The organism is Actinoplanes campanulatus (assembly GCF_014647795.1).
In the GTDB taxonomy this organism is placed as follows: Bacteria; Actinomycetota; Actinomycetes; order Mycobacteriales; family Micromonosporaceae; genus Actinoplanes; species Actinoplanes campanulatus.
The window spans coordinates 280,706-396,048 of the sequence record NZ_BMPW01000005.1 but is presented as its reverse complement, the minus strand read 5'-3'; the positions used below and the strand labels follow the sequence as shown (position 1 = coordinate 396,048).

General features: G+C 72.0%; 101 protein-coding genes and 1 pseudogene (1 of these 102 cut by a window edge). 59 read left to right on the top strand and 43 right to left on the bottom strand.

Annotated features, from left to right (window positions below; genetic code table 11):
* Both IEZ13_RS12620 and IEZ13_RS12615 read left to right on the top strand, forming a co-directional pair.
* Positions 1–360, top strand: partial view of a hypothetical protein gene (locus IEZ13_RS12620; protein WP_183221482.1) — the 3' portion only. 303 nt of this gene lie to the left of the window's left edge; only the last 360 of its 663 coding nucleotides appear in the window; its start codon lies off the left edge, out of view; the stop codon is at positions 358–360.
* A 170-nt stretch (positions 361–530) separates the two neighbouring features.
* The gene (locus IEZ13_RS12615; RefSeq protein ID WP_183221481.1) at positions 531–1,001 is read left to right on the top strand and encodes an N-acetyltransferase; all 471 of its coding nucleotides are present in this window, start codon (positions 531–533) and stop codon (positions 999–1,001) included.
* A gap of 38 nt (positions 1,002–1,039) precedes the next feature.
* Here the strand turns inward: IEZ13_RS12615 and IEZ13_RS12610 are convergent, their stop codons facing one another.
* From IEZ13_RS12610 to IEZ13_RS12595, 4 genes are all read right to left on the bottom strand, one after another.
* Positions 1,040–1,528 carry a P-loop NTPase family protein gene (locus IEZ13_RS12610; RefSeq protein ID WP_229794642.1) on the bottom strand — a complete coding sequence of 163 codons (489 nt, stop codon included), beginning with the start codon at positions 1,526–1,528 and terminating at the stop codon, positions 1,040–1,042.
* Complete coding sequence (locus tag IEZ13_RS12605; RefSeq protein ID WP_183221477.1) at positions 1,515–1,712, bottom strand: hypothetical protein; 198 nt, start codon at positions 1,710–1,712, stop codon at positions 1,515–1,517. The genes IEZ13_RS12610 and IEZ13_RS12605 overlap by 14 nt, the downstream gene beginning before the upstream one ends.
* A 43-nt stretch (positions 1,713–1,755) precedes the next feature.
* Positions 1,756–2,172 carry a S26 family signal peptidase gene (locus IEZ13_RS12600; RefSeq protein WP_183221474.1) on the bottom strand — a complete coding sequence of 139 codons (417 nt, stop codon included), beginning with the start codon at positions 2,170–2,172 and terminating at the stop codon, positions 1,756–1,758.
* 66 nt (positions 2,173–2,238) lie between these two features.
* On the bottom strand, positions 2,239–2,463 hold the full coding sequence (locus tag IEZ13_RS12595; protein WP_183221472.1) for a hypothetical protein: 225 nt from the start codon (positions 2,461–2,463) through the stop codon (positions 2,239–2,241).
* A gap of 158 nt (positions 2,464–2,621) precedes the next feature.
* Here IEZ13_RS12595 and IEZ13_RS12590 point away from each other — a divergent pair, with 158 nt between their 5' ends.
* The gene (locus IEZ13_RS12590; RefSeq protein ID WP_203833771.1) at positions 2,622–3,794 is read left to right on the top strand and encodes an RNA-guided endonuclease InsQ/TnpB family protein; all 1,173 of its coding nucleotides are present in this window, start codon (positions 2,622–2,624) and stop codon (positions 3,792–3,794) included.
* A gap of 135 nt (positions 3,795–3,929) precedes the next feature.
* Here IEZ13_RS12590 and IEZ13_RS12585 read toward each other — a convergent pair whose 3' ends face one another.
* Complete coding sequence (locus IEZ13_RS12585; protein WP_183221470.1) at positions 3,930–4,688, bottom strand: AfsR/SARP family transcriptional regulator; 759 nt, start codon at positions 4,686–4,688, stop codon at positions 3,930–3,932.
* Complete coding sequence (locus IEZ13_RS12580) at positions 4,685–6,490, bottom strand: ABC transporter ATP-binding protein (protein WP_183221468.1); 1,806 nt, start codon at positions 6,488–6,490, stop codon at positions 4,685–4,687. Before IEZ13_RS12580 ends, IEZ13_RS12585 begins: the two co-directional genes overlap by 4 nt.
* Positions 6,491–6,752: 262 nt before the next feature.
* On the opposite strand from IEZ13_RS12580, the gene IEZ13_RS12575 reads away from it, so the two are divergent.
* Positions 6,753–7,973, top strand: coding sequence for an RNA-guided endonuclease InsQ/TnpB family protein (locus IEZ13_RS12575; protein WP_203833772.1), 1,221 nt, complete (start codon positions 6,753–6,755; stop codon positions 7,971–7,973).
* Here the strand turns inward: IEZ13_RS12575 and IEZ13_RS12570 are convergent.
* The gene (locus IEZ13_RS12570) at positions 7,970–8,494 is read right to left on the bottom strand and encodes a TlpA family protein disulfide reductase (protein ID WP_183221464.1); all 525 of its coding nucleotides are present in this window, start codon (positions 8,492–8,494) and stop codon (positions 7,970–7,972) included. The genes IEZ13_RS12575 and IEZ13_RS12570 overlap by 4 nt on opposite strands.
* Before the next feature lie 35 nt (positions 8,495–8,529).
* Complete coding sequence (locus IEZ13_RS12565) at positions 8,530–9,063, bottom strand: MauE/DoxX family redox-associated membrane protein (protein ID WP_183221462.1); 534 nt, start codon at positions 9,061–9,063, stop codon at positions 8,530–8,532.
* 302 nt (positions 9,064–9,365) lie between these two features.
* Here IEZ13_RS12565 and IEZ13_RS12560 point away from each other — a divergent pair, with 302 nt between their 5' ends.
* On the top strand, positions 9,366–10,850 hold the full coding sequence (locus tag IEZ13_RS12560) for a sensor histidine kinase (RefSeq protein ID WP_229794650.1): 1,485 nt from the start codon (positions 9,366–9,368) through the stop codon (positions 10,848–10,850).
* Between the two features lie 22 nt (positions 10,851–10,872).
* On the top strand, positions 10,873–11,508 hold the full coding sequence (locus IEZ13_RS12555) for a response regulator transcription factor (protein ID WP_275408361.1): 636 nt from the start codon (positions 10,873–10,875) through the stop codon (positions 11,506–11,508).
* Here the strand turns inward: IEZ13_RS12555 and IEZ13_RS12550 are convergent.
* Positions 11,429–12,067 (bottom strand): phosphatase PAP2 family protein, encoded by a 639-nt coding sequence (locus IEZ13_RS12550; protein ID WP_183221454.1) that lies wholly within the window; start codon positions 12,065–12,067, stop codon positions 11,429–11,431. The genes IEZ13_RS12555 and IEZ13_RS12550 overlap by 80 nt on opposite strands.
* A 196-nt stretch (positions 12,068–12,263) precedes the next feature.
* Here IEZ13_RS12550 and IEZ13_RS12545 point away from each other — a divergent pair, with 196 nt between their 5' ends.
* Complete coding sequence (locus IEZ13_RS12545; RefSeq protein ID WP_183221452.1) at positions 12,264–13,583, top strand: lipase family protein; 1,320 nt, start codon at positions 12,264–12,266, stop codon at positions 13,581–13,583.
* Between the two features lie 36 nt (positions 13,584–13,619).
* Complete coding sequence (locus IEZ13_RS12540; protein ID WP_183221450.1) at positions 13,620–14,498, top strand: LLM class F420-dependent oxidoreductase; 879 nt, start codon at positions 13,620–13,622, stop codon at positions 14,496–14,498.
* Positions 14,499–15,030: 532 nt separating this feature from the next.
* Here IEZ13_RS12540 and IEZ13_RS12535 read toward each other — a convergent pair.
* From IEZ13_RS12535 to metX, 3 genes are read right to left on the bottom strand one after another with little or no spacing between them, the layout of a single operon-like run.
* Positions 15,031–15,507, bottom strand: coding sequence for a CoA-binding protein (locus tag IEZ13_RS12535; RefSeq protein WP_183221448.1), 477 nt, complete (start codon positions 15,505–15,507; stop codon positions 15,031–15,033).
* Positions 15,504–16,805, bottom strand: a complete 1,302-nt coding sequence (locus IEZ13_RS12530; RefSeq protein ID WP_183221446.1) for an O-acetylhomoserine aminocarboxypropyltransferase/cysteine synthase family protein — start codon at positions 16,803–16,805, stop codon at positions 15,504–15,506. The genes IEZ13_RS12535 and IEZ13_RS12530 overlap by 4 nt, the downstream gene beginning before the upstream one ends.
* A complete protein-coding gene (gene metX, locus IEZ13_RS12525) occupies positions 16,802–17,950 on the bottom strand; it encodes a homoserine O-acetyltransferase MetX (RefSeq protein WP_183221444.1) in 1,149 nt (382 codons plus the stop codon). Before metX ends, IEZ13_RS12530 begins: the two co-directional genes overlap by 4 nt.
* Before the next feature lie 89 nt (positions 17,951–18,039).
* Between metX and IEZ13_RS12520 the strand changes: the two genes are divergently transcribed.
* Both IEZ13_RS12520 and IEZ13_RS12515 read left to right on the top strand, forming a co-directional pair.
* Entirely contained in the window at positions 18,040–18,588 is a 549-nt protein-coding gene (locus IEZ13_RS12520; protein ID WP_183221442.1) for an OsmC family protein, read from the top strand.
* Entirely contained in the window at positions 18,589–19,815 is a 1,227-nt protein-coding gene (locus IEZ13_RS12515) for an NAD(P)-binding domain-containing protein (protein ID WP_183221440.1), read from the top strand.
* On the opposite strand, the gene IEZ13_RS12510 is transcribed toward IEZ13_RS12515, so the two are convergent.
* Positions 19,793–20,299: a GNAT family N-acetyltransferase gene (locus IEZ13_RS12510; protein ID WP_183221438.1), complete on the bottom strand. Its 507-nt coding sequence runs from the start codon at positions 20,297–20,299 to the stop codon at positions 19,793–19,795. The genes IEZ13_RS12515 and IEZ13_RS12510 overlap by 23 nt on opposite strands.
* Between IEZ13_RS12510 and IEZ13_RS12505 the strand changes: the two genes are divergently transcribed.
* Positions 20,298–20,873, top strand: coding sequence for a helix-turn-helix domain-containing protein (locus IEZ13_RS12505; protein ID WP_183221436.1), 576 nt, complete (start codon positions 20,298–20,300; stop codon positions 20,871–20,873). The genes IEZ13_RS12510 and IEZ13_RS12505 overlap by 2 nt on opposite strands.
* Positions 20,870–22,243 carry an MFS transporter gene (locus IEZ13_RS12500; RefSeq protein WP_183221434.1) on the top strand — a complete coding sequence of 458 codons (1,374 nt, stop codon included), beginning with the start codon at positions 20,870–20,872 and terminating at the stop codon, positions 22,241–22,243. The genes IEZ13_RS12505 and IEZ13_RS12500 overlap by 4 nt, the downstream gene beginning before the upstream one ends.
* On the opposite strand, the gene IEZ13_RS12495 is transcribed toward IEZ13_RS12500, so the two are convergent.
* Positions 22,151–23,029 carry a hypothetical protein gene (locus IEZ13_RS12495; RefSeq protein WP_183221433.1) on the bottom strand — a complete coding sequence of 293 codons (879 nt, stop codon included), beginning with the start codon at positions 23,027–23,029 and terminating at the stop codon, positions 22,151–22,153. The genes IEZ13_RS12500 and IEZ13_RS12495 overlap by 93 nt on opposite strands.
* Positions 23,030–23,097: 68 nt before the next feature.
* Between IEZ13_RS12495 and IEZ13_RS12490 the strand changes: the two genes are divergently transcribed.
* A complete protein-coding gene (locus tag IEZ13_RS12490; protein ID WP_183221431.1) occupies positions 23,098–23,814 on the top strand; it encodes a helix-turn-helix domain-containing protein in 717 nt (238 codons plus the stop codon).
* 250 nt (positions 23,815–24,064) lie between these two features.
* Here IEZ13_RS12490 and IEZ13_RS47465 read toward each other — a convergent pair whose 3' ends face one another.
* A complete protein-coding gene (locus IEZ13_RS47465; protein WP_260179161.1) occupies positions 24,065–24,199 on the bottom strand; it encodes a hypothetical protein in 135 nt (44 codons plus the stop codon).
* Between the two features lie 77 nt (positions 24,200–24,276).
* Here IEZ13_RS47465 and IEZ13_RS12485 point away from each other — a divergent pair, with 77 nt between their 5' ends.
* Complete coding sequence (locus IEZ13_RS12485; RefSeq protein ID WP_183221429.1) at positions 24,277–25,194, top strand: hypothetical protein; 918 nt, start codon at positions 24,277–24,279, stop codon at positions 25,192–25,194.
* On the opposite strand, the gene IEZ13_RS12480 is transcribed toward IEZ13_RS12485, so the two are convergent.
* The 8 genes from IEZ13_RS12480 to IEZ13_RS12445 form a co-directional block, all read right to left on the bottom strand.
* Entirely contained in the window at positions 25,164–26,027 is an 864-nt protein-coding gene (locus IEZ13_RS12480; protein ID WP_183221427.1) for an LLM class flavin-dependent oxidoreductase, read from the bottom strand. The genes IEZ13_RS12485 and IEZ13_RS12480 overlap by 31 nt on opposite strands.
* Positions 26,028–26,139: 112 nt before the next feature.
* Positions 26,140–26,484, bottom strand: a complete 345-nt coding sequence (locus IEZ13_RS12475; protein ID WP_183221425.1) for a VOC family protein — start codon at positions 26,482–26,484, stop codon at positions 26,140–26,142.
* Entirely contained in the window at positions 26,484–27,263 is a 780-nt protein-coding gene (locus IEZ13_RS12470; RefSeq protein WP_183221423.1) for a MerR family transcriptional regulator, read from the bottom strand. The genes IEZ13_RS12475 and IEZ13_RS12470 overlap by 1 nt, the downstream gene beginning before the upstream one ends.
* Positions 27,264–27,320: 57 nt before the next feature.
* Positions 27,321–28,037: an ABC transporter ATP-binding protein gene (locus IEZ13_RS12465; protein ID WP_183221421.1), complete on the bottom strand. Its 717-nt coding sequence runs from the start codon at positions 28,035–28,037 to the stop codon at positions 27,321–27,323.
* Positions 28,010–28,831: an ABC transporter permease gene (locus IEZ13_RS12460; protein ID WP_183221419.1), complete on the bottom strand. Its 822-nt coding sequence runs from the start codon at positions 28,829–28,831 to the stop codon at positions 28,010–28,012. The genes IEZ13_RS12465 and IEZ13_RS12460 overlap by 28 nt, the downstream gene beginning before the upstream one ends.
* Positions 28,828–29,778, bottom strand: a complete 951-nt coding sequence (locus tag IEZ13_RS12455) for an aliphatic sulfonate ABC transporter substrate-binding protein (RefSeq protein WP_183221418.1) — start codon at positions 29,776–29,778, stop codon at positions 28,828–28,830. Before IEZ13_RS12455 ends, IEZ13_RS12460 begins: the two co-directional genes overlap by 4 nt.
* A gap of 79 nt (positions 29,779–29,857) precedes the next feature.
* Positions 29,858–31,012, bottom strand: a complete 1,155-nt coding sequence (locus IEZ13_RS12450; RefSeq protein ID WP_183221416.1) for an LLM class flavin-dependent oxidoreductase — start codon at positions 31,010–31,012, stop codon at positions 29,858–29,860.
* Between the two features lie 122 nt (positions 31,013–31,134).
* The gene (locus tag IEZ13_RS12445; protein ID WP_183221414.1) at positions 31,135–32,634 is read right to left on the bottom strand and encodes a M1 family metallopeptidase; all 1,500 of its coding nucleotides are present in this window, start codon (positions 32,632–32,634) and stop codon (positions 31,135–31,137) included.
* Between the two features lie 131 nt (positions 32,635–32,765).
* Here IEZ13_RS12445 and IEZ13_RS12440 point away from each other — a divergent pair, with 131 nt between their 5' ends.
* Both IEZ13_RS12440 and IEZ13_RS12435 read left to right on the top strand, forming a co-directional pair.
* On the top strand, positions 32,766–34,451 hold the full coding sequence (locus tag IEZ13_RS12440) for a hypothetical protein (protein ID WP_229794641.1): 1,686 nt from the start codon (positions 32,766–32,768) through the stop codon (positions 34,449–34,451).
* 9 nt (positions 34,452–34,460) lie between these two features.
* Positions 34,461–35,486, top strand: a complete 1,026-nt coding sequence (locus IEZ13_RS12435) for an NYN domain-containing protein (protein WP_183221412.1) — start codon at positions 34,461–34,463, stop codon at positions 35,484–35,486.
* A 14-nt stretch (positions 35,487–35,500) separates the two neighbouring features.
* On the opposite strand, the gene IEZ13_RS12430 is transcribed toward IEZ13_RS12435, so the two are convergent.
* Genes IEZ13_RS12430 through IEZ13_RS12420 form a run of 3 tightly spaced genes read right to left on the bottom strand, consistent with a single transcriptional unit; the run spans position 35,501 to position 38,612 of the window.
* On the bottom strand, positions 35,501–35,959 hold the full coding sequence (locus IEZ13_RS12430) for a hypothetical protein (protein WP_183221410.1): 459 nt from the start codon (positions 35,957–35,959) through the stop codon (positions 35,501–35,503).
* Entirely contained in the window at positions 35,956–37,071 is a 1,116-nt protein-coding gene (locus IEZ13_RS12425) for a cytochrome c-type biogenesis protein (RefSeq protein ID WP_183221408.1), read from the bottom strand. Before IEZ13_RS12425 ends, IEZ13_RS12430 begins: the two co-directional genes overlap by 4 nt.
* Positions 37,068–38,612 carry a coiled-coil domain-containing protein gene (locus IEZ13_RS12420; RefSeq protein ID WP_183221406.1) on the bottom strand — a complete coding sequence of 515 codons (1,545 nt, stop codon included), beginning with the start codon at positions 38,610–38,612 and terminating at the stop codon, positions 37,068–37,070. The genes IEZ13_RS12425 and IEZ13_RS12420 overlap by 4 nt, the downstream gene beginning before the upstream one ends.
* A gap of 240 nt (positions 38,613–38,852) precedes the next feature.
* On the opposite strand from IEZ13_RS12420, the gene IEZ13_RS12415 reads away from it, so the two are divergent.
* The 5 genes from IEZ13_RS12415 to IEZ13_RS12395 all read left to right on the top strand — a co-directional run bounded on the left by IEZ13_RS12415 (position 38,853) and on the right by IEZ13_RS12395 (position 48,135).
* Positions 38,853–41,396: a P-loop NTPase family protein gene (locus tag IEZ13_RS12415; RefSeq protein ID WP_183221404.1), complete on the top strand. Its 2,544-nt coding sequence runs from the start codon at positions 38,853–38,855 to the stop codon at positions 41,394–41,396.
* A complete protein-coding gene (locus IEZ13_RS12410) occupies positions 41,377–44,784 on the top strand; it encodes an Hsp70 family protein (protein WP_183221402.1) in 3,408 nt (1,135 codons plus the stop codon). Before IEZ13_RS12415 ends, IEZ13_RS12410 begins: the two co-directional genes overlap by 20 nt.
* A gap of 32 nt (positions 44,785–44,816) precedes the next feature.
* Positions 44,817–45,992, top strand: coding sequence for a prolipoprotein diacylglyceryl transferase (locus IEZ13_RS12405; RefSeq protein WP_183221401.1), 1,176 nt, complete (start codon positions 44,817–44,819; stop codon positions 45,990–45,992).
* Positions 45,993–45,994: 2 nt separating this feature from the next.
* Positions 45,995–46,849: a hypothetical protein gene (locus tag IEZ13_RS12400; protein ID WP_183221399.1), complete on the top strand. Its 855-nt coding sequence runs from the start codon at positions 45,995–45,997 to the stop codon at positions 46,847–46,849.
* Positions 46,850–46,911: 62 nt separating this feature from the next.
* Positions 46,912–48,135, top strand: coding sequence for a sensor domain-containing phosphodiesterase (locus tag IEZ13_RS12395; protein ID WP_183221396.1), 1,224 nt, complete (start codon positions 46,912–46,914; stop codon positions 48,133–48,135).
* On the opposite strand, the gene IEZ13_RS12390 is transcribed toward IEZ13_RS12395, so the two are convergent.
* From IEZ13_RS12390 to IEZ13_RS12380, 3 genes are all read right to left on the bottom strand, one after another.
* Positions 48,075–49,220, bottom strand: a complete 1,146-nt coding sequence (locus IEZ13_RS12390; RefSeq protein WP_183221394.1) for a hypothetical protein — start codon at positions 49,218–49,220, stop codon at positions 48,075–48,077. The genes IEZ13_RS12395 and IEZ13_RS12390 overlap by 61 nt on opposite strands.
* Before the next feature lie 73 nt (positions 49,221–49,293).
* Positions 49,294–51,903 carry a TIR domain-containing protein gene (locus IEZ13_RS12385; RefSeq protein ID WP_183221392.1) on the bottom strand — a complete coding sequence of 870 codons (2,610 nt, stop codon included), beginning with the start codon at positions 51,901–51,903 and terminating at the stop codon, positions 49,294–49,296.
* A complete protein-coding gene (locus IEZ13_RS12380; RefSeq protein ID WP_183221390.1) occupies positions 51,900–53,129 on the bottom strand; it encodes a helix-turn-helix domain-containing protein in 1,230 nt (409 codons plus the stop codon). Before IEZ13_RS12380 ends, IEZ13_RS12385 begins: the two co-directional genes overlap by 4 nt.
* Positions 53,130–53,265: 136 nt before the next feature.
* On the opposite strand from IEZ13_RS12380, the gene IEZ13_RS12375 reads away from it, so the two are divergent.
* Both IEZ13_RS12375 and IEZ13_RS12370 read left to right on the top strand, forming a co-directional pair.
* On the top strand, positions 53,266–54,981 hold the full coding sequence (locus tag IEZ13_RS12375; RefSeq protein ID WP_183221388.1) for a GTPase family protein: 1,716 nt from the start codon (positions 53,266–53,268) through the stop codon (positions 54,979–54,981).
* 72 nt (positions 54,982–55,053) lie between these two features.
* A complete protein-coding gene (locus IEZ13_RS12370) occupies positions 55,054–56,553 on the top strand; it encodes a GTPase family protein (protein WP_183221386.1) in 1,500 nt (499 codons plus the stop codon).
* A 7-nt stretch (positions 56,554–56,560) separates the two neighbouring features.
* Here IEZ13_RS12370 and IEZ13_RS12365 read toward each other — a convergent pair whose 3' ends face one another.
* On the bottom strand, positions 56,561–57,754 hold the full coding sequence (locus tag IEZ13_RS12365) for a right-handed parallel beta-helix repeat-containing protein (protein ID WP_183221384.1): 1,194 nt from the start codon (positions 57,752–57,754) through the stop codon (positions 56,561–56,563).
* 284 nt (positions 57,755–58,038) lie between these two features.
* Between IEZ13_RS12365 and IEZ13_RS12360 the strand changes: the two genes are divergently transcribed.
* The 3 genes from IEZ13_RS12360 to IEZ13_RS12350 are packed head-to-tail and all read left to right on the top strand — an operon-like array spanning position 58,039 to position 61,414.
* Positions 58,039–59,589 (top strand): pectate lyase family protein, encoded by a 1,551-nt coding sequence (locus IEZ13_RS12360; RefSeq protein ID WP_183221382.1) that lies wholly within the window; start codon positions 58,039–58,041, stop codon positions 59,587–59,589.
* Positions 59,589–60,509, top strand: coding sequence for a pectate lyase family protein (locus IEZ13_RS12355; RefSeq protein ID WP_183221380.1), 921 nt, complete (start codon positions 59,589–59,591; stop codon positions 60,507–60,509). The genes IEZ13_RS12360 and IEZ13_RS12355 overlap by 1 nt, the downstream gene beginning before the upstream one ends.
* Positions 60,509–61,414 carry a pectate lyase family protein gene (locus IEZ13_RS12350; protein ID WP_183221378.1) on the top strand — a complete coding sequence of 302 codons (906 nt, stop codon included), beginning with the start codon at positions 60,509–60,511 and terminating at the stop codon, positions 61,412–61,414. The genes IEZ13_RS12355 and IEZ13_RS12350 overlap by 1 nt, the downstream gene beginning before the upstream one ends.
* A 111-nt stretch (positions 61,415–61,525) precedes the next feature.
* On the opposite strand, the gene IEZ13_RS12345 is transcribed toward IEZ13_RS12350, so the two are convergent.
* From IEZ13_RS12345 to IEZ13_RS12310, 8 genes are read right to left on the bottom strand one after another with little or no spacing between them, the layout of a single operon-like run.
* Positions 61,526–62,182 carry a class I SAM-dependent methyltransferase gene (locus IEZ13_RS12345; RefSeq protein WP_229794640.1) on the bottom strand — a complete coding sequence of 219 codons (657 nt, stop codon included), beginning with the start codon at positions 62,180–62,182 and terminating at the stop codon, positions 61,526–61,528.
* An 8-nt stretch (positions 62,183–62,190) separates the two neighbouring features.
* Complete coding sequence (locus tag IEZ13_RS12340; RefSeq protein ID WP_183221376.1) at positions 62,191–62,964, bottom strand: AAA family ATPase; 774 nt, start codon at positions 62,962–62,964, stop codon at positions 62,191–62,193.
* 52 nt (positions 62,965–63,016) lie between these two features.
* Positions 63,017–64,675 carry a tetratricopeptide repeat protein gene (locus IEZ13_RS12335; protein WP_183221374.1) on the bottom strand — a complete coding sequence of 553 codons (1,659 nt, stop codon included), beginning with the start codon at positions 64,673–64,675 and terminating at the stop codon, positions 63,017–63,019.
* Positions 64,676–64,681: 6 nt separating this feature from the next.
* Complete coding sequence (locus tag IEZ13_RS12330; protein WP_183221372.1) at positions 64,682–66,880, bottom strand: DUF4132 domain-containing protein; 2,199 nt, start codon at positions 66,878–66,880, stop codon at positions 64,682–64,684.
* Positions 66,881–66,938: 58 nt separating this feature from the next.
* Positions 66,939–67,757 (bottom strand): ABC transporter ATP-binding protein, encoded by an 819-nt coding sequence (locus IEZ13_RS12325; RefSeq protein WP_183221370.1) that lies wholly within the window; start codon positions 67,755–67,757, stop codon positions 66,939–66,941.
* Complete coding sequence (locus IEZ13_RS12320; protein WP_183221368.1) at positions 67,754–68,788, bottom strand: FecCD family ABC transporter permease; 1,035 nt, start codon at positions 68,786–68,788, stop codon at positions 67,754–67,756. Before IEZ13_RS12320 ends, IEZ13_RS12325 begins: the two co-directional genes overlap by 4 nt.
* Positions 68,785–69,828: a FecCD family ABC transporter permease gene (locus IEZ13_RS12315; RefSeq protein ID WP_183221366.1), complete on the bottom strand. Its 1,044-nt coding sequence runs from the start codon at positions 69,826–69,828 to the stop codon at positions 68,785–68,787. The genes IEZ13_RS12320 and IEZ13_RS12315 overlap by 4 nt, the downstream gene beginning before the upstream one ends.
* Positions 69,828–70,862, bottom strand: coding sequence for an iron-siderophore ABC transporter substrate-binding protein (locus IEZ13_RS12310; RefSeq protein WP_183221364.1), 1,035 nt, complete (start codon positions 70,860–70,862; stop codon positions 69,828–69,830). Before IEZ13_RS12310 ends, IEZ13_RS12315 begins: the two co-directional genes overlap by 1 nt.
* A gap of 105 nt (positions 70,863–70,967) precedes the next feature.
* Between IEZ13_RS12310 and IEZ13_RS12305 the strand changes: the two genes are divergently transcribed.
* From IEZ13_RS12305 to IEZ13_RS47865, 3 genes and pseudogenes are all read left to right on the top strand, one after another.
* A complete protein-coding gene (locus tag IEZ13_RS12305) occupies positions 70,968–71,714 on the top strand; it encodes a class I SAM-dependent methyltransferase (protein WP_183221362.1) in 747 nt (248 codons plus the stop codon).
* 241 nt (positions 71,715–71,955) lie between these two features.
* Positions 71,956–72,399 carry a hypothetical protein gene (locus tag IEZ13_RS12300; protein WP_183221360.1) on the top strand — a complete coding sequence of 148 codons (444 nt, stop codon included), beginning with the start codon at positions 71,956–71,958 and terminating at the stop codon, positions 72,397–72,399.
* 60 nt (positions 72,400–72,459) lie between these two features.
* Positions 72,460–72,648 (top strand): annotated as a pseudogene (locus IEZ13_RS47865) (HEAT repeat domain-containing protein); the annotation flags it as partial.
* Positions 72,649–72,747: 99 nt separating this feature from the next.
* Here IEZ13_RS47865 and IEZ13_RS12290 read toward each other — a convergent pair.
* The gene (locus IEZ13_RS12290) at positions 72,748–74,493 is read right to left on the bottom strand and encodes an AfsR/SARP family transcriptional regulator (protein ID WP_183221358.1); all 1,746 of its coding nucleotides are present in this window, start codon (positions 74,491–74,493) and stop codon (positions 72,748–72,750) included.
* Between the two features lie 186 nt (positions 74,494–74,679).
* Between IEZ13_RS12290 and IEZ13_RS12285 the strand changes: the two genes are divergently transcribed.
* From IEZ13_RS12285 to IEZ13_RS12195, 19 genes are all read left to right on the top strand, one after another.
* Positions 74,680–76,629 (top strand): phage tail sheath family protein, encoded by a 1,950-nt coding sequence (locus IEZ13_RS12285; protein WP_183221356.1) that lies wholly within the window; start codon positions 74,680–74,682, stop codon positions 76,627–76,629.
* 20 nt (positions 76,630–76,649) lie between these two features.
* On the top strand, positions 76,650–77,174 hold the full coding sequence (locus IEZ13_RS12280) for a phage tail protein (protein WP_183221354.1): 525 nt from the start codon (positions 76,650–76,652) through the stop codon (positions 77,172–77,174).
* A complete protein-coding gene (locus IEZ13_RS12275) occupies positions 77,174–77,899 on the top strand; it encodes a T4 family baseplate hub assembly chaperone (protein ID WP_183221352.1) in 726 nt (241 codons plus the stop codon). Before IEZ13_RS12280 ends, IEZ13_RS12275 begins: the two co-directional genes overlap by 1 nt.
* Positions 77,892–78,566: a hypothetical protein gene (locus IEZ13_RS12270; protein ID WP_183221350.1), complete on the top strand. Its 675-nt coding sequence runs from the start codon at positions 77,892–77,894 to the stop codon at positions 78,564–78,566. Before IEZ13_RS12275 ends, IEZ13_RS12270 begins: the two co-directional genes overlap by 8 nt.
* Positions 78,567–78,603: 37 nt before the next feature.
* Positions 78,604–79,212 (top strand): Pvc16 family protein, encoded by a 609-nt coding sequence (locus IEZ13_RS12265; protein WP_183221348.1) that lies wholly within the window; start codon positions 78,604–78,606, stop codon positions 79,210–79,212.
* A complete protein-coding gene (locus IEZ13_RS12260) occupies positions 79,205–81,079 on the top strand; it encodes an ATP-binding protein (RefSeq protein WP_183221346.1) in 1,875 nt (624 codons plus the stop codon). Before IEZ13_RS12265 ends, IEZ13_RS12260 begins: the two co-directional genes overlap by 8 nt.
* A complete protein-coding gene (locus IEZ13_RS12255) occupies positions 81,070–81,348 on the top strand; it encodes a hypothetical protein (protein WP_183221344.1) in 279 nt (92 codons plus the stop codon). Before IEZ13_RS12260 ends, IEZ13_RS12255 begins: the two co-directional genes overlap by 10 nt.
* 55 nt (positions 81,349–81,403) lie before the next feature.
* Positions 81,404–88,249: an eCIS core domain-containing protein gene (locus IEZ13_RS12250; protein ID WP_183221342.1), complete on the top strand. Its 6,846-nt coding sequence runs from the start codon at positions 81,404–81,406 to the stop codon at positions 88,247–88,249.
* A 43-nt stretch (positions 88,250–88,292) separates the two neighbouring features.
* Positions 88,293–88,847: a HEAT repeat domain-containing protein gene (locus IEZ13_RS12245; protein WP_183221340.1), complete on the top strand. Its 555-nt coding sequence runs from the start codon at positions 88,293–88,295 to the stop codon at positions 88,845–88,847.
* Positions 88,848–89,480 (top strand): hypothetical protein, encoded by a 633-nt coding sequence (locus IEZ13_RS12240; RefSeq protein ID WP_183221338.1) that lies wholly within the window; start codon positions 88,848–88,850, stop codon positions 89,478–89,480.
* A 1-nt stretch (position 89,481) separates the two neighbouring features.
* Complete coding sequence (locus IEZ13_RS12235; protein ID WP_203832589.1) at positions 89,482–89,829, top strand: LysM peptidoglycan-binding domain-containing protein; 348 nt, start codon at positions 89,482–89,484, stop codon at positions 89,827–89,829.
* Positions 89,822–90,961 carry a hypothetical protein gene (locus IEZ13_RS12230; protein ID WP_183221336.1) on the top strand — a complete coding sequence of 380 codons (1,140 nt, stop codon included), beginning with the start codon at positions 89,822–89,824 and terminating at the stop codon, positions 90,959–90,961. The genes IEZ13_RS12235 and IEZ13_RS12230 overlap by 8 nt, the downstream gene beginning before the upstream one ends.
* Positions 90,962–90,972: 11 nt before the next feature.
* Positions 90,973–91,494, top strand: a complete 522-nt coding sequence (locus tag IEZ13_RS12225) for a phage baseplate assembly protein V (RefSeq protein WP_183221334.1) — start codon at positions 90,973–90,975, stop codon at positions 91,492–91,494.
* Positions 91,494–91,856 (top strand): GPW/gp25 family protein, encoded by a 363-nt coding sequence (locus IEZ13_RS12220; RefSeq protein ID WP_183221333.1) that lies wholly within the window; start codon positions 91,494–91,496, stop codon positions 91,854–91,856. Before IEZ13_RS12225 ends, IEZ13_RS12220 begins: the two co-directional genes overlap by 1 nt.
* Positions 91,853–94,429, top strand: coding sequence for a putative baseplate assembly protein (locus IEZ13_RS12215; protein ID WP_183221330.1), 2,577 nt, complete (start codon positions 91,853–91,855; stop codon positions 94,427–94,429). The genes IEZ13_RS12220 and IEZ13_RS12215 overlap by 4 nt, the downstream gene beginning before the upstream one ends.
* A 1-nt stretch (position 94,430) precedes the next feature.
* Positions 94,431–97,568 (top strand): putative baseplate assembly protein, encoded by a 3,138-nt coding sequence (locus IEZ13_RS12210; RefSeq protein ID WP_203833774.1) that lies wholly within the window; start codon positions 94,431–94,433, stop codon positions 97,566–97,568.
* Positions 97,565–99,631, top strand: a complete 2,067-nt coding sequence (locus IEZ13_RS12205; RefSeq protein ID WP_183221328.1) for a hypothetical protein — start codon at positions 97,565–97,567, stop codon at positions 99,629–99,631. Before IEZ13_RS12210 ends, IEZ13_RS12205 begins: the two co-directional genes overlap by 4 nt.
* Before the next feature lie 13 nt (positions 99,632–99,644).
* A complete protein-coding gene (locus IEZ13_RS12200; protein ID WP_183221326.1) occupies positions 99,645–101,087 on the top strand; it encodes a DUF6519 domain-containing protein in 1,443 nt (480 codons plus the stop codon).
* 382 nt (positions 101,088–101,469) lie between these two features.
* Positions 101,470–101,853 (top strand): DUF6188 family protein, encoded by a 384-nt coding sequence (locus IEZ13_RS12195; protein WP_183221324.1) that lies wholly within the window; start codon positions 101,470–101,472, stop codon positions 101,851–101,853.
* Here IEZ13_RS12195 and IEZ13_RS12190 read toward each other — a convergent pair.
* Positions 101,832–102,803, bottom strand: a complete 972-nt coding sequence (locus tag IEZ13_RS12190) for an NAD-dependent epimerase/dehydratase family protein (protein WP_183221322.1) — start codon at positions 102,801–102,803, stop codon at positions 101,832–101,834. The genes IEZ13_RS12195 and IEZ13_RS12190 overlap by 22 nt on opposite strands.
* 49 nt (positions 102,804–102,852) lie before the next feature.
* A complete protein-coding gene (locus tag IEZ13_RS12185; protein ID WP_183221320.1) occupies positions 102,853–104,067 on the bottom strand; it encodes a multidrug effflux MFS transporter in 1,215 nt (404 codons plus the stop codon).
* 213 nt (positions 104,068–104,280) lie between these two features.
* Here IEZ13_RS12185 and IEZ13_RS12180 point away from each other — a divergent pair, with 213 nt between their 5' ends.
* Positions 104,281–104,463, top strand: coding sequence for a hypothetical protein (locus IEZ13_RS12180; protein WP_183221318.1), 183 nt, complete (start codon positions 104,281–104,283; stop codon positions 104,461–104,463).
* A 165-nt stretch (positions 104,464–104,628) separates the two neighbouring features.
* Positions 104,629–104,952: a hypothetical protein gene (locus IEZ13_RS12175; protein ID WP_183221316.1), complete on the top strand. Its 324-nt coding sequence runs from the start codon at positions 104,629–104,631 to the stop codon at positions 104,950–104,952.
* Here the strand turns inward: IEZ13_RS12175 and IEZ13_RS12170 are convergent.
* Entirely contained in the window at positions 104,939–106,297 is a 1,359-nt protein-coding gene (locus tag IEZ13_RS12170) for a PQQ-dependent sugar dehydrogenase (RefSeq protein WP_183221314.1), read from the bottom strand. The genes IEZ13_RS12175 and IEZ13_RS12170 overlap by 14 nt on opposite strands.
* A gap of 121 nt (positions 106,298–106,418) precedes the next feature.
* Here IEZ13_RS12170 and IEZ13_RS12165 point away from each other — a divergent pair, with 121 nt between their 5' ends.
* A complete protein-coding gene (locus IEZ13_RS12165) occupies positions 106,419–106,841 on the top strand; it encodes a hypothetical protein (protein ID WP_183221312.1) in 423 nt (140 codons plus the stop codon).
* Between the two features lie 206 nt (positions 106,842–107,047).
* Here the strand turns inward: IEZ13_RS12165 and IEZ13_RS12160 are convergent, their stop codons facing one another.
* The gene (locus IEZ13_RS12160) at positions 107,048–108,232 is read right to left on the bottom strand and encodes a cytochrome P450 (RefSeq protein ID WP_183221311.1); all 1,185 of its coding nucleotides are present in this window, start codon (positions 108,230–108,232) and stop codon (positions 107,048–107,050) included.
* 130 nt (positions 108,233–108,362) lie between these two features.
* On the opposite strand from IEZ13_RS12160, the gene IEZ13_RS12155 reads away from it, so the two are divergent.
* From IEZ13_RS12155 to IEZ13_RS12120, 8 genes are all read left to right on the top strand, one after another.
* Complete coding sequence (locus tag IEZ13_RS12155; RefSeq protein WP_183221309.1) at positions 108,363–110,666, top strand: tetratricopeptide repeat protein; 2,304 nt, start codon at positions 108,363–108,365, stop codon at positions 110,664–110,666.
* Between the two features lie 11 nt (positions 110,667–110,677).
* Positions 110,678–111,064: a hypothetical protein gene (locus tag IEZ13_RS12150; RefSeq protein WP_183221307.1), complete on the top strand. Its 387-nt coding sequence runs from the start codon at positions 110,678–110,680 to the stop codon at positions 111,062–111,064.
* A gap of 78 nt (positions 111,065–111,142) precedes the next feature.
* Positions 111,143–111,760: a hypothetical protein gene (locus IEZ13_RS12145; protein ID WP_183221305.1), complete on the top strand. Its 618-nt coding sequence runs from the start codon at positions 111,143–111,145 to the stop codon at positions 111,758–111,760.
* A 47-nt stretch (positions 111,761–111,807) separates the two neighbouring features.
* Positions 111,808–112,575, top strand: coding sequence for an SDR family oxidoreductase (locus IEZ13_RS12140; RefSeq protein ID WP_203833775.1), 768 nt, complete (start codon positions 111,808–111,810; stop codon positions 112,573–112,575).
* 41 nt (positions 112,576–112,616) lie between these two features.
* The gene (locus IEZ13_RS12135; protein ID WP_229794639.1) at positions 112,617–112,850 is read left to right on the top strand and encodes a hypothetical protein; all 234 of its coding nucleotides are present in this window, start codon (positions 112,617–112,619) and stop codon (positions 112,848–112,850) included.
* 88 nt (positions 112,851–112,938) lie between these two features.
* Positions 112,939–113,553, top strand: coding sequence for a DUF2306 domain-containing protein (locus IEZ13_RS12130; protein WP_183221299.1), 615 nt, complete (start codon positions 112,939–112,941; stop codon positions 113,551–113,553).
* A gap of 50 nt (positions 113,554–113,603) precedes the next feature.
* Complete coding sequence (locus tag IEZ13_RS12125; protein ID WP_229794638.1) at positions 113,604–114,515, top strand: hypothetical protein; 912 nt, start codon at positions 113,604–113,606, stop codon at positions 114,513–114,515.
* On the top strand, positions 114,512–115,261 hold the full coding sequence (locus tag IEZ13_RS12120) for a DUF4166 domain-containing protein (protein WP_183221297.1): 750 nt from the start codon (positions 114,512–114,514) through the stop codon (positions 115,259–115,261). The genes IEZ13_RS12125 and IEZ13_RS12120 overlap by 4 nt, the downstream gene beginning before the upstream one ends.
* The last annotated feature ends 82 nt before the right edge of the window (positions 115,262–115,343 follow it).

The following is a 115,343-nucleotide window of genomic DNA, read 5'->3' as shown; positions in this document are numbered from 1 at the left end:
CGGCGGGAGGAGGCGGCGCCCGGCTACCGGACCGTCACCGTGGACTGCGCCACCTGCGGGGCCACCGCGGAGAGCGGCTACGACCTGCACCCGGTGACCGTCCCGGACGCCGTCGTCGACAACTGCTTCGGCCTTCCGCTGCGGCTGCAGGCGCCGTGCGCGGGCCACACCCTGTGGGCGTTCAACGCCGCGCACCTCGCCTACCTCGAGGACTACCTGCGCGCCGGGCTCCGGGAACGGCACGACGCCCCCGCCAAGTCGGTGATCTCCCACCTGCCGCGCTGGCTCAAACAGGCCGGCGTCCGGGCCGAGGCCCTGCGCGCGGTGCGTCGCCTGGAACGCCTGCTGCCAGCGCTTTAGAGATCTTTCGCGGTCAGGGGGAGGGCTGCGCGTTTCGCGTCCACCAGATTTGCGATCTTGAATGCTTTGCCACCGAAAACGGTGGTGAACCGTCCAAGATCGGCGTTTCGATCGGTGTGAGAGGGGCCGCAGCCGCGACCCTTCCCGCGAACGAGGTCTAGGCTCCGGCCATGCTGGTTGACGGCGACTTCTCGATCCCGGACTCGTTCAGTGCCGACGGCTTGCGGCTGGAACTGCTCGGACCCCGCCACAACGAGGCGGACCACGCCGCCTGGACGTCGAGCATCGACCACATCCGGTCGACCCCCGGGTTCGACCGTGGCTGGCCGCCCGCGAATGGGATGACGCTCACCGAGAATCTGGCCGACCTGGCAAGCCACGCCGACCGGTCGGCCCGCCGGGTGGACTTCGCGTACTCGGTCATCGACCCCGCTACCGGCGACGTGGTCGGTTGCGTCTACTTCAAGCCCACGGCGGCCGGCGAGGTTCGGGCGACTTCCTGGGTGTCCGCCACCCACGCCCACCTGGACGGCCCTCTGACCGGCATCGTGGGCACCTGGCTGCGCGAGTCGTGGCCGTTCGAGGTGGTCCACTACCGCACGGGCCACACTCCGATCACCATTCGCGGGAATCCCGCCTGACCCGGGTGGCGTGATCGCGGTGACCGTGGGATGTGCGGTCACAGGGCGGCGAGGAAGCGGTTGACCTGGCCGTGGCTGGTGAAGCGCAGGTAGCCGGCGTGCCCGGCGTGTTCGGCGATGAGGGCCTCGACGCGGGGCCGCATCGTGCGGCGGTAGCGCACCACGTACCGGATGAAGGAGGGGGTGATCCGGTGCCGGCCACGGCGCCGGGCGATGCCCCACAGACAGGTGTGTGCGGGCAGGTCGAGGAGGATGACGGTGTCGGCGTGGGCCAGCCGGATCGGTAGCGTCGAGGCGTAGTTGCCGTCGATGATCCACCGGTCGGCGGCCACCAGGTCGCGCTGTGCCGCGGCGAATTCGTCGACGGGGGCCGGATTCCAGTCATTGTCGTAGTACAGGTCGTCCAGGTGGGTGACGGGCAGACCGAGCCGGGTGGCGAGCTGCCGGGCGAGGTGGCTCTTGCCGGCGCCGCCGCAGCCGAGGATCGCGATGCGCTGCCTCGGCGCGGACGGATCAGCGTGCCCCACCGGGCCGGGGGAGAGAAGCCGCATTCGCGGTGGCGCCGGCGCGCCGCGGGTCGCCCAGCCGGGCCCAGGCGCCGGTCACCGTCGTCAGGCGGTAAGGCCCCCATGACGTGTCGAGGGACCGGGCCAGTTGCTCGGCCCGGTCGGTCAGTGCCCGGGCCAGGGCCGGACGGTGGGATTCGGCCAACCGGCGGCTCTCCCTCGGGAGTCGGTACGGCGGTGACCCGATGCTATCCGGCCGAGCGCAGCCGTCCCATCACGACACCGGCCACGTCGGTCAGCGGGATGAAACCCCAGACGCGCGAGTCGATGCTCTCCGGATGGTCGCCGAGCAGCACGCCCATGCCGGGCGGCACGGTGCGGCCGGCGTGCGCCACGGACTCCGGCGCCGGGTCGCCCGGGAGTGCGGCCAGCCGTTTCACCAGCCACGTCGTCACGTAGGCGCCGGTGCGGCGGTCGCCGTCGGGATGGTGGGCGATCACCACGTCGCCGCGCCGGAGCCGGCGGGTACGGCGTACCAGAAGGCGGTCTCCGGGTTTGAAGGCCGGCGACATGCTGTCGCCGACGACGTCGATGAGCAGCAGCCGTCGCCGTGCCGAGGCGAGCACGCCGGCGGCCGCGAGCAGGGCCAGAACGCCACCCACCATGTCGTGTTCGGTCCCTTCGCTGTCGGGGCGGTGGCCGGTCCGGCGGAACCGGCCACCCCGGGAGGGTCAGCAGCAGCCGGCGCGCGAGCTGTAGTACGGCCCGGAGCAGCTGCGCTGCTGAGAGGCGTAACAGCGGGGCGAGCCGCTGACGATCCGGTTGTAGTAGTAGGTGCAGACGGGCCCGCCGCAGCCGATGTAGGCGAGCGTGCAGTTCGTGCACGCGGACGCCTTCGCCTTCGGCAGCACGGCGCTCAGCATCTTGTCGCCCAGCCGGGCGATGGTTCTGGTCATTTGAATCCTTTCGTTGATACTCCGGCCTTCTGGTCGGAGAGAAAACGGAATCGCCTGCAGAGCAGGCGGGGAGGACTGATGCCCCGTCCGGGTCGATCGGTGTTGGGTGCGCCGCCCCCGTCACGACCGTGCTCGTACGTCTGTTCTATCCTGTGTGGATGGTCAGGGTGGTGGAGCGCGGATACAAGTACCGCTTCTACCCCACCCCGGCGCAGGCCGGCCTGTTGACGCGGACGTTCGGGTGTGTCCGGCTGGTGTACAACCTGGGGTTGCAGGCGCGCCGTGACGCGTGGGAGCAGCGGCGGGAGAGTCTCGGCTACGGGGCGACGTCGGCGTTGTTGACCGACTGGAAGAAGACGACCGAGTTGGCGTTTCTGGCCGAGGTGTCGTGTGTGCCGTTGCAGCAGGCGCTGCGGCACCTGGACACCGCCTACAACAGGTTCTACAAGGGCGAATCCCGGTTTCCGCGGTTCAAGTCGCGTAAGCGGTCGCGGCGGTCGGCGGAGTTCACCGCGAGCGCGTTCACCTATCGGCCGGGTGAGTTGCGGCTGGCGAAGCTGATGGATACGCCGCTGCAGGTGGTGTGGTCGCGGCCGCTGCCGGAGGGTGTGGTGCCGTCGACGGTGACCGTGTCCCAGGACCGGGCCGGCCGCTGGTTCGTCTCCCTGCGATGCGAGGCCCCAGCCACCGTCGCTCCCACCACCGAGAAGGTGGTGGGGATTGATGCCGGGTTGAACCGCTTGTTGACGTTCTCGACCGGTGAGCTGGTGGGGAATCCGCGGCAGGAGCGCCGTGAACGCGGGCGGCTGGCGCGGGCTCAGCGGGTGTTGGCGCGGAAGGAGAAGGGCTCCCGGAACCGGGAGAAGGCGCGGCTGCGGGTGGCGCGGGTGCATGCCCGAGTGGCTGACCGGCGCCGGGACATGTTGCACAAGGTGACGACTCGGCTCGTGCGCGAGAATCAAGTGCTCGTGATCGAGGACCTCGCCGTCCGCAACATGCTCCAAAACCACACACTCGCGCGGGCGATCAGCGACGCCTCCTGGCGTCTGTTTCGCACCCTGCTCGAATACAAAGCGACCGAGTACGGGCGGACGCTGATCGTGGTGCCGCGCTGGTATCCGTCCACCCGGCTCTGCTCCCACTGCGGCCTGCGTACGGAAAAGATGGAACTGTCGGTGCGGGTGTGGACCTGCACCGGCTGCGATAACAGGCATGATCGGGACGTGAACGCGGCCCGTAACCTGGTGGCCGCCGGGCTGGCGGTGACGGCCTGTGGAGCTGATGGAAGACCTCAACGGGGAACCACCTCCCGGGCAGGCGATCGGCTGTGAAGCAGGAAACACTCTGGGGCGACCCAGTGGAATCCCCGCCCCTTCAGGCGGGGAGATGTCAAGCGAGTCGTTCCCTTCTTGAGCCCGACGTCGTGTCGGCGCGGACCGAGCCTCGCAACGGCCGCTAACGAGCCGCTAACGATGCGCTGTCGCCGAGCGGCCGCGGGCGGCGTCGATCAGGTGGGCGATCCGGTGGCCCGGCGCCACGCCCAGGCCGGTGGCGAGCGTGCGGCTCAACCGGTCGTGGACCGCCAGGGCCGCCGCGATGTCGCCGCGTTCGAGATGTGCCGCCATCAGGTGCTCCCAGGCGCGTTCCCGGTACGGGGCCTGCCGCACCAGCGATTCCATGGCGTCGATGGCGGCGGCCGGATCGCCGAGTGCCAGGTCCGCCTCGGCGAGGTCCTCCATGACCCGCCAGCGGCGCTCGTCGAGAGCATGCGTGACACCGGCCGCCCAGGCCGACCGGAGGTCCGCGCACGCCGACGCGCCGCGCCACATCGACAGTGCCGCCCGCAGCAGTTCGGCCCGCTCCGGCAGGCCGGCGTCACGGGCCCGCCGAATCAGCTCGTCGTGCCGGACCAGGTCGGTGGTGACCCGATGCCGGCACAGCACGTACCCCGGAGGTTTGGTCTGCAGGGCGTCGGCGGCGCCGAAGCCGGCGAGAGTCTGGCGCAGCGCGCAGATGTGGCCCTGGAGTTTGGTCGTGGCGGTCATCGGCGGGCGGTCGTCCCAGATGGCCTCGAGCAGTTCCGGCACGCTGAGGGTGGTGCCGAGGCCGAGGCTGAGGGCGGTCAGCAGCGCGCGCCGGCCGGGTCCGCCGATGGCGGTCATCGGGTGTCCGGCCACGGTCACCTCGAGCGGGCCGAGCAGCGACACCCGGACCGTCGCGGTCATGGCGTCGCCCCGGTGACGAGCACGTCGTAGCCGGAGGCCTGCAACCGGAACAGCTCGGCGTAGCGGCCGTTCGCCGCCATCAGCGTGGCGTGGTCGCCCTGTTCCAGGATCGTGCCGGCGCGGAGGACCACGATCAGGTCGGCGTCCCGGACGGTGTTGAGCCGGTGCGAGACGAGCAGGCTGGCGCGGCCGTGCCGCAGCGACGACAGCCGCCGGTGGATCTCGTGTTCGGCCTCCACGTCCAGCCCGGACGACGGCTCGTCCAGGATCAGCAGGTCCGTGCCGTCGCGCAGGCAGGCCCGCGCCAGGGCCATCCGCTGCCACTGCCCGCCGGACAGCACGACACCGGCGGACGGGTCGGCTTCGTCGGTGAACGCCCTGGTCAGCACGGTGTCGTAGCCGCGGGGGAGGGCGCGCAGGGCGTCGTCCACCCCGGCGGTACGGGCCGCGGTCACGATGCGTTGCGGGTCGTCGGCGGCGGTCACGTCCCCGACGGCGATGTTGTCGTGGGCGGACAGCTCGTAGGACATGAAGTCCTGGAACGTCGCGGCGATCCGGGCCCGTAGCGAGGCCGGGTCCAGGCCGGTGATGTCGGCGCCGTCCCAGCGGATCACGCCCCGCGTCGGCGGGTAGAAGCCGCAGATGAGCTTGACGAGAGTGGACTTGCCCGCCCCGTTCTCGCCGACGACCGCGAGCGAGCTTCCGTACGGAACGGTGAACGTGACGCCGCGCAGCACCCAGTCGTGGTCGGGCGAGTAGCGGAACCAGACGTCGTCGAACTCCAGCCCGTGCCGCAGTGGCGGCGCCTCCGGCAGCGGTACGGCGGGCGCTCGCCCGGCGGCGGTGACGTCCACGTAGTGACCGAACATGATCATTGTTTCGCCGGCCATGGCGAGCTGCTGGACGAGACCCGAGACCGACATCTGTACGGCGGCGAGCGCCGCGATCACCACGACCAGGTCGCCGACCGTGCCGTGACCGGCCAGCACCTGCCGTACGAAGACGGCCAGCGCGACCAGCGACACCACCCCGGTCAGCGCGGCCAGGGAACCGTCCACCCACAGGGCGATCCGGTCCTGCCGCCGCTCCTGGGCCTGGGCCGCGTGCAGCTCACGCATCATCCGGCCGCGCAGGAACCCGCCGAGCCCGAACAGCCGGATCTCCTTGGCAGCGCGCATGTCGAGCAGCAGCCCGGCGTAGAACGCCTGCCGGCGGAACAGTGGCGCGGTGCGCTCCAGCATCTCGCCGCGCAGCCGGGCCAGCCGGATCTGGGCGGCGAGCGTGGGGGCGGCGGCCAGGAACACCAGGGCCGCCACCGGACCGGACCAGATCACGAGAGTCGCGGCGAACGTGCCGATCGTGATCAGTTCCTGGCCGACCCCGAGGAACATCGTGCTGAGCTGGGTCGGGGCGTACCGGCTCGCCTCGCCGGCCAGGCGCAGCCGGTCGTGGTAGCCGCTGTCCTCGAGTTCGGTGAGGCCCGGGTGCGCGGACACCGCGGTGAACAGCTCGGCCTGGGTGCGGACGAGGACCCGTCGTTCGGTCTCCCGCTCCACGTAGTGCGACACGTGCGCGATGACCGGAGTGAGCAGGCCCAGGAGGCCCAGCCCGGCGACCCCGGTGACGATCTCCGTCGTACCCCGGGTGGTCAGCCCTTCGATGATCGCCCTGGTGAACCAGGCGACCGCCACCGGTGTCAGCCCGCCCACAACCATGAGGACGGCGCTGAGCGCGGCGGCCCATGGCGCGGCACCCACGTGGATGGCGAGAGCCCGGCGGATCAAGCTTGCCGCCCGTTTCATGGCGCCACCTCCGCTGCGCTCCGGCGTCGCCATGAGTTCGAGACTGAGCCTGATGATTCGCTCGCAAGCTCGCTCATCGAATGTCTTCCGTGGAAACCCCCGGCCTTAGCCGTGAGGAGGAGACGGATCGCCTGCGGAGCAGGGAGGGGGTGACCCGTTCGCAGTCAAGGCGGATGGGCGTCTGGTCAGATGTTGAGTTGGTTCTCCACATGCCTCTTCGCGATCTCCAGGGTCGTTCGGCTTCGCGGGTATGGTGTCGGGTGTGTCCGAGACGGTGCGTTTCACCTTCCGCCTGCGGCCCGGCCGCACTGCGGAGGCCGCATTGCTCGGGGAGTGGGGTCGCTGCCGGTGGTTGTGGAACGAAGCCGTGCACCAGCAGAAGACTGGCCGCAAGCCGACGTTCGGCAAGCTGTCGAAGCTGCTGACCGACGCCCGCAGCCGGAACGCCTGGATGCGGGCCGGGTCGCAGGTCGCTCAGCAGCAGACGCTGCGCACCTACGGGGCGGCCCTGGGGCATTCGTTCACGGTGAAGGGCCGGGGCCGTCCGAAGGTCAAGCGGCTCAAGGACGCGTTGCCGAGCTTGGAGTACACGACTCGTGGCTTCTCGATCAAGGGTGGCCGGCTCTGCCTGCCGAACAGGGTCACGATCCCGGTCGTGTGGTCCCGGGAGCTGCCGTGTGACCCGTCCAGCGTGCGGGTCTACCGTGACAGCCTCGGCCATTGGTATGCCTCGTTCGTGGTCCGTCGGGACACGGGCGGCATGCCCGGGGCGGATTTGCCGGGCATCGGCGTCGACTGGGGTGTGAAGACGACCGCCACCACGACCGACCCGGCGTTCGACCTGCCGCACCTCGGGTATCGCCGACGGTGCGCGGCTGAACTGGCCAAGGCCCAGCGCAGGATGGCCCGCCGCCGCCGGCCGAAGGGGCAGCCGCCGTCGAAGGGCTACCAGACCGCGAAACGCCAGGCCGCTCGCATCGCCAGGAAGGCTGCCCGGCAGAACACTCACGACGCCCGTGTCTGGGCGAAGAACGTCACCGAGCATCACAGCTTGATCGCTGTGGAGGACTTCAAACCGAGGTTCCTCGCCAAGACGACGATGGCCCGTAAGGCCGCCGATGCGGCGATCGGCGCGTGCAAGAGAGAACTTGTCGAGCGTGGCATGCGGGCGGGCCGGAAGGTGGTGCTGGTGCCGCCCGCCTACACCACGATGACCTGCTCCGGGTGCGGCGAGAGCGCCAATCACCGCCTCGGACTGGGCGTACGAGTCTTCGAGTGCGCGGCCTGCGGCTACACCGCCGACCGCGACCTCAACGCCGCGAGGACGATCCTCGCCACGGCTGAACGCCACCGTGCCAGTGCCGACGACGTCAGACATCTGATCGCCTCCTTCCGGGACGGTGGATCAGGTGCGGTCCGAGCTGGGAATCCAGGGCCTGGCCCCGGAGGGAAATCCCCCGGAATAATCCATGGGGATCGTTAACGGCCGCCCAGCACGTCGTCCAGGCCGTGGTCGCGGTTCAGCAGGACACCGGCGTCGTCGAACAGCAGGAACGTCGGCGTCGCCTCGACCTGGAAGGCGTTCGTCATGTCGCCGGCGCCGGTCTCGACGATCAGCCGCCCGGCCTTCTCCAGCCGCGGCGACAGTCCGTCGGTGTCGCCGCCGGTCACGGTCAGGACGCTGACCACGGTGATGCCCATGGCGGCCAGGTCGTCGGCGCGGGCCGCGAGCCGGTCGGCCTGGGCCGGGCAGTGGTGGCAGCCGGCCGAGAAGAATCCGATGAGCGCCTGTGTTCCGGCCAGGTCGGTGCGGGACAGCCCGCCGTCCGGTGACGTGAACTCGGGCATCGGGTCACCGGGACGCATACCGGTGTCGGGTGGTGTGGTGATCTCGATGAGTCTCTTCTCGGTCTCCCGCAGCCGCCGGATGACGGCGCCGGTCAGGACCAGATCGAGCAGGACGAGCGCGGTGAGGACAGCAACCGCTACGGACAGCAGAGCCATGGGTCTCTCCGGTGTGGTCGGTGGTGCCGGACGAGTCAGCGGGCGGGAGTCGCTCCGCGGAAGAGCCAGACGATCTCGTCGAGCCAGGCCAGGGCGGCCACGCCGATCGCCGCGACGGCGGCCGCGGCGAGGGCCTGCGGGGCGCTGATCCCGGTGAGCGGATCGGCGGGGCCGGCGAGCGCGCCGGTGGCGACGGCGCAGAGCAGCGCGGCGCGCAGCACGTGCCGGCGGGACACCGGGGCGCTGGACGCCCCGAAGCAGTGGCAGCCGGCCCGGGAGCCGCGCCGGACAGCCGTGGCCAGGGCGGCGGTGAAGACCGCGAACAGCGCCGCCGCCAGGGCCAGGCCCACGGTGGCGCCGGACGGCCGGAGCAGGGCGGCCACCACGATCGCCTCGGCGGCCACGGCCGCGGCGGCGACCGGACGGGCCCGGCGGCGCGGCGCCAGACCGAGATCCACGACCGCGCCGGCGAACGCGGTGAAACCGGCGCGGCTGCGCAGTTTACTGATCAAGGAGATGGCGAGAACGCCGGTGAGCAACAGAATGCCAATGACGGTGACGACGCGCATGAGGCCCCCGATGACCGCGTGTCGATGTCTTAACAAGTGCGAATCAACGGTTAGGAAACTACGTCCCTCGATCGACGCGAGTCAACCACTTCAGTGAAGATTCCGGTATTCCATGTGAGCGCTCACAGGCGCACGAAGATCGTTGATCTTCCTAGTCGCAGCGGATGAGCGAGCCGAAGGGGTTGATCTAGGCGTTCCGTTGTTAGCGAGTCACCCGGCCGAAAAGTCCGCTGAAACAATCGCGTTCCGATCCGTTTTCCAGCCATTCCGTGGGCGCCGGTAGCCTTGGCCCCGTGCTCCGGATGATCTCGCTGGCGGCGGTGATGGCCGCCCCGCTGCTGGCTGGGCCGCTCAACGAGGGCCTGCCGGTCTGGATCACCCCGCTCAGCCTGCTCCTCGTCGCCGCGGCGTTGGCGCTGCACCGGTCCCGGCCGTCGGCGGCGGCGCTCGGTCTGCTGGCCGCCAGCGCCGTCGACTGGCGGCTGCTCCCCGCCGCGGCGATCCTGTCCTACCTGGCGGGCCGTCGCGAGCCGCCGGCCACGACCGCCCTGGCCGGGCTCGCCGGTGTGCTGGCCTTCGGCACGGCGGTTCCCCTGCTGCGCGGCCCCAACCTCTACGGTTGGCTGGTCTGGATCACCGGTGTGTTCGTTCTCGGCCTGCTCCCGGCCCTGATCGGCTCGTTCCGGCGCCTCCAGGCCGATCTCGTCCAGGCCGGCTGGGACCGGGCCGCCCAACTGGAACGTGAACAGCGGATCGTCGCCGACCAGGCCCGCCTCCAGGAGCGCGCCCGCATCGCCCAGGACATGCACGACTCCCTCGGCCACGAGCTGAGCCTCGTCGCCCTGCGCGCCGGCGCTCTCGAGCTCGACGGCACCCTCACCGCGGAACAGCGGGCCGCCGCCTCCGAGGTCCGTGCCGGGGTGACCACCGCGGCCGACCGGCTCGGCGAGATCATCGGCCTGCTCCGCGACGACGACACCCCGCCGCGCCCGGCCGGCGACCACATCGAGGCGCTGGTCGACCGGGCCGCCGCCTCCGGCGTGCCGGTGGTGCTGACGGCCACCGGCGACCACCGCGACGTGGCGGCCATGCAATACCGCGCCGCTCACCGGGTGGTCCAGGAGGCGCTGACCAACGCCACCAAACATGCCCCGGCGGTCCCCGTACGGGTGCTCGTCGACCGCGCCGGCGACGAGATGACGGTGACCGTCCACAACGGGCCATCCCCGCGCCCGCCGGTCGAGCGCCGGCCCCACGGTGGCCGCGGCCTCACCGGGCTCGGTGAACGGGTCGGCCTCGCAGGTGGTGTGCTGCGTGCCGGACCACTGCCGGACGGCGGGTTCCAGGTGGTCGCCCGGCTGCCGACACGGCCCGGTCCGGTGCTCGAAGCCGGCCCGGACCCCGTCCCGCCGGTGGGGCCGGAGACCGCCCGCCGCCGGGCGCGGCGCGGGCTGGTGCTCGCGGTCGCCCTGCCCACGGTGCTCACGGCCGGGCTGGCCGGCACCCTGATGGCGCTCTACGCCCACGACAGCCGCACCTCCCACCTGCCACCGGAGCGGTTCCGGGAACTGGCGGTCGGAGCCGGCCGGGACGAGGTGGCCGGCCGGCTCCCCGAACGGCAGGCGCCCGAACACCGCGACGAGAACGGCCCGCCACCACCGCCGGGCAGCGCCTGCGAGTACTACCGGTCCACCGCCGGGTTCCTGCCCACCCCGTTCGACGTCTACCGGCTGTGCTTCCGCGACGGCCGGCTCGTCGCCAAGGACGTGCTCCCACCGAGCCGCTGAGAGGACCGAGTTGATCCGCGTGATGCTCGCCGACGACGAGGCGCTGATCCGTGCGGGCGTCCGCGCGATCCTCGCCGGAGAACCGTCGATCGAGGTGGTGGCCGAGGCCGCCGACGGCCGGGAGGCGGTGGAACAGGCCCGCCTGCACCGCCCCGACGTCGCGCTGCTCGACATCCGGATGCCCGTCATGGACGGTCTGGAGGCGATCGCCGAGATCCGGCGGACCGTGCCGTCGACCGCCACCGTCGTGCTGACCACCTTCTCCGAGGACGAGTACATCGCCCGGGCCCTGGACGGCGGCGCCGGCGGGTTCGTCCTCAAGACCGGCGACCCCCGCGAGCTGATCGCCGGGGTGCGGGCCGTGGCCGAGGGCGGCGCCTACCTGTCGCCGCGGGTCGCCCGCCGGGTCATCACCCACTTCCGCGGCGGGCACGTGACCCGGGGAGCGGCGGCCCGCGACCAGCTGGCGGTCCTCACCGAGCGGGAACGCGACGTCCTGCGGCTGGTCGGCGAGGGACTGTCCAACGCGGAGATCGCGGCCAGGCTGCACCTCGTCGAGGGGACCGTGAAGGCGCACGTCAGCGCGATCCTGGCCCGCCTCGGACTGCGGAACCGGGTGCAGGCCGCGCTCCTCGCGTACCAGGCTGAAATTCTCTGATCAGCGGGAGGCGCGGCAGCAGGAAGACCACGATCGCGGTGGCGACCGCCCCGATCAGGAAACCCGCCACCACGTCGTGCGGGTAGTGCACGCCGACGAACACCCGGGAGAATCCGGCCAGCAACCCGACCGGGAGCGCCAGCAGGCCCGTCCGCCAGGAGACCAGCAGGATCGCCACGACCAGGGCGGCCGCGATGGTGCTGTGGTTACTCGGGAACGACCAGTCTCCGGTGGGTGGGCACTCGCTCGCCACGATCGGCAGATCCGGGAAGGTACGGCACGGGCGTTCCGCGTCCAGGTAGGTCTTCGACCACTCGCTCAGCCCGTACGCGAGCACCACCCCCACGCCGCCGGCCAGCACCCTCGTCAGGGCCGGGCTCCGGCGGGCGCGCCAGAGGGTCAGCGCCCACATTCCCGCCAGCAGCACCACGCCCAGCTCGGTGAAGTGCGCCATGAAGCCCTGTACGAACTCCGGAGTGGTGGCCGCCCACTCGACGATCGCCCGGTACCAGCCACCGGCCACATCCGGAACATTCTCGATCCGCGTCTCGATTGCCATGCCGATGAACCGTAGGCACGGTCGGGCCTCCGGACATTGAACGTCGGTCAGGACCGGCCCCTGACGAAAGTGAGGGTACTGGAGTGAGGGATTCAACCTCTGGAATGTCTCACTACGTCTGGTTACCGTCCGGTAACCCGCACGACTCATCGGAAACAGTCGATGAACGTGCGGGCTCATCCGAGGGAGGCCGGACATGTCCGTACGAACCCGCATCTCCGCCGCACTGCTCGCCGGAACCGTCGCCGGGGTGACCGTCCTACCGGCCCAACTGGCCGAGGCCGTCACGTCCCGTGCTGTCACGATCCCGGCGTTCTACACCCCGCCGGCGGTGCTGCCGGCGTCGAACGGCACGCTGATCCGCACCGAACCCCTCAAGCTCGCCCTGTCGCTGCCCGGCATCACCGGCACGCTGCCGGGTAAGGCGACGCGCATCATGTACCGGTCCACCGATTCCGCCGGTGGGCCGGTCGCCGTGACCGGCGCCTACATCGAACCGGCCGCCGCCTGGCGTGGACCCGGCGCCCGCCCGCTGGTCGTGCTCGCCCCGGGCACGATGGGCCAGGGCGACCAGTGCTCCACCTCGCTGGCCCTCCAGAAGGGCCTGGTCATCGGCCTGGGCTCCCAGACGACGGTCTCGATCGGCTACGAGGTTCTGGCGATGTACCGGCTTCTCGCCAAGGGCATCGCCGTCGTGCAGACCGACTACCTGGGACTCGGCACCCCCGACCTCCTGCACACCTACGTCAACCGGGTCGATTCCGGCCACGCCGTGCTCGACGCCGCCCGGGCCGCCCTGGCGCTGCCGAACACCTCGCTCACCGACCGGTCCAGCGTCGGGCTCTACGGTTACAGCCAGGGCGGTGGCGCGGTCGCGTCGGCCGCCGAACTTCAGGCCACCTACGCCCCGGACGTGCCGTTGAAGGCCACCTACGCGGGCGCGCCCCCGGCGAACCTGGCGGACGTCACCGCGGCCATCGACGGCAGCGAGTTGCTGGGCGCGCTGGGCTGGTCGGTGAACGGCTTCGCCCAGTCCGAACCGGCCCTCCAGCCGCTGCTCGACCACTACCTCAACGACGCCGGCCGGTCGACGCTCAAGAAGCTGTCCACGATGTGCGTCGGCGACGCCCTCCTCACCTACGCCAACAAGCGCAGCACGGCCTGGACGACCACCGGCCAGTCGGTCTCCCAGATCATCAAGACCGAGCCGGCCCTGCGCGACTACCTCGCCGGGCAGACCATCGGGACGCTCAGGCCCACTGGCGTGATCCGGGTGGCCACCGGCGTCAACGACAACCTCGTCCCGTTCGCGCAGGCCCGCACCATGGCCGCCGACTGGTGCCGGCTCGGCGGTGACGTCGTCTTCGCCCCGATCAGCCTGCCCAGGCTTCCCAGCCCGGTGATCAACCACTTCGGACCGCTGGTCAAGGACCAGGGCACCGCGGTCGGCTGGCTCCGCGACCGGCTGGCCGACCGCCCGGCCACCGCCAACTGCTCCGCCTTGAACGGATCGTAACAACTGTCAACAGGGGGATGTCACTAGGCTGGCGGCATGACGCCGCGCATCGGAGTGATCTTCCCGCAGACCACGCTGGGCGCGGACCGCATCGCGGTCCGCGCCTACGCACAGGCCGTCGAGGAACTGGGCTACACCCATCTGCGGGCCGCCGACCACGTGCTCGGGGCCGACCGGGCGGCCCATCCCGGCTGGACCCGCCCCTACGATGTGGACAGCACCTTCCACGAGCCGTTCGTCCTCTTCGGCTACCTCGCCGCGATCACCTCGCTGGAACTGGCCACCGCCGTCATCATCCTGCCGCAGCGGCAGACCGCCCTGGTCGCCAAGCAGGCCGCCGAGGTCGACCTGCTGACCGGCGGCCGGTTCCGGCTCGGCATCGGCGTCGGCTGGAACCATGTCGAGTTCGAGGCGCTCGGCCAGGATTTCGACAACCGCGGCCGCCGCTACGACGAGCAGATCACCCTGCTGCGCCGCTACTGGACGGAGCGGTCGATCACCCACCGCGGCGAGTTCGAGACGGTCACCGGCGCCGGCATCGCGCCGCACCCGGTGCAGCGGCCGATTCCGCTCTGGTTCGGCGCCGGCTCGGTGCCCGCCTACCGCCGCATCGGCCGGCTCGGCGACGGCTGGTTCCCGCAGCTGGCGCCCGGCAGCGCCGAACTCGAAGCGGCCCAGCGTGTCATCAACCGGGCGGCCGTCGAAGCCGGCCGGGACCCCGCCGCCATCGGCCTGGAAGCCGGCGTCCCATGGACCGGCTCGGCCGACGAACTGGCCGAGAAGGCGCAGGCGTGGCGGGAAGCCGGCGCCACGCACCTTGCCGTCAACACCACCCAGCCCGGCATCACCACGGTCGACCAGCACATCGACGCCCTCACCCGGGCTGCCGCGGCCCTCGACCTCAAACCCGCTTGAACCATTCTCCGGTACGGGTGACCCCGTCCCGCCCCTTCAGGGCCGTTTCGCCAGCTCCGCGCGAGCAGACTGCCGGGTCGCGCCCGTGCCGCGCCCGCCGGGCTTGGACCGGGTGGTCCCGCGGGCCGGCCTTACTGCCACTCCAGCCTTGCCGCCGCCCACGCGAGGGCAGCGGCAAGGGCTGCACGGGTGGCCGCGCACGGACGGCTTCGCGTGTGCGGTGGATGTGGTGACAGCGGGTGTGGGTGAACACGGGCCGGCCGGCGTGTGCGCTCACCCGCCTCGGGTCGCGGGGGACGCCCTGCGGTGGCCGGGACCGGCGGCACGAGGGGGAGCGGGGATGAGGCCGGCCTGCGGGACCACCCGCTCAAGCCCGGCGGGCGCGGCACGGCCCGGAGTGGGCAGCCGGCTCGCGTGGCTGGGCGGAACGGTCCGAAATGGCGGGGCGGGGTCACTCGTACCGGAAACGGGTTTGGTCCTGAAGGTTGGTTTTATCCGGCCGGAGGAAGGGTGGTCGGATGGGCGGGGTGGCCTACTGGAGGCCGGAGCGGACTGAGGTGATGCGCTGGGTGTTGAAGCCGAGCCAGTGCATGCGGCCGACGTAGCGGGCGTGTTCGACCTTCAGGCAGCGGTCCACGATCACGGTGAGGCCGCCGGAGGAGGCGATGTCCGCGCCCTCCTGATTGATCACGCCGAACTGGGTCCACAGCGTGCCCGCGCCGATCGACACCGCCTGCCGGGCGATCTCCGGCAACGCGCTCGGGGCGCGGAAGACGTTCACCACATCGATCGGTACGGGCACGTCGGTCAGGCTCGGGTAGGAGGTCTCGCCGAGGATCGCGGACTCGCGCGGGTTGACCGGAATGATGCGGTAGCCGTGCCGTCGCATGTAGTAGCCGACGAAATAGCTGGCCCTCAGCTCGTTTCCGGACAGGCCGACGATCGCGATCGTCTTCGCCGTGTTGAGCACCCGCTGGATGGTCAGCGGATCCTGGTATCGCGTGGTCACGGCGCCGCCACCTCCCGGAAGCCCTGCTCCAGGTCCCAGATCAGGTCCTCGACCGACTCGGTGCCGACCGACAGCCGGACCGTTCCCGGCCCGACCCCGGCGGCCCGCAGCTCGTCGTCGCTCAGTTGTCGGTGTGTGGTGCTGGCCGGATGGATGATGAGGCTCTTCGCGTCGCCGACGTTGGCCAGATGTGACCACAGCCGCACGCCGCGGATGAGGTTCTGGCCGCCGTCGCGGCCGCCCGCGCAGTCGAACGAGAAGACCGCGCCCGGGCCGAGCGGAAGATACCTCTCCACCAGCGGCCGGTAGCGGCTGCCGGGCAGGCCGGGATAGGTGATGTTCGAGGCCAGCGGGTGGGTGGACAGGAACTCGGCGACCCGGCGGGCGTTCGCCACGTGCCGTTCCATCCGCAGCGACAGCGTCTCCAGGCCCTGGAGGAACAGGAACGCGTTGAACGGCGACATCGCGCCACCGAGGTCCCGCAGCGTCTCGGCGCGCAGTTTCATGAGATAGCCGTAGGTGCCGAACGTCTCATGGAACTTCAAGCCGTGGTAGGCGGGCGAGGGGTCGGCGACCACCGGGAAACGGCCGTTGGACCAGTCGAACGTGCCGGCCTCCACGACCACGCCGCCGATGCTGGTGCCGTGCCCGCCGATGAACTTGGTGGCCGAGTGCACCACGATGTCGGCGCCCCAGTCGATCGGCCGGCACAGGTACGGCGTGGCGAACGTGTTGTCCACGACCAGCGGCAGCCCGTGCTCGTGGGCGATCCCGGCGATCGTGGCGATGTCCAGGACGTTGCCGCCCGGGTTGCCGATCGTCTCGCCGAAGAACGCCTTCGTGGTGTCCCGGACCGCCTTGCGCCAGAGCTCCGGGTCGTCCGGGTCCACCCAGGTCAGCTCCACGTTCATCTTGCGCAGCAGATGTTTGAGCTGGTTGACGGTGCCGCCGTAGAGGGCCGACGACGCGACCACGTGGTCACCCGGCTCCAACAGGGTGAACAGGGCCGCCGCCTGGGCCGCGATCCCGCTGGCGAAGGCGACCGCGCCGCTGCCGCCCTCCAGGTTGGCCACCCGTTCCTCGAAGACGGCCACGGTCGGGTTCATGATGCGCGAGTAGGTGTTGCCGTACTCCTGGAGGTTGAAGTAGGCGGCCGCCGACTCCGGATCCTCGAAGACGTAGCTGGTGGTTTGGAAGATCGGCACCGCCCGGGCGCCGGTGTTCGGATCCGGCCGCTGCCCGGCGTGCAGTTGCCTGGTCTCGAACCCGAACTCGTGCGGCTCCTCCGCCCGGCTCATGAATTCTTCTCCTCGAGGAAGTCGCGGACGATGGGGGTCTGCCGGGCCTCTTCCAGCAGGAAGCAGTCGTGGCCGTAGGGCGCGTCGATGACGTGGTTCTGCACCGGCTTGCCGAGCCCGGTCAGCACGTCGGCGATCTCCCGGGAGGCGGCCGGCGGGTAGAGCCAGTCGGAGCTGAAGGAGATCAGCAGCGTACGCGCCTGGACCTTCTCCAGTGCGGCCTCCAGCGAGCCGTGGTCGCGGGCCAGGTCGAAGTAGGTGAGCGCCCGGGACGTGTAGAGGTAGGTGTTGGCGTCGAAGCGGCGTACGAACGAGGCGGCCTGATGGCGCAGGTAGTTCTCCACCTCGTACTCGGGTTCGCTGATCGTGTAGCGGATGTCCGCACCGGATTGCAGGCGGCGCCCGAATTTCGCCGCCAGGCCCGGCGCCGACAGGTAGGTGATGTGCCCGACCATGCGGGCCACGCCCATCCCGGCGTCGGGGGAGCGGCCGGTGCCGTAGTAGCGGCCGCCCTGCCAGTCGGGGTCGCGCTGGATCGACTCGCGGGCGATCGCGTTCCACGCCACCCCCTGCGGCTGCAGCGCGTGCGTGGAGGCGATCACGACGATCGCGCCGACATCGGAAGGGTGGTCGATCGCCCACTGGAGGGCCTGCATGCCGCCGAGGGAGCCGCCGGCCACCGCGGCCAGCCGGTCGATGCCGAGCTGGGCCAGGAACGCGCGTTCACACCGGACCATGTCGGCGACCGTGATCACCGGGAAGTCCGGCCCGTACGGCTCGCCGGTGGCCGGATCGATCGACGACGGGCCGGTCGTGCCACGGCAGCCGCCGAGCAGGTTGGTGGAGACCACGAACCAGCGGTCGGTGTCGAACGCCTTGCCCGGCCCGATCATGCCGTCCCACCAGCCGAGGCTCTTCTCGAAACCTTCCCGGGTGCCCTCCTGCGGGGGAACCGCGGCGATTCCGGCGGCGTGTGCGTCACCGGAGAGCGCGTGGCAGACGAGAATGACGTTGTCCCGATCGGGGGCGAGGGTGCCGTACGTCTCGTAGGCCACCCGGACCGACCGCAGCTCGCGCCCACAGTCGAGCGGCAGTGGCTCCGGCAGGTCCAGGAACCGTGTCTTCACCACACCGACTGTCGTCATCAGGAAACAACGCTAGGCCAGGCCAAGATCATTGTCTAGCATCCCGATGGGTGTTGTAGAAGAGTGGATCAAGCGGAAGGATTCCAGCCATGACCACCACCGATAACGGCGTCAACGTTCAGGCCCTGCTCGATGCGCGCGAAGCCCTCAAGGGCGCGCCGGAGGCCGCCCAGTTCACCTGGCGTGCCACCTCCACGTGGAAGAACGGCGTGCACAGCACCACCACGATCCAGAACTTCTTCGGCCTCGGCCAGGAGCAGTCGCACAAGACGAAGACCGAGTTCACCGCCGACCACCCGGAGATCTTCGCGGCCGAGGACAACGGCATCACCCCGATCGAGTACCTGCTGGTCGGTCTGGCCGGCTGCCTCACCGCCGGCGTCGCCTCGGTTGCCCAGAACCGGGGCATCCAACTGCGTTCGGTCACCTCGACGGTCGAGGGCAACCACGACATCCGCGGCATCCTCGGCGCCGACAGTGACGTCCGCAACGGCTTCAACGACGTCAAGGTCACCTTCACCATCGACGCCGACGCCAGCCGCGAGGAGATCGAGGCCCTGGTCGCGCAGTCGCAGAAACGGTCCGCCGTCTACGACGCGCTCACCAACCCGACCAGTGTCACGGTCGAGGTCGCCTGAGTGTCGCAACGGGTCACCACGGTCGTCATCGGCGCCGGGCACGCCGGCCTCGCCGCCAGCCACTTCCTGAGCGAGCGGTCGATCGACCACATCGTGCTGGAGCGGGGCCGGATCGCCAACACGTGGCGGCGGGAACGGTGGGACTCGCTGCGCCTGCTCACGCCGAACTGGCTGAACCGGCTGCCCGGCCACGCGTACGGCGGGCCGGATCCGGACGGGTACATGACGGCCGGCCAGGTGGCCGACTTCATCGGCGACTACGCGACGGTCACCGCCGCGCCGGTCCGGGAGAACACCACTGTCACTTCGGTCCGGCGTACCGATGGCGGCTATCAGGTATGCACCGACGAGGGTGACCTGGACTGCGTGACCGTCGTGATCGCGTCCGGCGCGTGCAACGCGCCGGTCGTGCCGGAGTGCGCCGCCGGCGTGCCCGACGGGATCACGCAGCTGACCCCGTTCGAGTACCGAAACCCCGGGTCGCTGCCCGACGGCGGGGTGCTCGTGGTCGGGGCGTCGGCGACCGGTGTGCAGCTCGCCGCCGAGGTGCGACGGTCCGGGCGGCCGGTGGTGCTGTCGGTGGGCGAGCACGTTCGCCTGCCACGGACCTATCGCGGCCGTGACGTGCTGTGGTGGATGGACGCGACCGGGGTGTGGGCGCAGAGCTACGACGAGATCGAGGACCTCGCCCGCGCCCGGCGGCTGCCGTCGCCGCAACTGGTCGGCGAACCGGGCACCACCATCGACCTCAACGCGCTGACCGGGCTCGGTGTCGAACCGGTCGGGCGGCTCGCGGTGATCCGGGACGGGGCGGCGCTGTTCTCCGGCGGCCTGCGCAACGTCTGTTCGCTGGCCGACCTCAAGATGAGACGGCTGCTGGCCGGATTCGACGAGTGGGCCGGGATCGGTGACGGCCCGGCCGGGTTCGAGCCGACCCGGATTCCGGCGGCGCCGAGGCTGCGGCTCGATCTGCGCGGCGGTGAGATCGCCACGATCATCTGGGCGACCGGGTTCCGGCCCGACTACCGCTGGCTGGACGTGCCGGTCGTGGACGAGAAGGGCCGGCTGCGCCACGACGGCGGTGTCGTGGACAGTCCGGGTCTCTACGCGCTGGGCCTGCCGGTGCTGCGCCGTCGCCGGTCGACGCTGCTGCACGGCATCGAGGACGACGCCCGCTTCGTCGCACGGCACCTGGCCGAGCGGCTCACGCCAAGGGTAGTCGCATGATGGTCAGGTCCAGCCAGCGGCCGAACTTGGTGCCCACCTCCCGGATCGTGCCGGCGTGCTCGAAGCCGAACCGCTCGTGCAGCCGGATCGACGACGTGTTGCCCGCCTCGATGCCGGCCACCATGACGTGGTGCCCGGCCTCCCGCGCGGCGGCGATCACCGTCGTCATCAGGGCCGATCCGATGCCGAGGCCGTGCCGGTCCGCGCGGACGTACACCGAGTTCTCCACCGTGTGCCGGTAGCCGTCGAGCGGCCGCCACGGTCCGTAGGTGGCGAAACCGGCCACCTCGCCGTCGGCTTCCGCCACGAACGCCGAACCCCGCGCCAGATGGGCGGCCAGCCACGCGGTCGCCTCGGCCGGGGACTGCGGCGTCTCGGTCCACAGCGCCGTCGTCTGCTCGATGGCCCGGTTGCGGATCGCCCGGATGCCCTCCATGTCGCCGGCGTCGGCCGCCCGGATCGTCGTCTCGTATATTAGATTCATGTCCAATATCGTAGACCCGCTGGTGGGACGGATCGCAACCCGTATCCGTGCCGAGCGGGAAGGCCGCCGGTGGACCCTCGCACAACTCGCCGACACCTCCGGGGTGTCCTCCGCGATGATCAGCCGGATCGAGCGCGGCGAGAGCAGCCCCTCCGCCGTCATCCTCGGCAAACTGTCGGCCGCCTTCCAGCTCAGCATCGCCGCCCTGCTCTCCGAGACGGATCCTGAGCCGGCGAGCGGGGTCCGCCGCCGGGACGACGCCGTCGAGTGGCGGGACCCCGGGACCGGTTACCGGCGACGCCAGATCACCGGCCCCGACTTCCCGGCCGAGATCGCCGAGATCCACCTGCCGGCCGGCGCCCGGGTGCCCTACCCGGCGGCCGCGTTCGCCTTCATCCGCCAGGTCGTGTGGGTCCTCGACGGCGAGCTCACCTTCCACGACGGCGACACCGTGCACGTGCTCGGGCCGGGCGACACCATCGAACTCGGCGAACCGGCGGAGCGGGCCTTCGTCAACGCCACCGGCAGGGAGTGCCGGTACACCGTGATCCTCACCCGGCACACCGCGCCGTGACCGTCGTCCGCCTGCTTCTCGCCACCATCGCCGGCACGGCCATCGCCAACAACTACGCCATCCAGCCCGCGCTGGCCACGGTCGCCGCCGACCTCGGGGCCGGGCTCACACTCATCGGGCTGGTGCCCACGGCCGCGCTCGCCGGGTGCATGGCCGGATTCGCCCTGCTGCTGCCGCTCACCGACCGGATCGCCGCGGACCGTCTCGTCGCCGCGCATCTCGCCGTGCTGGCCACCGCTCTGACCGTCGCCGCGATCAGCTCCCACCCGGCCGTGCTCCTGGCCGCCTACCTCGTCATCGGTGCCGCCGCGAGCGTGGCGGCGCAGGCGGGCGTCATCGCCGGGCGGCACGCGCCGGCCGGGCAGCGGACGGCCGCCATCGCCACGGTGGCCGCCGGGATGTCGGCCGGGATCCTGCTCAGCCGCCTCGCCGGCGGAGGGCTGACCGACCTGCTCGGATGGCGGTGGATGCTGCTCGTCTTCGCCGCGGTCGCCCTGACCGGTGCGGTCGCCGCGAAGCTGCTGCTACCCGGATCCCGGTCGCGCGCCAGCCGAACGGCCTCGCCGTGGCGAGAAACGCGCGCCGACCGGGATCGCGCCAGCCGAACGGCCTCGCCGTGGCGAGAAACGCGCGCCGACCGGGATCGCGCTGGCCGAACGGCCTCGCTATGGCGAGAAACGCGCGCCGACCGGGATCGCGCCGCCGGGCCAGAGGCCGTGCCCGGTCACGGGCCACGCGCCGGCCAGACCTATGCCGTCGTGCTCGCCGAACTCCCCCGGCAGCTGTGCCGCCACCGGGCGCTCCGCTGGGCGGTCGCCTCGGGCGGCCTGTGGTATTTCGCCTTCCACCTCGTCTGGGTCACCCTGGCGCTGGCGCTCGCCCCACTCGGCCCGACCGTCATCGGCCTCTACAGCCTGGCCGGGCTCCTCGGCTTCGCCGTCCTGCCGTACGCCGGACGGGTCACCGACCGCTTCGATCCCGCCACCGTCATCGCGGCCAGCCTGCTGATCGCCATCACCGGCGCCACCCTGCTGGCGACCGGCCTCGACCGCCCGGCGGTGACCGCGTCGGGCCTGGCCCTGCTCGACGCCGGCCTGTTCGCCGCCCAGGCCGCCAACCAGAGCCGCATCCAGGCCCTCGACCCACGGCACTCCGGCAGCCTGAGCAGCGTCTACCTGGTGCTGTACTTCTCGGTCGGAGCGGTCGGCGCCGCGCTCGCCGCGCCGCTGCTGCACACCGTCGGCTGGCGCGGCACCGCCCTGGTCGCGCTGACCGCGCTACTGGCCGCCCTCGTGGTGGACCAGACGGCCGTACGAGGTGAGCGTCCGCAGCGCCTGGAACGTGACGAACCCGCGCCACTCCAGACGTGACGCCTCGGACGGCGGCTCCCAGGTGACCGGCCACCCGCCGTCCGGCAGTTGCGCGGCGGCCAGCCGGTCCAGGTGCGCGTCGATCTGCGTGTCGTCGAAGAGTTTCCGCCACGGCGAGCCGGCGGTCGGCGCCACGTGCAGGGGAGTGAGGCCGTACTCGCCGGGTTTCGGGATGGCCTGGAACATCGACGTGCCGATCATCTGATCCAGAACGGTCCGGGCGTGCTTCTCGGCCCGCTCCCGATCGGGCACGTGCGCCAGGAACGTCATCACCTCGGACAGCCCGTGCACCTCGTCCGGCAGGGCGCCGCCCTCGATGGCGTCCCAGCAGAACCGGGTGGCCGAATCCCGCCACGGGTGATCGAAACCGAGCGCGTACAGGTGCCCGGCCAGCCCGGCGGTCGGATTGACGCCTGGCTGATAGGTCCAGTCGGTCCAGTGCGCGGCCCGCGGATAGTCCTCGATCACCGGGAACGCGAGCGGCACCGCGCCATCGGTGGAGACTCCGGCCAGGAAGTCGCAGGCCCCTGTCAGCACCTGGACGTCGTGGGCGCCGGCGATCGCCATCGACTGGAAGGCGATCTCCACGTCGACCGGGAGGCTGGCCGGGCAGCGCTTGTCGGGTTCGAGCCCGTGCCCGAACCCGCCGTCCGCGTTGCGGTAGGCGCGCAGGCCATCCACCACACCGTCCGGCGGCGCGCCCTCGAAACAGGTGGCGTAGAGGCGGCGCTCCAGCGGGCGGGCCTCACGGTGCAGGAAACGGGTGGCGGCAAGGAAATCGGTCACGCCCCGAACCTAGGCAGCGGCGTCCGGTTCGTCTTGTAGGAAACGGACGCCCGGCGATACTGGGTTCCATGGGCTACGAGGAGTGGGCGCCGCCGGCTTCACTGCGTGGCTCCGTCGTCTGCCTGTGGCACCGGACCGCCGTAGACGGCGAGGCGCGGACGCTGGTGCTGCCGGACGGCTGCGTCGACCTGATCTGGGAGCAGGGGCGCGGGGCCTTTCTCGCCGGTCCGGACACCGGGCCGATGCCGGCCACGATGCCGGCCGGAGGGACCATGATCGGGGTACGGCTGAGGCCGGGCGCCGGAGGACCGCTGCTCGGCATGCCGCTCGACCCGTTGCGGAACCTCCGTGTCGACCTGTCCGACCTGCGCCCGGAGGCGGCCCGGCGACTGCCCGACGACCTGCCCCCGGCCGAGGCGCTGCACCGGCTCGTGGCGATCTCCGGTGGGTTCGCCGAGGAACGGCCACCGGACTCGGCCATGCTGGCGGCGGTGCGGTGGCTGGACGACCCGCACACACAGGTCCACGACCTCAGCGGGCGGCTGGACATCGGCGACCGCCAGCTGCGCCGCCGGTTCACCGCGGCCGTCGGCTACGGCCCCAAGACCATGCACCGGGTGCTGCGGTTCCGCCGTTTCCTGGACCTGCTCGGCGAACCGGGCGGCCTCGGCGAGAAGGCGGTCCGGGCCGGCTACGTGGACCAGGCCCACCTCAGCCGGGAGACGGTCGCCCTGGCCGGGCTGCCGCCCGCCGCGCTCGCCCGGACCGTCAAGGCGCGACCCTGACGGTCCGGGGAGATCCGGTCAGCTGGTCTCGAAAGCGCCCAGGTCAGGGGCCGCACCGGTGTACGCGATGCCCACGTTGGTGCCCTTGTCGATCAGCGTGCTGGTCGACGCCAGGCGCAGCGAGGTCACACCGGCAGGCTGCCGTTCGACTGCCGGGACACGTTCCAGCCGGTCGTCGACACACTCTGGAACTGCGCGTCGGACATCGTCACCCCGATGTTCCACGAGTTGTAGGACGCGCTCGTGCCGCTCAGGTTGGCGGTGAGCGTCCCCCGTACGAAATGTTGTTCTTCAATGTCCCGAGGCCGACCGCCGCGCCGCTGGAGTTGATGCCGAGCATGTTGAAACCGATGCTGTTGCTGTACGCCGTGTTGGTGGGGGCCAAGAGGTCCCGGATCCTAAGGATGCAAACTGTGCAAACGGTTGACCCTACCCACTGTGTGAGGCCCGAACCTGGCTTCCGTGACTGACTACATCGGATCCGGGCCCTACTGTTACGCCAACTCGCTGGCCATGATGCTCGGCGCCGGCGCGCCATCGCCGTCGGTGATCGAGGTGCTGACCGGCTCGCCGTTCGGGTTCGAGATCCTCGGCGGGCGGCTTCCGCTCTTCGACCCGTACGGGTGGGATCCCGACCGTGGCCTCGACGACGCGATCCGGCTGCTCGGCTGGACCTGCCACCGCACCGGCGCCGAGGATGACGACCAGGCGCTGGACATGCTGCGCGACGCCCTCGAAAAGGGGCCCGTCCTGGCCGGGCCGGTGGAGTTCGGGCTGCTCCGGCATCTGCCCGGGATGACCGGGCCGATCAATTCCGACCACTTCGTCGTGGTGCTGGAGATCGACGGCGATCTGGTCCGCTTCCACGATCCGCACGGCTGCCCCTACGCGACCCTGCCGGTGCCGGACTTCCTGGCCGCCTGGCGCGCCGACACCATCGGCTACCGCACCACGGCGTACACGATGCGTGGCTCGTTCCAGCGGGTCCGCCCGGTTTCCGCCGACGACGCGCTGCGTGCGGCGCTGCCCGGAGCGGCGGCCTGGCTGCGCGGCCGCGAGGACCTGCCGGTCCCGGCCGGGACGGTCGGCGGCGAGCCAGGTGTCCACCTACTCGCGGATCAGATCACCGAAGACCTCGATCCAGGGGTACGGGAACACCTGGCCCACTTCGCGATCCGTGTCGGCGCACGGCGGCTCGCCGACGCCGCCACCGTGCTCACCCGGCTCGGCCACGACCGGGCCGCCGCCGTGGCCACCCGCCAGGCGCGGCTGGTCGGCGCTCTCCAGCGCGACATCGTGGCCGGCGACCTCGAACCGGCCGTGGAGACGCTGCGCCAGCTCGCCCCCACCTACCCCGAGCTGGCCGGTGCCCTCGGCTGACGCACGATCTCGGCGAGGGCCCCGACCTGCGACGGGTCCTCGCCGTAGCAGTAGAGGACGAGTTCGTCGGCGCCGAACTCGCGGTATGCCTCCACCGTTTCGGCGATCTGGGCCGGATCGGTCATCGGTGCGCCCCAGCCGGCCCGGCCGGTGAAGGCGTAGTAGTCGGCGACCGCCCGGTTGGCCTGCTCGACCACGGCGGCCGAGCCGACCGCCACGTTGATCTGGCAGACCAGCCGGGGGCGGCCGGCGCGGCCGGCCGCCGCCCACTCCTCGTGCACGGTCTCCACCAGGGGCCCGGCCCAGGACAGCGGGGCCGCGCAGAGGAAACCGTCGGCGTGTTCCGCGATCCGTCGCAGCGCCGGCCGGGCGAATCCTCCGATGAGGATCTCCGGGCCGGTCGCGGTGACGGGACGCGGGCCGATCGTCGCCCCGGCGTACGGCCTACCCTGCCAGATCCGGCGGAGGGCGGGCAGTTGCTCGTCGAGGGCGCGTCCCCGCCGGTGGAGCGGGGTGCCGGCGGCGTCGTGGTCGTCGGCCCGCCCGCCGACGCCGATACCGAGCACGAACCGGCCGCCGGACATCCGGTCCAGCGTGGCAACCTGCTTGGCGAGCAGAGCGGTCTGCCGGAGCGGGCCGAGCAGCACCTCGGTCTGCAGGCGGATGCGGGAGGTGGCGCCGGCCAGGGCGGCCAGGGTGATCAACGGTTCGGGGTTGTCGAAGGTCAGCCGGTCCAGCAGGGCCAGGCTGTCGAAGCGGTGTGCTTCCGCCGAGCGGGCCCAGTCGAGCAGGCGGGCGGGTGCGCTGATGGGGAGGCCGAGGCCGAAATCCATGTGAATCTCCGTAAGGCAGGCAGCGAACATCGAGTCGCCACCTCCTCCCCGTCAGCGGGGTCCCGGGCTCGTCTGCGACGTGTCTCCTGAGCCGGAAGCGGAGTGCCGCCGACTATACGCCCGCGACGCAGAACTCGTTGCCCGAGGGATCGCGCAGGACCGTCCAGCGGACGCCGTACTCATCGTGTTCGGCCTCGTGGGTCGCGCCGAGGTCGAGCAGACGCTTGACCTCGGCCTCCCGGTCGTCGGAGGAGAAGTCGAGATGGCAGCGGTTCTTCGCCGCCTTGTGCTCGCCGACCTGGAGGAACATGAGCGTTGGCCCGGCGTCGGCCGAGCCGATGGTGGCGTGGAACCGGTTGGCGCCGTCGTCGACCGGCCGTTCCAGCGCCCGTGACCAGAATCCGGCCAGCTCCGCGGCGTCGGCGCAGTCGAATGTGATGTTCTCCAGCTTGAGCATCATTCCTCCGTGAGGTGTAGGGGCCAGCAGATGTCGGTGCGATAGCCGTCCTCGGGCACGCCGTCGCCCGGGCCGACCAGGTAGGACTCCCGGACCGGCCCGGCGATGGCCATCCCGGTTCCGGCCAGCCAGGCGCCCAGCGAGCGGTATCCGGCGGTCATCTCCCGGTACGGCCCGGTGAACTCGAAGACCGCGAACCGCCCGCCCGGCAGCAGGGCGGGGCCGTCGTCGGCGGGCATGTAGGCGGTCACCGGCACCGGTTCGTCCCGGTACTCGGCCGGGAACACGGCGCCCGGCGGCCCCACCGCGGCGACCGCTGTGAGCTGCCGAAACGCCTCGCCGAGGAACCCGGCGAAGTCGTCCTCGGCCACCTCGCGGGTGATGGTGAACGCGCGGACCGGCGGCAGGACCCGCTCGATGACCGCGGCCGGGGTCACCATCTCCGGCGCGTCCAGCAGTTCGCCGGTGGTGCGCAGCACCCGTTCCAGGTGGGCGGCCCGTTCGAGCGTCCGGTCCCGGTGCTCGGCCAGCAGCCGCCGGGTGACCTCCGGATCGCGGGCGGCCAGGATCTCCCGGATCGCGGCCAGCGGCACATCGAGCTCCCGCAGGTGCCGGATGACCGCCGCGTCCCCGAACTGGGCGACCCGGTAGCCGCGGTACCCGGTACGCGGGTCGACCACGGCCGGTTCCAGCAGCCCCGACTCGTGGTAGGCCCGCAACGTGTTGGCCGAGATCAGCGTCGCCCGGGAGAACGCGCCGATCGGCAGGAGTCCGTCCATGCCGCCAAGTCTCGACCTTCACCCGGGGCGAAGGTCAAACGTCGGGCTCAGCGGGCTTCAGGCGGCCGGCACACCCAGACGGTCGAGCAGGTGGCGGCGCAGTCCGCCGAAGCCGGGATCGTCCTGGTGACGCGGGCGCGGCAGGCCGATCGGTAGCTCCTCGGCGATCCGCCCGCCCTCCAGGACCAGCGCCCGGTCGGCCAGCAGGAGCGCCTCGTCTACGTCGTGGGTGACCAGCAGGGCGGCGAAGCCGTGCCGGTCGCGCAGGCGCTGCAGCAACTGTTGCATCCGCAGCCGGGTCAGCGCGTCGAGGGCGCCGAACGGCTCGTCGAGCAGCAGCAGCTCCGGCTCGCGGACCAGGGCGCGGGCGACCGCGACCCGCTGGGCCTGGCCGCCGGACAGCTCGGCCGGCCAGGCGTCACCGCGGTCGCCGAGGCCCACCTCGGTGAGGGCGGCGAGCGCGCGGGCCCGGGCGCCCGCGCCGGGCACACCGAGCGCCACGTTGTCGGCGACCCGCTTCCACGGCAGCAGGCGGTGCTCCTGGAAGACGACGCCGTAGTGGTCGGGGACGGTGATGTCGCCGGTGGCCTCCGGGTCGAGTCCGGCGAGCGCGCGCAGCAGGGTGCTCTTGCCGGAGCCGCTACCGCCGAGCAGCGCGACCACCTCGCCGCGGCCGACGGTGAGGTCGGCGCCGTCCAGGACGACCGTGTCGCCGAAAGCCCGGCGCAGGCCGGTGACCTGCACGGTCAGGTCGCCTGTAGGCCGCGTCGCCATGCGAGGGTCCTCCGTTCCGCGATTCGGATCAGGGTGTCGGAGAGCAGGCCGAGAGCCGCGTAGACGAGCAGGCCGAAGACGACCACGTCGGTCTGCGCGAACTCGCGGGCCTCCATCATCAGGAAGCCGATGCCGGTCTGGGCGTTGACCTGCTCGCCGACGACCAGGCTGAGCCAGCCGGCGCCGATCGCCAGCCGCAGGCCGAGGAACAGCGACGGCAGGGCGCCGGGCAGCACCACGTGCCGCAGCCGCTCCCACTGGTTGAGCCCGCACGTCTTGGCGGCCTCGACGAGCCGCTGGTCGATGTCGCGAATCCCGGCGTACGTGTTGAAGTAGAGCGGGAAGAAGCTGCCCAGCGCGACCAGGCTGATCTTCAGCTCCTCGCCGATGCCGACCCAGATGATCAGCAGTGGCACGAGTCCGAGGTGCGGCAGCATTCTGGCCATCTGCACCGGCGGGTCGATGGCGTTGTCGCCGATGCGCAGCAGGGCGGCCGTGGCGGCCAGCGCCACGGCCAGGGTGCCGCCGATGAGCAGGCCGACGGCGGCCCGGGTGAGCGAGTCGAGCAGGTGTTCGCTGAGCTGTCCCTCGGTGGCCAGCCGCCAGCCGGTCTGCGCGACGAGGCTGGGGGCGGGCACCTTCTCCTCGGGCAGGACGCCGGTGCGGGCGGCCGTCTCCCAGAGCACGAGCAGCGCGAGTGGGCTGATCAGCCGGTACCAGCGGCGCGGACCGCGGGTGCGCCGCCGCAGGGGAGTGCGGCTGCGCAGGGCGGGCGGGTCGGCGACCGTGGTCACAGCAGGGCCTCGTTGAACTGCTCGTCGATGCGTTCGGCGATCTTCACCTCGACCGGGATGAGGCCGAGCTTCGTGAACCCGTCTGCGATGGTCTGCAACTCGGTGCCGATCTCCGGGGTGATCGGGGTGAGTGGTTTGGCGCTGCGGGCCAGAGCGCGGGTGGTGGTCGCCTCGTCGATCTTCAGCTCGGGGGAGAGGATCTTCGCGCGTTCGGCCGGGTTGGCGATGCCCCAGTCGGTGGTGGCCCGGTACTTGGCCAGGAAGCTGCGGATCAGGTCGGCCTTGCCGGTGACCGCCTCCGGGGCGGCCAGCAGGTATTCGCGGTTGTTGGCGAGGCCGGTGGCGTCTGCCAGGATCTGGACACCGGGCTGTTCGGCGAGCGCGAAGTACGGGTCCCAGATGATCCAGGCGTCGACCTGATCCGAGTCGAAGGCGGGGCGGCCCTCGGCGGGTTTCAGGTACTTCACGTTGATGTCGTCGATGGTCAGGTTGGCCTGTTCGAGGAGCTTCACGAGCAGCCAGTTGACGTTGGAGCCCTTGTTCAGCGCGACGGTCTTGCCCTTGAGGTCGGCGAACGTCCTGTACCCCTTGGCGGACTTGACCAGGACGGCTTCACCCTGGGGGACGGGCTCGCTCGTACCGATGATCTTGAAGTTGATCTTGCCGGCCGCGGCGAAGATGGGTGGCGCCTCGCCGGTCTGGCCGATGTCGATGGCGCCGGCCTTGAGCGCCTCGGTGAGCGCCGGACCGCTCTCGAACAGCGACCATTCCGCGTCGGGCGCGTCGCCGCGGGCCTTGGCGAGGCTCAGCCCGCCGAAGCGCTGGTAGCCGATGCGCAGTTTCCCCGGGGCGCTGTCGGCGCTCGCGCCGGATTCCGTCCCGCCGCAGCCGGCGAGGAAAGCGGCGCCGGCGGCGCCGATCAGGAGACGACGGCGAGAGGTGGGCATGGGGAGATCTCCTTTTCAGCGGTACGGGGAAACGCGCCCGAAGGCGGAACGGTGGAACACCAGCGGCCAGCCGTCCTGGTCACCGCACGGCTCGTCCCACGGCGGCGAACGGCACGGTGGGGCTGCTCCGGCGGCGTGGCCGTTCGTCCTTCCACAGCCCGCGTTCGGCCAGGATCGGCAGGACGCCCTCGCCGAACCAGTAGGCGCCCTCGAGGTGTGGGTACGCCGACAGCACGAACTCCTCGATGCCGAGCGCCGCGTACTCGGCGATCCGGTCGGCGACCTGCTCGTGGCTGCCGACCAGGGCGGTGCCGGCGCCGCCGCGGACCAGGCCGACGCCGGCCCACACGTTGGGGTAGATCTCCAGGTCGGAGGTCTTGCCGCCGTGCAGGTTCAGCATCCGCCGCTGGCCCTCCGACTCGGACAGCCGCAGCCCGGCCTGGACCTTGGCGATCGTCTCCGGCAAGATCCCGGCGAGCAGCCGGTCGGCCTCGGCCCACGCCTCCTCGGCGGTGTCGCGGGTGATGGTGTGCATCCGGATGCCGAACCGGATCGTCCGGCCCTGAACGGCTGCGAGTTCGCGGATCCACGCGATCTTCGCGGCCACCGCTTCCGGCGGCTCGCCCCAGGTCAGGTAGACGTCGGCGTGCTTGGCGGCGACGATCCCGGCGGCCGGCGAGGAACCGCCGAAGTAGACCTCCGGAATCGGGTCCGGGATCTGGCTGAGGGTGGCCGCCTCGACCGACAGGTGATCGCCCCGGAAGTCGACGGTCTCACCGGCCCACAGGCGGCGCACGATCTCCAGGAACTCGTCGCAGCGGCGGTAGCGGGCGTCCTTGTCGAGGAAGTCGCCGTACATCCGCTGTTCGTGGCTCTCCCCGCCGGTGACGACGTTGAGCAGCAGGCGGCCGCCGGACATGTTCTGGAAGGTGCCGGCCATCTGCGCGGCGAGGAACGGCGAGATCACGCCGGGCCGGAACGCGACCAGGAACTTGAGGCGGTCGGTGGTCTGGCTGAGCATCGCGGTGCTCAGCCAGGCGTCCTCGCACCAGGCGCCGGTCGGGGTGAGGGCGGCCTCGAAGCCGTTGTCCTCGGCGGCGCGGGCCACCTGGGTGAGGTAGGCGACGTCGGCGGGGCGGCCGGAGCCGCCTGCGGAGACGCCGTGACCGCCGCCGACGACGTGCCGTCCGTCGCCGCCGTTGGTGGGCAGGAACCAGTGGAATTTGAGAGACATGCGAGCCCTTTCAACGCAACACCTATAGGCTCGCTAGATTTTGCAGGTAAAGCAAGCCCGATGGGCGTGGCGCGGGATCACGGCCGCCGCCGGACGAGGGCGGCGGCCGTGGGTGACCGGTGTCAGTGCCGGTGCGCCTGCTGGCCGGCCGCCTCGATCAGGTGCCACGACTTCGGCTCGGACGGGACGCTCAGCGTGCTGATTCCCAGGTCGGGCCGTCCGGGCGTGTAGAGCCAGGTCTGCAGGAATCCGTCCAGGTCCACGCCGGAGATCTTCTCGGCGAGCGCCTGGAACTCCGGGGTGGTGCCATCACCGTCGCGGTTGGTGCTGGTCCACGCCGCCAGGATGGCGAAGAAGTCCTCGTCGCCGACCAGTTTGCGCAGGTGGTGGACGGTGAGCGCGCCACGGTCGTAGACCGCGTTGTGGAACAGGCGAGCCGGGCCGGGGTCGCCGGGCAGCACCTGCCAGAACGGGTCGCTCGCGGGGTGGGCGACCGAGTAGACGTAGTCGGCGATCTCGTCGGCCGTGCCCTCGTTCTGGTCCTCCGACCACAGCCACTGGGCGTACGACGCGAAGCCCTCGTTGAGCCAGATGTCCTTCCACTGGCCGAGCGCCACCGAGTCGCCGAACCACTGGTGCGCCAGTTCGTGGACCACGAGCGAGTTGTTGCTGCCGCGGGTGAAGGAGACTCCGTCGTACACCGGACGGGTCTGGGTCTCCAGGGCGAAGCCCTGATCGTTGATGCCGGTGACCACGCCGCCGCGGGCGGTGAACGCGTAGGGCCCGAACTTGCCGGCCGCCCAGTCGATGATCTCGTCGCTGCGCTCCACGCTGGCCCGGGCCGCCGCCGCGGTGGTCGCGTCGAGCCGGGTGTTGTAGGCCGTGACGATCGGGCTGCCGTCGGCGGAGGTGTCCCGGTACGTGTCGAAGTCACCGATCGCCAGGAACGTCAGATAGGTGGCCTGCGGCCGCTCCTGCCGCCACGACCAGCGGTCCCAGTCCACGAGCGCCTGCTGCGCCCACCGGGTCGGGGTGCCGTTGGAGATCACCTCGACGCCGTCCGGAACCAGCACCGACACGTCGAAACTGGCCTTGTCGGTGGGGTGGTCGTTGCTCGGGTACCACCACCAGGCGATCTCCGGTTCGTTGACGGCGAGCGCGCCGTCGGCCGTGCGGTTCCACGAGGTGAAGCCGGACGCCACGACCTGTGACGGGATGTCGTCGTACTGGACCACGATCGTCACCTGGCTGCCCTTGGTGATCGGGCGGGCCGGGGTGACGACCAGTTCGTGGTCGCTCTGCCGGGTGAAGGTGGCGGCCCGGTTGTTGACCCGCACCGACTGGGTGGCCAGGGCGAAGTCCAGGTTGACGGCGGACAGGTCCTGGGTGGCGGTGGCGAGAATCGTGGTGGTGCCGGTCAGGCGGTCGGTGTCCGGGTAGTAGCGCAGGCGGATGTCGTAGTGGCCGACGTCGTAGCCGCCGTTGCCGTACTCCGGGTAGTAGACGTCGCCGATGCCGGGGCTGCCGGGGGTGGGGGCGGCCTGGGCGCCGGCCTGGATGCCGAGGACGACGGTGAGGACGGCCGCGGTGACGGCGACGGTCCTGCCGAGCATGGGTCTCATCCGGGCAACGTACCAATGCATTTAAAATAATCGATTAAAGGGTGCACCGGCCCTGAACAACGGCCGTTCGGTGAGCCGCTAACCTCGGGGTTATCGAGGACGACCTGCGCCTGCTGCGCGCCTACGAACCGGTGGCCCGGTTCACCGAGGGGGAGTACTTCTTCCCCGTCTCGGTCGAACGCTATGTGGGCCGGGCCAGCCTGTGGCGTGCCCGGCCCGGCAGCGGCCCGGAGCAGGAGGCGCCCCCGGGCGGGCTCACCCTGGACCGGCTGCCCGCCGCCGGCGGCTACTCGCTCTCCGGCATCGGCGCCAACGACAGGCACGCGCACATCCCGCTCCGGGAACGCCCACCCCACCTGCGCCGGTCCAGCCGGCTCGCCTCGGTCGGCCCGACCGCCCGGCTGGTCGACGCCATCAACCGGTTCTCCCTGCTGTTTCGCGGCAGCGTGCCCGGCGGCAGCGCCGCCCAGTCCTTCCTGCTGCAACGCGACCACCTCCGGGCGGACCAGCCCACCTACTACGGCCGGGTGCTGCGCGACGACCCGTGGATCGTCTGCCAGTACTGGTACTTCTACAGCTTCAACAACTGGCGGTCGGCGTTCGGCGGAGTCAACGAGCACGAGGGCGACTGGGAACAGGTCACCGTCTACCTCGACGGCACCGTCACCGGCCCGGACGGGCTGCCGCCGCCCCGCTGGGTGGTTTTCTCCGCCCACGAGGAGACCGGCGACGACCTGCGGCGCCGCTGGGACGACCCGGACCTCACGGTCTACGCCGGCCGGCACCCGGTCGTGTTCGTCGGCGCCGGTTCGCACTCCGGCGCCTACCTGCCCGGCGACTACCTGATCACGGTCAAGCCGCCGAAACTGCGCGGCCTGGTCGGGGCGCTGCGCTGGTCGGCCCGGCTGTTCGCGCCCTGGCACCATGAGCACCACCCGTCGGTCGGCATCCCGTACGTCGACTACGCCCGCGGCGACGGCCGCGCCGTCGGCCCCGGCCACGACGAACCGTGGCACCCGGTCCTGATCGACGACGACACCCCGTGGATCCGCGACTACCGCGGCCTGTGGGGCCGCGACACCCGCGACCGGCTCGGCGGCGAACGCGGCCCGGCCGGCCCCCGCTACAGCCGCACCGGCATGGTCCGGCAGCCCTGGGCCGACCCGGTCGGCTGGGCCGGCCTCGCGAAGGTCGCCCCCAACCCGGAGGCCGAACGCAAACTCGCCGAGACCCGCCTGCAACGCGACCACGACCGCCTCGCCGCCCTCGACGACCAGATCACCACCCTGCGGCAGGAACTCGCCGTCGCCGCGGCCGGGCTCCCGGCCGGCTCGGCCGAGGTCCGCGGCCTGCTCCCGGAGGAACGCCGGCTGCTCAACCTGCGCATGGAGCACACCCGCCTCGCCGACGAACTGGCCGGCGCCGCCACCGCCGCGCCGCTGACCGACCACCCGCACGCCCACCTGCTGCACCGCCGGGTCCCGCTGGAACCCGCCATCGGCCTCCGTGGCCGGATCATGTCGTGGTGGGCGGTTCTGAGCACCCCCCTGATCCTCGGCGCGCTCGGCGCCCTCGCCTTCCCGTTCGGCACCGGGGGAAGCGACATCGCCCTGGCCCTGCTGCTCGGCCTGCTCGCCGTGGAGGGCCTGGTCCGCGGCAAGTTCCTGGCCGTCCTGCTGCGCCTGATCCTGGCGGCTGCCGCGATCGGGGCACTGGTCCTGCTCTGGTACGACGGCCGCTACGTCGTCACGTTCACCTTCTTCGCCGCGGCGCTCCTGGTTCTGCTGATCAACGTGCGCGAGGCCATGCGCAGATAGGCTCGCGGTGTGGACCAAGAAGAACGCATCGCCCTGTTCCTGGACTACGAGAACCTGGCGATCGGCGCCCGCGACCACCTCGGCGGCATGACCTTCGACCTGCGGCCGGTCACCGACGCCCTGGCCGAGCGCGGCCGGGTGGTGGTGCGCCGGGCGTACGCCGACTGGTCCTACTTCGACGAGGACCGCCGCCTGCTGACCCGCTCGCACGTCGAGCTCATCGACATCCCGCAGAAGATGGGCGCATCCCGCAAGAACGCCGCCGACATCAAGATGGTCGTCGACGCCCTGGAACTCGCCTTCGAACGCGCCTACATCTCGACGTTCGTCCTCTGCACCGGCGACAGCGACTTCACCCCGCTCGTCCACAAGCTGCGCGAACTCAACAAGCGGGTGATCGGCGTCGGCGTCGAGCGCACCACCTCGGCGCTGCTGCCGCCCGCCTGCGACGAGTTCCTCTTCTACGACCGCCTCGAAGGCGTCGAGATCCCGGCGGCGCCCGCCGCTCGCAAGAAACCCGCTCCGGTCCCGGAGACCGTCATCGACACCCCCGCCCGTGACCCGGAATCACTGGCCACCCTGGTCGCCCAGACCGTCTCCGGCCTCCAGCACAGCGCCAGCGGCACGGTCACCGCCTCCACCCTCAAACGCACCCTGCTGCGCAAGGACCCGACGTTCAGCGAGGCCGAATACGGCTTCCGCGCCTTCGGCGAACTGCTGCGCCACCTCGCCGGCCGCAACGTCATCGAACTCGGCGACGGCCAGGCCAAGGGCGACCCGGAGGTCTCACTGCCCGAACACGGCGACCGGGAGGCAGCGTTCATCCTGCTCAAGGCGGCGGTCACCGACGCCGGGCCGGTCGCCCTCTCCGGACTCAAGAACCGGGTGCGCAAGGTCGCCCCCGACTTCAGCGAGAAGAAGCTCGGCTACCGCAGCTTCCTCCAGTTCGCCAAGGCCGCCGCCACGGCCGGCGCCATCGACCTCGCCTGGAGCCCCGAAGCCGACGACTACCTGCTCACCTCCGTCAAGGAATAGGGACGACCGTCCCGTCACGGCGGGTACAGGTAGATCTCGATGTTGGTGATCCCGCCGGTGGTGTGGAAATTCCGGTACACCGCGCCGCCGAAGAGTTTCGGGTCCACCCCCGGCAGCTTGCCGTTGACGCCCGCGGCCACCGCCTTCCCGGTCGCCGGGCCGCCGCGGCCGAAGGTCAGGACCATGCCGGCGCGGCGCCCGGCGAGCTGCGGGGCCTCCTGCCGGATCGTCCGGCGGATCGCCGCCACGCTGGAGGTGTCCGGCAGGTCGATCTCGACGGGTTTGAGTTCGAGGCCGAGTGGCGCGCTGCGCGCCGGTGCGGGTTTCCGGCCGGCCGGGGCCGACGCGGACGACCCGGGCGCGGCCCTCGTCACCGGCGGCGTGGAGATCTGTGAGCCCATGGCGATCACCAGGAACGCGGCCATCAGATCTGCGAAGATCCAGCCGGCCAGCACACCGGGGGAGAGTTTCAATCGCCCGCGCCGTTCCAGACGGCCACCGCGGTCCGGTCGTCCGGATAGGCCTGGTGGCCCGCGCCGAGCTGGGAGAGGAACGCGGCCGGCCCGGGCGGCTCGTCGTCGGACCACAGCTCGGCGAGGCGTTCGCGGACCTGATCCCGGCGCAGATATTCGGCCGTGCCCGCGGTGCAGGCGATGACGGTCTCGCCGGGCGCGGTCGTGAACGTCTGCCAGGAGACGAGGTCATGGCGCTGGGGCAGCCGGGGAACATCACCCACCGCGGTGGCCGGCCGGAACACCTCCTCGAAATCCGTGCCGGCGGTGACCCGCAGGACCGGCGAGGCGCCGACACCGAAGGCGAGGTGTGGCCGGTCCCGCATGTCGCCGAGCCGGGAGAGGACACCGGTCAGTTCGGTGGCGACGGCGGATTCCGGCTGGTTGCGGCCCTGCGCGGTGAGGGTCAGCGAGTCCCGTAGCGCGAGAGTGACCTCGCGCAGCAGCTCGGTCAGCTCGGTGCCGGCGGCGGTGTCACCCTGCTGGACCGCGGTCCAGGCGGCGTCGATGCCGTACGCCCGGTCGGAGATCTTGACCTGGACGCTTCGGCACACCTGGGCCGCTCCCACCTGCGAGCGGGCGCCCCGCGGGTCGCCGGCGGCGACGACCGAGAGCAGGACCGGCGGGCCGAAACGGCTGAGCAGCGCGATCGCCGTGCTCTGCCGGCGCAGCCGGGCGTCGCGGCGGGCCAGATCGCCGCGGATCGAGGCCGCGCGCACCACGACACCGCCGAACCGGGCGCCGTCGAAGACGGTGTCGTGCACCGCGTCGGGAACGTCGGGCAGCGCCTGGGGTTCGGTGAGGTACTCGTTGGGGCCGAGGGCGATCTCGGGCTCGGAGACGATGGCGGCCGACGTGTAGACGGGCACCGGCACCTCCTTGACCACCTCTCTGATCACCTCGACCTCCTTGATCACCTCCTTGATCTGGACGACGGGCACCTCCTTGATCCGGACGATCTCCTTCGTCACGGTGCGGACCTCGGGCGGACGGCGGCGCAGGACCAGGGCCCAGCCCAACAGGGCGAAGCAGGCCAGCGACAGCACGACGACCAGTAGAACCTGCCCGTTCACGGCGACTCCTGAGAGGTTGACTCGGCGGCCCGCGCCCGGCCGCGGCGCCGGCGGACGGGTATCCCGGTGACCGGCCGGCTCCGGCGCGGCGTGGGTGCGGCACGGATGCTGGTCAGCCGGATCACCGTGGCCTGGGTGGCGGTGGCGGCGCTCAGGGTGGAGGCCGCCACCTCCCGGGTGGACGCGGCGGCCATCTGCGTGGACTCGGCAGCCCGCTGGGAGGCGCCGGCGGCCTCGGCCATCGTGGCGGTGAGGCCGGCATAGGCGTCCTGCACCGAGCGGACCGCCTCCGCGTTGCGTTCCGCGCTCGCCCGCACCGTCGCGACGGCGTCGTTCAACCCGGCGCCGATCTCGGCCATCCGCCCGGCCAGGCTGACCGCGGCGGTCGCCACCGCCTCGCCGTAGAACTCACCGATCTCCACCGAGGCGCGGCGCGCGGCGTCGCTGATCGTGCGGGCGTACTCGTCGCCGGCAGCACGCAGGGCGCTCGTGCTCGCGTCGATCCGGTCGGCCACGTCGCCGAGGGCACGATCGATCCGGGCGGACGCGTCCCGCAGGGTCGCCTGAGCGCCGGCCTGCAACGCCCTGACCTGGGCGGCCGCCTGCTCGCCGGCACTGTCCAGGCGCTCCGCGGCGGCCGAGGCGCGCACGGTCAGGTCGTCGCGGAGCACGGCGGTCGCGGACTGGAGGACGGCGGTCGCCTCGCGTACCTCGGCGCCGGTACGGTCGAGGGTGCCGACCGCCTCGCGCAGGCTGTCGATGGAGACGGCGAGGCGTTCGGCGGCGTGACTGTTGTGCTGTGCCAGATCCGCCGTGCCGCGCTGGGCCTCACTCGTACGGGTGAGAAGCTCCCCCAGAAGATGCGCGGCCTGAGAGAGTTCGGCCGCGAACCGGGCCGGTGAGGCGAGCCTCCGCCGGTTGAGCTCGATCTGGCAGCGCACCAGGACCGACCGGAGCCGGCTGCCGACCTCGGTGGCGCGGCGCGCCTGGCGGGCCTCGTCGCCGCGCCGGACCATGACCGAGCCGAGCGTGACCACGATGAGCAGGCCGATCACCGCGAGCGCCAGCATCGCGACGTGCCCGAAGTTGAGGATCGACGGCAGCCGGCCGGCGAAGCCCTCCTGCCAGAGCTGGAGGAAGCTGCGGCCCTCGGCGAGTTCGCGGCCGGCCGGGTCGGCGAGCATCCGCCCGTAGGCGACGGTCGCGGCGGCCAGGCCGAGCCAGGTGACCAGCACCGGGAAGAAGACCAGCAGCGCGGGGGCCTCCTCCAGCGCCGACCGCCACGACCGGGACCGGCCCGGCGATGTGCCGATCGACTCGGGGCGTGCGTAGATGCCGACCACGTCGAGGTCGGCCCACCCGCCGTCGGGTTCGGCCGACCGCAGCGCGGTGGCGAGTTCGAGCAGGTCAGCACGGATCGGATGCAGTTCGGGCGTCCGTTCCGCGAGGGTGGTCAGCTCATCGGCGAGGGCGCTGCCGGATCTCCGGCCGGACCCGGCGGATGAGGCGTGCGAGGTGGTCGGAGGCGAAGCCGCGGTCATAGTCCACCGATACGGTCGTCCATCTTGGATGCGTCGAGTTTCCAGTCACGCGACCAGTGCCACTACCGCGGATCGGTGGGTCTTCCCGGACCCGTGGCGTGCCTGTGGCGGCTGGACGGCGATTGTAGACAGACCGATGTGGCGGGTGCGCATCACCGGATCGGATGGTTGTCGGTTCATCGAACGCTACGGGAGCATCGGTCCACGCCGCCCGCCTCACTGTGAGGAGCGCAATCGATCGTGTCCGTTACAGAGCTGCTCCAGGACGCGAGAGCCGTGATCACGGCTCTCGGCGCGGAGCCATTCGACGACAACGCCGCACTCCTCAAGTGGCGCCAGGAACTGGAACAGCACGCGAACGACCTGATACAGCAGGCCCAGGATCCGATCGCGATCGGCGTCGTCGGCGAGTTCAGCGTCGGCAAATCCATGCTCATCGGTACGTTGCTGGGGCGTCCCGACCTGTTGCCGGTCGAGCAGCGGGCGACCACCGGCAACGTGACCGCGCTCTACCTGCGCCCGGCGGAGCCCGGTACGCGTACCGCGATCGACGGTGACGCGACGGTCCGCTTCCTCTCCGAGCCCGAGCTGAGCCGCTGCGTCGAGTACATGCTCTCGGAGCTGGCCGCCGCGCTGCGCCAGGTGCACCGGGTCGAGGCGCTCGAGCAGCTCGCCGGCTACGACCCGGTGGCCGACGGCTGGGACCGTTTCGACGCCTGGTGCCGCCGGCACATCTGGCCGGGCCCCGATGCCGAGGCGATCGGCAACCTCGAGGTCCGGAAGATCGCGGTGGAGCTGGCGGCCATGCGCGACGGGCATCTGGCCGGCCGTGATCTCCTGAAGGCCCAGGTCAGCGTCAGTCATGCGATCGTCCGTGCGGCGCTGGATCTGGGTGACGAGGCGCCCGACCTCGACGAGTTCCCGAGACGGCCGGGGCTGCCGGCGCTGACCCTGAACGGCATCCAGACCGACAGCGCCCAGTTGCAACGGTCGTTCTCGCTGATCCGCCGGGTCGAGTACCGGGTCCTGGTCGACCCGGATTTCTGGCCGCTGGACGGGCTGCGCGGCGACAACGAGGTGCTGCTGCTCGACTTCCCGGGGCTGACCGCCCGGCGGTCGGCAAAGCGCGACGAGTTCCTCTCCCGCAGCGTGCTCCGCGACATTCACACGATCATCACGGTGTACGACAGCGGCAAGGCCGGCACCGACGTGCCGGACAAGTTCTACACCATGCTGGAGGAGCACGGCCGTCCGCGAACCGAGCTGCGGGAGTCGATCCTGGCGGTGGGCAACGCGTTCGACCGGGTGAACGAGCCGGACCTGCCGCCGTCCGGCCCGATCACGCTGGAACGGCTGCGTGCCGCGTCGCAGCAGTACAACGACCTCTACAACGGGGCCCTGCTGCTGGTCGACAAGCGGGACGAGCGGATCGTGCTCACCTCGTCGGTGGTGGCCATCGAGAAGCGTGGCATCCCCACCTCGTTCACCGGTCAGGAGGCGGCCAAGCTGGCCACCGCCCGCGCCGGCGTGCCCGAGGTCCTGGTCCGGTGGCGTTCCGTGGCCCGGCGGCTGGTGGAGGCCGAGCCGGACAGCCCAGGGGTCTCGACGATCGAGGCGTTCGTGGCCGACGGCGGCTTCGACCACCTGCGCCGGTTGATCGAACGCCACGCGACCGAGCACGGCGTGGCCAACAAGCTGAGCACCATGAAGCGGCAGCACGCCCGGCTGCGGGAGGCGCTGGAACGGCTCTGCCGGCTGTTGCCGCACCATGACCTGCCCCGGGGCGCGAACGCCATGGAGCAGGCGCGGGCGAAGCTGCTCGAGCTCACCGACGACATGCGGCGCCGGCACGAGGCCCTGTTCCGGGCGCTGGGCGACTTCCGGGATCCGCTGACCGTCGTCATGGCCGCCGGCGAGCCGCTCATCGAGGCGGTGCAGAACGACGCCACCACCGCGGTCGCCTCGTGGGAGGCGTGGCGGACCGTGCTCCAGCGCGCCGACGGCGGCCTGATCCGCAAGGACGCGCCGGCCGCCCAGGGGCCCGCGGGTGGTCTGCGGGCCAGGTTCCCCACCGCGCCGCGGGCCCGTTACGACTCGACCGGCGCCTTCCGGGAGCCGTACCTGGAGACGTGCGGCCGGTACATCCACGCCGGACGGCGCGCCTTCGCCGAGGCGGTGCGGGTGTGGGTCGAGGAGCAGAGCACGGAGACCGCCGAGCTGCGGCTGAGGATCAACGACGACGACATTCAAGACCTTCTGCGTACGGGTCTGCTGCGCCTGACCGGGGACGCCGACACCGTCGAGACGCGTATGCAGGGGCTCGGTCTGCTCGCCGACCTGGAGTGGTTCATCATCCCGGCGCCGACCGAGGCCGAGGCGGTCGACGGCGAGGCCGCGGCCGCGGTGGAGTACGGCTTCCCGGCCGAGCGGGAGCGGGCGCTGCCGTGGAACGTCTCGGTGCCGGAGAAGGCCGGCGACCGCCAGCAGCAGATGGTCCGCCATCAGCTCTACCTCTTCCGGCAGCGGCGCGAGCTGGACAACGCCGTGGTCAGCGTGGTCACCGCCGAGCTCGTCCGTCAGATCGAGGCGTTCTACGAGCTGCGGCGCGACGACCTCGCCGTCGTCAGTGAGCAGATGCTCACCCGTGACGAGATCCGCCGGATGTTCCCGGTGGACCGTCCGGCCGGGCAGGAGGAGGACGCCGCGGAGCCGGACCGGTCCGAGTCGCCGCTCAGGAGTCTGCTTCGGCAGTGGAGGGAACGCGATGATCAACCTGGTGTTTGAGGAGCCCGGCTCACAGGCGGCCAGCCCCGACCCGTACGTGCAATCGGTCGGCGCCCAGAAGTTCCGGCTCTTCGAGTACGAGGGCCGCTACCCTCTGCCCGACGTGGTGCTGATGGTCGAACCCGGCATGCCGACGCTGCCGGTGCGGGAGGCGCGGATCGCGGGCGTCGCCTACGACGAGACCGACTACGGCGAGCTGCGGCGGGCGCTGCACACGGCCTGGGACGCGGGCGCCCGCAACACCGAGTGGGTGGCCGGCCGGCAGGAGATCAGCCACCGCCGCAGCCTCCAGGCCGACCTGCTGGACCACACCCTGGCCACGAAGAACGGCGAGTACGCCGAGGTGATGGTGACCTGGCGGCTCGAGTACACCGACCGGACCGGAGCGCCGGCCACCGGCCGGGAACACGTCAAGCTGGAGTTCGCGCCACGCGGTGTGCGTCCGGAGACCGGTCGTGGCCGGCGCGGCGACCCCGAGTCGCGGCGGCTCGGACTGCCCGGCCCGTTGCGTCACCGCCGGGCCACCGAGCCGGCGTACAGCGGTTTCGCGGCCGTGGACTTCGGCACGTCGGCGTCGACGGTCACGCTCTTCGACAGCCGCGGCAACGTGATCACCGGCCTGGACGAGGGTCAGCTCGCCACCCTGCGCGGGCAGCTCGCCGGCCTGCTCACCGGGAAGCCGCCGGAGCATCTGGGCCAGGCCTGGTCGGTGACGCTGGCCGGGCTGCTCAAGGAGGTCGGCACCGTGGCGCCGGAGGTGGCGGCGGGCGGCGCGGCGGCTCTCGCGGACCAGCTGGCCGGGCGCGGCCGGCGCCAGAACGGTGCGCCGAACGCCGCGGAGCGCCTGTTCGACGCCGTCTGCGTCGCGTTCGAGAACGCGCTCGTCGCCGCCGAGCCCGGACTGCGACGCTGGCTCGCCCCACGGCTGCTCGGCGCCTACGACCAGGCGTTCCGGGTGCCGCCGCTGGCCGACTACCAGCTGCAACAGGTCCAGTTCACCCGGGCGCAGGTGACCACCAAGGAGATCGCGAGCCGGTTCCGCATCGTGCGGGACAACCCGATCGAGATCGAGCTCGGCGCCACCACCGGCCCCAACACCCGCCAGCGGCTCAAGAGCAAGCTCCTCAAACGGGAGGAGCTCACCGGGATGACCGGGGCGGACGAGCGGGAGGCGACGACCGACGACCTGATCGCCCACGTGTACCTGCATCTCGTCCAGGACACCGAGGCGTTCGCCCATCGTGATCGCGAGGGCCTGCCGAAGATGTTGGACACGGTGGTCGTCACCTATCCGACCACCACGCCGCCGTTCGCCCGTACCCGGTTGCGGTCGCTCGTCAAGCATTGTCTGGACGTCACCACCGTCGTCACGTCGTACGACGAGGGGGTGGCCGCCGGCCTCTTCTTCCTGATGTGCGACTTCGGCGGCAACCGCCGGGAGTTCGGCGCCGAGACGTTGCGGGCCCGGTCCCGGCGGGTCGCCGACGACCCGCCGACGTGGCGGCAGAACATGCTGGTGCTCGACATCGGCGCGGGCACCACCGACATCGCCCTGATCCGGCTGACCCTGATCGACCAGACCGAGCCGATCGACGGCGTGGACCCGGCCGTGCAGGGCCGCTACTACGTGATCCGGCCCGAAGTGATCAACTCGACCGGGCACGCGCAGCTCGGCGGCGACTACCTGACGCTGCGGGTCTTCTACTGGATCAAGGCCTGCATCGTCGACGCGCTGGTCACCGGAAGCGACCACGAGGAGGCCCGGGCGCGGCTGCGGGACACCATCGACTCGCTGCTGCCGGACCTGGGTACGGACGGGCCGCTCGGTGTCCGGGTCGCACACGCGGGCGTGAACGATCCGGTGCCGGCCGAGCTGATCGACGTGCTCCGGGAGATCCTGCCCACCCACTATCCGCCCGGCCCGGACACCCCGGAGGCGGCCAAGCTGGCCTTCCAGCAGCTGTGGGAACTGGCCGAGGCGGCGAAGATCCAGCTGGGCGCGGACCCCGGACCGGACGGCAAGGAACACCACCGGATCAGCCGTGAACAGTTGCAGTCGGTGCTCAACCCGATCGACCAGCAGAACCGCAACAATCTGGCGTCGCTGCTGCCGGCGAAGGGCATCCGGCTCGCCCGGGCCGACTTCGTGGCGCTGGCCCGGCCGGTGCTGTCCCAGGCGGTGGCCCTGGCCCGCTGGCTGGCTCGCACCACGCTCGGCGACGACCCGGAGGAGCGCCTCGACCGGGTCATGCTCTCCGGGCAGACCAGCAAGATGGAGCTGCTCCAGCAGGTGGTGGTCGAGGACCTGCCGGGCGCCGAGTCCGACGACCGGCTCCGCTGGAACCCGGCGGCGCTGACGGTCGAGGCGACCTACGCCAAGCAGGCGGCCGCGATCGGCGCCTGCTGGGGGCACTCGCTCGGTCAGCGTATCGGCGGGCAGAAGCAGGAGAGGCCGGAGCTGGCCGCCGGCCGCACCGTGGTGAGCATCGACGTGGAGAACCTCTTCCACACCCTGCCGTGCAGCTTCACGCAGTTCACCCAGGGTGTGAACCGCGTCGAGCTGATCGAGGGCGGCGTCCGGATGGCCGAGCTGACCGAGAACACGGTGGGCGTACGGTCCGCGTGGCGACCGCTCGTGCCGCTCTTCGACGTGCACCGGCCGATCGACGACCTGGCCTCGATCCAATGGGGTGTGTTCCGGTTCGAGACGTACGCCGAGGAGAAGGAGAACTTCTCACCGGACCCGGCGATCTGGCTCGCCAAGCCCAGCATCGGGCGCGAGTCGCTGGTCTCGATGCAGCTGGAGGTCGACCAGAACCTGAGCCCCCGGGTGAACATCTGCCAGGGCGACCCGCACTACCTGGTGAGCGGCGGTCTGGAACTGCGCGGCGACCTGCGTGACCAGTGGGACGAAACGGAGATGCGGCTGCGGTCGATCCCGTACACGCTGGTCGTCGACACCGTGGACGGCCGCCGTCCGGTCTTCGAGCCGTGGGACCCGGCCACCCCGGTGACCGAGCGGTTCCCGCTGCTGCTGCACGAGGTGGCCGAGCTGGACAGCCCGGCGGTGCACGGATGGCTGTCCGAGCTGCTGCCGCCCCCGCAGGAGAACGGCGACTACTTCTTCCATCTGCGCCGGCCGGACGGGAGCGACATACCGCTGGGACCGCTGAGCGCGAACGGTCCCCGGGACGCCGCCTCGGCCCGTTACCGGGTCACGCTCGACGTCCGCGGGCGGCTCAGCCTGCACCGGGGCTCGCCGCGGTACTGGAAGGCGGCGAAGCTGCACGATGTCGAACGGACGCCCGGCGCGGTGTTCTCGACCGACATGGACCGCAGCGAAGTGGAGCTTCGCGACAACTGGGACCCGTTCAGCGGGAAACACTGAGGTGCCGGCATGAGGGGAACAAGGGTGTGCCGATGAGCGACGAGGGACCGCGATTGGACGAGGCACTGCTCGCCATCCTCCGGTCTCCGGAGAGCGAGCACACCGAGGCGCTGCGGCGTCACCTGGTGGAGCTGCTGAAGTGGCTGACCGGGGTGACGCACGAGCGGGACCGGCCTCCGCGGGTGGACGAGGCGTGGCAGGCGCTGGACTCGCTGCTCAAACGTGCCCGCGAGCCGGAGGAGCCGGAACCGGTGCTGGCGGCCGTCGGGGCCGAGGTGGTCGAGCCCGAGCCGGAGGACGCCGAGGATCAGGTGACCACCGGGGATCAGGACACGGAGGTACGGGAGAGTCTCCCACCGTCGGCCGATCCCTTCCGGGACGAGCTGGAGTCGCTGTGGCGGGAGCTGACGTCCACCGAACCGGCCGCCGCCTACGCCGGGTGCCTCGGCGCCGGCCCGGCCGATGATCCGATCGCCGACCTGTGGAAACGGATCCACCTTCTCCTGATCCGCCTACCCGAGGAGGAGTCGAAAGCCGTACGCCAGCAGGCACGGGAGATCGCGGCGGCCTACGTGGACCTCCCCGTCGAATACGACGCGTACCTGCCGGCGCTGCCCGGGCATGACGGCGGCGGCCCGGAGCTGGCCCTGGAACACCGGCCCGGGGCGGCCGACCGCCTCGGGGATCTGCTGCCCATCGCGCGCCGGTTCGCCTGGCTGGCCGCGAACGACCCCGCGGTGTGGATCGGCGACCGGCGCCTGATGACGTCGGTGATGGAACGCGCCAATCCGGAGAGCGCAGGGATCTACCGCACCACGATGGGCCAGCAGATCGACAACATCCTCGTCCACGAGCCCGGATCGGCTCAGGAGCTGGACGGGCTCATCCGGCTCGACGAGCTGATCCGCGGGCTGGTGCCGCGGCCGCTGCCACATGAGGACAGCTGGTGGTCGTTGATCCTGAACGACATCCGCGACTCGGTGCTGCTCCGGCATCCGATGACGAGCCGCTACAGCATGTCGGTACGCCCGGGGATGGCGTTCAGCGGGGTCCGCAAGACGCTGCAGGAGGACAAGAACATCGCCCTCGCCGATTCCGGATGGGTCCGCGACGAGGCCCGGCTCCGGGGCAAGGTGGTCTGGGTCCTGCGATTCCCCGGCCGGGCGTCCGGCATCGATCCGGGACGTGTCATCTACCTGCCGGAGTGAGCGTGCGGCCACACCTCGACCGGTGGGCGGCCACGGCGGACCTCCTCATGTCGCTGCCCGCCGCGGTCACCCACGGTGTGCTCCCGGAGCGCCTGGCCGGGGACATCACGGCGTTGCGGGACGGCCGTCCGCCGGATCCGCGGGTGGTCCTGCTCTGCCGCGACGCCGGCGACGGCGACCCGGTGGCGGCCGCGTTGCGGGACGGCACGGCCGGCACCGCGATCCGGCCGGAGTTCGGCGTCATGGTGGCGCCGCCGCTGGACGACACGGTCGGTTCCGGGCTGGTACGGGCCGCGATCCTCGACGTGGACGTGGTGCTCGCCGTGGTTCGATACACGGACGTCGTGTCCTCCCCGGGCGCGGGGATCGCGCCACTGGCGCCGTGGACGGCCCTGGCCCTGGAGGTCGTCGGCCCGCACCGGCTGACCGTCGTGGTCGACGGCATCGAGGACTGCCGGTCGACGGCGAGCAACCGGCGGGACTGGGTCGCACGATCGGCCCGGCGCGGGCTGCTGCTGGGGGAGCGTGTTCCGGATCAAGCCATCGCCGAGGTCGGCACCCGTGCCGGCACCGGTCTCGCCGGCCTGCTGGAGCGGGCGCTCGGCGGCTGGCTGCGGGATGCCGAGCGGGCGGCCGTGGACGCGGTGGGGTGCCGTCTGGCTCGTACGGTCACCGATCTGCGGCACTGGTGCCACACGATCCTCGACGGCGGCACCCGGACGGCTGCCACCGGAGCGGCCCTCGACCCGGCCCGGGTGCTCGAACCCGGATACGCCCGCGAGCGCGAGACCCGCCTGCTGGCCCGCGGCACGCTCGTCCTGCTGGACGCGGCGGACCGGCGCCTGACCGCCGTGTGACCGCACCGCCGGCGGTCCGGCCCGCCGCTCAAACGGGCGGTCGATGTGCCGATGGGTGATAGGTGAGCCCGATACCGACCGGTCCGGTCATGGCCGGCGCCCGCCTCGACGTGCACTGCGTCTATCAGCCGTTCGTGGATCTCGACACCGGGGCGGTGCTGGCGTTCGAGGCGCTGATGCGTGGCCCCGATGGGACGTCGCCGATGGCGCTTCTGGAAGCGGCCCGGGCCGCCGGGCAGCTCGCCGAACTGGAACGGGCCTCGCTGCTCGCCTCGCTGCGGGACGCCGCGCGGATGTCCGGCGGGCGGCCGGTGACGCTCTTCGTCAACCTGGAGCCAAGCACGCTGACCGAGCGGCTCGACGTCATCCTCGACGCGCTCGGCGAGCGGGCCGACCATGTGCAGCTGGTCGTCGAGATCACCGAGCGGGCGCTGTTCGAGGACCTCGCCGGGGTGCTGACCGCGGCCGAGCGGCTGCGGGCCGCGGGCTGCGCCATCGCCCTCGACGACATCGGTGTGCATCCGGAATCGCTCGCCTTCATTCCGATCGTGCGGCCGAGAGTGGTCAAGCTCGACCTCAAACTGCTGCGGACGATCAAGGATCCGGCCACCGTCGCCGTCGCCGGGGCGGTCCGGGCGTACGCCGAGGAGGTCGGAGCCGAGGTCGTCGCCGAGGGCATCGAAACGCCGGAGGACCTCACCCGGGCGCTCGTGCTCGGGGCCACCATGGGGCAGGGCTGGCTGTGGAGCCGGGGTGAGCGCCGTTTTCCGCCCTCGACGTTCCAGCCCGAGCGGTTCCGGCCCCGGCCGATCGGCACGGCGTTGCAGAAGTCGCCCTACCAGCTGGTCGGCTCCGGACGGCGGATCCGGCACGCGCCGAAGCACCTGCTCGTGCCGCTGTCGAAGACGCTGGAACTGATGGCGCTACAGACCGCCGTGCCGCCGGTGCTGCTGGCGGCCTTCGAGCACGTACGGTTCTTCGGGCCGTCGACGATGCGCCGGTTCAGCGACCTGGCGGACCGGCTGCCGTTCGTCGCCGTGCTCGGCGTGGACATGCCGCCGGAGCCGGCGCCCGGGGTGCGCGGCGCCGGCCTGCACCCCTGGGATCCGCTGGCCAATGAATGGACCGTCGTGGTGCTGGGTGCGCACACCTCGGCCGCGCTGATCGCCCGTGACCTGGGGGAGAGCGGGCCGGACGAGGACCGGCAATTCGAGTTCGTCGTCAGTTACGACCGGGCTCTGGTGACCGCGGCCGCCCACGCGATGGTGGGACGCCTCACCCGCTGATGCTCCCCGGCCGTCGCCCAGCCGTGATGCCAGGACGACCAGGCCGGCGCCATCGCCGGCCGCGACGGTCGCCCGGCCGGCCGGAGGTGGTGGCGCCGGGCCTCGGCGCGGACGGCCGCGGCGTTCGCCTCCCGGCGCAGGCTGTCCCGGGCGGCGACGGCGAGCTGGGCATCGTGCCAGGCGGTCGCCTCGGTGGCGGCGGCCCACCGGTACAGCTGGTTGCGGACGGCGGCGATCGCCCGGCCCAGGACCAGCTCCTGATCGACCGGGTGCAGCTTCGGATTCCAGCCGCCCTCGCCCGCGGCCAGGTCGGCCAGCACCGTGGCGGGCAGGTCACCACGCTCGACGGCGGCCGCGGCGGCGCGGTGCAGGAAACGGGCGCGGTCGGCGTACTCGGCGACGGTCCGCCGGGTGCGCGGTGTCCGGAACGCGGTCGCCGCGCGGACCCGCGCCAGCCGCTCTTCGGCGTCCTGCCAGCTCTGCCAGGCCTCGGTGGCGGCCTGATCGGTCTGCCGCCAGTGCTCCCGCCACCGCTCGGCGGCCTCGGCGGCGCGGGTGGCCGCGACCAGCACCTCGACGGCGTAGCGCTGGGCCTCGATCGCCTCGGCATGCCATCGGGCGAGAGCGTCCCGGCGGCGGCGCACCGTCGGGATCCGGGCCAGCAGCAGGTGGAGTCGTTGCCACGCGCCGTGACCGGTGGCCACCAGCAGGCCGGGAATCCGGGGCAGGAACAGCCGCAGGCTGCGGGCGGTCCGGGCGCGGGCCGCGAGGGCCCGGGCCGGCAGACGGCGGAGATGTCCCCGCGCCCGGCGGCGGGCCGCGGCCGGCAAGGCGGCGATGTGCGGCAGATACCGATGCAGATGCCGTCGCGCCCGGTGGCCAGCCGCGGCCGGCATTTCCGCGAGCCGCTCCTCAGCGCTCCGGCGGAGCGCGATCAGATGCGCGGGGATGCCGGACAACGACCGGCGGAGGCGACGGCCGGCCACCAGGAGGAGCGGAAGCAGGCTCAACACCAGGGATGCCAGCCGGCGCAAGGGGGTGGACGACGCGGACCATCGCGGCGGGGTGCGCGACGGGTCCCTCATGTGTCCGACCGTACCCGCAGGCCGTGGTCACCTCATCCGCCCCAGAGGGTGATGTGAGGCTCTTTCGACGCGATCAGAGCAGACGCATCCAGCCGGTGGGCTCCTCCGGCTCGGTGATCCAGGCGATGGCCTCGGCGAGCATGGTGTCCGGATCGGCGGCGCCGAGCAGGAGCTGGCGGTCGCCGGGGATCGTGGGCTCGCCGAACTCGTCGCGGTGCAGGGGAGCGGCGAACCAGCCGTGATGGGTGGCCGGATCCCGGTAGAGACACCACTCCCGGTCGGCCGCCTCGAAGCCCAGCGCCTCGGTGGCCGCGACCCGCACCACCCGGGCGGGCAGCCCGGCGCGCCGCGCGGCGGCGAGCAGCATCGGCGCCGTGACATCCGCGCCCGGAAGCATCTCCTCGGTGAGCCCGAGGGCGGCCACGAGCGAGTCGCCCGCGGCCGGCCGGGGCGTGTCGGGTGCGCTCGACGGTGGGCCGAGGCGGCGCAGGCGGTCGCGTTCGCGTAACTCGTCGCGGAGTTCCCGGTGGTCCGGCGAGTCCTCGACGAGGGTGCGCAGCAGCCGTTCCGGGTCGGCGAAGCGGCCGGACGCCGCGTAGGAGCGGAGGGCCTCGGACGGCTCCTCCGGCGGTTTTCCGGGCGGGGGCAGCATGTCCGCCAGCAGCCGGATCGCTTCGGCCAGCGCGGCCGCCGACTCGTCGGTGCGGCCGACCGCGGCGAGCGCGTCGGCGTGCACGTGCAGGGCCAGCGCCCGCATCGGGTCGTCCCGGGCCAGTTCGACGGCCCGCGCCGACGCCCGCAGTGCGTCCGCGGTCTGCCCGGTGACCAGCAGCGACCGGGCGAGCAGCCGGGATCCGACCGCCATCGTGAGATCGTCGGCGCCGGCCATCGACAGCCGCCGCACGGTCGAGCGCACCAGGGCGGCGCACTCCGGCAGCTCGGCCGGCACGCTGTCCAGAACCCGGTACAGCACCAGCGGAGCGACACCCCGATCTACGAGCCGGGTGACCGCGCCGAGCGTCGGCTCGCGGGCCTCCAGGCTGCTCAGCAGGGACATGGCGTCGACCACGAGGTTGACCGGGTCGATCTCGATCAGCCGGCGGATCGGCTCGGTGAGCGCCGGATGGCGGGCCGACGCGTTGCCGAGCACGAGCAGGGCCCGGTGCTTCTGGTCGAAATCGGCCATCCGGGCCGCGTCGATGAGGTCGGGCTGGTCGAGGACCGTCCGCGCGACGTGATCCTCACCGACCCGGTCGGGCCGCAGGGCGTGCGGCGCCGTCGTGCCGGCCGGGGCGTCGCCGGCCGGGTAGAGGTGCATGACCCAGCGCAGGTAGGAGTCGACGACACCGCCGGGTTCCTGCTGGAACGTCAGCAGGGCGGTCAGGACGGCGAGTGCGGCGGCGCGGTGCTGTCCGCCGTACAGGGTGGTGGCCGCGACCGTGGCGGCCAGCCGCAGCCGGCCCGGCCGGTCGAGGTCGAACTCGCCGGCGGACCGTGACCAGTAGCGGCGTTCCTCGATCAACAGCGAGTCGATCGGCATGCCGGACAGGGTGAGCAGCGCGGCCGTGTGCACGTCGAGAGGCCGGGCGAGATGCGCCGGCGCCGGCGGGGGCGGTTGCGGCACCGTGATGCCGAGCCGCTTCGCGTAGGCGCCGAGGGCCTGCTCGAAGGCGGTGTCCACGCCGTCGGGCACGCCGGTCAGCACCAGCTGCCGCGCGGCGAGCACCTCGGCCGACGCCCACGGGTGGACCTCGTCGGTGAGCCGTTCCAGCCACGGCCCCGCGGTACGGGCGATGAGCAGCACCCGGGCCCGCGCCGCGCCCGGACGGCGGCGGGCGAGCGCGGTCAGGACCTCGGCGATCCGGGCGACCGACTCCTCGGCCTGATCGAAAACAGCCAGCATGGGGATTCCGCTGTCACTGAGCGCCGCAACCGCCGACGGCGCGGCCGCGGGATCGAGCGGCCCGGCCACCCAGGGGACCGCGGACGTCCGGCCGCGCGTGGTGCGGGCGCACAGTTCCGCGGCGAGCCGGGTCTTGCCCTGTCCGGCCGGGCCGGTGACGACCGCGACGGCCAGGCCGCCGGGCTGGTCACGCCATGCGGTGAGTTCGGCGAGCTCGGGCGCACGGCCGTGAAAGGGCACGACCGCGTGCTCGGCCCGCAGTAGCGCGCTGGGCGGTGACTGCGCCCCGAGCACCGGGTGGGCCGCCGTGAAGTGCCGCGCCGCGAGCTCCGGTGCGCTTTCGTGCAGTGACGCGGCGAGCGCCCGGAAATCGTCGTCGAACAGCCGGTTGCGCAACGGGCGGTACTGGCGGCCGAGCAGGTCGTGCAGGTCCTCCGGGATCTCGCCGGGCAGCGGCATGGTGGCCTTGTCGAGCAGCACCGGCACGACCGGGATGCCGGCCTCGAGCGATTCCCGCACCTCGCGGCGGACCCAGTCGCCGGGCCGGCTCAGGACCGACAGGTCGGCCCAGCCCCTGCCGATCAGCACGAGCGTGATCCGGGCGGAGGCGAGGCCCTCCTCGAGGGCCTGCCGGAACGGGACGCCCGCCCTGATCACCCGGCTGGACCGGAACACCTGGCCGGCGCCGAACAGTTCGGAGAGCCGGTGGTCGAGGTGGGCGGCGTGCGCGTCGCCGTCGTCGGTGCGGAAGCTGATGAAGATCCGGGTTCGGGCGGTCACGCGGCCCGCCCGTGGTGCCGGTGCAGCGCCGCGACCAGGCCGGGCTGGATGGCGCGGACGGAGGGTTCCCGCGATCGGCGGCGGACCACCCGGGCGTACGCCGCGAGGTCGGCCCGGATCGTCGCCGAGTCGAGCCGGATGATCGCCGGGAGCAGGCCGTCGACCAGGTCACAGGAGCGGTCGATGTCGTCGGCCGCGGCACAGGCCAGCGCCTGCCGCAGCCGGAACCGGACCGCGCTGCGGTTGGTGAGCCCGCCGACCCGGCTGATCCCGGCCTCCAGGGTGGACGCCGCCTCGGTGTAGCGGCCCAGGTCGTAGAGGCCCCAGCCCTCGGTCACCAGGGTCAGGTCGGCGGCGGTGCCGGAGCCGAGCGGTGGGGTGCGGTGGTGGTCCGTGGTCCGTTCGCCCCACTCGCGGGCCCGGTCGAGTGCCCGTTGGAAGCCCCTGTCGTCGCCACCGAGCGCGTGGCCCTGTGCCTCCCGCAGAGCCGCGAGCCAGCGCACCCGGGGGCCGGCGCGGCGGTCGGCGCCGGCCAGGACGGCGTGCTCGACCGTACGATGGGCGTCGCTCTGATAGAGGCTGATCAGCGCGAGCCGGACGTGGGTGTAGGCGGTCAGGTCGTCGTCGCCGGCCGCCGCGGCCAGCTCGGCCGCGTGCAGGGTGCACCACCGGGCGCCCTGGTCGTCGCCGAGTTCCTGGGCCATCCAGCCGGCGAACTCGGCGAACCGGGCCGCCACCGACGCCATCCGCGGCATGTCCCCGATCATCGCCTGGGCCGTCCGCCCGGCGCTGACCAGCGACGGCAGCACGGTGGCCGGGCCGTGCCAGCGGCCCATCTCGGTCAGGGTGGCGAGCTGGTTCAGCAACAGGTCGGCGGTGTGCAGGTCGGCGATGCCGGGCCGGGGCCAGCGGACCACGGCCGGATCGTCGTCGTGGACGTGCAGGCGCCCCGAGCCGTCCGGATCGAACGCGACCGTCCAGGTCGGAGTGGACGCCCGGGACGGCGTGGGGTGCGGGTCCTGCGCCGGCCGGAGGAGTTCGCCACCCGCGCCGAGCACGTCGTCGAGGGTCTTCGCGATCTGCGGGCCGGGCGCGCGCCGATGGTTCTCCAAGCGGCTGAGGTGGCTCTTGTCCACGTTGGAAAGCTCGGCGAGCTGCTGAAGGCTCAGGCGCGCGTCCGACCGGAGGCGGCGGAGTGCGGTTCCGAACGCAGGATCTACGGCCATCGGCGCCCTCCATCGGCGGGGGTTGCCCGGGTTGCCGGTCACCGCTGGCAACGGCAACGGTCTGTCCGCAAACGGTAACGCAGTGATGCGGTTGGTCCCAGGGCGCAAACCTGCGCCGAGAGAAGGGACGCACCGGATGTCCGACAAGCGCAAGGATCCACTGGAGATCCTCCGTCTGCTCTTCACCGACCAGCCCGACCTGTTGCGCATCCTCACCCTGCGGCATTTGGAGTCGGAGGGGCTGCTCGGCGCGTACCGGGAACAGGGTGGCCTTTTCGCCAGCCCGGCGGTCGTCTGCGTGACCGGCCGCACGTCGGCCGGCAAGACCACGATCGGGAATCTGCTGTTCGGCGAGGACGTGATGCCATCGACCGGGCGCCTCAACTGCACCGACTACATCGGCAGCCTGCTGCTGCGCAGCAACCTCTGCTACATCGACACGCCCGGCGCGGGCAGCCGGGAGAACTACGAGAACGTGACCCGGCTCGCGCTCGGCCTGCCCCTGCTGGGCCGTCTCGAGGTGCCCACGATGAAGGTCCGGGACTACCGGCCCGACGAGCCGGACACCTACGACGAGTTCGAGATCCCGGCCTCGGAGTGGCCCACCCGGTCGGCCGCCTACCAGCCGGACGCGATCGTGTACGTGATCGCCCCGCACGCCGGCTTCGGCCGCGACGACGCCCACTTTCTGCAGGACATGCTGACCGCCCACGGGGCCAAGCTGGTGATCTGCCTCAACCGGTTCCGCCGGAGCGGGGTCGACCTGCTCACGCCGGAGAATCTGCTGGACGCCCGGGACGAGGTCGAGGAGGTCTACCGCCGGGTGTTCCCGGGTGGCGAGATCCAGCCACGGTTCGTCGAACTGGACGCGCTCGGCGGGCTCGGCATCGGCGACCTGACGCGGGAGATCTGCCGCACGATCCCGTCGGCGAAGCTCGGCAAGGTGCAGGCCGTTCTCGACGGCGAGCTCAAGGAGTTCGCCGCCCGGGAGCGGGACCGCCGTCATCGGCGGGTGCTGCACCGGATCGCCGCCCGGCTCGCGCTGTACACGGTGGACCAGCATCTCGGAGACGCCGACGTGCTCGCCGAGGCGGCCACCGCGGTCGCCCAGCACACCGCTGTCACCTTCGACGGCATGGACGCGCTGGCCAAGGTCGACATCGAGATCGGGAACCTGGTCGAAGCCGGTGTGGGCAAGGCGCGCGACCTGCGTACCGAGGCGGTGACCACGGACCGCGTGGAGACCCGGGAACGGCCGATCTATCACCGTACGCCGAGGATCGAGACCTTCGAGTCGACCAGTTACATCAAGGACGTACGCCACCGGGTGGTCAAGGAGAAGCAGCAGAAGGGCTTCTTCGGGTTCGTGGGGGCGTACTTCGAGGCCGGTGTCGACCACGTCGCGGAGGCGCTCGGCGGCAACCTCGACCCGGAGTCCCACGCCCGGATCAACGCCCGCGCCCGGGAGCGGACGTACGACACGGTCGAGCGCACGGTGGCGGAGGAGTACCAGACCCCGGTCCAGCGGATCGAGCAGCGGGTGACCGGTTACGACGAGGAGATCGTCGCCACCGTCACCGAGGTGGTCTCGGTGGTGCCCGAGGTGGTCGGCAAGCGGTCGCTGGCCGGTGGCGTTCCGGTCATCGAGCTGCTGGTCGGCGTCGGCCACGGGGTGCGCCGGCATCTGGCCGGCGACGGCTCCGGAGTCGAGGCGTGCATCGCCGCCGCGCAGCAACAGGCCGAGCTGGCGCTCCATCCGGAGCGCACCCGGCTCGACAAGCTGGCCCACGAGGGCGGCCAGGCCGAGGCGGCGATCGTCGGGGTGCTCGACGACCGGCTCGCGGGAATGTGAGGGCCGGCCATGCGTCAGCGGCTCACGCTTCCATCGATTTCCGGGGTACGGGCGACGCTCGTCCAGGAGCGGATGAACGACCGTGTTCGTGCCACCGACACCCTGCCCCGGATCGTGGCCACCGGCCAGACCGGCGCCGGGAAGTCGACGCTCGGCAACACACTGCTGGGCGTGGACGGGGTGCTCGACACGAGTGGCCGGATCAACTGCACCGACCGGGTTCACCGGGTCCTGTTCCCGCGCGGGCTGGAATACGCCGACCTGCCCGGGGTGGCCAGCGACGAGGCGTTCGAGAACTACAACCGGATGGCGCTCGGTCTGCCGCAGGTGGACACCTGGCCACGGGCCCAGCGGCTGACCGTGGTGACCCACCGGCCCGGCGGGCGGCGGCAGGCGACGACCGCCGCCACCGATCTGCGCCCGGACCTGGTGCTCTACCTGATCGCGCCGCACCGGGCGTTCGGCTACAGCGACGTCGCGTACCTCTCCGATCTGATCGCCTGCCACGGGGTGGACCGGATCCTGTTCGTGCTCAACCTCTTCGACGGGGCGGGCGGGGTACGGGTGGCGACCGACCAGAACATCGCCGACGTCACCGGCGAGGTGGCCAAGGTCTGCCTCGATTCCGGCCACGAGCTGAGGCCGGAGCGGCTGGTGCGGATCAGCTGCCGTACCGGTGCGGGTCTTCCGCGGTTGATCGAGGCGATCGCGGAGCTGGTCGGCCCGCGGCACCGGAAGCCTCTCGCCGACCTGCTGACCTACCAGCGGAAGGAGGCTCCGGCCCGGTGGTCCGCGCAGTTGGGTGAGGCGCTCGGCACGTTTCTCGCCTCGGTCGGGGCCGAGTCGCCGTCATCGCTGGAGAAGGGCCGCGAGGTGCTGGCCGGTTACCGCGACGATGTGGTGGCCGCGTTCGCCGCCGAGTCGCCGTGGACGCCGGATCATCGCTGGCCGGACGGCCTGGCGGCAGCGTGGGACACACTGGCCGGGACGGTCCTGGACGACCTGCGCAAGGAGCACCGGGATCCGGTGGTCGAGATGCGCACCGTGGTGGTGAGCACCGAGCAGGTGCCGATCTGGGGCAGCCGCAAGGAGACCGACTACAGCGACCCGAAGATCGAGCGGGAAAAGGTGTACGAGTACCGGATGGTCGAGGGCCCGCCCGACGACGTCATCGAAGGGGTGATCGGGTGGTTCGAGCACGGCCGTTACACCCAGAAGCGCCGGAAGAAGGTGCACGTCGGCTATCGCGACAAGATCGTCGGCTACCACAAGCGGCGCGTCGACTACATCACCGGCTACGAGACGGTCAAGAAGACCAAGAAGGTGCCGCAGGTGGTGGACGAGCGGGTGGTCGTGACGTGGGAGCCCTACGGCCCTCAGGTCGCGGCCCTGCTGCTCGCCGTCTGCCTGGTGGTGTTCGAGGACCTGGCGGAGAAGCCGGGCGGCGCGAACCGCCTGAGGAGGCGGTTCGCGCAGGCCCGGAAGGCGCTCGGCGACTCGTACGATCCCGCGTCGCTGCTCGCCGATCCGGAGGTCGCCCGGCTGATGGCGCCGGCGATGGGTCTCGCCTGAATCCCGCCTAGATCTTGGCGCCGACGGCGGCGCCGTTGGCCGGCACCAGGAAGTTGGACGACGGAATGGAGCCGTCGGCGGCGCGTGCCCCGGTGATCACCGACTGGTCGGTGCTGAGCAGGGTCCACGTGCCGCCGATGTTCCACGAGTTGCCGGAGGCGGTGGACGAGCCGAGGGCGACCGCGGTGGCGTTGCCGACGGCCAGGTTGGCGGTCAGTTTCGAGGTGGAGCCGCCGTCCACGTCGAAGCCGGTCTTCACGTTCTTCCATGCCGTGCTGCGGTTGATCACGATGGCGCCGGTGTTGCCGTTGTCGGTGAAACCGTGCGCCGCGTTGCTGTACGAGAACGTGTTACCGACCGTGTGCGCGGCCGCGGGCCCGGTGCCGCTGCTGCCGCCCAGCTTGAAGCCGTTGCCGTCGCCGGAGAAGTTCGGGATGCTCCAGCGGTTGTAGCCGTTGCCGTACGCCACGCTGTTCTGGATCGTGATCGGCGAGGTGAACAGCCACGCGTCGAAGCCGTCGTCGACGTTGTTCCACAGCCGGGCGCCGCGGACCACGTTGCCGGTGCCGGTGCCCTCCTTGATGCCGAGGCCGTCGGCGCTCTCGCCGTTCTTGCGTGGGTCCCGGTTGCCGTAGCTGTCCAGGTTCAGGATCAGGTTGTTCGCCGAGGACCCCTGCAACTGGAAGCCGGTCTCGTAGTTGCTCCGGGTGACCAGGCGGTCGAACGTGTTGTTGTTGCAGCCGGCGCAGTAGATCCCGTACGGGCCGTTGGCGATCTCCAGGCGGACGAGCTTCCAGTACGACGCCTCCATGTGGATGGCGCCACGCTGCGCGCCGGGGATGGTGGAGCCGACCGCGCCCGGGGTGTAGCCGAGGGCTTCGCCGTCGATGATCACGCGCTCGCTGCCGTACGCGGTGAGGGTGTAGGGCGCGCTCGCCGTACCGCTCTTGGTGATCTGGATGTTGGTGGTCAGCGCGTAGGTGCCGCCGCGGACCGAGACGGTGCCGCCGGCCGGGACCAGACTTATCGCTTTCTGAATGGTGGCGAGCGGCGCGGACAGGGTGCCGGCGTTGCTGTCGCTGCCGTTCGTCGCCACGTAGAGCGTGGTGGTGGCCGCCGATGCCGATGGGATTCCGGTGATGATTCCGGCGGTTACCGCGATGCCCGCGACAGCCGTGGCCAGCACATTCCGGGATTTCATGGGGATCTCCTTTACGGGAACGCGCCGACGTGGGGGAATGCGCTTTCCCGCCGGGAACCTACAGCAGGGTTCGAGATGGGTCAATCCGTCATGGTTCGCAGTGGGTGCGACTGCAACATTCCTGCAAACGGAAAGCATTGACGGGCTCGGATGCGCGATTTTAGGGTCGGCCACAAGGTTTCGCGGAGGTTTCACAGCCGCGGACGGCTGCATTCCCCGATGCGACCGTCCACATCCCCTCGACGCTGTTTCCGCTACCCGTCCCCGTTCCCCCGGGAGTAGCCATGCGCAAGATCGGATGGCTCGTGGGCGGCGCCGCGATCACCGTGCTCGCCAGCGCGGTGATCGGCGGCCCCGCCCGGGCCGACGCCCTGTTCACCGACGATTTCGACGACGGCGACGCCGACGGCTGGAGCCGCAACGGCGGCGCCTGGTCGATCGTCACCGACGGCACACCCGCCTACCAGCAGACCAGCACCGGCGCCAACGCCCGCGCGCTGGCCGGAACCACCACCTGGACCGACTACTCGGTGCGGGCACGGGTCAAACAGATCGGCGCCGGCACCTCCGCCGGGGTGGCCGCCCGCGCCCAGTCCACCAGCCAGTACTACACCCTCGTGATCGCCGGCGGCGCCGCCCAGCTGCAGCGGGTGTCCGGCGGCACGGCCACCACCCTCGCCACCGCGGTCGTCGGCGGCAGCGCCGGGACGTGGCGGACCCTCGCGCTCGACGTGCGGGGCAGCGCGCTCACCGGCTACGTCGACGGGGCCGCCGTGGTCCGGGCCGCCGACACCACGTTCGTGCGGGGCAGGATCGGGCTCGTCACGTCGTACGCCGCCGCGGTTTTCGATGATGTCGCGGTCGACACCGCCGCGCCGGGCCCCGGCCCGTCGCCCACCTCGCCGTCACCGACCACCCCGCCGCCGCCCGGCGGATGTGCCGTCACCGGCGCGGCCGGCGGCTTCGCGGCCGGCACCACCGGTGGCGCGGGCGGCCCGACCGTCCAGGTCGACACCGCCGCCGAACTGCTCTCCTCGATCGCCACGCCCGGCCCGCTCACCATCTGCGTCGCCGGCACGATCACGCTGCCCGCCGGGATGTACGACGTGACCAGCGACAAGTCGATCGTCGGCGTCGGCGCCACCGCGGGCATCACCGGTGGCGGATTCAACATCGGCCTACCGGTTTCGGACGTCACCTCGCCGCCCGCCGGCGCGGTGCACAACGTGATCGTCCAGAACTTGACGTTCCGCAATGCCAGTGACGACTCGATCAACGTACAGATGTACTCCCATCACGTATGGATCGACCACAACGATCTGGCCCAGGGCTACGACGGGTTGATCGACATCAAGCGCGGGTCGTCGCTGGTGACGGTGTCGTGGAACCACACCCACCACCACACCAAGAACATGCTGCTCGGCCATGACGACGCGAACGGCGCGCAGGACACCGGGCGACTCAAGGTCACCTACCACCACAACTGGTTCGACGCGACGCCGCAGCGCAACCCGCGGGTCCGCTTCGGAGAGCCGGTGCACGTCTACAACAACTACTACTTCTACAACACCGATACCGGGGTGGCCTGCCAGAACACCGCCGGGTGCCTGGTCGAGGGCAACTACTTCGAGGACGTCGAGGAGCCGGTCACCAACACGTACGCCGGGCCGTCCGGCCGCTGCGTGGCCCGCAACAACGTGTTCGTGGGGGAGTCCGGCGCACCCGATTGCAGCGGCACCGTGCAGGAGCCGTCGAGCTACTACAGCTACACCCTGGATGACCCGAACCAGGTGAAGGCGATCATCACCGCCGGCGCGGGCGTCGGGAGGCTGTGATGCACACGATTCTCGCCACCCTGCTGGCCTGGCCCGCGGTGTTGCTCGCGCCGGCCACCGCGGCCGACGGGTTCGCCACCGGGACCACCGGGGGTGTGGCCGGGCCGACCGTCACCGTCACGACCGCGGCTCAACTGGCGCAGTACGCCGGGGCGAACACGCCGTACACGATCATGGTCGCCGGCCGGATCACGGCGAGCGGCATGATCACGGTGGTCGCGAACAAGAGCATCCTCGGGGTCGGATCCACCGCCGAGATCACCGGCGGCGGGCTGCAACTGGGCACCACCACCCGGCCCGGCAACAACGTGATCATCCGCAACATCCGGTTCGGCAACGCCTCGGACGACTCGATCAGTGTCACGAACAAGGCGCACCACGTGTGGATCGACCACAATGAGTTCCTGCCCGGCTACGACGGATCGCTCGACATCAAGCGGCAGTCCACCAACGTGACCGTCTCCTGGAACCGGTTCCTCGGCACCGACAAGACGATGCTGCTGGGGCACTCCGACACGTATACCGCCGACGTCGGATATCTGCGGGTCACCTACCACCACAACTGGTTCGAGGGCTCCAACCAGCGGCATCCGCGGGTGCGCTTCGGTGAGCCGGTGCACGTCTACAACAACTACTACAAGAACATCGGGCTGTACGGCATCGCGTCCACCGAGAACGCCGGTGTGGTGGCGGAGGGCAACTACTTCGAGAACGTGCCCTACCCGTGTCACTCCACCGGTGGGTACGCGGAAAGCGCCCCGGGGCGGCTGGTGCAGCGCGGCAACGCGTTCGTGAACTCCGGCGCCTGCGAGGCGGGCGGGGCCGTCACCGAACCGTCGACGTTCTACTCGTACACGCTCGATCCGGCGTCGTCGGTGCCGTCACTGGTCACCGCCGGCGCGGGAGTGGGGAGGCTGTGATGCACGGACTTCTGGCCATCCTGCTGCTGCCGGTCGCCCTGGCGCCCGCGTCGGCGGCCGACGGCTTCGCGACCGGAACGACCGGCGGGGTCGGCGGGGCCACGGTCACCGTGGACACCACCGACGAACTGCTCGAAGCCATCGACACGGTGGGCCCGCTGATCATCCAGGTGTCCGGCACGATCGCCATCACCAGCAAACAGGGGGTACGCCCGAACAAGACGATCGTCGGCCTCGGCACGAACGCGACGATCACCGGTGGCGGGTTCGACATGTACCGGTCGTACAACGTCATCATCCGCAACCTGACGTTCGTCGACGCCGAGGACGACGCGATCAACGTGGGTCAACAGTCACATCACGTGTGGATCGATCACAACACCTTCGTCCGCCCCGTCGACGGGTCGATCGACATCGTGCGTGGCGCCGAATACGTCACCGTGTCGTGGAACCACTTCGCCGGCACCGACAAGAGCATGCTGATCGGCCACTCCGACGGGGCGTCCGGCACCGACGTCGGCCATCTCAAGGTGACCATCCACCACAACTGGTTCGACGGGTCGCGGCAGCGGCATCCGCGGGTGCGCTTCGGTGAGCCGGTGCACGTCTACAACAACTACTTCAACGGCAACGAGCTGTACGGGGTCGCGTCCACGATGAACGCCGGCGTGGTCGTGGAGGGGAACTACTTCAGCGCGGTGCCGTACCCGTGCCACTCCACCGGCGGCTACGCCGACAGCGGTCCGGGCCGCCTGGTCCAGCGGGCCAACGTGTTCACCGCCTCCGGCACCTGCCAGGCCGGTGGGACCGTGGTGGAGCCGAGCACGTACTACTCGTACACCCTGGATCCGGCCACGGCGGTGCCGTCGCTGGTCCAGGCGGGCGCGGGAGCCGGCCGGATCTGAGCCGTCCGCCGGCCGGGCGGCGAGGTTGCGGCAGCCTCGCCGCCCGGCGAACCATGCGGGCGCCCGGAACCGGACACCCGACCGGCGTCGTGTTCCTCGCCGCCCGGTGAGTCAGGCGGGCGCCTGGAACAGCACCGAGGACTGGCCGTCGCGTTCGTCGGGGCGCGGCTGCCGCACCATGCGGGCCACCTCGCGCAGGCCGACCGCCTCCGCGCGGGCCGCCACCTCGTCGGCCGTGTAGTTGTAGCGCTCCAGATCGACGTGGTAGCCCATGCCACGGTAGATCTCGCCGACGTCGCGGCTTCCCCGGCCGTGCTGAAAGCCGACGAGCAGGTGCCCGCCCGGGCGCAGCACCCGTGCCGCCTCGGCGAAGATCCGGTCCTGGCCGGCCGGCGGCGTGTGAATGATCGAATACCACAGCATGACGCCGGGGAACGCGTCGTCCGGGAACGGCAGCTCGGTCAGCGACGCCACCGAGAAGGTCAGCTCGGGACTCTCCTTGCGGGCCCGGGCGATCATGCCGGGGGAGAGGTCGACACCCTCGGTCAGAAGGCCGCGACCGGTCAGATACCGGCTCAGCCGGCCCGGGCCGCAGCCGGCGTCGAGAATCCGCGGGTCGCCGCCGGCGATCACCGCGGCGGCGAAGGCATCGACCATCGCCAGATCGAGCGAATGCTCGGCGCTGGTGTCCGGAAAATAGTCGGCGTACGCGTCCGCGACCGTGTTGTAGGCCTGTTCCACACCGCGATAGTCCACTGGGTCCGTCACGCCCGGCATCATCGCACCGGAGGCCCAGCGGCGGCGGCTGCGGTTCCGGACGTGAGGACCATCGCAGTCATGGTTTCGCCGGCACGCACCGCGGCGCTCAGCCGCCGTTGTCCGCGTATGGCGAAGAAGTGTGGTGCCTGGTGGTGCACGACGATTTCGCCGTCGTCGTCGGTCACCGCGGCCGGGCGTACGCGGTTCGGATCGAGGTGGCATGCCGGTGTCGGCAAGGCGGAGGCAGGAGTCTCGAGCATGTCGACGATCCGCGCGACGACCTGCTCCGGGTTCGCCCTCGTCGTGTCGCAGACCAGGTCGTAGTTGCGGAGATCGTTCTTGTCGACGCCGTACCTGGCCAGAAACCGCTGCCGTTCACTTTCGCTGCGCCCGGCAAGCTGGCGACCGGCCTCCTCGACGCTGGCGTAGTTCTCCACCGCGTCACCGGGCCGGGCGAGCACCCGTCGGGCCGCCACGGCTGGATCGGCAATGAGGTGGACCTTGAGCGCGTCGGTGAAGAAGTGCCAGGCCAGTCGGCTGTCCACCACCAGGCGTTCGCCTGAGGCCGCGATGTCGTGCTGGAGCTGGTCGATGTAGTGGTCGACCTTGTCGTCCAGCTCCGAGTGCAGGTTGAACTGCAGTGCGGTCATGCCGTGCTCCGCGGCCATTCGGCGGTAAAGATCACCGATGCTGACCCGGCGCACCCCCAGCCGGTCCGCCAGCATCACCGACACGGTCGTCTTGCCACTGCCGAGATCGCCGTTGAGGACGACCGTCCGGGGTCGCTTCATCGACAAACCATAACGGGTTCGTGGGCACCTGTCCGGCGCGCGCTCACCGTGGTCAGGCGGGGGCCTCCATGCCGTTCGCGACGGTCAGGAGACGGTCGGCCAGGGTGGGAGCAACGTCCCGCACCGCGGTGAGGTCGGTCCGGGTGTCGAGCTGCTGTGTCCACAGGACCGCCCGGCCCACCTCCATCAGGCACAGCGCACGTGCCGGGTCGCCGGCCGCGCAGGCGCAGGCCGCCGCGTTGTCGGTCAGGTGCCGCCAGTCGAGCAGCAGCAATTCGCGGCTGGTCCGGTTCAGGCCACGCCAGGCCAGCAGCGGCAGCAGGTCGACGGCGGCCGCGAACCCGTCGGCGGCGTCCGCCCAGTCGGCCATCGCCGCGGCGCTGCGGCCCCAGTGCTGGGCCGCCTTCACCCGTTCGGCGACCGGGGCCGACCGCACCGCGACGCCCTCGTACGCCGTGTCGCGGGCCCGTCGGCCGTCCCGCGGCAGGCTCGACAACGCGTGGCGGGATTGCAGGGTGGCGCTGAGATTCGACAGGTACATGACCCGGTCGGGGTGCCCGTCCGGGGTGCCGTCGACGGCCGCCTCGAACAGGCGTACCGCCTCGTCGAGATCTTCGGCCGCGCCGGTGGCGTCGAACCGGTGACGCAGCGCGAGGCCGAGGTTGGAGTCGTACCCGGGAAGTTCCGGATCGTCCGCCGGCAGCAGCGTGATCGCCTCCCGCAGCGCCTCGATCGCCTCGGTGAGGTCCGGCAGCCGCCGGTGCGCCTCGAAGCGGATCTGGAGGACCACACCGAGGTTGCTGAGCATCTCGGCCCGGCCCATCAGGGTCATGCCCGCACCGCTGGGTAACGCGGTCGCGGTCCGGCAGGCGTCGACCGCCGCGTCGAGATCCGCGGGGTTCCGCAACCGGTCGTACCGGCCCCGCAGCGCCACTCCGAGCGTCGACAGGATGGTAGGCCGTGCCGGGTCGTTGCGCCGCTGCACGGCGAGCGCCCGCCCGAGGACATCGATCGCCTCGTCCGCGTCGCTCAGCTCGCCGATGTGGTTGAACCGAGTCGTCAACAGGGTGCCCAGAAGGCACAGTACGAGGCCGCGAACCAGCCGGCGCCGACGCCGGGGCAACCGGTCCAGCCGGCCGCGGATCAGGTCGATCGCCTCGTTGAGGAACCGGATGTCGCCGCTGTGCTCGAAGCGCTCGTGCAGCCGGCCGGCAAGCGTGTCAAGGGTGTCGAAGTCGCGGTCCGACGATCGTGCCAGCCGGTCCCGCAGCAGCGGGAGCTCGAAATCGATCCGGTCGAGTTCGGGCGTCTCGCCGATCCGGTCGACCCGGGCCGCGGCGCCGTCCCACCGGTCGCGGGGAATCTCGTCGATGTCGCGGCGCGCCCGCTCCGGGACGATCTCGTCGCCCTGCCGGTGCAGCAGCAGTTCGGAGAAGTGGTCGAGCGCAGCCGCGTGGTCGTCGGCCGGCGACGGGGCGGCCAGATGGCGGCACCAGTGCAGCCATCCGGACAGGGCCAGCAGCTCCCACTCGGCGGGCCCGTCACCGCCCTCCCACAGGGCGGCGTAGGCGGTGGCGAGCCACAGCCGCCGGACCTCCTCGACCGCCTCCGGGGCCAGCACGGCCGCGGCGTCCCCGGACCGGCGGTAGGCGCCGATCCGGGCCGCGATCGTCCCGGCCAGGGCGAGGGCCTGCTCGGACGCGGTCGGCATGGCGGGTCAACCTCTCAGGGCGTACAGCTCCACCAGGGCCTCGGACAGGGCGACCGGATCACCGTCGCCGAACGGGATCCGCCGTGCGGCGCCGAAGTGGTCCGATTGCGCTTCGTCGACCCAGATCTCGGTGATCCGGTGCTCGCTACCCGGATCGTACGACGAGGTCGACACCGGCTTGTCCAGCTCGGCCAGCAGGGTCAGCCCGCCGGGCAGTTCGGTCCACAGCCGGGTGTACGGCGAGTACGAGGTGCCGTGCCCCTCGCCGTGCCAGCGGCCGTTGACCGGCTCCTCGAACCGGTTGTTCCGGACCGGCCCGAAGCCGGGCAGGCGGGTCGCCGCGCGCTCGGCCTCGGTGAGCACCACCGCCGGCCGGTTCACCTGCGGGAACGGCTGCATGATCTCGTAGTCGGCGAGAACCCGTGCCCACGACGTCAGATCGTCACTGAGTTCCGCCGGGTGCACGATGCGCAGCCGGGCGTCGCCGTCGAGGGTCACCGTGTCGTCGTCGAGGTCGGCAAGACTGCCGTCCTCGGCGACCCGGACCGCCCGGATCAGGCGGTCGCCGGCGTCGTACTCGCCCCACAGCAGCCGGCGCGCGATCGGGCCGAGGACCGGGTGCGGCAGCAGGAAGCCGGTCAGATCGCGGGCCGGCCGCTCGTAGCGGGCGAACATGTCGCGTTCCAGGCGGATGAGCTGCGCCGCCGCGGCCGCCCGCAGATCCTTCTTGAACTGCAGGAACCACGGGTACGCCTCGGGCTTGGTGTCCTTCACACCGGGCTTGGGCGGCCGGGCCAGCAGCTTCCCGGTCGGCCCCTGCACGAAGGCGGTCAGGTGCTCGTCGGTGACCACCGGGAACGAGCGCGGCCCGTAGTCCAGTGTGATCCCGGCGTCCAGGCCGAGCGTCGGCGCCAGCCGGTCGGCGACCTGCGCCACGGTCATGCCGCGGCCCGCGGCGGCCTGGGCGAGGTAGACGCGGAGCCGGTGGTTGCGGGATCCGGGTGTCATGCGCTGCTCGATCGCCAGCAGATGCCGCATCGCCGCGTCCGATCCGATCGCGCACAGCACCGCGTACCCTTCGATGGCCCGCTGGTGACGGCTGTCCTGCGGCCAGGCACGCACCTTGGGCGCCAGATAGTCCACCGTGGCGTCGTCGCCGAGGTGCGCCTGTGCCACCACCACCCACGCCTCGGACGGCGGAAGGCCACCGGCGATCCACGCTTCCACCAGCGCCCGCCCGAATTCCGCCAGGCTCTGCCGATCACACCCGGTGATCAGCTTCTCCACCTCGGGATCGGCCGGCGCCACCATCGGCTGCGCGGCCTCCCACGACTCGACCACCACCGGCCGGCCGAACGGCCCCTCCGGAACACCGGGCGCCGGCTCCGGCGGATCCGCCAGCCGCGACGAGGTCAGCGCCAGGATCAGGCGGCCCGTGTCCTCGGCCGGCATGGTCCCGCCCGCGGTCAGCAGGATCTTCGGCAGTTCGCCGAGATTCAGCCACGGCGGAACCTTCACCCTCCGAGCGGCTCGCGCCGGCGTCGAGAACAGCGGGGGTACGGGAGTGCGCACGCCGTCGTCCGCTCCCACCAGGGCGATGACCGCGGCGTGCACGCCCGCTCCGTACCCCTCGGCGGTTTTGATCAGCATCGGACCGTGACCGATCGACGCGAGATGGCGCACCGCGTCCTCGGCGTTGCGCCGGCCGGCGCCGGCCCGCCCGATCGTGGCCGGAACCAGTGCCCGCGCCGCGATCTCGGCGTGCCGCTCCAGCCACAACCGTGCCCACATCCGGGCCGAGCCGAGCTGGCGCAGCCATCCCGCCGCGAGACGGGCCGGTTCCGGACCGCGGAACGGCAGCAGCAGCACGCCCAGTTGGTCGGCGGAGTGGGCGGCGCCCGCCACGGCGAGCGGCAGCGCGTCCACTCCCAATCTGGCCACCGCGACCCGGCTCAGGTCGATCCGGTGCGGCACCCGGTACCGCATCTCGTCGGTCTTGCCGAGCAGCTTCCGCGCGGTCGCCTCCGGGCCCTCGGCGAGCAGCCACGACACCTGCCGGGACTTCAGATCGGTGAGGTCCTTGGCGGCGTCCACCGCGTCGGCCCAGCCGGGTTGCTCGGGTCCGTGGCCCAGCGCCGCGGTCCGCGACAGCCACCGCTCCCGCTCGCCGTCCTCCCACGCCATGACCGTCGCATCGTCCGTCACCGGCACACCCCCGTGCTCGTACCCATGTCTGTAGCCGGAGACCGTATCCGAGCGCCGCTCAGGCCGCGCCGGCGGAGGAACGGACGTGGTGCCGGCCGATCGGCAGCATCAGCGGCTTGCCGGAGACCGGGTCGGTGATCACCTGGCTGTCCAGGCCGAACACGGTGCGCACGCACTCCTCGGTGAGCACCTCGGCGGGAACGCCCGCGGCGTGCAGGTTCCCGCCGGCCAGGGCGATCAGGTGATCGGCGTAGCGGGCCGCCATGTTCAGGTCGTGCAGGACCATCACGATGGTGGTGCCGCGGTTCGCGTTCAGGTCGGTGAGCAGGTCGAGGACCTCCACCTGGTGGCTGACGTCGAGGAACGTGGTCGGCTCGTCGAGCAGCAGCAGCTCGGTCTGCTGGGCCAGCGCCATGGCGATCCACACCCGCTGCCGCTGGCCGCCGGACAGCTCGTCGACCGAACGGTCGGCCAGATCGGCGGTGTGGGTGGCGTCCAGGGCGGCGGCCACCGCCCGGTCGTCGTCGGCGGTCCAGCGCGACAACAGCCGCTGGTGCGGGTTGCGGCCCCGGCCGACCAGGTCGGCCACGGTGATGCCCTCCGGCGCGATCGGCGACTGGGGGAGCAGGCCGAGCGTGCGGGCCAGCTCCTTGGCCGGCATCCGGTGGACCTCGCGGCCGTCCAGCAGCACATGGCCGGAACGCGGCGCGAGCAGGCGGGACATCGACCGCAGCAGGGTCGACTTGCCGCAGGCGTTCGCGCCGACGATCGCCGTGATCCGGCCAGGCGGCACGAGCAGATCGAGCGAGTCGATGACCACCCGGTCGGCGTAGCCGACGGTCAGCCTCTCGACCGCCAGCGAATGGTCGGTGGTCACAGCGAGCCTCCCGCGCGGTTGGTGCGGACGAGCAGATAGATGAGGTACGGGGCGCCGAGCACGCCGGTGATCACACCGACCGGAAACCGGGTGTCGAACGCGAACTGGCCGATGAAGTCCGCCACCAGCACCAGCAGCGAGCCGACCAGGGCGGCCGGCAGCAGCAGCGATCCGCCCGGTCCGACCAGGCGGGCGGCGATCGGCCCGGCCAGGAACGCCACGAACGCGATCGGGCCGGTGGCCGAGGTGGCGAACGCGATCAGGCCGACCGCGGCCACGATCGACACCAGACGGGTACGTTCCAGCCGGGTCCCCAGCGCCGCGGCCGTGTCGTCGCCGAGGCCCAGCATCGTCAGGTTGCGGGCCTGCCCGAGCAGCAGCGGCCCGAAGACCAGCAGCGCCAGCAGCACCGGGACCGCCTCGTCCCAGGTGGAGCCGTTCAGGCTGCCGTTGAGCCAGCGGGTCGCGGCCTGGAGATCCCACTGCCCGGCCTGGCTGAGCACGTACGAGGTGGCGCTGTTGAGCATCGCGGCGATGCCGATGCCGATCAGCACGAGCCGGGTTCCGGCCACCCCGTCCTTGAACGACAGCAGGTAGATGACCAGCGCCACGCCGAGCGCCGCGACGATCGCGAAGACCGACACGCCGGTCTCGTCGAGGTTCAGCACGATGATGCCGAACGCGGCCGCCGCGCTCGCCGCCGAGCTGATGCCGATGATGTCCGGACTGGCCAGCGGGTTGCGCAGCATGGTCTGGAAGGTGACCCCGCCCATCCCGAAGCACAGGCCGGTGACCAGGGCGAGAACCGCGCGGGGCAGTCGCAGCTCGCCGACGGTGAAGGAGGCGCCCGGCACCGTCTCGCCGAGGATCACCCGCAGGACGTCCTCCGGCGGGTAGAAGGTCTGCCCGACCATCAGCGAAACGGCGAGCATCGCGACGACGGCCACGGCGAATCCGGCCAGGACGGCACGCCGGCGACGGCCGCGGCGGACCCGACCGTGGGTGACCGCTTCGAGGGTCGTGGTGCTCACAGCTCGCGTACCTTCTGCCGGCGGACGATGTAGATGAAGAACGGCGCGCCGATCAGGGCCGTGATGATGCCGGCCTCGATCTCGTCCGGGCGGTTCACCACCCGGCCGATCACGTCGGCGGCGGTCAGCAGTGCCGCGCCGGCCAGTGTCACGAACGGCAGCAGCCAGCGGTGATCCAGCCCGACGAGCAGCCGGCACATGTGCGGCACGATCAGGCCGACGAAGGCGATCGGGCCGGCCACGGCGGTGGCCGCGCCGCACAGCACCACCGCGCCGAGGGCCGCCATGCCGCGGGCCAGGGCGACACGTTCGCCGAGACCGGCGGCCAGCTCGTCGCCCAGGGCCAGCGAGTTGAGCGGGCGGGCGCAGAGCAGGCAGACCACCAGGCCGGCGGTGAGGAACGGCAGGACGTGCCCGATGCTCTCCCAGCCTGCGCCGCCGACCCCGCCGACCTGCCAGGACTGGAAGTTCTCGGCGACGTCGCCGCGCGGCAGCACGACCGCCACCACCAGCGACGCCAGCGCCGCGGAGGTGGCCGCCCCGGCCAGGGCGATCTTCAGCGGGGTGGCGCCGCCGCGGCCGAGGGAGCCGACGGCGTAGACGAAGAGGGCGGAGACCGCGGCGCCGGCGATCGCGACCCAGATGTACTGGATGGCCGTGGACAGCCCGACCGTCGTCATGGCCACGGCGATGGCGAGCATGGCGCCCATGTTCACGCCGAGGATGCCCGGGTCGGCGAGCGGGTTGCGGGTGACGCCCTGCATGACCGCCCCGGACAGGGCCAGGGCCGCGCCGACCAGCGCGGCGAGGACCGTACGGGGAATGCGCTTGACCACCGCGGCCTGATCGAGCGTCTCGTCTGTCCCGCCGAAGGCGGCGACGATGTCGGACCAGCCGACGATCCGGGAGCCGAAGGCGACCGAGGCCAGCATCACGATGGCCAGTACGGCGACGAGCGCCAGCAACCAGCCGAGGCGCACCCGGGCCGGGCGTCGCAGAGCGGCGACGTCCGGCCCGGACGGAGTTTCCAGTCGCGTCATCAGAGCTTGTCGGCGGCCTTGCCGAGCAGGTCGACGTAGTCCTTGAGCACGAACGAGACGGCCAGTGGGGTCGGGTTGGCTGCGGTGGCCACCGGCGTGCTGCCGGGCAGCGACACGAACGAGCCACGGGCGATCGCCGGGATCTTCGACAGCAGCGGGTCCTTCTGGAGGGTCGCCAGGGTGGTGCCCTCGGCGTCGCCGTAGGTCACGATGATGTCCACGTCGCTGAGGTTCTGCACCTGCTCGGCGCTCTGGGTGAGGCTGAACTCGGTGGTCGCGGCGGAGGCCTTCTCGATGCTGGCCGGGTGCTTCATGCCGAGGTCGGTGAAGAACTGGGCGCGGGTGTCGTGGGTGGTGTAGAAGCTCACCTTGCTGAGGTCGGTCGGGTCGATGTGGGTCAGGAACATCACCGACTTACCGGCCAGCTTCGGGTAGCGGGCCGCCTCGTCCGTCATCTGCTTCTCGATGGTGGCGATCAGCTTGTCACCCTCGGCGGCCAGGCCGAGCGCCTTGCTCTCCAGCTTGATGCTGTCGCGCCACGAGGTGGACCAGGCCGACTTCGGGTACGCGACGACCGGCGCGATCTTGCTGAGGGTGTCGTAGTCCTGCTGGGTCAGACCCGAGTAGGCGGCCAGAATGACGTCCGGCTTGGTGTTCGCGACACCCTCGAAGTCGATGCCGTCGGTCTCGTCGAACAGCACCGGGGTCTGCGCGCCCAGTTCCTTGAGCTTCGCGGCGTCCCAGGGCAGCAGGCCGTCGCCGTCCTCGTCGCCGAAGTTGGCCTTCGCGTAGCCGACCGGGACGATGCCGAGCGCCAGCGGCACCTCGTGGTTCGCCCAGTTCACGGTGGCGACCCGCGTGGGCTTCTTCTCGATGGTCGTGGTGCCGAACGCGTGGGTGATGGAGACCGGGAACGCGGCCGTGGCGGCGCCCGGCGCCGACGTGGACTTGTCGTCGGCGGACTCACCGCAGGCGGTCAGCGCCAGGGCGGTGGTGAGAGCGACGATTCCCGCGAGGAACCGAGATGCGCGCATGGCGGGGGAACTCCACTTCTACTCAGATAAGGCATGCCTAACCTAACAGCATTGTTAATCTTGTTCATGATCACCTCCCTGGTCAGGGACCGATATCGTCCCGATATGGAGCTGTCCCGATCCTTCGGCGCGGCGGCGACCGCGTATGCCGTACACCGCCCCGACTACGCACGGGCCGCCGTCGAGTGGGCCCTCGCCTCCGCGCCCGGCCGGCGGGTGCTCGACCTGGGCGCCGGGACCGGCAAACTCGCCGCCGTCCTGGCCGCGGTGGGCGCCGAGGTGACCGCGGTCGAACCCGATCCCGCGATGCTGGCCGAGCTGCGCCGGGCGCTGCCGGAACTCCGGGCACTGCCGGGCAGCGCCGAGGCGATCCCGCTGCCGGACGGATCCGCCGATGCGGTGCTGGCCGGAAACGCCCTGCACTGGTTCGACATGGACATCGCCGGGCCGGAGACCACCCGGGTTCTCGCGCCCGGTGGGGTCCTCGCCGGACTGTGGAACGTCGTCGACGACCGGGTCGACTGGGTCGCCGGTCTGGCGAAAGTCAGCGGCGGCGCCGCCATCGGGCCACGAGACACACCGGACAGTTGGCGTGCCGAGACCGCCCGCCTGCGGCTGCCCGGCTTCGGCGCATCCGAACAGGCGGCGTTCCCGCATGGGCAGCGGCGCACCGCCGACTCGCTGGTCGCGACGCTGGCCACCCGGGCCGGGACGCTCGTCATGCCGCCCGAGGAGCGGGAGGCCCTGCTCGGGCGGATCCGCGCCTACCTGGCCAGCCGTCCGGAGACCGCGGACGGCGAGTTCACCCTCCCGATGCTGACCTGTGTGCTCCGAAGCTCCCCGGTGACATGATCATCGGAGTGTCGACTCCGACCGGCTACTTTGCGGCCGATCTCGCCACCCGCGCGGCTGCCGGAGACGCACGCCTCTACTGCCGGATCATCTGCTCCCCCCTGTAGGGAAGCCGACAACCGGACCGGAATCGCCTGGTCATGCTCTATGTAGACATGGTGGACAGGAGTGAATACCGGTTCGGGCGGCGAGTGTTGATCATCTACCCTCTGGGAGATTTTGGAGCAACGAGGGCGGAACGATGCGTAAGCAATTGACGACAGTGGCGGCGATCCTGGCGATGTGTGTGCTGGCCGGATGCACGGGCGGCAGCGGGACGCCGAAGTCCTCGAAGACGACGAAGCCGGGCTCGAAGACGACCACCCGGACCACCGTGAAGACGACCACGAAGCCGAGCCCCAACCCGGTCGTGACGGCCAGCGGCCCGAGCCGGTTCGTGATCGTGGTCAGGCAGGAGCTGCCGGAGATCGCCAAGGACCGCACCGACCAGGACATCCAGGCCATCTCGGACACCGCGTGCGCCGCGCTCGCCGCCGGCGACACCGCGGACGAGATCGTCGCGGTGACCCGCTCGCTGGGCACCCTCGACGCCGAGGCGACCGATCAGGCCACCGCCCGCGAGCTGATCAAACTGGCGATCGACAGCGACTGCCTGAAGCAGGCGCCCCGCGTCGACGAGTTCTGAGCCGTTAGACGAAGAAGCCCGCCACGTCGTGGCGGGCTTCTTCGTGGCCATTCGCATCAGTTGCCGCCGGCTTGGCGCACGCGGGACCGTCACCCGCGAGACGGTCGAGGTACCGACGACCACTGGGCTGTGCGGCAGGCAGCGCTGCAGGCGATCGCGGCTGGTTGGGCTGACGATCCCGACACCCTTTCGTTGTTGCGCGAGCGTGCCACTTCCGAAGATGACAACGATGTTCGGCGGGCAGCGGCGCAGGCGATCGCACGAACGGTGCGGAATGACCCTCGGCGATCTTCTCACCGACCTCGTCGGGAGGACGTGGCGCTCGTGCCCGCCGCGACGGAGGGCGGGTCACGCCGTGACGGAGACGGCGTGCGCGCGGGCCAGGTCGTGGAAGCGGTAGCGCCCGGCCGCCGGTTCGAGCAGCAGGTTGGCGTCCATCAGCTGGTGCAGCACCTGGGTGGCGGCGACCGGGGTCACGCCGAGCAGCTCGGCGGCGGCGTGTTCGTCCAGCTCGGGGCCGGGGTGGCCGGCCAGCGCCCGGTAGGCGTGCCGCGCCGGGAGGCTGAGCCGCTGGTACGACAGGTCGAAGGCGGCGGCCACACTGCGCTGGCCGGCCTCCAGTTCGGCGAGCCGGTAGCGCGGGTCGCGCAGCCGTTCGACCAGGTGCGCCAGCGTCCAGGTGGGATGGGCCCGTAGCCGGGCCGCCGCGATCCGGATGGCCAACGGCAACCGGCCACACAGGTCGGCCAGTTCGGTCACCAGTTCGGGCGGATGGCCACCGGCGCGGCGGGTGAACAGCGTGACCGCGTCGGCCATGGTGAGGGTCTCCAGCGCCAGCCGCCGGGTGTTGTCCAGACCGGCCAGCTGCCGCCGGCTGGTCACCAGCACGAGACAGCCGGGCGCGCCCGGAAGCAGCGGGGCCACCTGGTCCTCGCCGGCGGCGTTGTCCAGCAGGATCAGCATCCGCCGGCCGACGAGCCGGGTGCGGTAGAGGGCGGCCCGCCCGTCGAGGCCGTCCGGGATCTGCGCCGGCGGCACGCCGATGCCGTTCAGCAGGTTCGCGAGCGCGTCGGCCGGCTCGACCGGATCGGCGCCCTCGCTGTATCCGTGCAGGTCGAGGTAGAGCTGCCCGTCCGGGTAGCGGTCGGCGATGCGGTGCGTGGCCTCGACGGCGAGCGCGGTCTTGCCGGCGCCGGCCATCCCGTCGATCACGGTGATCAGCACGTCGGCGCCGTCGACCGGCGCGGTGAGGCGGGCCAGTTCGCCGTCGCGGCCGGTGAAGGCGGGCGGCGGCGCGGGCAGTTGGTGGGGCGTCCACCGGGTGTGCGTCTCGGTGGCCGCCGGGGTGAGGGCCGGGTCGGCGGCGAGGATCTGCCGGTAGAGCTGTTGCAGTTCGGGACCGGGGTCGGCGCCGAGGCGCTCGGCGAGATGCCGGCGGATGACGGCGTACCGGTCGAGGGCGTCGGAGGTCCGGCCGGCCGCGTACAGGGCCCGGATGTAGGCCCCGGCGAGGGGCTCGTCGGTGACGCGCTCGGCGGTCAGGCCGGCCAGCAGGGCCAGCACCGGGCCGGTCTCGCCGGCCTGTACCGAGGTGGCCGCCCATTCCTGGACGGCGTCGAGGTACTGCTGCTGCCACGCCTGCCGGACGGTGGCCGCCCACTGTCCGGGCAGGTCGGACAGCGGCGGACCGCGCCACAGGTCCATCGCCTCGGCGAGCAGTTTCATCCGCTCGGAGTCGGTGCGGTGACGTTCGTGGGCCTGCTCCACGAGGTGGCGGAACCGGTGCGCGTCCACCTGGTCCGGTTCGACGTCCAGCTGGTAGCCACCGGAGCGGCGCACGACCCGTACCGGTGCCTGGTCGTTTGATTGTGCGGTGTCCAGAAGCCGCCGCAGACGGCTGAGATGGACATGGAGCGTGCGCCGCGCACCGCTGGGCGCCTGGTCCCACACCCGGTCGATGAGGGTCTCGGTGCCGATCAGCCGGCCGGCGTCGGCGGCGAGCGCGGTCAGCACGAGCCGCTGCTGCGGCGGGCCGGCATCCAGTGCCCGCCCGTCGTTGATGATCTCGACCGGCCCCAACAGCCGAATCAGCATCCCGCGCACCCCGACGATGCTCGTCCCGCGGAATCCGCGGGCCGGGCGATCTGCCCGTTAGCTTTTCAGCAGCAATCTATACATCGACGAGGCTCACCCTCTACCGGATACCGGCGCTAGTTCGCTTTCAGTCGGTTTTCCGACTATCTACCGCGTATCGGTCGATGACGAGGGATTGGAGACGGGATGCCGGCGGAGACGACCTATCCCGGGGTGTACGTCGGGGAGATCTCCACGAGCACACGCAGCGTCACACCGGTGTCCACCGCGACGGCCGCGTTCGTCGGTTACACCCGGCGCGGCCCGGTCGGCCAGCCGGTGCGGATCGGCGGTTTCGGCGACTTCGAGCGGTACTTCGGCGGGCTGAGCAGGCACGGCGCGGTCGGATACGCGGCACGCCAGTTCTTCGCCAACGGCGGCGCCTCCGCGGTGATCGTCCGGGTGATCAAGGAGGGCAGCGCCGAGGCGGCGTCGGTCATCCTCACCGCGCGTGATCACGGCCACGATCATCACCCGCACGACAAAGACGATCGAGGGGTACGCGAGACGCGCGCCGATGCCGAAGTTGCGGAGGACCGCGGCCGCCCCGACGACCACGATCACCATCCGCGGGAACGGCCGGTGCTGGAGGTGTCCGCCAAGGAGCCCGGCTGCTGGGGCAACGACCTGCTCGTGCGCGTCGACCACGGCACCCGCGACCCGCACGAGACGTTCAACCTGCACGTCGCCAACGGCCCGGCCCGCGAGTCCTACCACGACCTGTCGATGGACCCGGACTCCGACCGCTACGCCCCCGAGGTGATCAATGAGGCGTCGAGGCTGATCCGGGTCGAGGCGGTCGGCCAGGACCGGCCGGACCCCAACGGCACCGTCTCCCACGAGTTCGACCGCGACCTGCCGGCCTGCGACGACCTGGAGATCACTGTCCGGATCGGTGGTGAGGAGCGGCGTTTCCGCCTCTTCCACGGGCACCACGACGGCCCGCCGCCGCGCCGCCTCTCCGAACTGGCCGCCCTGCTGGAACGCAAACTGCGCGCCCAGCCGGACTGCCCGGGCAGCACCGCCTTCTCCGGCGCCCGGGTGCGCGCCTTCGGCCGCCGCCTGCAAACCGTCGCCGGATCGGTGGACGAGAACGACGTGGTCCACTTCGAGGGGCGCGACGCCGAGCGGCTGGGCCTGGAGGCGTACGCGAATCCGCCGGTCTCCGCCCTGTCCGGCGGCGACGACGGCGACCCGCCGGAGCCCGGCGACCTGATCGGCGCCGAATCCGCCAAGAGCGGCCTGCACGCACTGGCCGACCTCACCGACGTGAACCTGCTCAACCTCCCCGATCTGGCCGGCTGGGAGTCGATCGAGGACGCGTCGACCGTGTTGTCGGTGGCCGACCGGATCACCCGCGAGTTGCGGGCCCTGCTGCTGATCGACGCGCCCGCCGCCTGGACCAGCGTGGACGCCGCCCGCAGCGGCATCGAGCAGCTCGCCGCGGTCCGCAGCGACCACGCCGCCCTGTACTTCCCGCACCTGCTGCTCGACGACCCGCTGTCCGGCCGCCCGTGTGCGGTCCCGCCGTCGGGTGCGGTGGCCGGGGTCATCGCCCGTACCGATGCCGAACGCGGCGTCTGGAAGGCGCCCGCCGGGACCGCGGCCCGCCTGATCGGGGTGCGCGCCCTCACCGTGCCGCTCACCGACCGGGAGAACGGCCTGCTCAACCCGCTCGCCGTCAACTGCCTGCGCACCTTCCCGGGCAGCGGCCCGGTGGTGTGGGGCGCCCGCACCCTGGACGCCGGGGAACAGCCCGCCGAATGGCGGTACGTGCCGGTCCGGCGGCTCGCCCTGCACATCGAGGAGAGCCTGCACCGGGCGCTGCGCTGGGTCGTCTTCGAGCCCAACGACGAGCAGCTCTGGCAGGCGATCCGGCTGGAGGTGGGCGCCTATCTGGACACCCTGTTCCGGCGGGGCGCGTTCGCCGGGCGCACGCCCCGGGAGGCCTTCTTCGTCACGTGCGACGCCTCCACCACCACCCCGGCCGACATCGACAACGGCGTGGTCAACGTGGTCGCCGGGTTCGCGCCCGTCGAACCGGCCGAGTTCGTGATCGTCACCATCCGCCAGACGGCCGGGCAGCTCGCCCTCTGACTCAGGACGGAAAACTTTCGATGGCCGAGTTCGAAGTCAACGCGCACCGGTTCGACCCGTACAAGAACTTCAAGTTCCTGGTCCGGTGGGATGGGCGCACGGTAGCCGGGATCAGCAAGGTCAGCCCGCTCAAGCGCACCACCGAGGTGATCAAGCACCGGGACGGCGGCTCGCCGAGCACCCCGGTCAAGTCGCCGGGCCGCTCCGAGTTCGAGGGCGTCACCCTGGAACGCGGGGTCACCCATGACCCGGAGTTCGACCGCTGGGCCAACAAGGTGTGGCAGGTCGGCGCGGGCCTCGGCGCCGAGGTGTCGCTCGCCGACTTCCGCAGGAACATCATCATCGACGTGCTGAACGAGGCCGGGCAGGTCGCCGTCTCGCACAAGCTGTACCGGGCCTGGCCGAGCGAGTACTCGGTGCTCGGCGAACTCGACGCCAACGCCAACGCGGTCGCCATCCAGAGCCTCAAGCTGGAGTGCGAGGGCTGGGAACGCGACTACGAGGTGCCGGAGCCGGTCGAGCCGTCGTTCACCAACCCGGCCTGATGACGGTCCACGGATCGGCCGGCCTGCTCGCCACCTGGGAGGACGGGCTGGCCCACACCGGGCCGGCCCGCGCCCTGGCGCTGCACCGGGCCGCCCGGCCGGGAACCGCCACGGACGATCTGTTGCGGCTCGCGGTCGGCGAGCGCGAGACCGACCTGTACGCGCTGCGCCGCGTCCTGTTCGGCGACCGGATGCCGGTGCTGGCCGACTGCGCGCACTGCGGCGAGATCCTGGAGTTCGATCTGGACGCCGCCGCCCTGGCCCGGCCCCCGGAGCCCGCCGACGAGCCGCTGCGGGTGGCGGAGGACGGCTGGGAGGTCGAGTTCCGGCCACCCACCGTCGCCGACCTGATGGCCGCCGCCGAGTCCGCCGACCCTCGCGGCGAGTTGCTGGCCCACTGTGTCCTCGCCGCCCGCCACGGCACCCGGACGGTGACGGCCGCCGACCTGCCGGAGCCGGTGCGGCGGCGGCTCGCCGAGGCGGCCGAGCGCGCCGACCCGGCCGGCGACATCACGCTGCGGGTGCCCTGCCCCGGCTGCGGCCAGGCCACCACGCTGCGGTTGGACATCGCCGCCCACCTCTGGGCCGAACTCGATTTCTGGGCCCGGGACCTGCTCGCCGACGTGCACGTGCTGGCCGGCGCCTACGGCTGGACCGAACCCGAGATCCTGGCGCTGAGCCCGGTGCGGCGCCGCTACTACCTGGAGTTGTGCGCGGATGCCTGAGCCGACTCCGGACTACTTCGACCGGCTGCTGGCCCGCCACACCGGGCGCGGGGACACCGCCGGGACGCGGCCCCGGCTGCCCGGACCGTTCGAGCGTGGCGAGGCCCGCTGGCAGGAGGTGGAGATGCCGCCGCTTCCGGCCGCGCACCCGGTCGTCCAGGAATCCGGTGAGCGGCCGCCGACGGCACCGGTTCGTGTCGAGCGGCATACCGAGATCCGTATCGGGCAGCCGGATCCTGGACCGCCCGGTCCGGCGCCGGCTTCGCCCCTACGGACCACCGAGAGCAGGTCGGTGGAACCCGTGCCGGGCCGGGAGACCGTCACCCGGGTCATTTCGGACCCGCCGGTCCCTCCTGCCGCCGCCGCGCCGCAGCGTCCCGCGCCGTCGGCGTCGGCGTCGGCGGATCGTCCGGCGGCCGGTCCGGCGCCCGTCATGCGGCCGGCGGCCCGTGTCGCCCCGGTCGCGGCCGCACGACGGGAAACCGTGCAACCGCCGGCTTCCCGCCGACGGGCGCGCCCCGCCGAACCGTCGGTGCACGTCACGATCGGCCGCCTCGAAGTGCGTGCCACCGCGCCCGAGCGCGCTCCCGCCCGTACCCCGCGAAGTGGCCGGCCGGCTCCGGCCGTGACCCTGACCGACTACCTGGCCGGGGAGGGTCGCCGATGAGCGAGCTTGCGAGCGAAAGCGCCGCGGAGGTGGCGGCATGAGCAACGCGCTGGCGATCGCGACCGTCACCCAGGCGCTGGCGATGCAGATCGAACGGAACCTGCCACCGGAGATCGACTTTGCGGTCAACGTGCAGACCCGGCGGCCGCACACCGAACCGCCGAGCGAGCCGTCCGTCACCGTCTTCTGCTACCAGGTCACCCCGAACGCGGCCCTGCGCAACGCCGACCTGCCGGTCCGCGCCTCCGACGGCACCCCGATCGGCCGGTCCGCCGCGGCGCTCGACCTGCAATACCTGATCAGCGCGTACGGCGAGGAGAACGAACTCGTCGGCCAGCGGCTGATCGGCAGCATCGTCCGAACCCTGCACGAGCAGCCGCTGCTGCCCGCCGACGTCATCGAGGAGGCCGTCCGGCAGCCTTACCTGAACGGCAGCGACCTGGCCGCCACACCGCAACGCGTCCGGTTCTCGCCGACCGCCATGGACATCGAGGAGACCTCCAAGCTCTGGGGCATGTTCCATCAGACCCCGTACGTCCTGTCCGCGGTCTATCAGGCGTCCCTCGTCCTGATCGAGGGGCGTGAGACGCCGCCGCGGCGGCCGCCGGTCCGGGAACCGTCGATCCGGGTGACCGTCCGTGACTGACCCCGCGGCACTCGCCGCCGCCGTCCGCTGGGTCCTGACCCGCCTCGACGCCCACGCGGGCGGGGCGGACCCCGAGCCACCGCCCGGAATCGGCCCGGTGACGCTGCGGGTGCTCGTGGACCGTTTCGGGCTGAGCCCCTTCGAACAGGCCGTCGTGCTGCTCGCCGCCGCCGTGGAGATCGACCCGACCACCGGCAGCCGCTGCGCCGCCGCGCACGGCGACCCGGAACGCGCCTACCCCACCTTCGGGCTGGCGCTGGCCGCGCTGCCCGGCCCGCACTGGGACGCGCTCACCCCGGTCGCGCCGCTGCGCCGCTGGCGGCTCGTCGAACCGGCCGACGAGACCCGGCTCACCGCCTCCCCGCTGCGCATCGACGAGCGGGTGCTCCACTTCCTGGCCGGATCGTCCTACCTCGACGCCCGGCTGCACGGCATGCTGCGGCCGGTGCCGGAACCCACCGACCTGGCGCCCGGCCACCGGACGGCCGCCCAGCGGGTCGCCGCCGGCATCACCGAACCGCCGCCGCGGATCGAGCTGGTCGGCGGCACCCGGCGGATCCGGTCGGACATCGCCGCCACGGCGGCGGCCCAGCACGACCTTTCCCTGTACGCGATGAGCGCCGCCGACGTGCCCACCGACCCGGCCGACCGGGACCGGCTGGCCCGGCTGTGGCAGCGCGAGGCCGTGCTGCTGCCCGCGGCGCTGCTGCTCGAAGTGGACACCTTGGAACGCGACCAGGCGGCGGCCGCCGACGCGTTCGCCGCCGCCGCGGCCGTACCCCTGATCGTCGGCGGCGACGAGCCGCGCCGCGACGGCGGGCCGCGGGTGACCGTCCCGGACCTGACCGACGACGAGCAACTCGGGCTCTGGCGGGACGCCTTCGCCGACGTGCCCGACCTCGGCGACGAGCAACTGCGCGACCTGGTCGCCCAGTTCCAGCTGCCGCCGCACACCGTCCGCTCGGTGGCCGCCGCGGTCCGCCGGGATCTGGCGGACGCCCAGATTCCCGCCACCGAGGTGGCCTGGCGGGCCAGCCTCGACGAGGCGCGGATGGGCCTCGACGGACTCGGCCGCCGCATCGAACCCCGCGCCGGCTGGGCCGACCTCGTGCTGCCCGAACGGCAGGTCGCCATCCTGCGGGAGATCATCGCCCAGGTACGCCGGCGCGCCACCGTCCACCAGGAGTGGGGCTTCGCCCGGACACTGCGGCGCGGACTCGGCGTCACCGTCCTGTTCGCCGGCGGCTCCGGCACCGGCAAGACCCTGGCCGCCGAGGTCATCGCCGGTGAGCTGGGGCTCGACCTGTTCGTCATCGACCTGTCCCAGGTGGTCAGCAAGTACATCGGCGAGACCGAGAAGAACCTGCGGGCCGTCTTCGACGCGGCCGAGCACGGCGGGGCGCTGCTGCTGTTCGACGAGGCCGACGCGCTCTTCGGCAAACGCAGCGAGGTCAAGGACAGCCACGACCGGTACGCCAACCTGGAGGTCAGCTACCTGCTCATGCGGATGGAGGCGTACCGGGGGCTGGCGGTGCTCACCACCAACATGAAGCAGGCGCTCGACCCGGCGTTCATGCGCCGCATCCGGTTCGTCGTCGACTTCCCGTTCCCCGGCGAGCGGGAACGGGCCGAGATCTGGCGGCGGGTGCTGCCCGCGCAGGCGCCCGCCGCCGGGCTCGACCCGCAACTGCTGGCCCAGCTCACCGTGGCAGGTGGGTCCATCCGCAACATCGCGCTGTCCGGGGCGTTTCTCGCCGCCGACGAGGGCGACAAGCTGCGGATGCGGCACCTGCTGGCGGCCGCCCGCACCGAATACCTCAAGCTCGAACGCTCCCTCACCCCGGGGGAGGTGCGCGGATGGGTCTGACCAGAGACGTACGGGTCGAGATCGGCGAACTGGTGCTCGACGGATTCGGGCCATCCGTGGACGTGGACCTGGTCTCGGCCGCGTTCACCACCGAACTGGCCCGGCTGGTGCGCGCGTACGGCGTACCGCTGGCTTCGGGACGTGAGCGTGAGCTGGACGCCCTGGCCGGATTGCCGCCGGTCTCCCCGGCGGTCTCGCCGGAGCGCCTCGGGATCACGCTGGCCCGGTCGGTGCACGCCGGGCTGAGCGGGCGGGGGAGGCGGCGGTGAGCGCCGCCTGCACCCGATCGGCGCCCGCGGGGCTCAGTGGGCAGAGGAGGCGGCGATGAGCGCCGCCCGTGCCGCGCCGGATCGGCGGTCGAAACAGGACGACCGGCGCCGCCGGCGTGGCCGGAACGCGTCCACACCGTCGCCCAGGAGCATCGTCAGCGGGGCCGGGCAGCCGCTCGACCTCAGCGTGCGCCGGGCCGCCGAGGAGCGGCTCGGGTACGACTTCGGACAGGTCAGGCTGCATACCGACCGGGACGCCGACGCGCTCACCGGGCTGCTCGGCGCGGACGCGGTCGCCGTCGGGCGGGACGTCTTCTTCCGGGCCGGCGCCTACCAGCCGGGCACCACCGGCGGGCAGCGGCTGCTCGTCCACGAGTTGCTGCACACCGTTCAGGACCCGTACGGGGCCGGGGCGTTGCGGGCCGGGCGCGAGCCCGGGGCGGTGAGCCTGCCCGCGGAGCCCGCCGAACAGGCCGCCGAACGCGCCGCGCAGGATCCGGCCGCTGCGGAAAGGGTCGACACGGAGGCGCCGCTGCCCGGCTGGATGCGGTACGCGACGGTCACCGCCGACCAGTTGCGGGTCGAGCGCCTGGATCCGGCCACGCTGCCGGACCGATTGGCGGCGACCATCGTGCGGTCCCTGCGCGGGGATCCCGCCGACTGGTCGCATCGGACCCGCACCCAGCTGGCGCGGTTGCCGGAGGAACTCGTCGAGCCGGTCCTCGACCGGCTGGAGAACCGGTTGCTCGGCCCGGAGTACGAGCGGGTCCTCGACCTGATCGACGAGGTCGACGGCGAGATCCCGGAGCCGGAGGGGCACGCCGCGCCGCTGCCCGAACCCGATGCTGCCGAGGATCTCCGGTACCGGAGGGAGCTGGCCTGGCGGCGTGCCGCGGAGCAGCGGGAGGGTGCGGGGCGGCCGAAGCCCGCGCCCGGGCCGGAGAAGGAGCAGTACGGGACGCCTGGCGGGCCTGGAAGCACGCCGCGCAACGGTGGGGCGCCCGGTGACCGGCTGACGCCGAACAGCGGCACGCCGGCAACCGACCCGCAGACCGGGCAACGGTTGCCGGACGGGCCGTCCGCCCGGCCCGGTGACGCCCTCACTTCCGGGCCGTCCGTCTGGCCCGCCCGCACGCCCGGACCGTTTCCCGCTGCCCGACCGGATCCGGCGGCCCGTCCGGATTCCGGTGGGCGACACGATCCTGCCCGTGTTGATACCGGCAACCGGCCGGATTCCGGTGCCCGGCAGGAATCCGCCTCCGCTTCATCCAGTTCCTCTGGCTCGTCCGGCTCCGCGGTGAAGGGCGAGTCCGCATCGGCCGCTCAGAGCGGATCCGCGGCCTCGCGGGAGAAGGCCGCCGCCGGGAGATCCGGTGGGGAGACGGCGCAGCGGGAGGTGCCCGTCGCCAGTGCTGAGGCGTCGGCGGCCAGGAACCGGCCGGAGGCCGCCCAGGCGCGGGCCGCAGGGAAGCAGGTGCGGCCGGAGGAGCGGTCCGAACCGGGGCGGACGACCGGAACGCCGACGACCGTCGGCAAGGACACCCAGATGGCGTCGGCGGTGGGGACCCTCGACCCGCTCCGTAACCAGGACCTGCCGGAGCTGCGGGAAGCGGAACCCGAATCGCCGCCGCCGACCAACCGGTCCGAGGTGGAGGTCGGTGGCGGACCGCCCAGCGCCTGGGACGTCAGCCTGCGGCCGGACGACTTCCTGCCGGTTCAGGACCCGGACGTGTCCGCGATCCCGACCGTCGACACGATGGATCCGGCGTCGAGCGCCGGGCCGTCGATGCCGTCGTTCCCGGCACCGCCGGTCACCCGGGCCGACCAGGTGCAGGCCGAGCGGGAGGCGGAGGACGCCGAGGAGGAGCAGGCCGAAGCGGAGTCGGTGGAGCCGGAGCCGCTTGGTGCCGACGATCAGGCCGGGCCGGACCCGGCGGAGCCGACTCCGTCGCTTTCGGACCTGATCGCAGGGGCGCCGTCCGCGCCCGGCGTCGCCCTGCGGGATCCGGCGAGCGGCGCCGACCCGAAGACCGGGCCGGTCGACGCGCAGACCACCGTGCAGGAGGTGGCGGGGCGATCCGATGGCGGAACCCGCGAGACCGAGCAGGCCGTCAAAGGGGCGAAAGGCACGAACGCCGCGGGGGACAACGTCGCGGCGGCGCCCGAGAAGGCAGGCCAGCAGGCGGCCGGTGGTCAGGCGACCGCACCGGATTCGGCCAGTGCGGCCTCGAACGGCGGAGGATCGGCCACCGCATCATCGAACGGCGTGAGCGGTGGGTCATCCAGCGGCCCAGGCAGTGAATCCACCGGTGGCCGGGACGACGCGTTCTCGACCGGCTCGGCCAGTGGTCCCGCTACGGAACCCGCCAGCGGCTCGCCCGGCGCTCCGGCCAAGGAGTCCTCCGGCGGCTCGGCCGGGGCTCCGAGCAAGGAATCCGCCAGTGGCTCGGCTGGTGGCGGGACCGCTGAATCCGTCGGTGGCGGTACCCCTTCCGGAGGAACGAACGAGTCGTCGACAGCGCCTGCCGCAGGGCCGGGGACGCCGTCCAGCGCGCGGCCCGTCGTACCGGAAATGTCGTCTCGTGAGCCCGCGCCGACGTCGCCCGCGCCCGATGCGCCTGCCTCGGCCCTTGATTCGGCGTCGCGGGACGCGGCGCCCGGCCCCGCCTCGCAAGCAGCACGCGGCGGAAGCGCGGGTGGTGGAAGCGGCGGAGGAGGGAGCGCGGCCGCCCCGGTCAAGCGCAAGGACGAATCCGCGCCCGCCCCGGACCTGTCCACCGCGTCCCCCGAGGGTGGCCTGGCCACCGCCGCCACGCTGACGCCACACCGCGCCCTGGAGGCGATGGGCGGTGTGGGCCGTGCCGCCGACCGCAACGTCGGCGACGAGCACAGGAATCTGGCCACCGCCCCGCCCGCCACGCAACGGCCGGCCGGCGCCCCGCAGACCCTGTCCGGCCCGCCGAAGGCCGACACGGCGGTGCGGTACTCGACGGATCCGGCCCAGCGTTCCACCGCGCCGGAGAGCGGGAAAGCCGAGGTCACCGGCGCGAAGGAGCCGGACGGGCCGATCGAGGCGGAGCAGGCCGAGGAGCCGGGCGGCTGGGACACCTTCAAGATGGCGCTCGGCTTCGGCATCGGCAAGGTCGCCTCGTGGCTGGGTTTCGAGGTGGACGCCCAGGAACTGGCTGCCAAGTTCGCCGGGCTGCCCACCAGGGACGAGGCGCTCAAGCAGGCGATGGCCGGGAACGCGCCAGGCGTACAGATGAGCGGCGCGGCCGAGCAGACGTCGAACGACCAGGGCGCCGCCGTCGACGACAAGGGCCGGCAGACGGTGGGCGCGGCCCGTGAGGACGCCGGCCGGGGGATGGGCGAGGACCAGGTCTACCCGGATGTGCCGCCGGAGACGATGGAGGCGGCGGTGCCGGGCCGGCCGGGTGGCGCCCAGGCTCCGGCCACCAGCGCGCCGACCGGCGCGGTGCCCGCCGAGGCGGCGTCCAAAGTGGCCGAACACGACGACGGCCCCCGGATCCAGACCGCGTTCCGGCAGGGCGGTCAGGGCATGGCGCAGAGCCGCCAGGACCGGGACCGCGGTTTCCGTGACGCGCAGGCACGCCACCGGGCCGAGGTCACCGCCGAGGTCGCGACCAACACCGGGAACCAGGCGGGGGTACGGGGTGGCGCGCTCGACGACGTGAACTCCCAGCGTGCCGCCTGGCGTACCGATCAGGACCGGGAGCTGTCGAAACTCGGCACGAAGAAGGCGGATCGGCAGGCGAAGGTCCGCAAGGACGTCCAGGACCGGGAGAAGAAGGCCGACGACGACGTCACGACCGAGAAGGACGACAGCGACAATAGGATCCGCGCCGAGGCGACCCGGGCCGGGCGGGACGCCGAGCGGCAGCGCGACTCCGCCGTACAGAACTCCGGGAACTGGGTGTCCAAGGCCTTCGAATGGCTGAAACAGAAGGTCATCGAGATCAAGAACGCGATCGTACGGGTGATCCGGGCGGCCCGGGACGCGGTCGTCGGCTTCATCAAGAACTTCAAGGCGACCGTCGAGCGGTGGATCAACGAGGCCCGCACGTTCATCGTCGACGCCATCACGAAGCTGATCACCGAGCTGATCGAGTTCGCCAAGGCCATGGTGCAGGCGGTCATCGAGCTGGCCAACCGCATCCGGCGCCTGATCACCGACCTGATCAAGGCGGCGATCGCCCTGGTCAACCGGCTGGCCGCGATGCTCAAGCAGATCATCAAGGATCTGCTCGACGCGCTCGGCAAACTGCTCGCCGAGATTCTGCGGATCCTGCTGAAAGCCCTGATGGACGTCGTCAAGGCGGTCGTGGACGCGGTCAAGCAGGTCCTCGCGGCGGCCTCCCAGGTGCTGGGCGCGCTGGGGAAGTTCATGTTCATCGCCATCGACTTCCTGTCCGATCCCGGCGGCTGGCTGGGCGGCGCCAAGAACTCGGCCGTGGACGGTGCGAAGAACCACCTGTTCCGCGAGGTCAAGTCGGCGGTCAAGGCGTGGTTCCAGCAGAAGGTCGAGGAGATCCTCGGCGTCGGCAGGGCGGTCATCGACGTACTGGTCAAGGGCGGCTTCACGCTTGAGAAGATCGTCAAGGAGACGTGGGACGCGATCCTGCCCATGCTTCCGGTCATCATCGGCGAGATCGTCATCACCAAGGTCATCGCCAAGCTGATCCCCGGCGCGGGCTGGGTGATGGCCGTCATCGACGCGATCCGGACGGCGATCGGCGCTCTGGGCGCGATCCTGCGGGCGGTCGGAGCGGTCCTGTCCTGGCTGTTGGCGGTCCGGCAGGGCGGCGCCGGGATCCTGTTCGCCAAGGCGGTCGCCGCCGGCATCGTGGCCCTGCTGGAGTTGGCTTACGAGGCGCTGCTGAGCGGCATCGGCAAGTACGTCGCCAAGGTCGGCAAGCGCCTCAAGGCCGTCGCGCAGCGGCTGGCCAAGGGTAGGAAGCGCGATATTCCGGGCGCTCCGGGTGACGGCGGGCGACCCGGCCGGGCACCGGATCAGCCGGCCCGGACGCCGGACGCCGGCACCCCGCGGGCCGGCCTGCCCGGGCGGCCCGGTGCCCCGCCGCGGCCGCGCCCCACCGCTGGGCCGAGACCCGGCAGGCGGCCACCGGCCGGTCCCACAACCCGATCGACCGGCGTCCCGGACCGTCCAGGCACGAGGCCGTCCGGAGCACCCGACCGTCCCGGAACGAGGCTGTCCGGCACCCCTGCGCGGCCCGGCACCCCTGCGCGGCCGGGTCCGAGCCGGTCCGGTGCCTCGGACAGGTCGCCGGCCTCGGACCGTCCGGCGGCTGCCGTGCCCGCCGGACCGACGCCGGCCCCCGCCGCGGGGCCGGGCCGGGCGCCGGCCCGCACCGCCAAGAACAGCGACGGAACGCCGAGGACCGCGGCGGATCAACTCCCCGGCACCCGCCCGACCCCGCCGGCGAAACCTCGGCCCGAGGCGAAGGCCCCGGCGAAGCCGACGTCTCCCGGTCCGAAGGGCGCCGACCCGGCGAAACCGAAGAACACCGACCCGGATCGTCCCAAGGACACCGATCCGTCCCGGTCGAAGCCCGACGGCGCCGGCACCCCGAAACCGCGGCGGGACGGCGACCGGCCGGGCGGCCCGCGTGACCGCCGGGATGCCGATCGCCCGGACCGGGATCCGTCGTCCAGGCCCTCGCCGGACCGGAGTCCCTCGCCGGATCGCAAGGACCGGGAGCGCAAGAAGGACGAGGAGTCCAAGGACGAGCGGCTGCGCCGGATCGTGGCCCGTATCCAGCCGAAGGTGAGACGGCTCGTCGACCGGGGCGTGCTGGGCCGCCCGCTGCGGGCCGCGCTCTCCGGGATGCGCCTGTGGTACCGCCTCACCGGCCTGGACACCGCCGGGCAGCCCGATTTCGGGATCACGGCGGTCCTGAATCCGCGGCGGGACGTCCAGCGGGGATGGGTGCTGACCGGCTCGGACCTGCGCCGCCTGGTCACCGAGGTGTCCGAGGAGATGCTCCGGCGGCCGGACGTCCAGGACGCGGCACGGCGGATGCGCATCACCATGGCGGTGGCCGGGGTCAACGCCGAGGAACAGTCACTGGAGATCGCGGAGTCCCGCGACATCCCGGGCGCGGTCCGTTACCTGCAGAACCGGGGAACCGGCCTGGACCTCGCCCGGCCGGGCGGCCCGAGCCGGGTCGCCGGTCCGCACCGGCCGCGTGAGGGGCGTGGGCGGCAGCCCGGAGCGATGGAGACCTATCGGGTCGGGCCCGATCTGGATCCGGTGTCCGAGGAGAACCGGGTGGGCGCCACGAATGCGCTGACACAGGGAGTCGGCACCTATCCGCAGATATTCCGGGTGATCCAGCGTATGCGTCATGGGGACCGGAGCATCGCACACGCGTTGCGGCAGTATTCGAGGACGAGGCGATTCCCGAGCGGATTCGACGCTGACGAGCGTGAGTTCCTGCGAGCCCTGCACTGGCTGATTTTCGTTCGTGAATCGGTGCGTGACCGGGCCAATCTCGGATTCGCTCCGATGATGGTGCGGCTCATCGAGCGAGGTCAGCTCAGCTGGGAGGAGGCCTTCGTCCAGTTCGAGGCGAGGGAGAGCGGCCGCAGGGGCGGCCGGGGGTCCTTCCCGATGTCGATGCGGCTGGCGGCGAGCGCTGCGCGGGGTATCGCGGCCCGGATCCGGAGCCGGCGGCGCAGGCCGAGCAACGCGTTGCTCAATCGGAGGGAGCTGGCGCGCAGGCAATTCGAGTTGAGTGAACGGTGGATGCGTGCGGTCACCAATGGACAGGGGATTTACGGTCCCACCGCATCGGAGGCCATTCAGAACGGGCGTGCGCAGGTGCAGCGCTTCATGCTGAGATACTACGGTCTCGACTAGCGGATTCTTCAGGGGAATATGAATGGCTGAGATGAAGGCTCGAATGGTGTTCAAGAATGTGGACGCCGAACTGGAGGTCGACCAGATCTCCTTCGATGACGGTTGGGACATGCTCCAGGTCGAGGACCCCGCCTCGGACACGTTCGTCAACGTCTGGGCGACCGCGGACGGCTCCGTCGAGATCCATCTCGTCAAGGACCCGATGGTGGGCCTGGACTATTTGACCCTGTACGGCGACGACGTGTCGGACATCCAGCTCGACATCGAGGAGCGGTCCTCCTTCTGGTCCACCGAGGAGGCGCTGCGGGAGATCGGGCGGGCCACCGACCGCGACGACCGGCTGCGGGCCGTCTACACGGCGGCGCTGTCCGCCACCGACGCCGAGAGCGACGCCGTGGTGGCGGCGTTCCGCACGGTCAGCCGGGACGACGATCCCGGGATCCGGCTGTCGGTGGTGGTCGCGACGGGCTATCTCCAGACACCCGGCCTCGTGGAGATCGTCGCCGACCTGGCCGCCTCCGATCCGCACGACACCGTCCGGGAGAACGCCCGGATCCTGCTGGAGGGGATCGAACGAGAACGTGGAGGTGGATGGTAGATGAGCATGTTCGCCGACATTCCGAAGGCGATCCGGGCCTCGATCGTGGTGATGGACCCGGGCGGCCCGCGGCGGGTCATCGTCATGCAGTTCAATCCGGACTCGCTGGAGCGCAGCATCCAGCCGCAGGCCGCCGGGGGTACCTCCGGTGCGAGCGGAACCGGGACCGACGGCGACCGCAACGAGGCGCTGCGGCTCAAGGGGCCGGCCGAGGAGCAGTGGAAGTTCACCGCCGAGATCGACGCCACCGATCAGCTGGACGTGGCCGCGCCGGACGGCATCCACCCGCAGCTGGCCGCGCTGGAGATGCTCGTCCAGCCCACGGTCGCCCAGCTGCGGGAGTCCATCGACGCGGCCCGCCGGGGCGCCATCGAGGTCAATCCGATCGAGATGCCGCTGACCCTGTTCACCTGGGGCGGCAAGCGGATCATGCCGGTCCGGCTGACCGAGTTCTCGGTCAACGAGCAGGCGTTCGACGTCGACCTCAACCCGATCCGCGCGTCGCTGAGCATCGGCATGAAGATCCTCACCGTCAGCGACCTGCCGGCCGGGCACCCCGGCGGTGACTTCTACCTCGCCCACCTGGCGATGAAGGAACAACTCGCCGCCCGCGGCAGCAGGATCGGAGGCTGACGTGCCCGAGCCCTACCCGAACGTTTACGACGGCATCCCCGGCGCTGCACCCTATCCGCGGACCAGCCGCTACGCCGCTGTCGAGATCGCGGTGCACACCCGGCCGGACGGCCAGGAGATCCGGTACGCCCGGCACCGGCTGCTGCCACCGCTGCCGGACGGCGACCACACCGGCGTCCACACGGTCACCGCCGGTGAGCGGCCCGACCTGCTGGGACGGCGCTTCTACGGCGACCCGGAGCAGTGGTGGCGGATCGCCGACGCCAATCCCGTGCTCGACCCGCGTGAGCTGACCGCCGAGCCGGGCCGCGCGATCGGCGTACCGGAACGGGGTTTTGATCTTGGCTGACGAACCCTTCGGGCGCGGGCCGCTGCACCTCGACCTCAGCATGGGCCGCGACCTGCCCCGGCCGGTGCCGCCGGAGGTCGGCGACGCGCTGCTGTCCGCGCAGATCACCGCGACCGCGGGTGAGCGCAGCGGCTTCCAGCTCGCCTTCGACCTCACCAAGAACGGGCCGATCGCCCGGCGCTACCTGCCGGAACGCTTCTTCCACCCGAGGACGCGGGTGGTGCTGAGCACGACACTGCGCGGCGCGACCACGGTGCTGTTCGACGGGCTCGTCACCCGGCAGGAAGTCGGCGCCAGCAACCGTCCCGGCCAGTCCACACTGACCGTCACCGGCGAGGACCTGACGCTCGTCATGGATCTGGACGAGCGCGCCGAGGGCTTCCCGAACCTGGCGCCCTCGCAGCGGGCCGAGCTGATCCTGCGCCGGTACGCCGGGTACGGCATCACGCCCCGGGTGATCACCGAGCAGGTGCCGCAGCCGCCGGACGCGGCCCAGCGCATCGACTTCCAGAGCGGCACCGACCTGCGATATCTCCACCAGCTGGCGCGCGCCAACGGCTACACCTTCTACCTGGAGCCGGGGCCCGAGCCGGGCCGGTCGACCGCCTACTGGGGACCGCAGATCCGCACCGGGGTCCGCCAGCACGCGCTGTCGGTCAACATGGACGCGAATTCCACCGTCGACCAACTGACTTTCGCCTACGACGGGCTGGCCCGCGAGGAGCCGACCGCTCTCGTGCAGGATCCGGCCACCCGCGAGATCGTCCAGCTCGCCCAGCCGCCGATCGACCCGCTGCGCCCGCCGCTGGGCCGGGATCCGACCGAGGCGCTGAAACGGCCCAGCCTCCGCGACACCGCCAAACTCGGCACCGCCCAGGCGCAGGCCGAACTGCTGGCCCGGGCCGCGACGTCGGCCGACGCCATCGCCGGGTCCGGGTCGCTCGACGTCACCCGGTACGGCTTCGTGCTGCGCCCGCGTGAGCTGGTCGGCGTGCGCGGTGCGGGCGTGGCGTACGACGGCGACTACTTCGTCACCTCGGTCACCCACACCCTGCGACCGGGGCAGTACCTCCAGAACTTCACGATCTCCCGCGAGGGAATGGTCGCGCGCGGCGACACCGTGCGGCCCTAAGGAGCTTTCAGATGCCGGAACCGAGCAACCGTTTCCTCGGCAAGTACCGGGGCCGGGTCGTCGACAACGCCGACCCCCGGCGCATCGCCCGGCTACGGGCCGAGGTGCCCGACGTGCTGGGCCGGGAGTGGTCCACCTGGGCGCTGCCGTGCCTGCCGTTCACCGGTGAGGGGTTCGGGCACTTCAGCGTGCCGGCGGTCGGCGCCGGTGTCTGGATCGAGTTCGAACAGGGCGATCCCAGCCACCCGATCTGGTCCGGCACCTGGTACGGCGACGCCGCCGAACTGCCGCCGGACGCCCGTACCGCCCAGGAGGCCGAACCACCCACCCAGCCGGTCGTCATCCAGACCCGGGCCGGCCACAAGGTGGTCGTCTCCGACACCGCCGGTGGCGGGATCCTGGTGCGGGCCGGCGGTGCGTCGGTGCGGATCGACGGCGGCGGCGTCCGCCTCGAGGACGGCCTCGGCGGCGTGCTCACGGTCTCCGGCGGCCGGGTCGACGTGAACGGCCAGATCTTTCCGGGGAGGGCCTGATGCGCACCGACATCGCCGTCCCGTTCCGGTTCGGCGCCCGCGGCCGGACCGCCACCGCGACCCTCGACGAGCACGCCCGCGACCTTATCGAACAGCTGCTGTTCACCAGCCCGGGGGAGCGGGTGATGCGGCCCGACTTCGGCTGCGGCCTGCTCGACCTGGTGTTCGCCCCGACCGCCCCGGAGCTGGTCGCGGCGCTGGAGCTGTCGGTGCGGGCGAGCCTGCAACGGTGGCTCGGCGATCTGGTCGAGGTGCGGGCGCTGGACATGTCCGTGGCCGGCGGCACCGTGCGGGTCGAGCTGCACTACACGGTGCGGCGGACCGGCAGCGAGCGCAAGGACGTCTTCGAGGGGAGAGCATGAGCGAGCGGAGGCGCGGGGCGATCCGGGCGGCCGGCCACAACGGGGTCGACGAGATCGAGGTGAGCGACGACGGGCTGCGGCTCTCCGTCACGTTCCTGGGCCGGGCCCCGGACGATCTGCGGCCCGGCAACATCCGCATCGACGGCGGCCGGCGCGTCACCGGCGTCACCGCGGTCGAGGTGGAGGTGGAGCACGCGGACGACCCGGAGCTGGACGACCGGCTGCACGTCACCGTGGACCGGGTTGGCGACACCTCCCGCTACCGGCTGTCGATCGTCGAGACCGACGCCTACGGGCGGCCGGGGACCAGGCCGTACCCGGGTTTCGACCAGCGCTGTCACGGCGCCGGGTTCCGGTTCCGGCCACAGTGCGCGCCGCCGTTCGAGCCGCCACCGCCGGACCGGGTGCGCCCGCCCGGGCCGGTGATCGACTACACGGCACGCGACTACGACACCATCCGGCGGCTGCTGCTGGACCGGATGGCCCTGACCGTTCCGGCGTGGGTGGAGCGCGGTCCGGCCGACCTCGGCGTCGCCCTGATCGAGTTGCTGGCCTACACCGCTGACCAGATCTCCTACCAGCAGGACGCGGTCGCCACCGAGGCGTACCTGGACACCGCCCGCCACCGGGTCTCGGTCCGCCGCCACGCCAAACTGGTCGACTATTCGATGCACGACGGCTGCAACGCCCGCACGGTCGTCGTCGTGGACGTCACCGAGCCGGTCACCCTGCGGCCGGGCGAGTACCGGTTCGCGGCTGCCGGCGCGCACCGGTTCGCGGCCGTCGGCGCGGACCGGGGGAGCGTCGTCGACGACGAGCACGCCTTGATCTTCGAGCCGCTCGACCGGCGGCCGGCGCGACTGTGGCCGGAGCACAACGCCATCCGGTTCTGGACGTGGGAGGGTGACCAGCCGGCGCTGCCGGCCGGCGCCACCGCGGCGACGCTGCGCGACGACGACCGCTGTCTGCGGTTGCGGCCCGGCGACGTGCTGGTCCTCGAGGAGACCCGTGGCCACCGGCAGGCGGTCCGGCTGATCTCCGTCACGCCCGACACCGACCGGCTCTCCGGGCAGCAGATCGTGGAGGTGACCTGGGCGGGCGAGGACGCTCTCACCGGATCGCTGGACCTCGGCGACAGCGTGGCGCGGGGCAACGCGATCCTGGTCGATCACGGCCGGACCCTCCCCGAACCCGAGCCGGTCACCGCGCCGGGGCCACGGTCGGTGACGCAGGCCGTCCCGTATCCGCTTCCCGAGCACGTCCGCGCCGGTCAGGCCGCCCATCTGGCCGGTCTTCCGGAGCGCGCCCGGGAACGGCTGGCCGACCTGTGGCGTAGCGCCGGGGACCGCAACGGGCTGTCCGACAGCGAGGTCGACGAGCTGACCGTCCTGTTCGACCTGCCCTACGCCGAACGCACCCGGCTGCGCGAGGACCCGGCCGGCACGTTGCGCGAGCTGCTGGCCGGGAGGCAGCGCCGGCTGGCCGGAAAGCTGCGCCGACTGGAGGTTCTGGCCGCACGGGCCCGCGCCGGAACGGTCCTCGGCGACCACATCGCCGAGGAGATCGCCCAGACCTGGGGCGACCGGTACGCGGACGGACTGCGCCCCGGCGACCCGGTGCTGGCCGGCCCGGTCAGCGCCCTGGCCGGCGACCCGAGGCGGGCCCTGCCCGTCCTGCACGGCGACTGGACGCCACGCCGCGACCTGCTCGACAGCGGCCCCCGCGACCGCCATGTGGTCGGCGAGCTCACCGACGACGGCCGGCTCACGCTGCGTTTCAACACCACACCCCCGCCCGGTACGCGGATCGGCTACCGGGTCGGCGGCGGCACCGTCGGGAATGTCGGCGCCGAGGCGATCACCCACCTGGTCACGTGCCGCGACGACGGCGGAATACCGGCGGCCACCGGCGTACGCAATCCGCTGCCCGCCGTCGGCGGCACCGACCCCGAGCCGGTCGACCAGGTCCGCCGCCTCGCCCCGCTCGACCTGCGCCGTAGAAAGCAACGGGCGATCACCGCGGCCGACTACGCCGAACTGGCCTCCACGCTGCCCGGCGTGCAACGGGCGGCCGCCGAGATCCGGTGGACCGGCAGCACCGCCGAGGCGCACGTCGCCATCGACGCCGGTGGCAGCGGAGTCCCGTCCCAGCGGCTTCTGGACGAGGTGGCGGACCGCCTGGAGGCGTACCGGCGCATCGGCCACGATCTGGTGATCGCCCCGGCCCGCCCGGTCCCGCTGGACATCGTGATCGAGGTGTGCGCCGCCCCCGGCCACCAGCACGGCCGCATCCTCGCCGAACTGCACCGCAGACTGCTCGCCGCCTTCCGCCCGGACGCGCTCACCTTCGGCGACCCGGTCCGGGTGAGCCGGCTGACCGCCCTGGCCGCGTCCGTGCCCGGGGTGCGCACCGCCCGGGTGACCCGGCTGCGGCGGCTGTCCGCTCCGGACGCCGGGGAACTCGAGGCCGGCCTGCTGCGCCTCGGCCCGCTGGAGATCGCGCGGTGCGACAACGATCCGGACCGACCGGAGCACGGCCACCTGGAAATCGCCATGACCGACGGAGGCGACTGACGTGGACCACGGCACGTTCCTCAGCGACATGCTGGACCACCCGGCGCTGCGCCGGCTCACCGTGCGCACCACCGACGATCCGGCGATCGCCCTGCTCGACGCGGCCGCCGTGGTCGCCGACCTGCTCACCTTCCACGGCGAGCGGATCGGCGACGAGGGCTACCTGCGGACCGCCCGGGACCGGCGCTCGCTCGGGCTGCTCGGCCGCCTGGTCGACTACCGGCCGCGGCCGGGGCTCGCGGCGGACACGCACCTGGCGTACCGGCTGGATCCCCGCTCCCAGCCCGGCGGCGCGGACGTGGAGGTGCTGATCCCGCGCGGCTCGCGCAGCCGCAGCGTGCCCGCCGTCTCCGGGGAGCCGCCGCAGACCTTCGAGACCGACGCCGACCTGGTCGCCCGCGCCGCGTGGAACGACCTCGCGGTCCGCCGGCAGCGCCCCGACCCGCTCACGACCGACGATCTCACCCGGCGCGCCGAGATCCTGGTGGCCGGAACGGACACCCTGCTCGTGGTGGGGGACCGGCTGCTGTTCGTCTTCGGCGACGACCGGCGGCTGATTCCGGTGGCCCGCCTACGGATCGACCGGGAACGGGACGTCACCGCGATCGGCCTGCCCGGCTCACCGCCGCCGAGCCTTCCCGAGCTGATCGCCCAACTGCGGCGCGGTCTCGCCGAGCCGCGCCCGAACGGCACGCTCGTGGCCGAGGTGGACCGGTTCGTGCTGGCCCCGCTGGACGCCGATCTCGATCAGATCAACACCCCCGAGGGGTACGCCGGGCGCCTGGCCGATCCGATCCAGCGGCTCACCGAGGCCGCCGCCGTGGCCGGAACCCGTCAGGACGTCGCCGACTGGTGCGAGCGGCTCGCGGCGGTCCTGGCAGATCAGGCCGCCCGCGCCCGGGACCTGGGTGGAGTCCACATCGAGGAGCGCGCCCTCGCCGCGGCGGCCGCCCTGACCGGCCTGTTCGCGTTGCGTGTGACGGCCACGCCGTTCGGCGCCACGGCACCCCTGCAACCGGTCCGGGATCAGCAGGGCCGGGTGATCAACGTGACCGACTGGCCGCTGCCCGGGGCCACGCTGACCACCACCCGGATCGTGTTCGACACGGCCGGCCGCGCGGCGGTGCGGGCCGAGTTCGTCCACGCCCAGCCGGACGGCACCGTCCAGCACAGCGAGAACCTGCCGGTCGCCGAGACCGGTTTCGACCTCGGCCCCGGCCGGATCACCGTGACCGGCACCGCCGAGAAGGTCACCGTCAACCTGCGGCCGGGCCTGCCCGAACACGAGCTGACCGTCACCACCCCCACCGCGGAACGCCGGGTCACTGTCACCGTCGCCGGCCAGTCCGTCGAGCTGAGCCCCGGCGACACCCGGCCGGTCACCGTGGACGGCCAGGTGATCACCATCCGGTACCCCGGCGCACTGGAGATCGCGGTCGCGACAGTGCCGGACGAGAGCCTCCGTACGGTCCTGTCGCTGGACGCCGTCCACAACACGGTCACCCCCGGCAGCCCGATCGTCGTCGAACGACCGGGCCGGCCGCCGCTCGTCACCCGGGTCGCCCAGGCCCGCACCGCCACCTACGCCCAGTTCGGCATCACCGGCCGCGGCACCCGGCTCGTCCTCGACGACGCCTGGCTGGACGAGGGCGACGTGCTGCTGTCCCAGATCCGTGACACCACGATCTACGCGGGCGGTGAGCCGCTGCGCCCGGCCGGGCAGCCGCTCGCCGGGGACGTGCACGGCGACCGGATCGAACTGGCCGGCCGCCATGACGCCCTGCGTCCCGGCCGGATCCTGGCGGTCACCGGCGAACACACCGAGATCGTCACGATCGCCGCCGTCGACCACGGACCGGCGAACACCACCATCGTGCTGGCCGATCCGCTGGCCCACCGCTACCGGCGCGACACCGTCCGAATCCTCGGCAACGTCGTCCCCGCCGGCCACGGCGAGACCCGCGACGACCCGATCGGCAGCGGCGACGCCACCGCGGTGCACCAGACCTTCACCCTGTGGCAGGAACCGCTCACCTGGCTGCCGTCCGGCGACCCGATCGGCGCCCGCCCGGCCCTGGAGATCCGGGTCGACGGCCTGCTCTGGCAGCCGGCCGACAGCCTGGACGGGCGGGGCGCGGCGGAACGGGTCTACGTCCTCGGGAACACGCCGGACGGCCGGACCACGGTCACCTTCGGCGACGGTGTGCACGGCGCCCGGCTGCCCACCGGCCAGGAGAACGTCCGAGCCCGCTACCGGTTCGGGGCCGGACCGGAGGGCAACCTGCCGGCCGGACGGATCACCCAGCCGGTGACCCGGCCGCTCGGCGTCATCGGGGTCACCAACCCGGTTCCGGCCACCGGTGGCGCCGACCCGGACGGTTCGGGGCTGGCCCGGCGGCGCATCCCGCTTGCGGTGGCCACCCTGGACCGGCTGCTGTCCACCCGGGACTACGCCGACTTCACCCGCTCCCGGGCCGGCATCGGGCGGGCCGCGGCACGGGAGGTGTTCGACGGCCGCCGCCGGGTCGTGCACGTGACGGTGGCCGCGGTCGACGACGTACCCCTCGATCCGGGGTCTGACCTGTTGCCCGCGCTGCGGGCGGCGCTGGCCGCCCACGGTGCCCCCCGCCTGCCGGTCCGTGTCGATGTGCGTGAGCTGGTCGCGTTGCGGCTGGTCGCGGGGGTGAAGGTGGCCGCCGGGCACGCGTTCGAGATCGTCGCGCCGCGGCTGGGACGGGCGCTGCTGGACCGGCTCGGCTACCGCGGCCGGGATCTCGCCCACGACGCCTACCTGAGCGAGGTCATGGCGGTGGCCGACCGCACGCCCGGCGTCGACTACGTGGACGTGGCCGTTTTCGCCCCCGCCGACGGGCCCGGACAACCGCTTCCAGTGGTGCCGGCGCGGCCCGCCCGCTACGTCGAACAGACCCACCGGGTCACCGGCCCGGACCCGCAGACCCTGACGGCGGTCGCCGCCGCGGCCGGGATCCCGCTGACCGAGCTGGCCCGCCTCAACCCGGACATCACCGATGTCCGGCCGCTCCCGCCCGGCCGGACGGTGACCGTCTTCCGCGGCCTCCGGCCGGCGCAGTTCGCCGTCCTCGCCGCCGACGGCCTGACCCTGACGGAGATCGCATGACCAGCGAAAGGCTCGCCGCCGACGAACTCGTGGACCTGCTGCCGCGCTGGTACCGGCTCGCCGACGAGGAGGGCGGCGAGCCGCTGCGTGCGCTGCTCGCGGCGATCGAGGAGCAGATCGACCGGGTACGCGACGCGGCCGCCCGCCAGTACGAGGACTGGTTCGTGGAGACCGCCGCCGCCCGGGCGCTGCCGCTGATCGGTGACCTGGTCGGCTACCGTCCGCTGGCCGGATACCAGCGGATCCTCAGTGCGGGGCTGCGCGACGGTGGCCCGGCCGGCGCGTCGGTCCGCCGTCTCGCCGAGGCGCTCGCCCCGCGGCGGGATGTCGCCGGCACGGTCGGATACCGCCGCCGCAAGGGCACCCTGTCGTTGCTGGAGGAGCTCGCCGACTCGGCCGCCGGCTGGCCGGCCCGCGCGGTGGAGACCTCCCGCCTGCTGGCGCACACCCAGCCGGTGCGGCTCTACGGGGGCACGACCCGGACCGACACGGCACGCGCCGCCCGCGGCCGCCTCGCCGACCTGCGCGACGGCGGCGCCCTGGACCTGATCGGCACCCCGTTCGAGTCGTCCGCCCGCACCTTCGACGTCCGCCGCGCCGGGGTGGAGGTGCACGTGTGGCGGCAGCGGGCGTACCCGGTCACCGACGCCCCGGCGTACCGGGTGGAGGGTGCCCGCAACCTGTTCACGTTCTCCGTCCTGGGCGCCGACACCCACCTGGTGACCAGGCCCGAACCGGAGCCGTCCACCACCCATGTCGCCACCGTCGACAACGTGCCCGACCGGTTGCGGCGGCGCCTGTTCGCCGACCGTCTGGCCGACTACTACGGGCCCGGCAAGTCGCTGGTGATCCGGCGCGGTGACCGGATCGTCCCGGTGTCCGGCATCGTGGTCGCCGACCTGACCGGGTGGCGCTACCAGCCGGCCCGCGACCGGGTGGCGGTCGACCCGGAGCTGGGCCGGATCGCGTTCAGCCCGCGCGCCGACCTCGACGAGGGGGTACGGGTGACATACCACTACGCGTTCAGCGACGACCTGGGCGGCGGTGAGTATCCCCGTGACCTGTCCACCCCCGGGACCGTCTACCGGGTGGGCCCGGGTCACCCGTACCGGCGGATCGCCGACGCCCACCGCCAGTGGCGCGCCGACCGCCCCGCCGACGCCGTCATCGAGATCGCCGACAGCGGCGCCTACCAGGAGGAACTCGCCTTCCAACTGGATCACGGGCAGCGGCTCACGCTGCGCGCCGCCGACGGCGCCCGCCCGGTGCTGCGGCTGCTCGACCGGTCCAGCAACCAGCCCGACGCCCTCGTCATCGAGACGGGCGAGGACTGCCACGAGTCGTCGATGACCCTGGACGGGCTGGTGATCGCCGGGCGCGGCATCCGGGCCGGCGGGCCGCTGGCGGCGCTCACTCTGCGGCACTGCACCCTCGTCCCGGACGGCGAGGAGCCGAGCCTGTTCCTGGAATGCGCCACCACCACGGTCCACATCGAGCGCAGCATCCTCGGCCCGATCCTGGTCCTCGCCGACGAGGTCGGCACCGACCCGGCGCCTATCCATCTGCGCGACAGCATCCTGGACGCGACCGCCCACGACCGGCCCGCGCTGGGCGCCCCGGACGGCCGGCACGCGCACGCCGTGCTGCACGCCGAGCGGGTGACCGTCGTCGGCGAGACACACGTGCACGCCATCGAAACCGCCGCGGACAGCATCTTCACCGGGACCGTGCACGTCGCCCGCCGACAGCGGGGCACCCTGCGGTTCTGCTTCGTGCCTCCCGGATCGCGGACACCACGCCGGTTCCGCTGCCAGCCCGACCTGGCCGGACCCGACACGGCCACCCGGGTCCGGCCGCTCTTCGACAGCCTGGAACACGGCACACCCGGCTACGGGCGGCTCGCCACGCGCTGCCCCGCCGAGATCGCCCGCGGCGCCGGGGACGGCTCCGAGATGGGCGTCTTCCACGACCTCTACCAGCCGCAACGCGAGGACAACCTGCGTGCGCGGCTCGCCGGGTACACACCCGCCGGCACCCGCGCCGCCATCGGCTTCGTCAGTTGAAGGGAACCCGCACATGCACGCAGACCTGTCCCGCGACACCTTCCGCGCCGGCCGGAACTACTCGATGGTGCTCGCCCAGCAGGGCCGGGTCCAGCTCGACGCCGACCTCAACGAGCAGGCCGCCATCCAGAACCACCGGCTCCGTACCGTGGTCGCCGACCTGATCGGGCCGGACGGCGGGCCCCGCGACGACGCCGGATTCGCCGTCACCCACGTGCCCGGCGAGGGCGGCGCCCCCGACGACCTGACCATCGGCGAGGGCCGCTACTACGTAGACGGTGTCCTCATCGACGCCACCCGTCCGGTTCCCGCCAGCGCGGTGCCCGACGAGGGCGCCCCGCCGGAGCCGGAGGACCCCCAACCGTGGACCTGGTTCACCCAGCCCGACGGCTTCCGCGACCAGGACCGCACCGGCGACCGGCTGCCGGAGGCCTACCCGTACCTCGTGTATCTGAAAGTGTGGGAACGGGCCGTGACCGCCGTCGAGGAGCCCTCGTTGCGCGAGGTCGCGCTGGGTCCGGCGATGCCGGACACCGCGGCCCGGATCCGGGTGGTCTGGCAGGTGCACACGGTGCCCGAGGCGGAACTCGGCCTCTCCGGAGACCCCGACCCCGGCACGGTACGGGCGGCGCTGGCCGACTGGGCCAGCCGTGACGACGAGCCGCGCCTGGCCGCCCGCGCCCGCCGCCCCGAGGACACGGCCGGCGATCCGTGCCTGATCCGGCCGGAGGCCCGGTTCCGTGGGCATGAGAACCAGCTGTACCGGGTGGAGATCCACGACGCCGGCCCGGCCGCCGGGGCGACATTCAAGTGGTCGCGGGAAAACGGCTCGGTGGTGTTCGCCGTGCACGACGTCGACGGCGCCTGGGTGGAACTCGACACCGTGGACAAGGTGCAGCTCAGCGTGGGGGAGTGGGTGGAGGTGGTGGACGCCGCCTACACCGGCCGCCAGGAGCCGCTGCCGCTGCTGCGGGTCGAGGAGGTGGACCCGCCGGGCGGCCGGGTGCGCCTGTCCGCCGAACCCGCCGCCGGTGTGGGCCGCCGCCCCGAATTGCGGCCCTACCTGCGGCGCTGGGACCACACCGCGGGCGATGTCCTCCGAGTGGAGGAGGGCCGCTGGCTGCCGCTGGAGGACGGCGTCGAGGTGTATTTCGCGGCCGGCGACTTCGCCTACGCCACCGGCGATTCCTGGCTGATCCCGGCCCGGACCGCCACCGGCGACGTCGAGTGGCCCCGCGACCCGGCCGGCCGGCCCCTGCTGACCGAACCGTCCGGCGGCAGCGTCGCGCACGCCCCGCTGGCCTGGGTCACCGGCCCCGGCGAGCAGACCGACCTGCGCCTGCTCTTCGACCCGCTGGCCCGTGCCGTGCGGCCCGCCGCGGAGGAGGGCGCCACCAAGGCCGCCCGCCCGGCCGCCAAGCGCCGCACCCGCCGGACCACCGGAGACAGCCGGTAACGCCGGCGCGGCGGGCGAGCGCACACGAGACTCTTCGCGTGTGCGCCGGCCGAGGGTGTAACCGAAGTGGTCGCGCACGAGAGGCTCCGCGTGTGCCGGCGCCGAGGCATACCCGGGTGGCCGCACACAAACGGTCTTGTGTATGCGGCCACTGACGGTATACCCGGAGTGGATGCGCACGAAGGGACTTGCGTGTGCGGCCGCTGAGGCGTATCCGGGTGGTCGCACCCCAACGGTCCTGCGTGTGCGACCACCCGGGGTGTAGCCAGGGTGGCCGACCGCGGTGTCGCGATCGTGTCTGGGCGCCTTTCCGGCGCTCTCGGGCCATGCTCATCAACGGTCGTTAAGGTTCTCTTATGGAAGTGACCGCTACGGTCCTGCCATGGCGGTCACGACTTCCCCACAGCTGGCGGCACTGACCGGGCAGCGGCTCACCAACGTCCTGCTCGGGCACGCCGTCTCGCTGCGGTTCACCGGCGGCGACGAGGTGCTGATCGAGGGCGCCGCCCGCCTCGACGGGCACCGGATCCGCCCCGGCGACGACTCGGCGGACGCACTGGTGGCGGTGCTCGGTGACGTGGTCCAGGACGTCGGCACCGGGGCCGGCGGCGAGCTGCGGATCAGCTTCGGCAGCGGGGCGCAGCTGGTGGTCGACGCCGACGCGGACGCCGAGTCGTGGGCGATCGCCGGGGCGGACGGACGTTTGATCGTGTGCCTGGCCAACGGGGAACTGGCCGTCTGGGATCAGGCCGGCACCAGTCCCTGATCGCGCAGCCACCGCCCGGTTCGCGCCATCCCCTCGGTGAGATCCACCCGGGGCTGGTAGCCGAGCAGCCGCCGGGCCTTCGCGATCGAGTAGGTGCCGGTCCGGGTGAAGTAGCGCATCGAGGTCGCGTTCACCTCGGTCGGGCCGCTGACCAGCCGGATGGCGGTGCCCATGACCGTGGCCACGGTGACCGCCAGCGGGGTGGGTGCCACGATCGGGCCACGCTTGCCGAGCATCCGGTAGTAGTGGCCGAAGAACTCGCGGCACGGCACCCCGGCGCCGCCGGTCAGCGTGAAGACCTGGCCGGCGGCCTCCGGCTTCCCGGCGGCGAGCAGCACCCCGTCGACCAGGTCGTCGATGTAGACCGGGCTGAAGATCCCGTGGCCGCCCGCGGGCAGCAGGAACCGGTTCGTGCGGATGAGCTCGACCGGCAGGACCGTCCACGGGCGCGAACCCGGCCCGTAGACGTCACCGGGCCGCACGACGGTCACCGCGATCCGGCCCTCGGCGTGCGCCTGCAACGCCACCTGCTCGCCGGCGATCTTCGTGTCCACGTACGGGTTGCCGTCCGTCCGGACCGGATGGTCCTCGCCCACCCCGTCCGGGAAGCCCAGGTCGGAGAACGCCCGGATCGACGAGAACTGGACGAACCGGCTCGCTCCGGCGCGGACCGCGGCGTCCAGCGCGTGGCGGGTCCCGGCGACGTTGACCCGCCACTGCCCGTCCAGGCCGACCGCGTTGGAGACCACGGCGGCGGTGTGGATGACCAGATCCGCTCCGGCGGCGGCATCCTGCCAGGCGCCCTCCTCGCCGATGTCCCCGGCGACCACTCCGGCGGCCTCGTCGGGGCGCAGGTCCACACCGGTGACCGTGTCGCCGCGGGCACGGAGCCGGGTGGCCAGCGCGCGTGCGATGAACCCGTTGGCGCCGGTGATGAAGACTACGGACACCCGACCTCCTCGGCGGTGCGCGGCCGGCGTACCGGTGAAGGGTATGAGATCAGCCCACCGGGAGGGCCGATGCCGGGCGACGGGTTTTCGTCAGCACGCACATCAGGACGAAAGCGGCCGCGAAGAAGCCGCCCATGGCGATCGCCATCGGCGTCAGCGTGTCGTGGCCGAACACTCCGGTCAGCGGCGTCACCAGGGCGGCGGTCAGGAAGGTGAGACCGCCCTGGAGTGCCGACGCGGTGCCGGCCGCCCGCCGCCCGGCCTCCTGCGCCAGCGCGGTGCTCGCCGGAATCGAGAAACCCATCCCGGCGACGACGGCGCACAGCAGCGCCCACGGCACGGCCAGCGGAACCGACTCCGGCCCGGCGAGCGCCACCGCTGGCAGGCCGGCCGCGCCGATCGTCGACACGGTGATGCCGGCCGCCCGCAGCCGGACCGCCCCGGCCCGCACCACGAGCGCCCGGAAGAGCAGACTGAACAGGGCCATCCCGGCGGCGTTCGACGCGAAGACGATCGTGTACTGGGTGGGGCTCAGGTCGTACACCGAACGCAGCACGAACGCCGAGCCCCCGATGTAGGTGAAGAAGCCCGCCGAGGCCAGGCATTGCAGCGCGACGTGCCGCATGAACGACCAGTCCCGGGCCAGGTCGGCCATCCGGACGCCGAGCGCCCGCAGACCGGCCGGATGCCGCTGCATCGGTGGCAGGGTCTCGGCGATGCCCAGCGTCACCGCCACGGCCATCGCCGCGCCCAGCACGGTGAGGGCCGCGAAGACGGTCCGCCAGGTGCCGTGCGCCAGGATCACGCCACCGATCGCCGGCGCCACCACCGGCCCGAAGAAGGTGACCGACGAGATCGCGCCGAAGGCGGCCGCCGCCCGGTCCCCGCGGTAGGTGTCGGTGACCACCGCGCGGCCCAGTGCCACGCCGCCGCCGGCCACGAAACCCTGCAACAGCCGGGCAGCCACCAGCATCGCCCCGGTCGGGCTCAGCCCGCACACCACCGACAGCACCGCGAACAGCACGCTGCACCCGATGAGCAGGCGGCGGCGACCGTACGAGTCACTCAGCGGCCCGATCAGGAACTGCCCCGCCGCCAGGCCGACGATGAACGCGGTCAGGGTCAGCTGCGCCACCGTGGCGCTGGTCTCCAGCGTGCGCCGCAGCTCCGGCAGCGCCGCGATGTAGGTGTCGGTGGCGAACGGGCCGACCCCCATGACCAGGATCAACGCGACCAGGGCGGGCCGCCGGGGCGGGGTGGACAAGACGCTTTCCCTCCTGTCCGGCGGCGCCGCGCCACCGGACAGGGTGAAGTCTGCCCAATCCGCCGCGGGGCCGCTGTGATCGGCCGTACGTTCTATGCGGAAACTGTGCGGTCGATAGCAATATCGTGTGCCCGCGTGTCGATTCTTGACAGCGCCTGACCGGGATTCCTAACGTTCTCGCAACAGCCGGGATTCTATTCTTCGGAGGGTTTCATGTCGACCGCCGTCCGCAACGCCATAGGTTTCGTGGCCCGCCTCCGCCGACCCGCTCCGGCCAGCCCGGACAGGCGTTCTGAGCCGCAGGTCGACTTCGACTTCGACTTTGATTTCGACGACACCGACGATGACCGTGAATTCGAGACCGACGAATTCGATCCGCATTTCCCGCGCCCTTGACCGCGGCGCTGTACTGGCGCTGTGAAATAGCCGCTAATTGCCTGTGGGTAGTATCCCCTACGATGTGGCCGCGCTGAATTCGGCGTTCACCGCCCGGACTGTCGTCCTCGTCGAGATCCTGTTGGCCGCCGCCTATGTCGCCGTGGAGGTCCCGACCGGGGGCGAGTGCGCCTGCGCCCGGACGGCATGGTGGACCGCCGCCCGGTCCGCCCAGTGTTCATCCCGTGGCAGTCCCTCGGGCCGGGGCGGCCCGCCGTGGCCGGCCGTTTCCAGATCCTGGTCGGGCGCCGGGGCCTGGCCACCTGGAACATCGACAGCACCTTCCTGGCCCGGGTCATCCAGGAGTACGCCGACCACCCCGAACACCGGCCCGCCATCGGCACCGAGGCCGAACTGCGCCGCCTTCTTGACCAGCTGGCTCTCAGCGCTGTCCCGACGCGCGTGAGACCGCCCTGGGAGCCAGCCGGCATCGAGGTCAGGGGGCGGTGACCCGGTAGACGGCGCCCGCGTGGTCGTCGCTGACGTAGAGGGCGCCGTCCGGGCCCTGAACCGCCATCACCGGGCGGCCCCACCGGGAGCCGTCCTCGTTCTGGAAGCCGGTCAGCAGGGTCTGCTGCGGGCCGAGCGTCCCGTTGCGCCAGGCGAAGAAGGACACCTCCGGCGGCCGGGGCGGGTTACGGTTCCACGAGCCGTGGATGCCGACCAGCGCGCCCGGCCCGTACGACCCGGCCAGGCCCGGCGAGACGGCGAAACTCAGGCCGAGCGGCGCCGAGTGCGCGCCCATGCCCTGCTCGACGGGCGCCAGCTTCGAGCAGTCCAGCTTCGCGCCGTCCGGATTGGTCTGGAAGTCCCGCACGAACGGCCGCCCGGTGTAGCTCAGCGCCGACTCCGGGTCGCCGGGTGACAGGTCGGGTTCCGAGTTGCAGTACGGCCAGCCCAGCTCACGGCCCTGCGTCAGCCGGGCCAACTGCTCCATCGGATGGTCGTTGACATACGACTGCATCACCTCGCCGCGGTCGTCGCCGCCGTCGCCGTCGTAGTCCCGGTCGTACGGGAACTCGATGTTGTCGCGGTGATTGACCGCCGTCCACACCGCCCCGCCCGGGTCGACGGCCAGCCCGGTCCCGTTGCGGACACCCCGCGCGAACACGGCCGGCTCACCACCGGCGGCCGGAACCCGCAGGATCGCCGCCCGCTCCGGGGTGGCGTCGCGGTCCTCGGCCGAGATGTTGCCGGTCGAGCCGACGGCCACATAGATCTCGCCATCCTTGCCGATCGCGACGCTCTTCAGCGCGTGCGAGTACGCCCCGCGCAGCTCCGGGCTCTTGTCGTCGGGCAGCCCGCCGACCACCACCCGTTCATCCGAGACAACCCCGTTCCGGTACGTGTACGCGTTCACCTGGTCGCTTTCGGCCACATAGAGCGTGTCGCCGGAGAACGCCAGCCCGTGCGGCTGATTGAGCCCGCTGAGCAGCGTCTCCTGTCGGGGTGCCCCGCTGCCCGGCACGAGCGCGACGACGTCCCCGAACTTCGGCCGCGACACCAGCAGCCGCCGGTCCGGTGCCCACGCGAGCAGCCGTGCGCTGGGGATCCGCGCCCACACGCTGACCGTCCAGCCGGGCGGCGCCTGCACCCGCCGTTTCTCGTCGAACGGCGCCGTTCCGGCCTCGTCGAGGACCCGCACGTCGGTCGCCTCCAGGCCCGGCACCTGCGCCACGGCCGGCGACGGCGGCGGCACGGTCGGCCGCGCCGCCTCGACCGGCTCCTCCGCCGAACAGCCGGCCAGACCGGCCAACAGGCTCAAACCCACGACACCCCGCGTGATCGTCCTCATCGGCCCACCCTAGCGATGGCGGCGATCCGGCCACCGACGACGAGATCTCGACCATTTTCCGGTACGGGTGTGACGGACCGTATGCTACGAAGCGTAACCACCATGATCATCGGGGCTGGAAATGAGTGACCTGCTCAAGTCGCACATCGAGAACGTGCTCGAAGCCAACTACGCCACCGTCTCCAAGACCCTCCAGCGTGTCGAGGAACTCGAGGCGGAGGGCCGGCGCGTCATCATCGGCGGCCAGATCGGCGAGGACGCCTGGGACATCATCGACTGGCGGACCAACGAGATCCTCGCCGCCGGCACCGACGGCCTGGCCGGGTACGCCGTGGCCGGCACCGAACTCGACCCGGACGGCACCTGGATCCACCTCGACCAGATCCTCGAGGAGGAGGATCCGGAGTACGTGGAGACGCCCGGTCTGCCCGAGGGTCTGGCCGCCACCATCGAGGACTGGGTCCTGACCGGCGACCCGGAGGAGATCGCCGCGTTCATCGGCTGGCCCCTGGAGAAGGTCGAGGAGTACCAGGCCGAGGCGTGACAGTCTCGCGAATCGGCCACAGTGGTGCGAACCTGGACCGATGCGTCTCCTAGTCTTCGGCGCCGCGGTCCTCGTCCTGCTGCTGGCGCTGCTGGTCCTGGCCCTCGGCATCGCCTCCGGCCTGGGCCTGATCGAGCTGCGGTTCGGCGCCCCGTCCTGACCTTTCCCGTCGCCGGACGATCCGCCGGAGCACCAGGCCCGGCGGATCATCCGGTGGTGACCGGGAGAGTGGCGTAGCCACGCAGAACCAGGCGGTCGCGGTGTTCCGGGACGCCGGCCAGCGCCAGGCCGGGGAGCGTGGCCAGAAGCAGGGGGAACGCCACCTGCGCCTCCAGGCGGGCCAGTGGTGCGCCCAGGCAGTAGTGGGCGCCGCCGCCGAAGGAGACCGGCTGGACGTTGGGCCGGTCGGGGTCGAACCGGTGCGGGTCGGGATAGCGGGCCGGGTCGCGGTTGGCGGAGCCGAGCAGCAGCGTCAGCGCCGAGCCGGCCTCCAGCTTCCGGCCGTCCAGCTCCACCGCCGTCGAGGTGAACCGGGACGCCAACTGCACCGGGGAGTCGTACCGGAGCATCTCCTCGACGAACGCGGGCGCGAGGCCCGGGTCGGCGCGCAACCGGGCGGCCAGATCGGGATGGTCGAGCAGGATCCGCAGACCGGTGCCGAGCAGGTTGGTGGTGGTCTCGAAGCCGGCGACCAGCAGCAGCACCAGGTTAGCCAGCAGCTCACTCCCGGTCAGGCCGGATCCGGCGGCGGCGAGCGCGCTGGTCAGATCCTCCCGCGGGTGGCGCTGCCGTTCGGCGATCAGGCCGATGAAGTAGTCCTCCAGTTCGCGGGCGGCGGCGTCGGCGGCCCGCATCTCCTCCTCGGTGCTGATCGGCTCCAGCACCACGGTCAGGCCGGCGGCCTGCCGCCGGAACCACGGCATGTCGGTGTCCGGAACGCCGAGCAGCGCACAGATCACGCCGATCGGCAGCGGGTAGGCGAACGCCGTCATGAAGTCCGTCTCACCCGGCATCGCCTCGATCAGCTCCCCGGCCTGCTGGGTGATCACGTCACGCATCGCGGCGACCCGGCGGGCGGTGAACGTGGACGCGGCCGCCCGGCGCACCCGGGTGTGATCCGGCGGATTGTTCTGCAACATGGACCGCACGATCGCGGCGACACCCCGGTTCTCCCGCCAGTCCGGCCAGAACCCGTCGTAGTCCGTGGCGTCGGACACCCGCATGCCGGGATCCCGCAGGATCCGGCTGGTCAGCTCGTGGGTGGTGACGAACCAGCGATCGTCGATCGCCTGGAAGACCGGCGCATGGCCGCGGAGCACGTCATAGGCAGGATACGGATCCTGACGTCCCTCGGCCGAGAAGAGTGAGGTAAGCGCGCTCTGGAAATCCATGCGCCCATCATGGCGCGGGCGGGCCAGTGCGGCGACGGCGCGGGCGCGGTTCTTTCTCAGACCATTTCGGGGGTACGCGGCGCGGCGCAGCGGGCTACCAGTTGTCATGGCCGGCCGCCACGATGGCGGGATGACGGATTCGCAGCGCCTCGTCGAGACCCTTCGCCGGCGGATCCGTGCCTATCTCGACGACGGCGACCGGCTGGGCCTGTTCGAGCCACGGGCGAGCGCCGACCTCGCCGAACTGCACGAGTTCTGCATCAGTCACGCCGAGTCGGTGCCGGTGGAGGTCGTGGAGACGCTGGCCTGGTTGCACTGGACGCGCTGGCAGGCGATGCCCGAACCGCGGGATCTCGACATCGCGCGCGCCCTTTTCACCGAGATCCGCGACACGTTCCCCGAACTGATCCCGCCCGAGTTCCGAAATCCGGACCGGGCGCGCTGGCCGTACGCCGGCGCCCGCGTCCTCGACGACCTCGCTCCTGACGCCGACCCGGCCCACCTCGACACCGCGATCGAGATGCTGGAGCAGGGCCTCGCCGCCGTCGCGCCCGATGATCCGCATCGTGGCGTGCACCTGAAGAACCTCGCCAGCGGATATGTCATGCGGTTCGACCGGGCCGGGGCGCCCGGCGACCTCGACCTGGCGGTGCAGGCCGCGGTGGCGGCGTTGCGTACCGGCAGCTTCGCCGGGTCCGGTGCCGACACGTTCCGGGAAACCCTCGAACACGCCATCACCAGGCGTTACGACCTGCACCATCGCGCCGAGGACCTGGACAAGATCATCGACGTCAGTCGGGCCCGGTGGCAGACGGCGGCATCCGGCGACCCCGGCCGGTTCCGCCATGCCGGCACCCTGGCCGAGGCCCTCTACAGCAGATACGACGAAGCCGGGCGGCGTTCCGATCTGGACGAGGCGATCGCCGTCCGGCGCGCCGAGATCACCCGGGAGCGCGCCGACTTCGACGAGGCGCTCGCGGCGTTTCGGGCCGAGCCGGTGCCCGGACCGGGGGATCACCTGGATCGCGCCGCTTTCCTGTCGCGTCTCGGGACCTCGCTGACCTACCGCTACACCGTCGGCGGCGTGGACACGGACCTGGCCGACGCGATCGCCGCGCACCGCGTCTCCGTCGAGATGGCGCCGGATCGCCCGGCCGGGCTCCGCGGCCTCGCGATCACCCTGCGCATGCGTTTCCTGACCGCGGGAGATCCCGCCGATCTGGAGGAATCGGTCCGGCTTGCGCGGGCGGCAGGCACCGCGCTCCGGCCCGGAGACCGGGAGTACGGGGCCCAGCTGACGGTGCTGAGCCAGTCCCTACGGCACCGGTTCGAACACACCGGCCGGATCGCCGATCTCGACGAGGCGGTGGCCACCGGCCGATCCGCCCTCGAGAACCTGCCGGACGACGAGCCGGAGCGGGTGCTCTGCGCCGTGAACCTGCTCAGCGCGCTGCGGTCCCGCGCCATCCAGCGAGGTGAGCTCACCGACCTGAACGAGGCGGTCGAGATCGGCCGTGCCGCGCTGGCCCCGCTGCCGGACGGGCATCCGCACCGGCCGCTCTGCCTCTCGAACCTCGCGCTGGCACTGCTGGACCGGTTCGACGCCGTCGCCGACCGGGACGACATCGACGAGGCTGTCCGAAACGGCCGCGCCGCCGCCGAAACGGTCAACCCGGCCGACCCCGATCGGCAGGCCTACTTCTTCGGCCTCGCCCGCATCCTGCGAATCCGGTACCAGGACACCGAACAGCCGGCCGACCTGGACGACGCCGTCGAAGCCGCCCGGACCGCCGTCGCCCTGGCCGGCGCCGACCTGCCCACCCGCCTGTACGCGCTCGGCGAGCTGAGCCTGACCCTCCACGAACGGTGGCGCGCGACCGACGGCGAGGCGGACCTGGAGGAGGCGGCCGGTTTCGCCAGGCTCGCCATCGATGCCTGCCCGCCCGGCAACCCCAATCGGGCCGGCTACCTCTACCTCCTCGGCCGTGTGCTCCAGGCGCAGGAGAAGGTGGACAGCGCCGTCGACGTGTGGCGGGACGCCGTCGAGACCGCTTCCGGGCCGCCACGCAACCGCATCGCGGCGGCCCGCGCCTGGGGCGCCGCGGCGGCGGGCCGGGAACAATGGCCGTCCGCCCGGGCCGGGTACGCCGCCGCGGTGGAGCTCATCCCGCTCCAGGCCGGGCGCGGCATCAACCGGGCCAGCCAGGAGCTCCTGCTGGCCGACTGGTCCGGGCTCGGCGCCGACGCGGCGGCGTGCGCCGTGCACGCAGGGCCGCCCGGCGAGGCGGCCCAGCTGCTGGAGATGGGCCGCAACGTGCTGTGGGGTCAACTGCTGGAGACCCGTACCGCGCTGACCGATTCGCTCCGGAAACGGGCCCCCGACCTGGCCGAACGCCTGGACACCGTCCGCGCCGCCCTGGACCGCCCGCTCTAGGATCCCCGATCATGATCATGATCAGGGAGGCTCAGCACACGTATCTCGCGGTGGGCGGCCCGCGCCGGCTGATGGCGGCGCTTGCCCCCGGGTACGTCCTCGCCCTGGCCGCCGGCCTGGCGCTCCGGTTCGACCCCGAGTTCCTCGCCGCCGCCCTCCTGTACGTGCCGCTCACCGCTGTGCCGATGCTGTTCCGCGGGTCGCGTGGCTTCAACCGGGCCTGCTACACGGTGTCGGTGCTGCTGGTGTCGGGCGGGATCTGCGGCGGGATCTTCTTCATCCCGGCGTTCATCCCGCTGCTGTTCGCCACCCCGCCGTCACTGCGCGCACCCGTCCTGCATGCCGTCGTGGCGGTCGTCCTGGGCATTCTGGCCACCGTCATCATCCTGGTGCCCTGACGTGGTGCGGTTCGTGGTCGCCGATGTGACCTACCGGTATAGTCGCGCCGCCCGGTTGATTGATCTTGAGGAATCCGCATGAGAAGCACCCTCGCCGTCCTGGCGCTCGGCGCGTGCCTGCTGACCGCCGCCTGCGGTGAGACCGCGGAGCCGGTTCTGGTGTCGCCGGGCACCTCGGAGATCGCCGTCGCGGCCCCCGCCACCTCGGAGCCCGCGTCCTCGTCCAAGCCCGTGACATCGAAGTCCAGGAAGGCGTCGGCGTCCCCGTCGGCTTCGAAGCGCAGCCCGTCGCCGAAGCCGACCACGGCGGACCCGAAGAGCGACCCGAATGCGGCGTGTGACGCGACCGGGAAGGCCGAGGATCGCCTCTATGAGGTCGCTGCGGCCAACGGCCCGTTGGCGGTCGGCGACGACGCCGCCCCGGCCGAGGTCACCGCCGCGGTGGCCGCATTGCGTAGCGGCTATCAGGCCAACGTGCAGGCCGTGACCAAGGCCCGGGGCCTGACCACCGACAAGGATGTGCGGGCCGCCCTTGCCGACCAGATCGCGGCGCGCAAGGCGGTGATCGCGCTGCTGGACAAGGCCGGCGCCGACGGCGAGAAGAAGAACGCGGCCCTTTACACGGCGGCCGACGCGAAAGCGAGCATGAACCTCTGGCGGTACCCCGAAGGTCTGTGCCTGCCCTACGTGGACTGACCGGGAAACCGTTTGCGCGGTTCCGGCCGGTTGTGGAGGATCCGCCCGTGACGAATCCTGAGCAGACCCGGCCGACCGCACTCGTCACCGGGGTCGGCCGCACCGTCGGGATCGGCGCCGGCATCGCCGCCCGCCTGGCCGCCACCGGGTGGAACATCGCTTTCACCTACTGGACGCCCTACGACGACCGGATGACGTGGGGCGTGGAGAAAGGCGCCACCGAGGCGATCACCAAAACCCTCATCGGGTACGGCGCGGCCGTCACCGCCATCGAGGCCGATCTCGCCGACCCGGCGGCGCCCGCGGCGGTCTACGACGAGGCCGAGCGCCGCCTCGGGCCGGTCACCGCCCTGGTGATGTGCCACGCCGAGTCGGTCGACTCCGGTCTGCTCGACACCACGGTGGAGAGCTTCGACCGGCATTTCGCCGTCAACACGCGGGCCAGCTGGCTCCTGATCCGGGAGCACGGTCGGCGGTACCGTGGCCGCCACGGCGACGGCCGTGTCATCGCGCTGACCAGCGATCACACGGTCGGGAACCTGCCGTACGGGGCGAGCAAGGGCGCCCTCGACCGGATCACCCAGGCCGCCGCCCACGAACTGGCGCACCTCGGGATCAGCTGCAACGTGATCAACCCCGGTCCGATCGACACCGGCTGGATGTCCGACGAGGGCCGCGATCTGCTGCTGCGGCAGACGCCGCTCGGCCGCCTCGGCACCCCGCGGGACACCGCCAACCTGGTCGCCTTCCTCTGCTCGCCCGAGGGCCAGTGGATCAACGGCCAGTTGCTGCTCAGCAACGGCGGCTTCGCCTGATGTCGATGTTTCACTTCCATTGCCCGGGCTGCGCGGCCCCCATGGCGGTCGCCGACGCCGAGCGCGTCGGCAAACTGTGCGGCAGGTGCGAGGCCGCGCGGACGTGGGAGTCGCTGCCGCCGGGGATCCAGGAGACGATCGACACGGCGGTCCGTCGCGGCAACATGCCCGGTCTTTTCGCCATGCGCGAGGCCTTGCCGTCGTTCGGGATACCGCAGGCCATGGACCTCCTGATGTTCCGCCATGCCGCGCTGGGCCTGGACGGATCGGTCTGAAGTACGGGATCCGGACGGCACTTCAGCACGGGCCGGTTCCGGACCTCGCTCCGATGAACCGGCGCGTGTCCGTCGCGACGATGGGCGCATGCGAACATCGAACTGGCTCGTTCCTGGCGCGTTACTGCTTCTCGCCGCGATTCCGGGGATCGCCGGAAGTCTGCGGCTGGCCGAGTTCGCGGGTGGCGCCCAGGTGCTGGCGGACAGCGAGCGGATCACCTCGGCGCCCCTGCCGGTCATCGTGCACATCGTCAGCGTCCTGGTGTTCAGCGTGCTCGGCGCGTTCCAGTTCGCACCGCGGCTGCGGCGACGGCGTGGCTGGCACCGGGTGGCCGGGCGGGTCGTCGTCCCGGCCGGTCTGGTCGCGGCGCTCAGCGGGTTGTGGCTGAGTCTGTTCCTGCCGCGTTCGCCGATCGACGGTGACGCCACCGCCGCCGTCCGGGTCGTGGTCGTCGGCTACATGGCGGTGTCGCTGAGTCTCGGGCTGGCGGCCGTGCTGCGGCGGGATTTCGCCCGGCACCGGGCCTGGATGATCCGCGGCTACGCGATCGGGATGGGCGCCGGCACTCAGGCGTTCACCCAGGGATTCTGGCTGGTCACGGCGGGGCCGCTGACGATGTGGGGCAAGACCGGGACGCTGGCCGCCGGGTGGCTGATCAACATCGCGGTGGCGGAGTGGGTGATCCGGCGAACACGGTCTTGAGCATCTGCTCAAAACTGCTAGGGTTTGAGCACTCGCTCAAAGGGGGTGCCGTGGCCAGGATCTACGTCGAAACGATCATCAGAGCGCCGCTGGAGGAGGTCTGGGCCGCGACTCAGGACCACCGGCGGCACGCCCGGTGGGACGTCCGGTTCGGCCGCATCGACCCGGTGCCGGGCAGTGTTCCGGCGGCGTTCACCTACGCCACCGCGGTGCTGCCCGGTGTCGAGATCGCCGGGCACGGCGTGCACAGCGGGGAGCGGCGGCAGGCTGACGGTTCCGCCACGTCGGCGCTGCGGTTCGGCTCCGCCGACCCTCGCTCGCCGATCCGGGACGGGTCAGGATATTGGCGCTATGTTCCGGTTCCCGGTGGGGTGCGCTTCTTGACGGGGTACGCCTACCGCACCCGCTGGGGGCGCACCGGCCGCCTGGTCGACCTGGTGTTCGGGCCGGTGTTCGGGTGGGCCACCGCCTGGTCGTTCGATCGGCTGCGCCTGTGGCTGGAACACGGCGTGTCCCCGGAAAGCGCCCGCCGCCGGGCCCTCGCCGAACTGTCGGCACGCGCGGCTCTGGTGACCGCCGCCGTCGCGTTCGACGGCCGCCCGCTCGTCGTCCTGCTCGCGCTGGGGCTGGCGCTCGGCGTACCCCCGCATCGGCACACGCCCGCGGCCCGACGATGCCGGCGCCGACCCAGCAAGAGCGACCCACCCGAAACGCCTGCCCGGCCCGAAAGGCGCCGCTGGCTCGAATCGCGTGGCCTGCCCGGAAGGCGTCGCGGGCTCGAATCGCGTGGCCTGCCCGAAAGCCGGTGCGGGCGCGAATCGCGTGCCCCGCACGAAAGGCGCCGCGGGCTCGAATCGGGTGGCGCGCTCGTAAGTCGCGGCTGGATTGGATCGAACGGCCCGCGAGGGCAACGCGAACCGCTCGTGACGAGTGGCCCGGCCGGAAAGGATGCCCCGCGATGACCTCGGTTTTCGAGCATGCCCTGCGTGCGGATTTCGGGCGGCTGCACCCGCGACTGCAACGGCGCTTCGGTGTCGACGGCGACCGCGACCAGGGCTGTGTCGGCACCGGCGTGATGGACCGGGTGTGGCGCGGTGGCGCTTTCACGGTGCCGTTCCTGCATGTCGGCACGCTGCGGCACATCCTGTTCCCGGAGACCGGCACCGGCATCCCGTTCACCATCGAGAACTACGCCTACCCGGACACTTTCGGCCGGCCCACGCTGACGTTCGTGCGGACCTTCCAGGTGCGGCCGCACCGGCGCCGCCGGTTCGACGCGACCATGGTGTACGACGGCGGCCGCGACACGGTGATCGACTACCTCGGTACCACCCAGCATCTGGCCGTCGACCTGGATGTGTCCGTCGACGCCCGGGGCGGCCTGCGGATCCGCAGCGGGCCGCAGACGTTGCGGGGTGGGATGCGCTGCCCGTCGGCGGTGACCGGCGAGGCCGAGGTGCACGAGTGGTGGGACGAGCGGGCCGAACGGTTCCGGATCCGGGTGACCGTCACAAACCGGCGCTTCGGGCCGCTGTTCGGCTATCACGGCAGTTTCACGGCAGCCTATGTCCCGGCCGGTTCGCCGGTTCCGGCCGCTGTCCGCCCGTTGCGGGAGAACCCGAGCAGCGGCTTGGTCCGGCCAGCCGGCCTCTGCGCGGTGGACGCCCGATCAGGATCAACCGTCCGCGGACCCCGGGCGGCGGCCTAGCCCCGGTGGGACGGACGGCCGTCGTGCCGTACCCGGTCGGTCTCGGTCTCCCGGGGGGCTGCTCCGGGCGGGCAGGACCGCC

Coding starts and splice junctions, on each gene's coding strand:
- IEZ13_RS12615 (WP_183221481.1), top strand. CDS start 531: ATGCTGGTTGACGGCGACTTCTCGATCCCGGACTCGTTCAGTGCCGAC.
- IEZ13_RS12600 (WP_183221474.1), bottom strand. CDS start 2,172: ATGGTGGGTGGCGTTCTGGCCCTGCTCGCGGCCGCCGGCGTGCTCGCC.
- IEZ13_RS12595 (WP_183221472.1), bottom strand. CDS start 2,463: ATGACCAGAACCATCGCCCGGCTGGGCGACAAGATGCTGAGCGCCGTG.
- IEZ13_RS12590 (WP_203833771.1), top strand. CDS start 2,622: ATGGTCAGGGTGGTGGAGCGCGGATACAAGTACCGCTTCTACCCCACC.
- IEZ13_RS12585 (WP_183221470.1), bottom strand. CDS start 4,688: ATGACCGCGACGGTCCGGGTGTCGCTGCTCGGCCCGCTCGAGGTGACC.
- IEZ13_RS12580 (WP_183221468.1), bottom strand. CDS start 6,490: ATGAAACGGGCGGCAAGCTTGATCCGCCGGGCTCTCGCCATCCACGTG.
- IEZ13_RS12570 (WP_183221464.1), bottom strand. CDS start 8,494: ATGGCTCTGCTGTCCGTAGCGGTTGCTGTCCTCACCGCGCTCGTCCTG.
- IEZ13_RS12565 (WP_183221462.1), bottom strand. CDS start 9,063: ATGCGCGTCGTCACCGTCATTGGCATTCTGTTGCTCACCGGCGTTCTC.
- IEZ13_RS12560 (WP_229794650.1), top strand. CDS start 9,366: ATGATCTCGCTGGCGGCGGTGATGGCCGCCCCGCTGCTGGCTGGGCCG.
- IEZ13_RS12555 (WP_275408361.1), top strand. CDS start 10,873: ATGCTCGCCGACGACGAGGCGCTGATCCGTGCGGGCGTCCGCGCGATC.
- IEZ13_RS12550 (WP_183221454.1), bottom strand. CDS start 12,067: ATGGCAATCGAGACGCGGATCGAGAATGTTCCGGATGTGGCCGGTGGC.
- IEZ13_RS12545 (WP_183221452.1), top strand. CDS start 12,264: ATGTCCGTACGAACCCGCATCTCCGCCGCACTGCTCGCCGGAACCGTC.
- IEZ13_RS12540 (WP_183221450.1), top strand. CDS start 13,620: ATGACGCCGCGCATCGGAGTGATCTTCCCGCAGACCACGCTGGGCGCG.
- IEZ13_RS12530 (WP_183221446.1), bottom strand. CDS start 16,805: ATGAGCCGGGCGGAGGAGCCGCACGAGTTCGGGTTCGAGACCAGGCAA.
- metX (WP_183221444.1), bottom strand. CDS start 17,950: ATGACGACAGTCGGTGTGGTGAAGACACGGTTCCTGGACCTGCCGGAG.
- IEZ13_RS12520 (WP_183221442.1), top strand. CDS start 18,040: ATGACCACCACCGATAACGGCGTCAACGTTCAGGCCCTGCTCGATGCG.
- IEZ13_RS12505 (WP_183221436.1), top strand. CDS start 20,298: ATGTCCAATATCGTAGACCCGCTGGTGGGACGGATCGCAACCCGTATC.
- IEZ13_RS12510 (WP_183221438.1), bottom strand. CDS start 20,299: ATGAATCTAATATACGAGACGACGATCCGGGCGGCCGACGCCGGCGAC.
- IEZ13_RS12490 (WP_183221431.1), top strand. CDS start 23,098: ATGGGCTACGAGGAGTGGGCGCCGCCGGCTTCACTGCGTGGCTCCGTC.
- IEZ13_RS12480 (WP_183221427.1), bottom strand. CDS start 26,027: ATGGATTTCGGCCTCGGCCTCCCCATCAGCGCACCCGCCCGCCTGCTC.
- IEZ13_RS12475 (WP_183221425.1), bottom strand. CDS start 26,484: ATGCTCAAGCTGGAGAACATCACATTCGACTGCGCCGACGCCGCGGAG.
- IEZ13_RS12470 (WP_183221423.1), bottom strand. CDS start 27,263: ATGGACGGACTCCTGCCGATCGGCGCGTTCTCCCGGGCGACGCTGATC.
- IEZ13_RS12465 (WP_183221421.1), bottom strand. CDS start 28,037: ATGGCGACGCGGCCTACAGGCGACCTGACCGTGCAGGTCACCGGCCTG.
- IEZ13_RS12455 (WP_183221418.1), bottom strand. CDS start 29,778: ATGCCCACCTCTCGCCGTCGTCTCCTGATCGGCGCCGCCGGCGCCGCT.
- IEZ13_RS12450 (WP_183221416.1), bottom strand. CDS start 31,012: ATGTCTCTCAAATTCCACTGGTTCCTGCCCACCAACGGCGGCGACGGA.
- IEZ13_RS12445 (WP_183221414.1), bottom strand. CDS start 32,634: ATGAGACCCATGCTCGGCAGGACCGTCGCCGTCACCGCGGCCGTCCTC.
- IEZ13_RS12420 (WP_183221406.1), bottom strand. CDS start 38,612: ATGACCGCGGCTTCGCCTCCGACCACCTCGCACGCCTCATCCGCCGGG.
- IEZ13_RS12410 (WP_183221402.1), top strand. CDS start 41,377: ATGATCAACCTGGTGTTTGAGGAGCCCGGCTCACAGGCGGCCAGCCCC.
- IEZ13_RS12405 (WP_183221401.1), top strand. CDS start 44,817: ATGAGCGACGAGGGACCGCGATTGGACGAGGCACTGCTCGCCATCCTC.
- IEZ13_RS12390 (WP_183221394.1), bottom strand. CDS start 49,220: ATGAGGGACCCGTCGCGCACCCCGCCGCGATGGTCCGCGTCGTCCACC.
- IEZ13_RS12380 (WP_183221390.1), bottom strand. CDS start 53,129: ATGGCCGTAGATCCTGCGTTCGGAACCGCACTCCGCCGCCTCCGGTCG.
- IEZ13_RS12375 (WP_183221388.1), top strand. CDS start 53,266: ATGTCCGACAAGCGCAAGGATCCACTGGAGATCCTCCGTCTGCTCTTC.
- IEZ13_RS12370 (WP_183221386.1), top strand. CDS start 55,054: ATGAACGACCGTGTTCGTGCCACCGACACCCTGCCCCGGATCGTGGCC.
- IEZ13_RS12365 (WP_183221384.1), bottom strand. CDS start 57,754: ATGAAATCCCGGAATGTGCTGGCCACGGCTGTCGCGGGCATCGCGGTA.
- IEZ13_RS12360 (WP_183221382.1), top strand. CDS start 58,039: ATGCGCAAGATCGGATGGCTCGTGGGCGGCGCCGCGATCACCGTGCTC.
- IEZ13_RS12355 (WP_183221380.1), top strand. CDS start 59,589: ATGCACACGATTCTCGCCACCCTGCTGGCCTGGCCCGCGGTGTTGCTC.
- IEZ13_RS12350 (WP_183221378.1), top strand. CDS start 60,509: ATGCACGGACTTCTGGCCATCCTGCTGCTGCCGGTCGCCCTGGCGCCC.
- IEZ13_RS12340 (WP_183221376.1), bottom strand. CDS start 62,964: ATGAAGCGACCCCGGACGGTCGTCCTCAACGGCGATCTCGGCAGTGGC.
- IEZ13_RS12335 (WP_183221374.1), bottom strand. CDS start 64,675: ATGCCGACCGCGTCCGAGCAGGCCCTCGCCCTGGCCGGGACGATCGCG.
- IEZ13_RS12315 (WP_183221366.1), bottom strand. CDS start 69,828: ATGACGCGACTGGAAACTCCGTCCGGGCCGGACGTCGCCGCTCTGCGA.
- IEZ13_RS12310 (WP_183221364.1), bottom strand. CDS start 70,862: ATGCGCGCATCTCGGTTCCTCGCGGGAATCGTCGCTCTCACCACCGCC.
- IEZ13_RS12305 (WP_183221362.1), top strand. CDS start 70,968: ATGGAGCTGTCCCGATCCTTCGGCGCGGCGGCGACCGCGTATGCCGTA.
- IEZ13_RS12300 (WP_183221360.1), top strand. CDS start 71,956: ATGCGTAAGCAATTGACGACAGTGGCGGCGATCCTGGCGATGTGTGTG.
- IEZ13_RS12290 (WP_183221358.1), bottom strand. CDS start 74,493: ATGCTGATTCGGCTGTTGGGGCCGGTCGAGATCATCAACGACGGGCGG.
- IEZ13_RS12285 (WP_183221356.1), top strand. CDS start 74,680: ATGCCGGCGGAGACGACCTATCCCGGGGTGTACGTCGGGGAGATCTCC.
- IEZ13_RS12280 (WP_183221354.1), top strand. CDS start 76,650: ATGGCCGAGTTCGAAGTCAACGCGCACCGGTTCGACCCGTACAAGAAC.
- IEZ13_RS12275 (WP_183221352.1), top strand. CDS start 77,174: ATGACGGTCCACGGATCGGCCGGCCTGCTCGCCACCTGGGAGGACGGG.
- IEZ13_RS12270 (WP_183221350.1), top strand. CDS start 77,892: ATGCCTGAGCCGACTCCGGACTACTTCGACCGGCTGCTGGCCCGCCAC.
- IEZ13_RS12265 (WP_183221348.1), top strand. CDS start 78,604: ATGAGCAACGCGCTGGCGATCGCGACCGTCACCCAGGCGCTGGCGATG.
- IEZ13_RS12255 (WP_183221344.1), top strand. CDS start 81,070: ATGGGTCTGACCAGAGACGTACGGGTCGAGATCGGCGAACTGGTGCTC.
- IEZ13_RS12250 (WP_183221342.1), top strand. CDS start 81,404: ATGAGCGCCGCCCGTGCCGCGCCGGATCGGCGGTCGAAACAGGACGAC.
- IEZ13_RS12245 (WP_183221340.1), top strand. CDS start 88,293: ATGGTGTTCAAGAATGTGGACGCCGAACTGGAGGTCGACCAGATCTCC.
- IEZ13_RS12240 (WP_183221338.1), top strand. CDS start 88,848: ATGAGCATGTTCGCCGACATTCCGAAGGCGATCCGGGCCTCGATCGTG.
- IEZ13_RS12225 (WP_183221334.1), top strand. CDS start 90,973: ATGCCGGAACCGAGCAACCGTTTCCTCGGCAAGTACCGGGGCCGGGTC.
- IEZ13_RS12220 (WP_183221333.1), top strand. CDS start 91,494: ATGCGCACCGACATCGCCGTCCCGTTCCGGTTCGGCGCCCGCGGCCGG.
- IEZ13_RS12215 (WP_183221330.1), top strand. CDS start 91,853: ATGAGCGAGCGGAGGCGCGGGGCGATCCGGGCGGCCGGCCACAACGGG.
- IEZ13_RS12205 (WP_183221328.1), top strand. CDS start 97,565: ATGACCAGCGAAAGGCTCGCCGCCGACGAACTCGTGGACCTGCTGCCG.
- IEZ13_RS12200 (WP_183221326.1), top strand. CDS start 99,645: ATGCACGCAGACCTGTCCCGCGACACCTTCCGCGCCGGCCGGAACTAC.
- IEZ13_RS12195 (WP_183221324.1), top strand. CDS start 101,470: ATGGCGGTCACGACTTCCCCACAGCTGGCGGCACTGACCGGGCAGCGG.
- IEZ13_RS12180 (WP_183221318.1), top strand. CDS start 104,281: ATGTCGACCGCCGTCCGCAACGCCATAGGTTTCGTGGCCCGCCTCCGC.
- IEZ13_RS12170 (WP_183221314.1), bottom strand. CDS start 106,297: ATGAGGACGATCACGCGGGGTGTCGTGGGTTTGAGCCTGTTGGCCGGT.
- IEZ13_RS12165 (WP_183221312.1), top strand. CDS start 106,419: ATGAGTGACCTGCTCAAGTCGCACATCGAGAACGTGCTCGAAGCCAAC.
- IEZ13_RS12160 (WP_183221311.1), bottom strand. CDS start 108,232: ATGGATTTCCAGAGCGCGCTTACCTCACTCTTCTCGGCCGAGGGACGT.
- IEZ13_RS12155 (WP_183221309.1), top strand. CDS start 108,363: ATGACGGATTCGCAGCGCCTCGTCGAGACCCTTCGCCGGCGGATCCGT.
- IEZ13_RS12150 (WP_183221307.1), top strand. CDS start 110,678: ATGATCATGATCAGGGAGGCTCAGCACACGTATCTCGCGGTGGGCGGC.
- IEZ13_RS12145 (WP_183221305.1), top strand. CDS start 111,143: ATGAGAAGCACCCTCGCCGTCCTGGCGCTCGGCGCGTGCCTGCTGACC.
- IEZ13_RS12135 (WP_229794639.1), top strand. CDS start 112,617: ATGGCGGTCGCCGACGCCGAGCGCGTCGGCAAACTGTGCGGCAGGTGC.
- IEZ13_RS12130 (WP_183221299.1), top strand. CDS start 112,939: ATGCGAACATCGAACTGGCTCGTTCCTGGCGCGTTACTGCTTCTCGCC.
- IEZ13_RS12120 (WP_183221297.1), top strand. CDS start 114,512: ATGACCTCGGTTTTCGAGCATGCCCTGCGTGCGGATTTCGGGCGGCTG.